Source organism: Pseudomonas sediminis (assembly GCF_039555755.1).
Taxonomy (GTDB): Bacteria; Pseudomonadota; Gammaproteobacteria; order Pseudomonadales; family Pseudomonadaceae; genus Aquipseudomonas; species Aquipseudomonas mendocina_D.
Window position 1 is genome coordinate 679,814 of sequence record NZ_CP154631.1, and the last position, 114,553, is coordinate 794,366.

100 protein-coding genes, 1 other RNA gene, 4 pseudogenes and 1 riboswitch (1 of these 106 only partly in view) are annotated in these 114,553 nt (G+C 61.7%); of the genes and pseudogenes, 33 read left to right on the plus strand and 72 right to left on the minus strand.

What is annotated here, in order from left to right:
- The 5 genes from AAEQ75_RS03295 to AAEQ75_RS03315 form a co-directional block, all read right to left on the minus strand.
- Window positions 1-639: the 5' portion of a Nudix family hydrolase gene (locus tag AAEQ75_RS03295; RefSeq protein ID WP_017361314.1), read on the minus strand. It extends 300 nt beyond the left edge of the window; only the first 639 of its 939 coding nucleotides appear in the window; the start codon lies at window positions 637-639; its stop codon lies beyond the left edge, outside the window.
- The gene (locus AAEQ75_RS03300; RefSeq protein ID WP_125873809.1) at window positions 636-1,268 is read right to left on the minus strand and encodes a glutathione S-transferase family protein; all 633 of its coding nucleotides are present in this window, start codon (window positions 1,266-1,268) and stop codon (window positions 636-638) included. The genes AAEQ75_RS03295 and AAEQ75_RS03300 overlap by 4 nt, the downstream gene beginning before the upstream one ends.
- Before the next feature lie 131 nt (window positions 1,269-1,399).
- Window positions 1,400-2,617 carry a bifunctional glutamate N-acetyltransferase/amino-acid acetyltransferase ArgJ gene (gene argJ / locus AAEQ75_RS03305; RefSeq protein WP_343350883.1) on the minus strand — a complete coding sequence of 406 codons (1,218 nt, stop codon included), beginning with the start codon at window positions 2,615-2,617 and terminating at the stop codon, window positions 1,400-1,402.
- A gap of 140 nt (window positions 2,618-2,757) precedes the next feature.
- Window positions 2,758-5,493: a preprotein translocase subunit SecA gene (gene secA / locus AAEQ75_RS03310; protein WP_343350884.1), complete on the minus strand. Its 2,736-nt coding sequence runs from the start codon at window positions 5,491-5,493 to the stop codon at window positions 2,758-2,760.
- Between the two features lie 239 nt (window positions 5,494-5,732).
- Window positions 5,733-6,653 (minus strand): M23 family metallopeptidase, encoded by a 921-nt coding sequence (locus AAEQ75_RS03315; RefSeq protein WP_125873811.1) that lies wholly within the window; start codon window positions 6,651-6,653, stop codon window positions 5,733-5,735.
- Window positions 6,654-6,731: 78 nt separating this feature from the next.
- Between AAEQ75_RS03315 and AAEQ75_RS03320 the strand changes: the two genes are divergently transcribed.
- Entirely contained in the window at window positions 6,732-7,187 is a 456-nt protein-coding gene (locus tag AAEQ75_RS03320) for a DUF721 domain-containing protein (protein WP_125873812.1), read from the plus strand.
- A 154-nt stretch (window positions 7,188-7,341) separates the two neighbouring features.
- Here the strand turns inward: AAEQ75_RS03320 and lpxC are convergent, their stop codons facing one another.
- The 18 genes from lpxC to rsmI form a co-directional block, all read right to left on the minus strand.
- Complete coding sequence (gene lpxC / locus AAEQ75_RS03325) at window positions 7,342-8,253, minus strand: UDP-3-O-acyl-N-acetylglucosamine deacetylase (RefSeq protein ID WP_108233555.1); 912 nt, start codon at window positions 8,251-8,253, stop codon at window positions 7,342-7,344.
- A 111-nt stretch (window positions 8,254-8,364) separates the two neighbouring features.
- Window positions 8,365-9,558, minus strand: a complete 1,194-nt coding sequence (ftsZ, locus tag AAEQ75_RS03330; RefSeq protein WP_084341757.1) for a cell division protein FtsZ — start codon at window positions 9,556-9,558, stop codon at window positions 8,365-8,367.
- A gap of 42 nt (window positions 9,559-9,600) precedes the next feature.
- Window positions 9,601-10,848: a cell division protein FtsA gene (ftsA, locus tag AAEQ75_RS03335; RefSeq protein ID WP_084341758.1), complete on the minus strand. Its 1,248-nt coding sequence runs from the start codon at window positions 10,846-10,848 to the stop codon at window positions 9,601-9,603.
- A 15-nt stretch (window positions 10,849-10,863) separates the two neighbouring features.
- Window positions 10,864-11,730 (minus strand): cell division protein FtsQ/DivIB, encoded by an 867-nt coding sequence (locus AAEQ75_RS03340; RefSeq protein WP_343350885.1) that lies wholly within the window; start codon window positions 11,728-11,730, stop codon window positions 10,864-10,866.
- Window positions 11,731-11,733: 3 nt separating this feature from the next.
- Entirely contained in the window at window positions 11,734-12,675 is a 942-nt protein-coding gene (locus AAEQ75_RS03345) for a D-alanine--D-alanine ligase (protein WP_313402709.1), read from the minus strand.
- Window positions 12,672-14,072 (minus strand): UDP-N-acetylmuramate--L-alanine ligase, encoded by a 1,401-nt coding sequence (gene murC, locus AAEQ75_RS03350; RefSeq protein ID WP_343352320.1) that lies wholly within the window; start codon window positions 14,070-14,072, stop codon window positions 12,672-12,674. The genes AAEQ75_RS03345 and murC overlap by 4 nt, the downstream gene beginning before the upstream one ends.
- Before the next feature lie 34 nt (window positions 14,073-14,106).
- Window positions 14,107-15,177 (minus strand): undecaprenyldiphospho-muramoylpentapeptide beta-N-acetylglucosaminyltransferase, encoded by a 1,071-nt coding sequence (gene murG, locus AAEQ75_RS03355; RefSeq protein WP_343350886.1) that lies wholly within the window; start codon window positions 15,175-15,177, stop codon window positions 14,107-14,109.
- Window positions 15,167-16,384 carry a putative lipid II flippase FtsW gene (gene ftsW / locus AAEQ75_RS03360; RefSeq protein WP_099522447.1) on the minus strand — a complete coding sequence of 406 codons (1,218 nt, stop codon included), beginning with the start codon at window positions 16,382-16,384 and terminating at the stop codon, window positions 15,167-15,169. The genes murG and ftsW overlap by 11 nt, the downstream gene beginning before the upstream one ends.
- Window positions 16,384-17,730 (minus strand): UDP-N-acetylmuramoyl-L-alanine--D-glutamate ligase, encoded by a 1,347-nt coding sequence (gene murD / locus AAEQ75_RS03365; protein WP_343352322.1) that lies wholly within the window; start codon window positions 17,728-17,730, stop codon window positions 16,384-16,386. The genes ftsW and murD overlap by 1 nt, the downstream gene beginning before the upstream one ends.
- A 5-nt stretch (window positions 17,731-17,735) precedes the next feature.
- The gene (mraY, locus tag AAEQ75_RS03370) at window positions 17,736-18,818 is read right to left on the minus strand and encodes a phospho-N-acetylmuramoyl-pentapeptide-transferase (RefSeq protein WP_099522448.1); all 1,083 of its coding nucleotides are present in this window, start codon (window positions 18,816-18,818) and stop codon (window positions 17,736-17,738) included.
- The gene (locus tag AAEQ75_RS03375; protein ID WP_343350887.1) at window positions 18,819-20,189 is read right to left on the minus strand and encodes a UDP-N-acetylmuramoyl-tripeptide--D-alanyl-D-alanine ligase; all 1,371 of its coding nucleotides are present in this window, start codon (window positions 20,187-20,189) and stop codon (window positions 18,819-18,821) included.
- The gene (locus tag AAEQ75_RS03380) at window positions 20,182-21,645 is read right to left on the minus strand and encodes a UDP-N-acetylmuramoyl-L-alanyl-D-glutamate--2,6-diaminopimelate ligase (protein WP_343350888.1); all 1,464 of its coding nucleotides are present in this window, start codon (window positions 21,643-21,645) and stop codon (window positions 20,182-20,184) included. Before AAEQ75_RS03380 ends, AAEQ75_RS03375 begins: the two co-directional genes overlap by 8 nt.
- A complete protein-coding gene (locus AAEQ75_RS03385; RefSeq protein WP_106732774.1) occupies window positions 21,645-23,372 on the minus strand; it encodes a peptidoglycan D,D-transpeptidase FtsI family protein in 1,728 nt (575 codons plus the stop codon). The genes AAEQ75_RS03380 and AAEQ75_RS03385 overlap by 1 nt, the downstream gene beginning before the upstream one ends.
- Window positions 23,369-23,638: a cell division protein FtsL gene (gene ftsL, locus AAEQ75_RS03390; RefSeq protein ID WP_430523452.1), complete on the minus strand. Its 270-nt coding sequence runs from the start codon at window positions 23,636-23,638 to the stop codon at window positions 23,369-23,371. Before ftsL ends, AAEQ75_RS03385 begins: the two co-directional genes overlap by 4 nt.
- Window positions 23,639-23,658: 20 nt before the next feature.
- Window positions 23,659-24,603, minus strand: a complete 945-nt coding sequence (gene rsmH / locus AAEQ75_RS03395; protein ID WP_099522453.1) for a 16S rRNA (cytosine(1402)-N(4))-methyltransferase RsmH — start codon at window positions 24,601-24,603, stop codon at window positions 23,659-23,661.
- Window positions 24,604-24,605: 2 nt separating this feature from the next.
- On the minus strand, window positions 24,606-25,061 hold the full coding sequence (gene mraZ / locus AAEQ75_RS03400; RefSeq protein WP_003459315.1) for a division/cell wall cluster transcriptional repressor MraZ: 456 nt from the start codon (window positions 25,059-25,061) through the stop codon (window positions 24,606-24,608).
- Window positions 25,062-25,369: 308 nt separating this feature from the next.
- Window positions 25,370-25,717: RNase P RNA component class A (rnpB, locus tag AAEQ75_RS03405), an RNA gene on the minus strand.
- A 203-nt stretch (window positions 25,718-25,920) separates the two neighbouring features.
- Window positions 25,921-26,820, minus strand: coding sequence for a 16S rRNA (cytidine(1402)-2'-O)-methyltransferase (gene rsmI, locus AAEQ75_RS03410; protein WP_099522454.1), 900 nt, complete (start codon window positions 26,818-26,820; stop codon window positions 25,921-25,923).
- A gap of 89 nt (window positions 26,821-26,909) precedes the next feature.
- On the opposite strand from rsmI, the gene AAEQ75_RS03415 reads away from it, so the two are divergent.
- The 4 genes from AAEQ75_RS03415 to AAEQ75_RS03430 are packed head-to-tail and all read left to right on the plus strand — an operon-like array spanning window position 26,910 to window position 30,223.
- On the plus strand, window positions 26,910-28,718 hold the full coding sequence (locus tag AAEQ75_RS03415) for a penicillin-binding protein activator (protein WP_343350890.1): 1,809 nt from the start codon (window positions 26,910-26,912) through the stop codon (window positions 28,716-28,718).
- Entirely contained in the window at window positions 28,715-29,074 is a 360-nt protein-coding gene (locus tag AAEQ75_RS03420; protein WP_099522456.1) for a YraN family protein, read from the plus strand. The genes AAEQ75_RS03415 and AAEQ75_RS03420 overlap by 4 nt, the downstream gene beginning before the upstream one ends.
- A gap of 25 nt (window positions 29,075-29,099) precedes the next feature.
- Entirely contained in the window at window positions 29,100-29,693 is a 594-nt protein-coding gene (locus tag AAEQ75_RS03425; RefSeq protein ID WP_099522457.1) for a phosphoheptose isomerase, read from the plus strand.
- On the plus strand, window positions 29,690-30,223 hold the full coding sequence (locus AAEQ75_RS03430; RefSeq protein WP_106732769.1) for a BON domain-containing protein: 534 nt from the start codon (window positions 29,690-29,692) through the stop codon (window positions 30,221-30,223). Before AAEQ75_RS03425 ends, AAEQ75_RS03430 begins: the two co-directional genes overlap by 4 nt.
- Window positions 30,224-30,271: 48 nt before the next feature.
- On the opposite strand, the gene AAEQ75_RS03435 is transcribed toward AAEQ75_RS03430, so the two are convergent.
- From AAEQ75_RS03435 to rplM, 7 genes are all read right to left on the minus strand, one after another.
- On the minus strand, window positions 30,272-30,685 hold the full coding sequence (locus AAEQ75_RS03435; protein ID WP_106732768.1) for a ClpXP protease specificity-enhancing factor: 414 nt from the start codon (window positions 30,683-30,685) through the stop codon (window positions 30,272-30,274).
- Window positions 30,686-30,698: 13 nt separating this feature from the next.
- Entirely contained in the window at window positions 30,699-31,316 is a 618-nt protein-coding gene (locus tag AAEQ75_RS03440; protein WP_125836004.1) for a glutathione S-transferase N-terminal domain-containing protein, read from the minus strand.
- A gap of 165 nt (window positions 31,317-31,481) precedes the next feature.
- Window positions 31,482-32,261, minus strand: coding sequence for a cytochrome c1 (locus tag AAEQ75_RS03445; RefSeq protein WP_106732766.1), 780 nt, complete (start codon window positions 32,259-32,261; stop codon window positions 31,482-31,484).
- Window positions 32,261-33,472 (minus strand): cytochrome b, encoded by a 1,212-nt coding sequence (locus AAEQ75_RS03450; protein WP_099522462.1) that lies wholly within the window; start codon window positions 33,470-33,472, stop codon window positions 32,261-32,263. Before AAEQ75_RS03450 ends, AAEQ75_RS03445 begins: the two co-directional genes overlap by 1 nt.
- Window positions 33,472-34,065 (minus strand): ubiquinol-cytochrome c reductase iron-sulfur subunit, encoded by a 594-nt coding sequence (gene petA / locus AAEQ75_RS03455; RefSeq protein ID WP_099522463.1) that lies wholly within the window; start codon window positions 34,063-34,065, stop codon window positions 33,472-33,474. The genes AAEQ75_RS03450 and petA overlap by 1 nt, the downstream gene beginning before the upstream one ends.
- 254 nt (window positions 34,066-34,319) lie before the next feature.
- Entirely contained in the window at window positions 34,320-34,712 is a 393-nt protein-coding gene (gene rpsI, locus AAEQ75_RS03460) for a 30S ribosomal protein S9 (RefSeq protein WP_003459292.1), read from the minus strand.
- Between the two features lie 14 nt (window positions 34,713-34,726).
- On the minus strand, window positions 34,727-35,155 hold the full coding sequence (rplM, locus tag AAEQ75_RS03465) for a 50S ribosomal protein L13 (RefSeq protein ID WP_037004174.1): 429 nt from the start codon (window positions 35,153-35,155) through the stop codon (window positions 34,727-34,729).
- A 247-nt stretch (window positions 35,156-35,402) separates the two neighbouring features.
- Between rplM and AAEQ75_RS03470 the strand changes: the two genes are divergently transcribed.
- Complete coding sequence (locus tag AAEQ75_RS03470) at window positions 35,403-36,440, plus strand: NADP(H)-dependent aldo-keto reductase (protein ID WP_343350891.1); 1,038 nt, start codon at window positions 35,403-35,405, stop codon at window positions 36,438-36,440.
- Here AAEQ75_RS03470 and nfi read toward each other — a convergent pair.
- The gene (gene nfi, locus AAEQ75_RS03475; RefSeq protein ID WP_343350892.1) at window positions 36,437-37,150 is read right to left on the minus strand and encodes a deoxyribonuclease V; all 714 of its coding nucleotides are present in this window, start codon (window positions 37,148-37,150) and stop codon (window positions 36,437-36,439) included. The two genes, AAEQ75_RS03470 and nfi, sit on opposite strands and share 4 nt — an antisense overlap.
- 72 nt (window positions 37,151-37,222) lie before the next feature.
- A complete protein-coding gene (locus AAEQ75_RS03480) occupies window positions 37,223-38,362 on the minus strand; it encodes an acyl-CoA dehydrogenase family protein (protein ID WP_343350893.1) in 1,140 nt (379 codons plus the stop codon).
- A 247-nt stretch (window positions 38,363-38,609) separates the two neighbouring features.
- Here AAEQ75_RS03480 and AAEQ75_RS03485 point away from each other — a divergent pair, with 247 nt between their 5' ends.
- A complete protein-coding gene (locus tag AAEQ75_RS03485) occupies window positions 38,610-39,515 on the plus strand; it encodes a GlxA family transcriptional regulator (protein WP_343352324.1) in 906 nt (301 codons plus the stop codon).
- Between the two features lie 132 nt (window positions 39,516-39,647).
- Window positions 39,648-40,610 (plus strand): hypothetical protein, encoded by a 963-nt coding sequence (locus AAEQ75_RS03490; RefSeq protein WP_343350894.1) that lies wholly within the window; start codon window positions 39,648-39,650, stop codon window positions 40,608-40,610.
- A gap of 140 nt (window positions 40,611-40,750) precedes the next feature.
- On the opposite strand, the gene zapE is transcribed toward AAEQ75_RS03490, so the two are convergent.
- The 3 genes from zapE to AAEQ75_RS03505 form a co-directional block, all read right to left on the minus strand.
- Window positions 40,751-41,845 carry a cell division protein ZapE gene (gene zapE, locus AAEQ75_RS03495; protein WP_343350895.1) on the minus strand — a complete coding sequence of 365 codons (1,095 nt, stop codon included), beginning with the start codon at window positions 41,843-41,845 and terminating at the stop codon, window positions 40,751-40,753.
- A gap of 108 nt (window positions 41,846-41,953) precedes the next feature.
- Window positions 41,954-43,300 (minus strand): tryptophan--tRNA ligase, encoded by a 1,347-nt coding sequence (locus AAEQ75_RS03500; protein WP_343350896.1) that lies wholly within the window; start codon window positions 43,298-43,300, stop codon window positions 41,954-41,956.
- Window positions 43,301-43,421: 121 nt separating this feature from the next.
- Window positions 43,422-44,051 (minus strand): alpha/beta hydrolase, encoded by a 630-nt coding sequence (locus AAEQ75_RS03505; protein ID WP_343350897.1) that lies wholly within the window; start codon window positions 44,049-44,051, stop codon window positions 43,422-43,424.
- A gap of 121 nt (window positions 44,052-44,172) precedes the next feature.
- Here AAEQ75_RS03505 and AAEQ75_RS03510 point away from each other — a divergent pair, with 121 nt between their 5' ends.
- Window positions 44,173-44,604 (plus strand): YhcB family protein, encoded by a 432-nt coding sequence (locus AAEQ75_RS03510; RefSeq protein ID WP_099522471.1) that lies wholly within the window; start codon window positions 44,173-44,175, stop codon window positions 44,602-44,604.
- 128 nt (window positions 44,605-44,732) lie between these two features.
- Here the strand turns inward: AAEQ75_RS03510 and AAEQ75_RS03515 are convergent, their stop codons facing one another.
- The 4 genes from AAEQ75_RS03515 to AAEQ75_RS03530 all read right to left on the minus strand — a co-directional run bounded on the left by AAEQ75_RS03515 (window position 44,733) and on the right by AAEQ75_RS03530 (window position 50,121).
- On the minus strand, window positions 44,733-46,154 hold the full coding sequence (locus tag AAEQ75_RS03515) for an IS1182 family transposase (RefSeq protein WP_343352326.1): 1,422 nt from the start codon (window positions 46,152-46,154) through the stop codon (window positions 44,733-44,735).
- A gap of 250 nt (window positions 46,155-46,404) precedes the next feature.
- On the minus strand, window positions 46,405-48,300 hold the full coding sequence (gene cysN / locus AAEQ75_RS03520; protein WP_343350898.1) for a sulfate adenylyltransferase subunit CysN: 1,896 nt from the start codon (window positions 48,298-48,300) through the stop codon (window positions 46,405-46,407).
- Between the two features lie 12 nt (window positions 48,301-48,312).
- Window positions 48,313-49,230 (minus strand): sulfate adenylyltransferase subunit CysD, encoded by a 918-nt coding sequence (gene cysD, locus AAEQ75_RS03525; RefSeq protein ID WP_343350899.1) that lies wholly within the window; start codon window positions 49,228-49,230, stop codon window positions 48,313-48,315.
- Window positions 49,231-49,362: 132 nt separating this feature from the next.
- Window positions 49,363-50,121: a Nif3-like dinuclear metal center hexameric protein gene (locus AAEQ75_RS03530; RefSeq protein WP_343350900.1), complete on the minus strand. Its 759-nt coding sequence runs from the start codon at window positions 50,119-50,121 to the stop codon at window positions 49,363-49,365.
- 110 nt (window positions 50,122-50,231) lie between these two features.
- Here AAEQ75_RS03530 and algW point away from each other — a divergent pair, with 110 nt between their 5' ends.
- The gene (gene algW / locus AAEQ75_RS03535; protein ID WP_179575623.1) at window positions 50,232-51,374 is read left to right on the plus strand and encodes a Do family serine endopeptidase AlgW; all 1,143 of its coding nucleotides are present in this window, start codon (window positions 50,232-50,234) and stop codon (window positions 51,372-51,374) included.
- Between the two features lie 24 nt (window positions 51,375-51,398).
- Here the strand turns inward: algW and AAEQ75_RS21880 are convergent, their stop codons facing one another.
- The gene (locus AAEQ75_RS21880) at window positions 51,399-51,755 is read right to left on the minus strand and encodes a transposase domain-containing protein (protein WP_430523443.1); all 357 of its coding nucleotides are present in this window, start codon (window positions 51,753-51,755) and stop codon (window positions 51,399-51,401) included.
- A gap of 239 nt (window positions 51,756-51,994) precedes the next feature.
- A complete protein-coding gene (gene fur, locus AAEQ75_RS03540; protein ID WP_003240531.1) occupies window positions 51,995-52,399 on the minus strand; it encodes a ferric iron uptake transcriptional regulator in 405 nt (134 codons plus the stop codon).
- Window positions 52,400-52,493: 94 nt separating this feature from the next.
- On the opposite strand from fur, the gene AAEQ75_RS03545 reads away from it, so the two are divergent.
- Window positions 52,494-53,012, plus strand: coding sequence for an outer membrane protein assembly factor BamE (locus tag AAEQ75_RS03545; protein WP_099526113.1), 519 nt, complete (start codon window positions 52,494-52,496; stop codon window positions 53,010-53,012).
- A gap of 78 nt (window positions 53,013-53,090) precedes the next feature.
- On the opposite strand, the gene AAEQ75_RS03550 is transcribed toward AAEQ75_RS03545, so the two are convergent.
- Genes AAEQ75_RS03550 through AAEQ75_RS03560 form a run of 3 tightly spaced genes read right to left on the minus strand, consistent with a single transcriptional unit; the run spans window position 53,091 to window position 55,242 of the window.
- A complete protein-coding gene (locus tag AAEQ75_RS03550; RefSeq protein ID WP_106735375.1) occupies window positions 53,091-53,411 on the minus strand; it encodes an RnfH family protein in 321 nt (106 codons plus the stop codon).
- Complete coding sequence (locus AAEQ75_RS03555; RefSeq protein ID WP_055987035.1) at window positions 53,404-53,838, minus strand: type II toxin-antitoxin system RatA family toxin; 435 nt, start codon at window positions 53,836-53,838, stop codon at window positions 53,404-53,406. Before AAEQ75_RS03555 ends, AAEQ75_RS03550 begins: the two co-directional genes overlap by 8 nt.
- Window positions 53,839-55,242: a sodium-dependent transporter gene (locus tag AAEQ75_RS03560; protein ID WP_143507572.1), complete on the minus strand. Its 1,404-nt coding sequence runs from the start codon at window positions 55,240-55,242 to the stop codon at window positions 53,839-53,841.
- A gap of 127 nt (window positions 55,243-55,369) precedes the next feature.
- Between AAEQ75_RS03560 and smpB the strand changes: the two genes are divergently transcribed.
- Window positions 55,370-55,852: an SsrA-binding protein SmpB gene (smpB, locus tag AAEQ75_RS03565; protein ID WP_099526116.1), complete on the plus strand. Its 483-nt coding sequence runs from the start codon at window positions 55,370-55,372 to the stop codon at window positions 55,850-55,852.
- 56 nt (window positions 55,853-55,908) lie between these two features.
- On the opposite strand, the gene AAEQ75_RS03570 is transcribed toward smpB, so the two are convergent.
- Window positions 55,909-56,676: an FCD domain-containing protein gene (locus AAEQ75_RS03570; protein WP_143507573.1), complete on the minus strand. Its 768-nt coding sequence runs from the start codon at window positions 56,674-56,676 to the stop codon at window positions 55,909-55,911.
- Window positions 56,677-56,971: 295 nt separating this feature from the next.
- Here AAEQ75_RS03570 and AAEQ75_RS03575 point away from each other — a divergent pair, with 295 nt between their 5' ends.
- The 3 genes from AAEQ75_RS03575 (at window position 56,972) to dld (ending at window position 61,610) form a co-directional block, all read left to right on the plus strand.
- Entirely contained in the window at window positions 56,972-58,663 is a 1,692-nt protein-coding gene (locus tag AAEQ75_RS03575; RefSeq protein ID WP_179574425.1) for an L-lactate permease, read from the plus strand.
- A gap of 84 nt (window positions 58,664-58,747) precedes the next feature.
- On the plus strand, window positions 58,748-59,887 hold the full coding sequence (gene lldD / locus AAEQ75_RS03580) for an FMN-dependent L-lactate dehydrogenase LldD (protein ID WP_143507575.1): 1,140 nt from the start codon (window positions 58,748-58,750) through the stop codon (window positions 59,885-59,887).
- A 4-nt stretch (window positions 59,888-59,891) separates the two neighbouring features.
- Complete coding sequence (gene dld, locus AAEQ75_RS03585) at window positions 59,892-61,610, plus strand: D-lactate dehydrogenase (protein ID WP_343350901.1); 1,719 nt, start codon at window positions 59,892-59,894, stop codon at window positions 61,608-61,610.
- Between the two features lie 300 nt (window positions 61,611-61,910).
- Here dld and clpB read toward each other — a convergent pair whose 3' ends face one another.
- The 4 genes from clpB to AAEQ75_RS03605 form a co-directional block, all read right to left on the minus strand.
- A complete protein-coding gene (clpB, locus tag AAEQ75_RS03590; protein WP_343350902.1) occupies window positions 61,911-64,475 on the minus strand; it encodes an ATP-dependent chaperone ClpB in 2,565 nt (854 codons plus the stop codon).
- 129 nt (window positions 64,476-64,604) lie between these two features.
- Complete coding sequence (locus tag AAEQ75_RS03595) at window positions 64,605-65,342, minus strand: nitroreductase family protein (protein ID WP_343350903.1); 738 nt, start codon at window positions 65,340-65,342, stop codon at window positions 64,605-64,607.
- Window positions 65,343-65,476: 134 nt separating this feature from the next.
- Window positions 65,477-65,962, minus strand: a complete 486-nt coding sequence (locus AAEQ75_RS03600; protein ID WP_143507579.1) for a glutathione peroxidase — start codon at window positions 65,960-65,962, stop codon at window positions 65,477-65,479.
- Window positions 65,963-66,140: 178 nt separating this feature from the next.
- Window positions 66,141-66,626, minus strand: a complete 486-nt coding sequence (locus AAEQ75_RS03605; protein ID WP_343350904.1) for an FKBP-type peptidyl-prolyl cis-trans isomerase — start codon at window positions 66,624-66,626, stop codon at window positions 66,141-66,143.
- Window positions 66,627-66,637: 11 nt separating this feature from the next.
- On the opposite strand from AAEQ75_RS03605, the gene AAEQ75_RS03610 reads away from it, so the two are divergent.
- From AAEQ75_RS03610 to AAEQ75_RS03625, 4 genes are all read left to right on the plus strand, one after another.
- Window positions 66,638-66,922 carry a DUF3565 domain-containing protein gene (locus AAEQ75_RS03610; protein WP_125835154.1) on the plus strand — a complete coding sequence of 95 codons (285 nt, stop codon included), beginning with the start codon at window positions 66,638-66,640 and terminating at the stop codon, window positions 66,920-66,922.
- Complete coding sequence (locus AAEQ75_RS03615) at window positions 66,923-68,107, plus strand: acetate kinase (protein ID WP_343350905.1); 1,185 nt, start codon at window positions 66,923-66,925, stop codon at window positions 68,105-68,107.
- A gap of 9 nt (window positions 68,108-68,116) precedes the next feature.
- Window positions 68,117-70,210 (plus strand): phosphate acetyltransferase, encoded by a 2,094-nt coding sequence (pta, locus tag AAEQ75_RS03620; protein WP_106735365.1) that lies wholly within the window; start codon window positions 68,117-68,119, stop codon window positions 70,208-70,210.
- A gap of 235 nt (window positions 70,211-70,445) precedes the next feature.
- A complete protein-coding gene (locus AAEQ75_RS03625; RefSeq protein WP_343350906.1) occupies window positions 70,446-71,342 on the plus strand; it encodes an acyltransferase in 897 nt (298 codons plus the stop codon).
- A gap of 70 nt (window positions 71,343-71,412) precedes the next feature.
- Here the strand turns inward: AAEQ75_RS03625 and AAEQ75_RS03630 are convergent, their stop codons facing one another.
- The 6 genes and pseudogenes from AAEQ75_RS03630 to AAEQ75_RS03655 all read right to left on the minus strand — a co-directional run.
- Complete coding sequence (locus AAEQ75_RS03630; protein WP_343352330.1) at window positions 71,413-73,557, minus strand: putative bifunctional diguanylate cyclase/phosphodiesterase; 2,145 nt, start codon at window positions 73,555-73,557, stop codon at window positions 71,413-71,415.
- A 45-nt stretch (window positions 73,558-73,602) separates the two neighbouring features.
- A complete protein-coding gene (locus AAEQ75_RS03635) occupies window positions 73,603-77,319 on the minus strand; it encodes a response regulator (RefSeq protein ID WP_343350907.1) in 3,717 nt (1,238 codons plus the stop codon).
- Between the two features lie 246 nt (window positions 77,320-77,565).
- Window positions 77,566-78,222 (minus strand): OmpA family protein, encoded by a 657-nt coding sequence (locus AAEQ75_RS03640; RefSeq protein ID WP_125835159.1) that lies wholly within the window; start codon window positions 78,220-78,222, stop codon window positions 77,566-77,568.
- A gap of 144 nt (window positions 78,223-78,366) precedes the next feature.
- The gene (locus tag AAEQ75_RS03645; RefSeq protein WP_106735362.1) at window positions 78,367-79,035 is read right to left on the minus strand and encodes an OmpA family protein; all 669 of its coding nucleotides are present in this window, start codon (window positions 79,033-79,035) and stop codon (window positions 78,367-78,369) included.
- Between the two features lie 64 nt (window positions 79,036-79,099).
- Entirely contained in the window at window positions 79,100-79,747 is a 648-nt protein-coding gene (locus AAEQ75_RS03650) for an MBL fold metallo-hydrolase (RefSeq protein ID WP_343350908.1), read from the minus strand.
- A pseudogene (locus AAEQ75_RS03655) lies at window positions 79,747-80,547 on the minus strand (AraC family transcriptional regulator); the annotation flags it as partial. The pseudogene AAEQ75_RS03655 and the gene AAEQ75_RS03650, both read right to left, overlap by 1 nt.
- Window positions 80,548-80,674: 127 nt before the next feature.
- On the opposite strand from AAEQ75_RS03655, the pseudogene AAEQ75_RS03660 reads away from it, so the two are divergent.
- Window positions 80,675-81,049 (plus strand): annotated as a pseudogene (locus tag AAEQ75_RS03660) (IS5 family transposase); the annotation flags it as partial.
- Between the two features lie 50 nt (window positions 81,050-81,099).
- Here the strand turns inward: AAEQ75_RS03660 and AAEQ75_RS03665 are convergent.
- The 4 genes from AAEQ75_RS03665 to AAEQ75_RS03680 all read right to left on the minus strand — a co-directional run bounded on the left by AAEQ75_RS03665 (window position 81,100) and on the right by AAEQ75_RS03680 (window position 89,294).
- On the minus strand, window positions 81,100-83,841 hold the full coding sequence (locus tag AAEQ75_RS03665; protein WP_343350909.1) for a LuxR C-terminal-related transcriptional regulator: 2,742 nt from the start codon (window positions 83,839-83,841) through the stop codon (window positions 81,100-81,102).
- A gap of 150 nt (window positions 83,842-83,991) precedes the next feature.
- On the minus strand, window positions 83,992-85,359 hold the full coding sequence (locus AAEQ75_RS03670; protein ID WP_256832961.1) for a DUF1329 domain-containing protein: 1,368 nt from the start codon (window positions 85,357-85,359) through the stop codon (window positions 83,992-83,994).
- A 32-nt stretch (window positions 85,360-85,391) separates the two neighbouring features.
- Window positions 85,392-87,395 (minus strand): DUF1302 domain-containing protein, encoded by a 2,004-nt coding sequence (locus tag AAEQ75_RS03675; protein ID WP_256832960.1) that lies wholly within the window; start codon window positions 87,393-87,395, stop codon window positions 85,392-85,394.
- A gap of 216 nt (window positions 87,396-87,611) precedes the next feature.
- Entirely contained in the window at window positions 87,612-89,294 is a 1,683-nt protein-coding gene (locus tag AAEQ75_RS03680; protein WP_343350910.1) for a fatty acid--CoA ligase, read from the minus strand.
- Window positions 89,295-89,484: 190 nt separating this feature from the next.
- Here AAEQ75_RS03680 and AAEQ75_RS03685 point away from each other — a divergent pair, with 190 nt between their 5' ends.
- Window positions 89,485-90,660: a thiolase family protein gene (locus AAEQ75_RS03685; RefSeq protein WP_343350911.1), complete on the plus strand. Its 1,176-nt coding sequence runs from the start codon at window positions 89,485-89,487 to the stop codon at window positions 90,658-90,660.
- Between the two features lie 126 nt (window positions 90,661-90,786).
- Here the strand turns inward: AAEQ75_RS03685 and AAEQ75_RS03690 are convergent, their stop codons facing one another.
- Complete coding sequence (locus tag AAEQ75_RS03690; RefSeq protein WP_343352326.1) at window positions 90,787-92,208, minus strand: IS1182 family transposase; 1,422 nt, start codon at window positions 92,206-92,208, stop codon at window positions 90,787-90,789.
- A gap of 97 nt (window positions 92,209-92,305) precedes the next feature.
- Window positions 92,306-92,935 carry a LysE family translocator gene (locus tag AAEQ75_RS03695; RefSeq protein WP_256832957.1) on the minus strand — a complete coding sequence of 210 codons (630 nt, stop codon included), beginning with the start codon at window positions 92,933-92,935 and terminating at the stop codon, window positions 92,306-92,308.
- Window positions 92,936-93,014: 79 nt separating this feature from the next.
- On the opposite strand from AAEQ75_RS03695, the gene AAEQ75_RS03700 reads away from it, so the two are divergent.
- The 4 genes from AAEQ75_RS03700 (at window position 93,015) to AAEQ75_RS03715 (ending at window position 96,479) form a co-directional block, all read left to right on the plus strand.
- Window positions 93,015-93,980 carry a 2-hydroxyacid dehydrogenase gene (locus tag AAEQ75_RS03700; protein ID WP_179574439.1) on the plus strand — a complete coding sequence of 322 codons (966 nt, stop codon included), beginning with the start codon at window positions 93,015-93,017 and terminating at the stop codon, window positions 93,978-93,980.
- 117 nt (window positions 93,981-94,097) lie between these two features.
- Window positions 94,098-95,093, plus strand: coding sequence for a class I SAM-dependent methyltransferase (locus AAEQ75_RS03705; RefSeq protein WP_343350912.1), 996 nt, complete (start codon window positions 94,098-94,100; stop codon window positions 95,091-95,093).
- 36 nt (window positions 95,094-95,129) lie between these two features.
- Window positions 95,130-95,250, plus strand: a riboswitch (yybP-ykoY riboswitch).
- 93 nt (window positions 95,251-95,343) lie between these two features.
- On the plus strand, window positions 95,344-95,925 hold the full coding sequence (locus tag AAEQ75_RS03710) for a TMEM165/GDT1 family protein (protein WP_143507600.1): 582 nt from the start codon (window positions 95,344-95,346) through the stop codon (window positions 95,923-95,925).
- Between the two features lie 110 nt (window positions 95,926-96,035).
- Window positions 96,036-96,479 (plus strand): ketosteroid isomerase-related protein, encoded by a 444-nt coding sequence (locus AAEQ75_RS03715; RefSeq protein ID WP_143507593.1) that lies wholly within the window; start codon window positions 96,036-96,038, stop codon window positions 96,477-96,479.
- Between the two features lie 55 nt (window positions 96,480-96,534).
- On the opposite strand, the gene AAEQ75_RS03720 is transcribed toward AAEQ75_RS03715, so the two are convergent.
- Complete coding sequence (locus AAEQ75_RS03720; RefSeq protein WP_099526144.1) at window positions 96,535-97,356, minus strand: M48 family metallopeptidase; 822 nt, start codon at window positions 97,354-97,356, stop codon at window positions 96,535-96,537.
- A gap of 195 nt (window positions 97,357-97,551) precedes the next feature.
- On the opposite strand from AAEQ75_RS03720, the pseudogene AAEQ75_RS03725 reads away from it, so the two are divergent.
- A pseudogene (locus AAEQ75_RS03725) lies at window positions 97,552-99,702 on the plus strand (methyl-accepting chemotaxis protein).
- 84 nt (window positions 99,703-99,786) lie between these two features.
- On the opposite strand, the gene AAEQ75_RS03730 reads toward AAEQ75_RS03725, so the two are convergent.
- The 3 genes from AAEQ75_RS03730 to AAEQ75_RS03740 are packed head-to-tail and all read right to left on the minus strand — an operon-like array spanning window position 99,787 to window position 100,874.
- Window positions 99,787-100,404, minus strand: a complete 618-nt coding sequence (locus AAEQ75_RS03730) for an SOS response-associated peptidase (protein WP_256832954.1) — start codon at window positions 100,402-100,404, stop codon at window positions 99,787-99,789.
- A gap of 27 nt (window positions 100,405-100,431) precedes the next feature.
- Window positions 100,432-100,692 carry a putative signal transducing protein gene (locus tag AAEQ75_RS03735; protein ID WP_092377504.1) on the minus strand — a complete coding sequence of 87 codons (261 nt, stop codon included), beginning with the start codon at window positions 100,690-100,692 and terminating at the stop codon, window positions 100,432-100,434.
- Complete coding sequence (locus AAEQ75_RS03740; RefSeq protein WP_092377507.1) at window positions 100,692-100,874, minus strand: CPXCG motif-containing cysteine-rich protein; 183 nt, start codon at window positions 100,872-100,874, stop codon at window positions 100,692-100,694. The genes AAEQ75_RS03735 and AAEQ75_RS03740 overlap by 1 nt, the downstream gene beginning before the upstream one ends.
- 98 nt (window positions 100,875-100,972) lie before the next feature.
- Here AAEQ75_RS03740 and AAEQ75_RS03745 point away from each other — a divergent pair, with 98 nt between their 5' ends.
- On the plus strand, window positions 100,973-102,136 hold the full coding sequence (locus AAEQ75_RS03745) for a 1-acyl-sn-glycerol-3-phosphate acyltransferase (protein WP_343350913.1): 1,164 nt from the start codon (window positions 100,973-100,975) through the stop codon (window positions 102,134-102,136).
- A 47-nt stretch (window positions 102,137-102,183) separates the two neighbouring features.
- On the opposite strand, the pseudogene AAEQ75_RS03750 reads toward AAEQ75_RS03745, so the two are convergent.
- The 6 genes and pseudogenes from AAEQ75_RS03750 to rplU all read right to left on the minus strand — a co-directional run bounded on the left by AAEQ75_RS03750 (window position 102,184) and on the right by rplU (window position 107,429).
- Window positions 102,184-103,502, minus strand: a pseudogene (locus AAEQ75_RS03750) (IS4 family transposase).
- Between the two features lie 121 nt (window positions 103,503-103,623).
- A complete protein-coding gene (locus AAEQ75_RS03755) occupies window positions 103,624-104,085 on the minus strand; it encodes a CreA family protein (RefSeq protein ID WP_343350914.1) in 462 nt (153 codons plus the stop codon).
- A 151-nt stretch (window positions 104,086-104,236) separates the two neighbouring features.
- A complete protein-coding gene (gene proB, locus AAEQ75_RS03760) occupies window positions 104,237-105,355 on the minus strand; it encodes a glutamate 5-kinase (protein ID WP_099526154.1) in 1,119 nt (372 codons plus the stop codon).
- A gap of 81 nt (window positions 105,356-105,436) precedes the next feature.
- Window positions 105,437-106,657 (minus strand): Obg family GTPase CgtA, encoded by a 1,221-nt coding sequence (gene cgtA, locus AAEQ75_RS03765; RefSeq protein ID WP_106733579.1) that lies wholly within the window; start codon window positions 106,655-106,657, stop codon window positions 105,437-105,439.
- 166 nt (window positions 106,658-106,823) lie between these two features.
- Window positions 106,824-107,081, minus strand: coding sequence for a 50S ribosomal protein L27 (rpmA, locus tag AAEQ75_RS03770; RefSeq protein ID WP_004424545.1), 258 nt, complete (start codon window positions 107,079-107,081; stop codon window positions 106,824-106,826).
- A 36-nt stretch (window positions 107,082-107,117) separates the two neighbouring features.
- A complete protein-coding gene (gene rplU, locus AAEQ75_RS03775) occupies window positions 107,118-107,429 on the minus strand; it encodes a 50S ribosomal protein L21 (RefSeq protein WP_004424548.1) in 312 nt (103 codons plus the stop codon).
- Window positions 107,430-107,676: 247 nt separating this feature from the next.
- Between rplU and AAEQ75_RS03780 the strand changes: the two genes are divergently transcribed.
- A complete protein-coding gene (locus tag AAEQ75_RS03780) occupies window positions 107,677-108,645 on the plus strand; it encodes a polyprenyl synthetase family protein (RefSeq protein WP_099526156.1) in 969 nt (322 codons plus the stop codon).
- A gap of 292 nt (window positions 108,646-108,937) precedes the next feature.
- Here the strand turns inward: AAEQ75_RS03780 and AAEQ75_RS03785 are convergent, their stop codons facing one another.
- On the minus strand, window positions 108,938-109,696 hold the full coding sequence (locus tag AAEQ75_RS03785; RefSeq protein WP_125833870.1) for an SDR family oxidoreductase: 759 nt from the start codon (window positions 109,694-109,696) through the stop codon (window positions 108,938-108,940).
- Between the two features lie 108 nt (window positions 109,697-109,804).
- On the opposite strand from AAEQ75_RS03785, the gene AAEQ75_RS03790 reads away from it, so the two are divergent.
- The 5 genes from AAEQ75_RS03790 (at window position 109,805) to AAEQ75_RS03810 (ending at window position 114,248) form a co-directional block, all read left to right on the plus strand.
- On the plus strand, window positions 109,805-110,539 hold the full coding sequence (locus AAEQ75_RS03790; RefSeq protein WP_343350915.1) for a HugZ family protein: 735 nt from the start codon (window positions 109,805-109,807) through the stop codon (window positions 110,537-110,539).
- 64 nt (window positions 110,540-110,603) lie between these two features.
- Complete coding sequence (locus tag AAEQ75_RS03795) at window positions 110,604-111,053, plus strand: FxsA family protein (protein ID WP_036999047.1); 450 nt, start codon at window positions 110,604-110,606, stop codon at window positions 111,051-111,053.
- Window positions 111,054-111,346: 293 nt separating this feature from the next.
- The gene (locus AAEQ75_RS03800; protein ID WP_013717065.1) at window positions 111,347-111,640 is read left to right on the plus strand and encodes a co-chaperone GroES; all 294 of its coding nucleotides are present in this window, start codon (window positions 111,347-111,349) and stop codon (window positions 111,638-111,640) included.
- Window positions 111,641-111,688: 48 nt separating this feature from the next.
- The gene (gene groL, locus AAEQ75_RS03805) at window positions 111,689-113,335 is read left to right on the plus strand and encodes a chaperonin GroEL (RefSeq protein ID WP_099526159.1); all 1,647 of its coding nucleotides are present in this window, start codon (window positions 111,689-111,691) and stop codon (window positions 113,333-113,335) included.
- 208 nt (window positions 113,336-113,543) lie between these two features.
- Entirely contained in the window at window positions 113,544-114,248 is a 705-nt protein-coding gene (locus tag AAEQ75_RS03810) for a lipopolysaccharide kinase InaA family protein (RefSeq protein ID WP_273252750.1), read from the plus strand.
- Window positions 114,249-114,553 lie beyond the last annotated feature (305 nt).

The following is a 114,553-nucleotide window of genomic DNA, read 5'->3' on the forward strand; positions in this document are numbered from 1 at the left end:
GCGCAACTGCTCGGCAGTCAGGTGCCAGCCTGCCGCCGGAAAGTCGCCCAGCCATTCCAGCGGTCCCTTGAGCATCAGTTGCGCCTTGCCGGCGCACAGGCCCTGCACGTCGACAGCCAGGTCGCGGTACTGCGGGTCGAACATGTTCGGCGCACGCAGCTGAATCAACCGGACACCCTGCGCCAGGGCACTGCGGATGCCGGCCAGCAGCTCGCTCGGTTCCAGGCCGTCCGGGGTGATCAGGTAACGATCTGGCAGGCGCGCGGCGGCGACTATGGGCTTGTTGGCAGCGGGAAACTCGTACTCCGGAAGTTGCCGCTCGCTGACCCAGGCCAGCGGCTGGCCTTCTGCGCCATGTGGCTCACCGCTGAAGGTCAAGACTTCCCAGACGTCCAGCAACACCTGCTTGTCCGGGTAATCGTGGCGAATCTGAATCAGCGCACGCGCCGCTTGCGGACGGATGCCAAGCTCTTCCTGCAACTCACGGTCGAGGGCGACGCGCACTGCCTCGCCCTCTTCCACCTTGCCGCCGGGAAACTCCCACAGACCACCCTGGTGCTTATCCTGCGGGCGCTTGGCAATCAGGATGCGTCCATCGACACCCCGAATCACCGCTGCGGCGACATGAACACGCTTCACCCCTTTACCTCCTGCAATGCTGCCTGATACCAGCGTTGGAACGCCGGCCAGCGATAGATGGTTTCGACATAAGCCGCAGCTGCTGTCGGTAGCGCCACACGATAGCTGCGCAGTCGCGCGGCGACCGGCGCGTAGAAGGCATCGGCGATGCTGGCCTGGCCGAACAGATAGTTGCCGGTACTGGCGTATCGCTCACGGCAGCCAGCCCAGATCGCGCAGATGCGATCGATATCGGCCTGCGCCTCGTCAGGCAGTTCGGCCAGCGCCTTGTCCCGCGCCAGGTCCATGGGCAGATGACTGCGCAGCGCCGTGAAGCCGCTGTGCATCTCCGCACAGATACTGCGCGCCAGCGCGCGGGCCTGCCGCTCCTGCGGCCACAACTGCGCTTCTGGATAACACTCGGCCAGGTACTCGGCAATCGCCAGGGAGTCCCACACCGCCCCTTGCTCAGTCAGCAGAACCGGCACCTTGCCGGTGGGCGAATAACGCAACAGTTGTGCGCGACTGTCTGGCTGAAACAAACGCACCCGCAGCTCTTCGCAGTCGGCACCGGCCAGATCGACCGCCAGCGCCGCACGCAGAGACCAGGAGGAATAGTTCCTGTCACCAATCACCAGTTGCAGTGCCATCTCGCGTGTCCTCGCCTACGTTCCTGGAAATACCCCGAAGTCGATCGACGTTAAAAGCCCGCCCCCCGAATAGCAAATTCCCGCGCGTCATGGGGTCATGAGGCGCGGGAATAATGGACGGCCGGGACTGATCAGGTGCGGTATTCGGCGTTGATCTTGACGTACTCGTGGGACAGGTCGGTGGTCCAGATGGTCTCGCTGCAGCTGCCGCGACCCAGCTCGATACGGATGGTGATCTCCTCACGCGCCATCACCGCTGCGCCCTGCTCTTCGGTATAGGTGGTCGCACGGCAACCCTTGCTGGCGATGCAGACTTCGCCGAGGAAAACGTCGATCTTGCTCACATCCAGTTGCGGTACGCCGGCATAGCCGACAGCAGCGAGGATACGCCCCCAGTTGGGATCGGAGGCGAACAGCGCGGTCTTGATCAGCGGCGAATGGGCCACTGCATAAGCCACGTCCAGGCACTCCTGATGGGTGCCACCGCCGTTGACCTGCACGGTAACAAACTTGGTCGCGCCTTCACCGTCACGGACGATGGCCTGCGCCACTACCATGCACACTTCGAACACCGCCTGCTTGAGCTTGGCGAACAGCTCACCGGAGGCGTCGCTGATCTCAGGCAGTGCGACCTGGCCGGTAGCGATCAGCATGCAGCAGTCGTTGGTCGAGGTGTCGCCGTCGATGGTGATGCGGTTGAACGACTTGTTGGCCGCGTCGCGCACCAGATCCTGCAGCACACCCTGGGCGACCTTGGCGTCGGTGGCGATATAGCCGAGCATGGTAGCCATGTTCGGACGAATCATGCCGGCGCCCTTGCTGATACCGGTAACGGTGACGGTCACGCCATCGTGCTGGAACTGGCGGCTGGCACCCTTGGGCAGGGTGTCGGTGGTCATGATGCCGGTGGCGGCAGCTTCCCAGTTGTCGGTCTTGAGATCGTCCAGTGCAGCCTGCAGCGCGGATTCGATCTTCTCCACCGGCAGCGGCTCACCGATAACCCCGGTGGAAAACGGCAGCACGGCGCTTTCGGCCACACCGGTCAGCTCGGCCAGGCGGGCGCAGGCGCGGCGCGCACGGGCCAGGCCATCGGCGCCGGTACCCGCGTTGGCATTGCCGGTATTGGTCAGCAGGTAACGCACTTCGCCACCCAGGCGCTCGCGCGTGATCAGCACAGGTGCCGCGCAGAAGGCGTTGGTGGTGGTCACCCCGGCGATACGCGAGCCTTCGGCACAGCGCATCACCACCACATCCTTGCGCCCAGGACGCTTGATGCCGGCCGAGGCGATACCGAGCTCGAAACCAGGAACCGGGTGCAGGGTAGACAGCGGGCCAAGACCAACAGCCATGAGATGCGCTCCTTCAGATATACGGTGATCGCTTCGGCGACCGAATGAGATGGTAAAACGCCGCGAGCGGCTGGGCCGTTCGCGGCGTTGTCAGGGCGCTGGCAGCATAGCCGAAGCGCCCGCCACTGCAAGCGGTCCGATCAGCCGATCTGACCGTGGCAGTGCTTGTACTTCTTACCCGAACCGCAAGGGCACGGCTCGTTACGGCCAACCTTCTGCTCGGCACGTACCGGAGCGGCGGCCATCGCAACGTCGCCTTCTTCGCCATCGTTCTCTTCAGCCGCCAGTGCCGAGGCCTCGGCGTGCTGGAACTGCATGCGCTCGGCCATGGCTTCGGCTTCGCGGCGCAGACGAGCTTCTTCTTCGGCCGGATCTTCGCGCCGCACCTGAACGTGGCTGAGCACGCGGATGGCATCGCGTTTGATCGACTCCAACAGCTCCTGGAACAGGGCGAAGGACTCGCGCTTGTATTCCTGCTTGGGGTTCTTCTGCGCGTAGCCACGCAGGTGAATCCCGTGACGCAGGTGATCCATGGTCGACAGGTGGTCTTTCCACAGATCGTCCAGCACACGCAGCAGAATCTGCTTCTCGAAGGTACGCAGAGCCTCCGCGCTGGCCTGGGTTTCCTTCTCGTTGTAGGCAGCCAGCAGTTCGGCAAGGATGCGCTCACGCAGGGTTTCTTCGTACAGCTTGTCGTCTTCATCCAGCCACTGCTGGATCGGTAGCTTGATGCCAAAATCGCTCTGCAGGGTGGACTCCAGACCGGCGACATCCCACTGCTCCGGCATAGACTGCGGCGGAATATGGTTGTTGACTGCGGTGGTCAGCACTTCCTCGCGGAACTCGGCGATGGTGTCGCCAACGCTCTCGGCAGCCAGCAGGCTGTTGCGCATGTGGTAGATCACCTTGCGCTGCTCGTTGGCCACGTCGTCGAATTCGAGCAGTTGCTTACGCATGTCGAAGTTACGCCCCTCGACCTTGCGCTGTGCCTTCTCGATGGCGTTGGTGACCATGCGATGCTCGATGGCCTCGCCGGACTGCATGCCGAGGGCCTTCATGAAATTCTTCACCCGATCCGAGGCGAAGATACGCATCAGGTTGTCTTCCAGCGACAGGTAGAAGCGGCTGGAGCCCGGGTCACCCTGACGACCGGCACGACCACGCAACTGGTTGTCGATACGACGCGATTCGTGGCGCTCGGAGGCGATCACATGCAGGCCGCCGGCTTCGATCACCTGCTGGTGACGCTTCTGCCACTCGCTCTTGATCTGCGCGATTTGCTCGTCGGTGGGGTTTTCCAGCGCTGCCACTTCCACTTCCCAGTTACCGCCGAGAAGAATGTCGGTACCACGACCCGCCATGTTGGTGGCAATGGTCAGTGCGCCCGGACGACCGGCCTGGGCGATGATCTCGGCTTCCTTGTCGTGGAACTTGGCGTTGAGAACCTTGTGCTCGATGCCTGCCTGATTCAGCAACTGACTGACGTACTCGGAGGTCTCGATGGTGGCGGTACCCACCAGGATCGGCCGGCCCTGGGCCTGGCAATCCTTGATGTCGGCGATGATCGCCTGGTACTTCTCTTCCTGGGTCAGATAAACCAGGTCGTTGAAGTCCTTACGCGCAATCGGCTTGTTGGTCGGGATGACCATCACGTCCAGACCGTAGATCTGACGGAACTCGAAGGCCTCGGTGTCGGCGGTACCGGTCATGCCGGACAGCTTGTTGTAGAGACGGAAGTAGTTCTGGAAGGTGGTCGAGGCGAGGGTCTGGCTCTCGGCCTGGATATTCACCCCTTCCTTCGCTTCGATGGCCTGGTGCAGGCCCTCGGAGAGGCGGCGGCCCGGCATGGTACGGCCGGTGTGCTCGTCGATCAGGATCACCTGACCGTTCTGCACGATGTACTCGACATTGCGATTGAACAGCTTGTGCGCGCGCAGGCCGGCGTAAACATGGGTCAGCAAGCCAAGGTTGTGCGCGGAATAGAGGCTCTCGCCTTCAGCCAACAGGCCTGCAGCGGTAAGCATCTCTTCGACATACTGGTGGCCAGCTTCGTTGAGCTCGACCTGGCGGGTTTTCTCGTCGACCTTGTAGTGACCTTCCTGAGTCACCACGCCTTCCTCTTCCTCGATGTGCTGCTTGAGGCGCGGGATCAGCTTGTTGATCTCGATGTACAGCTTGGAGCTGTCTTCAGCCTGACCAGAGATGATCAGCGGGGTACGGGCTTCGTCGATGAGGATGGAGTCGACTTCGTCGATCACGGCGAAATTCAACTCGCGCTGGAATTTGTCTTCCAGGCTGAAGGCCATGTTGTCACGCAGGTAATCGAAACCGAATTCGTTGTTGGTGCCATAGGTGATGTCGGCGGCGTAAGCAGCACGTTTCTCTTCAGGCGGCTGGAAGGGGGTGACGATACCCACGGTCAGGCCGAGGAACTCATACAGCGGACGCATCCAGTTGGCGTCGCGGCGGGCCAGGTATTCGTTGACCGTGACCACGTGCACGCCCTTGCCGGACAGCGCGTTGAGGTAGACCGCCAGGGTACCTACCAGGGTCTTGCCCTCACCGGTACGCATCTCGGCAATCTTGCCCTCATGCAGGGCCATACCGCCGATCAGCTGCACATCGAAGTGGCGCATGCCCATCACTCGCTTACCGGCCTCACGGGCCACAGCGAAGGCTTCGGGAAGCAGCTTATCGAGGGTTTCGCCCTGAGCCAAACGGCCCTTGAACTCTTCGGTCTTGCTACGCAGTTGCTCGTCCGACAGGGCGATCATCTGCTCTTCGAGGACGTTGACGGACTGCACCGCCTTGACCAAGCGTTTGACTTCACGCTCATTCTTGCTTCCGAAAAGTTTTTTAAACAGAGGCGCAAACATATCGACAGGATCTTCCGGCGAATGGATGGAGGTCGGCGCAAATCGCGACCATGGCAGCCAGCATGGCTGCGGGCAAAGGGGGCATTCTACCCGGAAAACTCAGGGAGGAAAGTGACGTTGTCAGCCCGTTGCTGCCGCATAATGGCGCAGGCCACGCATCCCCGGTCAGCCAGGGACGCGGCGTAAAACTTTATATGGGGATGAATGCTGTCAATTCAAGGTCAGCCTGTTGCCCCGACTCACTCGACGCCGTTGGCGCGCGCGATATAAAGGGCAGGATTGACCTGTCGGCCATCCTTGCTGACTTCGAAATGCACGTGATAACCGGTGGAGCGACCACTGCGACCGACCTTGGCGATGGTCTCGCCGCGCTGCACCAGATCACCGATCTGCACAGTGTTGCTCTGGTTGTGGGCATAGAGGGTGACGTAGCCATCGGCGTGACTGATCTCAACCACGTTGCCATAACCGTTCTTCTTGCCGGAGAAGGTGACGATACCCGCCGCCACCGACACCACATCGCTCCCCGGCTTGGAGGCGAAGTCGACACCCTTGTGGACACTCACGCGACCGGTCAGCGGGTGCACGCGACGCCCGAAAGGCGACGACACATAACCTTGCAAAACCGGGCGACCAGAAAGTGTTTCAGCTTCACTCAGGCGACGCTCGCCAAGCAGCTGCTCCAGCACTTCCAACTGCTGCTCGCGGCTTTCCACTCGCAGCGCAAGGCTGTCAAGCGCGCTCATGAAAGGTGGCGGTGCATAGGCCGAAGCGCCCAGCGCATCTTCCGCGCCGCCCTGCCCGACACTGAGGGAAAAATCGAACTCGCCTGCGTCCAGCTCCGCCAATTCGGTCAGGCGCTCGCCCAGAGCATCGAGCCGCGTGAGGCGCGCCTGCAGCTCCGCGACATGCACGGCAAAGGCGTCGAGCTGACGTTGTGCGTCCTGGCGTACCACGCCAACCTGTTCACGCTGCAGATCGAGTGCTTCGGCCAGCGAGGTGTCGACCACCGGCTCGGTGGTCAACCACTTGGCGCCCATTGCAGCACCAGCACCCAGGCTGAGGACCAGCAGCAGGACAACCGACAGCAGCAACCAGCGCAGGTTTAGATGGATTGTTCGCGCCGAACCGTGACGGCTATTTAGCAGAATGATATGCATGGCTTCCCCTTTTCGCAGAGCACAGGCCGGCAGCACGCTCTGCTACCATGACGGCTCTGCAACTTAAGGCTTCCTGCCATGACGTTTCGTCCCTTGCCGGCTCAGGCACCCGCTAAGCTGTTACGCGAAGCCAAGCCCCTGAAAGCGCTGTTCGGTCAGGCGCAACGCCTTACTCACCTACAGCGTCTTGTCGATAGCCAGCTACAGCCTGCCGCCCGGGAACACTGTCATGTAGCCTCCTGGCGAGACGGCTGCTTGCTATTGATCGTGACCGATGGCCACTGGGCAACACGCCTGCGTTATCAGCAAAGAAGACTGCAACGACAACTACAGGCACTCGAAGAGTTCGCGACCTTAACGAAAATCATGTTCAAGGTGCAACCTCAAGGGGGCCAGAATCGTGGAACCGTTCGCACCCTGCACCTGTCCAATAGCGCCGCACAAAGCATCCAGGCGACAGCCGAAGGCATCAGCGACCCCAGGTTACGCGCCGCGCTTGAGCGCCTGGCCAGCCATACGCAGAAAGACGAATGACCCCTCATTCCGTTCGTCGGCAAACGTCTTTTTTGCCGCTTTCGCCAGATGATTGGCGCCATGAATCGTTGCAGCACTCACCACCGACTCAACCACGCGCCATAAAAAAGGCCACCCGAAGGTGGCCTCAATTGAAGCTGGAAAGAGAGTGTATTTACACCGCAGCAACCGGGCGCATGTAAGAGATCGGTGCGAGTTTGGCGTCCTCGAAGGTCACCATTTCCCAGGCATCAGTCTGCTCAATCAACGTGCGCAGCAAACGATTGTTGAGCGCGTGACCAGACTTGAGGCCCTTGAACTCGCCGATCAGGCTGTTACCCAGCAGGTACAGGTCACCGATGGCATCGAGAATCTTGTGTTTGACGAATTCGTCCTCGTAACGCAGGCCGTCTTCATTGAGCACACGATGTTCGTCGACCACGATGGCGTTCTCCACACTGCCGCCGAGCGCCAGGTTCTGCGATCGCAGGAACTCGATGTCACGCATGAAACCGAAGGTGCGGGCCCGGCTGACTTCCTTGACGAAAGACGTACTGGAGAAATCCACACTGGCGCTCTGCGTGCGATTGCGGAACACGGGGTGATCGAAGTCGATCTCGAAGCTCACCTTGAAACCGTCGAAAGGTACGAAGGTAGCGCGCTTATCGCCCTCCTCCACAGTCACCTCACGCAGGATGCGGATGAACTTCTTCGGCGCTTCCTGCTCCTGCAGGCCAGCGGATTGAATCAGGAACACAAAGGGACCAGCACTGCCATCCATGATCGGTACTTCGGACGCGGAGAGCTCGACGTAGGCGTTATCGATGCCCAGGCCTGCCATGGCCGAAAGCAGATGCTCTACCGTATCCACCTTGACATCACCATTGATCAATGTGGTCGACATGGTGGTTTCACCGACATTCCCGGCCAGCGCGCGGATTTCCACCACGGGGTCGAGGTCGGTACGACGAAACACGATACCGGTATCCACCGGAGCCGGCTTCAGGGTCAGGTAAACCTTCTCCCCCGAATGCAGGCCAACGCCGGTGGCACGGATGATGTTTTTCAGGGTGCGTTGTCTGATCATGGCTTGGCCGCTATATCGCTAGTTGCGAATTGTTTTCAACAATGGCTGGAAATAATAGCAGAACCGACCTTTGCTGAACACCAATCGCCCATATGCTCCTGATAAATTCCATCAATCAGCCTGGCGACGCAGGAAAGCCGGGATATCCAGGTAATCGAGATCATCCTGGGTATTGAGCTTGGCTGCAGTGGCGGCGCCACCGTGGCTCTGGCGCTGCACAGTCGGACGCTCGTAGTCCTTGTAGTTGACCGACTGCTCGCTGCGCGGCTGCGCGGCAGGCTGCTGGGCAACCGGCTGGCTGACGGCGACCTGAACGGTGTTGTCGACCACCTTGACCGGCTTCTCCATGCGCGCGCCGAGACCGGTAGCGACCACGGTGACATGCAGTTCGTCGCGCATGTCGGCGTCGATCACGGTGCCGACCTTGACGGTGGCGTGCTCGGAAGCGAACTGCTCGATGATGCTACCCACGTCGGAGTACTCGCCCAGGGACAGGTCAGGACCGGCGGTGATATTCACCAGGATGCCGCGAGCGCCCTGCAGATTAACGTCTTCCAGCAGCGGGTTGCGGATGGCCGCTTCGGTGGCTTCACGCGCACGGTTCGGACCGCTGGCGCAGCCAGTGCCCATCATCGCCATGCCCATTTCGCTCATCACGGTTTTCACGTCGGCGAAGTCGACGTTGATCATGCCCGGACGCTTGATGATGTCGGAGATACCGCGCACGGCACCGGCCAGCACGTCGTCAGCCTTGGCGAAGGCGGACAGCAGGCTGGCGTCCTTGCCGAGGATGGTCAGCAGTTTTTCGTTGGGGATGGTGATCAGCGAGTCGACGCTCTCGGACAGCGCGCGAATGCCTTCATCGGCGATGACCATGCGCTTCTTGCCTTCGAACGGGAACGGGCGGGTGACCACGGCCACGGTGAGGATGCCCAGTTCCTTGGCCACCTCGGCGATGACCGGCGCAGCACCGGTACCAGTACCGCCACCCATGCCGGTGGTGATGAACACCATGTCGGTGCCTTGCAGCACTTCAGCGATGCGCTCGCGATCTTCCAGCGCGGCCTGACGACCGACTTCCGGATTGGCGCCAGCGCCCAGGCCCTTGGTCACGCCCGGGCCGAGCTGCAGCACGGTACGTGCGCCAATGTTCTTCAGCGCCTGCGCATCGGTGTTGGCGCAGATGAACTCGACACCCTCGATGTTGCTGACCGCCATGTGATTGACTGCGTTACCGCCGCCACCACCGACACCGATTACTTTGATAACCGCGCTTTGCGGAATGTTATCTACTAGTTCGAACATGATCCCTCTCCTTCCTTTCTAGTTGTAACGCCTACTGCAAATTTAGAAATTGCCTTGCACCCAACGCTTGATGCGTTCGAGTACCGGGGTTTTGTTTTCGTCCTGGTAAGGACTGCCCACCGACATGGAAATGCCGTCGTTCTGCTTCTGCAGCCCGTACAACAGCAAACCCACACCGGTGGAATAAATCGGGTTGCGCACCACGTCGCCCATACCCTTGACGCTGTGCGGTACGCCCAGTCGAACCGGCATGTGGAAAATTTCCTCGGCCAGCTCCACCGCGCCTTCCATCTTCGCAGTGCCGCCAGTCATGACGATGCCGGCGGGAATCAGGTCTTCGTAGCCGCTGCGGCGCAGCTCGGCCTGCACCAGGGTGAACAGCTCGTCGTAACGCGGCTCGACCACTTCAGCCAGGGACTGACGCGATAGGTCACGCGGCGGACGATCACCGACGCTAGGCACCTTGATGGTTTCGCCAGCACCGGCCAACTTGGCCAAGGCGCAGGCGTAGCGAATCTTGATTTCCTCGGCGTACTGGGTCGGCGTACGCAGGGCCATGGCGATATCGTTGGTAACCTGGTCACCAGCAATCGGAATCACCGCGGTGTGGCGAATCGCACCTTCGGTGAAGATGGCGATATCGGTGGTGCCGCCGCCGATGTCCACCAGGCACACGCCCAGTTCCTTCTCGTCCTCGGTCAGTACCGAATAAGCGGATGCAAGCTGCTCGAGGATGATGTCGTCGACTTCCAGACCGCAGCGGCGCACGCACTTCTCGATGTTCTGTGCGGCATTCACGGCGCAGGTGACCACGTGCACCTTGGCCTCCAGGCGCACCCCGGACATGCCCAGCGGCTCGCGCACGCCTTCCTGGTTATCGATCACGTAATCCTGCGCCAGGGTGTGCAGCACGCGCTGGTCCGCGGGAATCGCCACGGCCTGCGCGGCGTCGAGCACACGTTCGATGTCAGCCGGGCTCACTTCACGATCACGGATGGCGACGATACCGTGGCTGTTGAGGCTGCGGATGTGATTGCCGGCGAGGCCGACGAAGGCCGAATGGATGCGGCAGCCGGCCATCAGCTGGGCTTCTTCAACGGCGCGCTGGATCGAGGCCACGGTGGACTCGATATTGACCACCACACCCTTCTTCAGCCCGCGCGACGGATGAGTGCCGATACCGACGATTTCCAGCTGGCCGTCGGCCGTCACCTCGCCCACCAGCGCCACCACCTTGGAGGTGCCGATGTCCAGGCCAACGATCATCTTGCCGCTCTGCGCGCTATTCATTAGTCCTGCCTCTCCTCAATTCACTTTCTGCTCGGCCGCAGCCGGCTCCACCGGCTCACGCAAGGCCACGGCCAGGCCGTTGGCATAACGCAGGTCGATGCGCGCGATGTTCGCGCTCTGTTCCTTCAGCTCCCGCTCGTAGATGGCGGCGAACCGACGCATTTTTTCCACCACGTGATCACGTCCCAGCAGGATGTCGATACGCTGGCCGCTGGCATTCTCGGTGGCCGAGAGGAACCAGCTGCCACGTTCACGCAGTTGCAGCCCGACCACGGTGAAGCCCATCGGCCGCAGCAACTGGCTGAGCATCTGGTATTGCTGCATCACCTTCGGCTGCGCCCGCTTCGGGCCGGACAGCTGCGGCAGGTGCTGGTAGTTGTCCAGCTCCTGCGGCGCGAAGGCCTGGCCCTGGTTGTTGAGCAGCGCCTCGTCACCCCAGCGGGCGATGGGCAGTTGTTCTTCCAGACGCACGTCGATCTGATCCGGCCAGACGCGACGCACTTCGGCGTGGGCAATCCAGGGCATGCGCTCAAGCTCTTCGCGCATGCCGCGCAGGTCGACACTGAAGAAGCTCGCCTCGATGAATGGCGCGATCCGCCGCTGCACCGCCTGCTGGCTGACGTAGGCCAGATCACCCTGCACGCTGATGCGCGCGATCGGGCGGTCGGCGTAAGGCAGCAGACGCTGCGCACCTTCATAGGCGCCAAAGCCCAGCCCCACCAGCAGCAGCGGCCAGAGCAAACGCCCGACCCAGGAAAAATCCGGCTTGGGCATGCGCAGGCGCATCGGCTCCTTGGCCACCAGGCGGCTGGCGCCACGAGGCGCGGGCTTACCGCGCAACGGAGCCCTCAGCGTGTCCTGATGACGTAAAGCCACTGTCATGACTTAACCCCTCGCCTCGACGCTGTCGGCCAGGATCGCCAGCACCAGTTGCTGGAAATCCAGGCCGGCGGCGCGCGCGGCCATAGGCACCAGGCTGTGATCGGTCATGCCCGGTACGGTGTTCACTTCCAGCAGCCAGAACTGGCCACTGGCATCCTGCATCACATCGGCGCGCGCCCAGCCCTGAGTGCCTACGGCCTCGCAGGCACGTGCGGTGAGCGACTTCAACTCGGCTTCCTTCTCCGCGGACAGGCCGCAGGGAATCCGGTACTGGGTGTCATCGGCCAGGTACTTGGCGTCGTAGTCGTAGAAGGTGTGCGGTGTACCGAGGCCGATGGGCGGCAGCACTTCACCACGCAACACGGCGATGGTGTACTCGGGCCCGGCGATCCACTGCTCGACCAGCACCTGGCTGTCGTAGCGGGCCGCGTCCTGCCAGGCAGCGACCAGCGCCTCGACGCTCTCGACCTTGGCCATGCCGATGCTCGAGCCTTCGTGGGCCGGTTTGACGATCAGCGGGAAGCCCAGTTCAGTGGCGGCAGCCTCGCAATCGACCTGCGAAGTCAGCACGGCATGGCGCGGCGTCGGCAGGCCGAGGCTGTGCCAGACCTGTTTGGTCCGCAGCTTGTCCATAGCCAGCGCCGAAGCGAGGATGCCGCTACCGGTATAAGGAATGCCGGCGCACTCAAGCAGGCCCTGCATTGAGCCGTCCTCGCCACCGCGGCCGTGCAGCACGATGAAGGCGCGGTCGATCTTCTCGCTGTTCAAACGGGCCAGGAAATCATCACCCACGTCGATGCCGAAGGCGTCCACGCCAGCCGCCTGCAGGGCGCTGAGCACGGCATTGCCGGACTTCAGCGACACCTCGCGCTCGGCGCTCTTGCCGCCGAACAACACGGCGACGCGACCGAAAGCCTTGGGATCGAGGGTACTGTGCAAACTCATTTCGACTCCCCCACGAACAGTGGGTGCTTGATCAATTGCGGTGCTACCGCGCCAATATCACCAGCCCCCTGGCACAGCAGGATGTCGCCGGCACGCAGCAGCGGCTTGAGCAACGGTGCCAGGTCGGCACCGCGCTCGACGTAGATCGGATCGAGCTGGCCGCGCTGCCGAATGCTGTGGCACATCTGCCGGCTGTCGGCACCGGGAATCGGCTCCTCGCCGGCCGGGTAGACCTCCACCAGCAGCAGTACATTGGCTTCACCCAGCACCTGCACGAAGTCGTCGTACAGATCGCGGGTACGGCTGTAACGGTGCGGTTGATAGACCATCACCAGACGACGCTCCGGCCAACCGCCACGTACGGCCTTGATCACCGCGGCCACTTCACGTGGGTGATGACCGTAGTCATCCACCAGCATCACACTGCCGCCGTCCACCGGCAGTTCGCCGTAAACCTGGAAGCGCCGACCGACGCCCTGGAAGCCGGACAGGCCAGCAACGATGGCGGCATCGTCGATGCCTTCGTCAGTGGCGATGGCGATGGTCGCCAGCGCATTGAGCACGTTGTGATTGCCCGGCATGTTGACCGACACATCCAGCGGCTCGCAGTCCGGGCGCAGCACGGTGAAATAGGTGCGCATGCCTTCCTGGCGCACGTTGATCGCACGCACATCGGCGTCTTCGGAGAAGCCGTAGGTCACGGTCGGACGGCCGACCTGCGGCAGCAACTCACGCACCACCGGATCGTCCACGCAGAGCACGGCCAGACCGTAGAACGGCAGGTTGTGCAGGAACTCGATGAAGGTCTTCTTCAGCTTGTTGAAGTCGCCGCCATAGGTGCTCATGTGGTCGGCGTCGATATTGGTGACCACCGAGACCATCGGCTGCAGATGCAGGAAGCTGGCGTCACTCTCGTCGGCTTCGGCGATCAGGAAACGGCTGGAGCCGAGCTGGGCATTGGTGCCGGCTGCATTCAGGCGCCCGCCGATGACGAAAGTAGGATCGAGGCCGCCAGCAGCGAACACCGAGGCCAGCAGGCTGGTGGTGGTGGTCTTGCCATGGGTGCCGGCCACCGCGATGCCATGGCGGTAGCGCATCAATTCGGCGAGCATCTCCGCACGTGGCACCACCGGAATGCGCCGCTCCAGCGCGGTGGCGACTTCCGGGTTGCTGGTGTTGACGGCGCTGGAAACCACGAGCACGTCAGCCTGCTCGGCATTCTCTGCGCGATGCCCGATGAAGATGGTGGCGCCGAAGTTTTCCAGGCGCTCGGTCACGGCCGAGGCCTTGAGATCAGAGCCAGACACTTCGTAACCCAGGTTGAGCAGCACTTCGGCGATCCCGCACATGCCCACACCGCCGATACCGACGAAATGAATGCGGCGGATACGGCGCATACGCCGTACTTCGGCCTTGACCGCTGCAGGCGACTTAGCCACGCATCACCTCCTGGCAGATGTCGACCACCGTGCGGGTGGCATCGGGCTTGGCCAGGCGACGCGCGGTGGCGCCCATGACATTGAGTTTTTCCAGGTGCATCAGAACCTCGGTGAGCTGCGCGGCAAGCGTGTCCGCGTCAGTGGCATTTTGCGCAAGAAGGACTGCGGCGCCCTCCTTCGCCAGGTATTCGGCATTGCGGCTCTGGTGGTCGTCGATGGCGTGCGGCAGCGGCACCAGAAACGACGGCAGACCCGCGGCGGCCAGCTCGCTGACAGTCAACGCGCCGGCGCGGCAAACCACCAGATCGGCCCAGCTGTAGGCACGAGCCATGTCCTTGATGAAGGGCGCGACCTCGGCTTCGACCGCAGCATCGCGATAACGCTCCGCAGTGATCTCGGCATGTTGTTTGCCGGCCTGGTGGAACACCTGCGGACGGACGTCAGCGGCAATTTTCCCCAGCGCGGCCGGCAACAATTTGTTCAGTGGCTCGGCCCCCAAGCTACCGCCGAGGACCAGCAGTTTCGGCTTGCGACCGACCAGCGGCTCGCGCGGCGTTTCCAGGAACAGCTCTTCACGCACCGGGTTACCGGTGGTACGCCGCTTGTCGGATGCACCGAAGGTGTTCGGGAAGGCTTCACAGATACGCGTGGCAATGCGCGACAACAGGCGGTTGGCGGTACCGGCTACGGCGTTCTGCTCATGAATCACCAGCGGTACGCCGGCCATGCGCGCGGCCAGGCCGCCCGGGCCAGTGACATAGCCGCCCATGCCCAGCACGCACACCGGCTGCAGCTCGCGCACGATGCGACGTGCCTGCAGCAGCGAGCGCAGCAACTGGAACGGCGCCTTGAGCAACGACAGCTTGCTCTTGCCACGCAGACCGCTGACGTTGATCAGGTGCAGCGGCAAGCCGGCTTGCGGCACCAGCTCGTTCTCGATGCCACGCGGCGTACCCAGCCAGTGCACGCTATAGCCGCGTGTCTGGAACTCGCGCGCGCAGGCCAGCGCCGGGAACACGTGGCCGCCGGTGCCGCCAGCCATGATCAGGACATTACCGCGCATGGGCGACCTCCTTGTTCGGCTCGGCGAAATCCTCTTCGCTGAACTCGATATCCTCGTTGCCCAGTACGTTGCGCCGCTCCCATTCGATACGCAGCAGGACTGCCAGGCTGACGCAGCAGATCACCAGCGACGAGCCGCCGTAGCTGAGGAACGGCAGGGTCAGACCCTTGGTTGGTAGCAGGCCGGTGTTCACGCCGATGTTGATCAGGAACTGGCCGATCCACAGGAAGGACAGGCCGTAGGCCACATAGGCGGAGAAGAACTGCTTGGCCTTCTCGGCCCACAGGCCGATGTACAGGCCGCGCACGCAGACGAAGACGAACAGTGCCAGAGTCGCCAGCGCACCGACGAAGCCCAGCTCCTCGGCCAGGACCGAGAAGACGAAGTCGGTGTGCGCTTCGGGCAGATAGAACTGCTTCTGGATACTGTTGCCCAGGCCCACGCCGAACCACTCGCCACGACCGAAGGCGATCAGCGCCTGAGTCAGCTGGTAGCCCGAGCCATACTGGTCGGCCCAGGGGTCGGTAAAGGTGATCAGACGCTGCAGGCGATATTCCTGAGTCTGCACCAGTACGAACACGGCGCCGACTGCCAGGGCCACCATCAGGCCGAAGCGCAGCATGCCGACACCACCGAGAAACAGCATGGCCATGGCCGAGCCCATCATCACCACGGTGGCGCCGAAGTCCGGCTCCAGCAGCAGCAGACCAGCCATCGGCAGCAGTACCACGAACGGTTTGAAGAAGCCCATCCAGCTCTCGCGCACCTCTTCCTGACGGCGCACCAGGTAGCCGGCCAGGTAGACGACGACGAAGACCTTGGCGATCTCCGAAGGCTGCACGTTGAACGCGCCGAAGCCGATCCAGCGCCGCGCACCGTTGACCTCGCGACCAATGCCGGGAATCAGCACCAACACCAGCAAACCGAACGCCGCCAGCAGCAGCATCCAGCCATAGCGCTGCCAGAAGCTCATCGGAATCATCAGCACGATGCCGGCGGCGCCAAGACCGATGACCAGATAAATCAGGTGGCGAATCATGTGATACAGCGGGTTGCCGGACAGCGCCGCTGCCACTTCCGACGACGCCGAGGTGATCATCACCAGGCCCAGGCCGAGCAGGCCGAGGCAACCCGCGAGCATCGGGAAATCGACATCTAAACCGCGACCGAACAGCGGCGAGGGACGCACGCGCAGGAAGCCAAGCATCAGCGCAGCCCTCCCACGGCCTGGGCGAACAGCCGCCCGCGTTCTTCAAAATTCTTGAACATGTCGAGGCTGGCGCACGCTGGCGACAACAGCACGGCGTCGCCGGCCTCCGCCAACTCGCTGCAACGCTGCACGGCCTCGTCAAGGGTCTCGACCCGCACCAGCGGCGCCGCATCGCCCAACACATCGGCAAGGCGCCCGGCATCACGACCGAGCAGCACCACCGCACGGCAGAAGCGCGCGACCGGATTTTTCAGCGCCGAGAAGTCGGCGCCTTTACCGTCACCGCCAGCGATCAGTACCAGCTTACCGGCGATATCCGCGCCCAGGCCTTCGATGGCTGCCAGCGCCGCACCGACGTTGGTCGCCTTGGAATCATCGTAGTAGCTCACGCAGCCGCGCTCACCGACCCACTGGCAGCGGTGCGGCAAACCAGCGAACTGGCGCAGAGTGGCGAGCATCGCCTCCATCGGCAGGCCGACGGCATGGCCGAGCGCCAGCGCCGCCAGGGCGTTGGACTGATTGTGCGCGCCGCGGATCTTCAGCTCGCTCACCGGCAGCAATGCATCGAAGCGAAACGCCAGGGACTTCTCGCCGTTCTCTTCGAGCAGGCCGAAGCGCTTGAAGTCCGGTTTGCCCAGGCCGAATTCCCAGCAGGTCACTTGGTCGGCGATCAGCGGACGCGACAGTGCGTCGTCACGGTTGATCACCACCTGACGGGCGCCGCGGAAGATTCGATGCTTGGCCAGGTGATAGGCAGGCAGACCGCTGTAGCGGTCCATGTGGTCTTCGCTGATGTTCAGGCAGGTGGCCACTTCAGCGTTGAGCTGATCGGTGGTTTCCAGCTGGAAGCTGGACAGTTCCAGCACATACAGCTCGACGTCATCCGCCAGCAGGTCCAGCGCTGGCGTACCGAGATTGCCGCCCACCGCCACGCGCTTGCCAGCCGCAGCCGCCATCTCGCCGACCAGGGTGGTGACGGTGCTCTTGGCGTTGGAACCCGTGATAGCGATGATCGGCGCCTTGGCATGGCGAGCGAACAGGTCGATATCGCCGGACAGTTTCACCCCACGCGCCGCCGCTTCGGCCAGCGCCGGAGTCGCCACCGCCAGGCCGGGGCTCACGTACAGCTCCGAGGCGCGGCAGAGGAAGTCCACATCCAGCTCGCCGCAACGTACTTCCACCTGCGGGTAATCACGCTTGAGCGTCTCCAGCTCCGGCGGGTTCGCGCGCGTATCGGCCACGGCAAAGCGCACGCCCTGCTGCGCAAGGAAGCGCACCAGGGACATGCCGCTCTTGCCGAGGCCGACAACGATGCGGAACTGGTCGGAAGCGATCAATGACACGCTCATTACCTCAGCTTCAGGGTGGCCAGGCCGATCAGCACGAGAATCACGGTGATGATCCAGAAACGGACGATCACACGCGGCTCAGGCCAGCCCTTGAGTTCGAAATGGTGATGGATCGGCGCCATGCGGAACACGCGCTTGCCGGTCAGCTTGAAGCTGGCGACCTGGATGATCACCGACAGGGTTTCCATCACGAACACCCCGCCCATGATGAACAGCACGACTTCCTGGCGGACGATCACGGCGATAGTGCCCAGCGCAGCGCCGAGCGCCAGCGCGCCGACATCGCCCATGAACACCTGCGCCGGGTAGGTGTTGAACCACAGAAAGCCCAGACCGGCACCGACCAGCGCGGCGCAGAACACGATCAACTCACCGGAACCCGGCACATACGGGATCAGCAGGTATTCGGCGAAGTTCACGTTGCCCGACAGGTAGCAGAAGATCCCCAGCGCACCGCCGACCATCACGGTCGGCAGAATGGCCAGACCGTCGAGACCGTCGGTTAGGTTCACCGCATTACTGGTACCGACGATAACGAAGTAGGTCAACACCACGAAGCCGGCGCCCAGGGGAATGGCGACATCCTTGAGCAGCGGCAGGATCAGGGTGGTCTCCACCGGGCTCTGCGCAGTCATATAAAGGAAGACAGCCGCAGCCAGACCGAACACCGACTGCCAGAAATACTTCCAGCGGCTCGGCAGGCCACGCGAGTTCTTCTCGATCACCTTGCGGTAGTCGTCGACCCAGCCAATGGCACCAAACGCCAACGTCACGGCCAGCACCACCCACACATAGCGGTTGGACAGGTCGGCCCAGAGCAGGGTACTGACGGCGATGGCGGTGAGGATCAGCGCGCCGCCCATGGTCGGCGTGCCTTTCTTCGACAGGTGCGACTGCGGGCCATCGTTGCGCACGGATTGGCCGATCTGACGCACCTGCAGGGTGCGGATCATCCACGGGCCGAGCCACAGCGACAGCGCCAGGGCGGTGAGCACGCCGAGGATGCCGCGCAGAGTCAGGTACTGAAAGACCGCGAAGCCCTTGTGAAACTGTTGCAGGTACTCCGCCAGCAGCAGCAGCATTTAGTGAATCTCCCCAGATACGCCACACAGCGCCACCACGACCTTGTCCATGGCAGCGCTGCGTGAACCCTTGATTAGTAGTGTGCTGCCGGCCTGCTCGGCGCGAAGCGCTTCGATCAGCTCGGCTTGATCGACGAAGTGACGGCCTTTTGAGCCAAACTCCTCGACCGCAAAACGCATCAGCGGGCCGACGGCATACAGTGCATCGACCTTGCCCGCAGCATGGCGACCGACATCGCGATGGCCCTGTTCAGCCCACTCGCCCAGCTCGCCCATGTCTCCCAGCACCAGAACGGTGCGACCGGAGAAGCCGGCGAGTATATCCACCGCCGCACACATGGACACCGGGTTGGCGTTGTAACTGTCATCGATGACTCGCACGCCGTTCGGCGCCAGCTGCGCTACGGCGCGGCCTTTGACCGGCTGCAGGTTTTCCAGGCCCTCGACCATGGCGACCAACGGCATACCCAGGGCATGAGCGGCAGCACAGGCAGCCAGCGCATTGGCCACGTTATGCTCGCCCAGCAGGTTGAGTTGAATGCGCGCGCTACCGGCCGGGCTACGCAGGGTGAAGCCCTGGCAGCCACGCTCGTCGCGGGCCAGATCGCTGCCGTGAAAGTCCGCGCGGGTGTCGCGCAAGGCAAAACTCAGCACCTTGCGTCCGGCTGCACGGCGCTGCCAGGTGACGAAGGCCTTGTCGTCAAGGTTGAGCACGGCCACGCCATCCTTCGGCAGGCCTTCGAGGATCTCGCCCTTGGCCTCGACGATCTTTTCCGGGCCACCGAACTCGCCGACGTGGGCATTACCGGCATTGGTGATGATCGCTACCTGCGGCCGGGTGAGGCTCACGGTGTAGGCGATTTCACCCACATGATTGGCGCCCAGCTCGATCATCCCGGCGCGATGCTCCGGCGCCAACTCCAACAGAGTCAATGGCGCACCAAGATCGTTGTTGAGGTTGCCGCGAGTGGCCAGTACCGCACCGTTCAAGCCGGCACGCAGGATGGCGGCGAGCATTTCCTTGACGCTGGTCTTGCCACTGGAACCCGTTACGGCAGCCAGCGGGCCGGTGAAAGCCTGACGATTCAGTGCCCCCAGTTGACCGAGCGCCAGGCGGGTGTCGGCCACCAGCAATTGTGGCAACGGGGCATTCGCCACTTCACGCTCGACCAGCGCGGCGACCGCGCCCTTGGCAGCGACTTCGGCCAGATAGTCATGACCGTCGAAGCGTGGACCGGTCAACGCCACGAACAACTGACCTGCAGCGATGGTGCGACTGTCGCTACCAACGGCGGAGAACGCCACATCGGCGCCGATCACGCGCGCGCTCAAGTCGGCGGCGACTTCGCTGAGCAGCCAAGGCTTAAGCATGAGTCGCCTCCCAGGCCGCCAGAGCCTTGTTCGCTTCGATCAGGTCGGAGAACGGCTGACGCACACCCATGATTTCCTGGTAATCCTCGTGGCCCTTACCAGCTAACACCAGCACGTCGGCGACTTCAGCCTGGGCGATCAGCCGTGCGATGGCATCGCCACGGCCGTGAATGAATTGCACCTGCTCCGGCGCGGCGAAGCCTGCGCGAATATCGGCAACGATCTGCGCCGGCTCTTCCGTACGCGGATTGTCATCGGTCACCCACACCACATCGGCCAAGCGCTCGGCAACCGCGGCCATCAGCGGACGCTTGCCGCGGTCACGATCACCGCCACAACCGAACAGGCAGACCAGGCGACCTTCGACGTGCGGACGCATGGCTTCGAGAACCTTTTCCAGCGCATCCGGGGTGTGCGCGTAGTCGACCACCACCAGGGGCTTGTCGCCGCCACCGAGGCGTTGCATGCGGCCAGCCGGCCCCTGCAGTTGCGGCAGAACCTTGAGAATCTCGTCGAGGCCGTAGTCCAGCCCCAGCAGCGCACCGACCACTGCCAACAGATTACTGAGGTTGAAGCGGCCGAGCAGATTGCTGCGCAGCACGCCTTCGCCACGCGGCGTCACCAGACGTGCGCGTACGCCGTGATCGTCGAAGTGCGCTTCGCTGCAATAAAGGAAGGCACCGGCATCATTCAGGCTGTAGCCGATCAGGCGCGACTCGTGCGCTTGCCCGGCCAGCTCACGACCGAAGGTGTCATCGAGGTTGATCACCCGGCAACGCAGATTTGGCCAGGCGAACAGCTTGGCCTTGGCCGCGCCATAAGCCTCCATGCTGCCGTGATAATCGAGGTGATCACGCGACAGATTGGTGAACACCGCAATATCGAACTCCAGCGCCGCGACACGGCCCTGGTCCAGACCATGAGAAGAAACTTCCATCGCTACAGCGCGAGCGCCGGCCTGCTTGAGCGAGGCCAGGGTGGCCTGCACGCCGACCGGATCGGGGGTGGTGTGTTTGCCCTGCTCCAGCGCGCCATGGAATCCAGTGCCCAGGGTACCGACGATGCCACAGGGCTGACCGAGCTGATCCAATGCCTGGGCCAACAATTGGCTGACGCTGGTCTTGCCATTGGTGCCGGTAACGCCGACCAGATGCAGGGCACGGCTCGGTTCGCCATAGAAGCGCCCGGCGATGGCAGACAGCTGTCCAGCGAGACCCTTGACCGGCACCAACACCGCACTTTCGGCATGCATGGGCGCAGCGCCTTCGGCCTCGAAGGCTACTGCCGCCGCACCGCGGGCGATGGCATCGGCGATGTGCACGCGGCCATCCTGCTGGGTGCCCGGCACAGCCAAGAACAGGTCACCCGGACGCACCTTGCGGCTGTCCAGGGTCAGTTCACGAATCAGCACGCTGCCCTCGGCAGCTGGCAACAATTGATTGAGCGGCATGGGCATCAGTTGCGCCCTCCCTGGCCAACAGCGGCCATCTTCTGCTCGGGTGGCGGCAGATTGTCTGGCGCAATGTTCATCAGGCGCAGCGAACCCGCCATCACCCGGCTGAACACCGGCGCGGAAATCAGGCCGCCGTAGTAAGCGCCCTTGCCGGGCTCATCGATGACAACGACCAGAGCAATGCGCGGATCCTGCGCTGGGGCAAAGCCGGCGAACAGAGAACGGTAGGAATTACTCTGGTAGCCCTTGGCACCAGCATTGGTCTTACGCGCGGTACCACTCTTACCGGCCACGTGGTAACCCGGCACCTGAGCACGGAATACGCCGCGCGGCGCCTCGACCACCTGCTGCAGCATGCCCTGCAGGGTCTTGGCCACGTTGGGCGACATGACCTGCATGGCGCTCGGCTTACTGTCCACGCGAATCATCGACAGCGGCGTCATGCCGCCGCCATTGGCCAGCGCCGCGTAGGCGTGCGCCAACTGCACGGCAGTCACCGAAAGGCCGTAGCCATAGGACAGCGTGGCGGTCTCCGCCTCACGCCATTTGCGATGGTTGGGCAGATTGCCGACACGCTCACCCGGGAAACCCAGGCCTGTATCGCGACCGAAGCCCAGGTTGCTCAGCACGTGATGGATATTCTCTCCACCCACGTCGAACGCGATCTTGCTCATGCCGACGTTGCTGGAGTTGATCAGGATGCCGGTCAGGTCCAACGCAGGGCCTTGAGTGCGGGAAACGTCACGAATGCTGTAGCGGCCGATCTGCAGAGTGCCGTTGCCGACCTGAACGATGTCGCTGGGTTTCCAGCGACCGGTCTCCAGCGCAGCGGACATCGACAACGGCTTGATGGTAGAGCCAGGCTCGAACACGTCGATCATGGCGCGGTTGCGCATGGCAGCCGGGGTCAGGTTGCGGCGATTGTTCGGGTTGTAGGTGGGATGGTTGACCATCGCCAGCACTTCGCCGGTCTTCACGTCGACCATCACCAGACTGCCGGCCTTGGCATCGTTTTCCAACAGCGCATTGCGCAGCTCACGATGGGCCAGATACTGCAAACGCAGGTCAATGGACAACGCCAAGGCTTTGCCAGCCTTGGCGTTCTGCGCAACCTGCACGTCCTTGATCAACTTGCCACGGCGATCCTTGAGCACCTGACGCTTACCTGGCACACCGGCCAGCCAGTCTTCGTAAGCCAGCTCCATGCCTTCACGACCGCGATCATCGATATCAGTGAAGCCGACGACATGCGCCGCCACTTCGCCAGCCGGATAGAAGCGGCGGAATTCTTCGATGGCATAAACGCCCGGCACTTTCAGGTCCAGCACGCGCTGACCGTTCTCCGGGGTCAGGCCACGCACCAGATACATGAACTCGCGTTCTTTGTTCTGCTCCAGACGTGCGGCGAAGTTGGCCGGGTCCTGCCCCAGGGCAGCAGCCAACGCTGGCCACTGCTCACGACCAGCCTGCAGTTCCTTGCCATTGGCCCAGAGCGTGGTGACAGGGGTACTGACGGCCAACGGTTCACCATTACGGTCGGTGATCAGACCGCGGTGCGCAGGAATCGGGATATGCCGCACGCTACGAGCATCGCCATGCGCTTTGAGGAAGTCATGATCGAGCACCTGCAGATCGAGCATGCGCCAGGCGATGGCGCCGACCATCAGCGCCAGCAACACCAGCACCAGGCGGAAGCGCCACGGGTAGAGTGCGCCTTCGAGCCCGATCATGGACGCACCATGCGCACGGCGGCAGGGTCGGGGATGTGCATTTTCAGCTGCTCGCTGGCCAGCGCTTCGATGCGGTTGTGTGCGGTCCAGGTGCTTTGTTCGAGAATCAGCCGGCCCCACTCGGCCTGCGTCTTGTCGCGCACGCTCAGCTCGCCGTACAGGTCATTGAGCAGTTGACGATTCCAATGCGCGCTGTAAGACACCGCCACTGCGGAAACCAGGATGGCGATGAACAACAGCAGCATCAGGAAGCTGCCGCTGGGCATGGACTTGATCAGCCGACGGCTCACCGCAACTTCTCCGCGATGCGCATCACCGCGCTGCGCGAGCGCGGATTGGCTTTGAGTTCGGCCTCAGCGGCGTAGACCGGCTTGCCGATCAGCTTCAGACGCGGCTCGAAGGCTTTCGGAATGATTGGCAGGTCACGCGGCAGCTTGTCCGCCTCGCCCTTGGCCTGACGCTTCATGAACTGTTTGACGATGCGATCTTCCAGCGAGTGGAAACTGATCACCACCAGACGGCCGCCTACTTCCAGCGTCTCGAGCGCTGCTTCGAGGCCGCGCTCGAGATCACCGAGCTCGTTGTTGACGTAAATGCGGATACCCTGGAAGGCGCGAGTCGCTGGATTCTTGCCCTTTTCCCAGGCCGGATTGGCGACAGTCAACACCTGCGCCAGATCAGCAGTGCGGGTGAATGGCTGCTCGGCGCGGCGCTGCACCACGGCACGCGCCATACGTTTGGCGAAGCGTTCCTCGCCATAGTCCTTGAGCACACGGGCGATTTCGTCTTCGTCCGCCGTGGCGATCCAGTCAGCGGCACTGACGCCGACGTCCGGATTCATGCGCATATCCAGCGGGCCGTCATTAAGGAAGCTGAAGCCACGCTCAGGGTCATCCAGTTGCGGCGACGACACACCGAGATCGAGAAGAATGCCGGAGACCTGACCACTGATGCCGCGGACAACAGCTTCCTCGCCAAGTTCCGCAAAACTGCGCTGCACAACGACAAAGCGGCCGTCTTCGGCCGCCAATGCTTCCCCGGTGGCTATCGCCAGGGGATCCTTATCGAACCCCAAGAGCCGCCCATCTGGTCCGAGTTTCTGCAGGATCAGCCGACTGTGTCCGCCACGGCCGAAGGTGCCATCCATATAACGACCATCACCGCGCACAGCCAGCCCCTCGACGGCTTCGTCGAGCAGCACGGTGATATGGCGGAAGTTGCTATCGGTCATGGTCACAGGATCAGGTCACGCAGGTCATCGGAAAGGGCGCCCGGCTGCTTGATGGCAGCGAGGTCGGCTTCGGCTACGGCATTCCAGGAGTCTTCATCCCAGAGTTGAAACTTGTTCAGCTGACCGACGAGCATCGCTCGCTTGTCCAGCTTGGCGTATTCACGCAAACGCGGCGGCACCAGAAAGCGGCCACTGGCATCCAGCTCGAGATCGACGGCATTACCGATCAGCAGACGCTGCAGGCGGCGGTTCTCTTCACGAAAGGAAGCCAGCTCACGCAGCTTGTTCTCGATCAGCTCCCACTCGGCCAGTGGATAAACGCAAAGACAGGGGTCAACGGCGTCGATGGTCACGATGAGCTGGCCACTGCAACGCGCAACGAGCTCGTCACGATACCGACTCGGCATCGCGAGGCGCCCTTTGGCGTCGAGACTGATGGCGTTAGCTCCGCGAAACACGGCTGCGCTTCCCCTGTAATTAGCTTTCCATGCCCAAAAAAACCCACTTCGTGCCACTTCTTACCACTTGCGCACACTATAGGAACGCGCACGCCCCACCGTCAAGGCGCTCCGGAAGGGAAAAATCCTTACAGGACGGAGATTTAGCGAACAAAAGCGAGGGAAAAAGGGATGCCGGAACCGGCTTTTTGCAGATAAATCTCAACCATTCCAGCCAGCTGAAATTCGAACTTAAAGTAATTTGTTAAGAGTAAGAATTTTTCGGTATCAAACAGGAGGGAGATAGAAGCACAACACGAGAAAGGAAGGAGGAGAGTCGATCTGTAAGCCGGGTTCTGTCGAGGACAGTCATTCCTCTACGACGTACATCACTGCACGCCTTTAGCAACCTACCCGGTTCCAGCGCGGGCCACGCCGATGGAACCCTATTTGGTCTTGCTCCGAGTGGGGTTTACCTAGCCACGGACTGTTGCCAGCCGTGCGGTGCGCTCTTACCGCACCTTTTCACCCTTACCGGCACCGAAGCGCTTAGGCGGTTATTTTCTGTGGCACTTTCCGTAGGCTCACGCCCCCCAGGCGTTACCTGGCACTCCGCCCTATGGAGCCCGGACTTTCCTCCCCCTTCTTGCGAAGGCAGCGACTGCCCGATCGACTCTCCGCCGGCAAGGGTACCGGGCGTGATGGCAAGCTGCAAGCTAGACCGATGGCGAACGCCCTAGGGTCTGTACGAAAAATCGCCGAGCGAAGGTCAGGCGAGGCAAAAACGGGTGAGGAAGCGGAGTTTACGAGATGTAAATGAGCATTCCGAACCCGCTTTTAACGAAGCATCACCGATGCGCAGGCACTTTTCGCATAGAGCCTAGGCCTTGCGCTCCAAGGCAACTTGATAAAGCAGATTCTTGCGCACTCCGGTGATCTCCGCCGCCAGCGCCGCGGCACGCTTGAGGGGCATTTCCGCCATCAGCAGATCGAGCACCCGCAGGGCTTCGGCACTGACAGCCTCCTCGCCCTCCGGCGCCTGCCAGCCTGCCACCAGCACTACGCACTCGCCGCGCTGCTGATTGCTGTCTGCAGCCACCCACTCGCTCAGCTCGGCCAGCGGCAGCCCCTGCAGGGTCTCGAAGGTTTTGGTCAGCTCACGTGCCAGCAGTGCGGGGCGATCACCGCCAAATACATCACGCATATCCTGCAGACATTCGAGAATACGGTGCGGCGCCTCATAGAAGATCAGCGTACGCGGCTCTTCCCGCACTTGCTCCAGACGCGCACGGCGCCCCGCCGCCTTGGCTGGCAGAAAGCCCTCGAAGATAAAGCGATCCGACGGCAGACCAGCCGCCGACAGCGCCGCGATCAAGGCACAGGCACCGGGCACCGGCACCACCGCGACGCCTGCGGCACGCGCCTGGCGCACCAGGTGATAACCCGGATCGGAGATCAACGGTGTGCCCGCGTCGGAAATCAGCGCCACATCCTCGCCAGCCTGCAGCCGCGCCAGAAAGCGGCCACCCTGATCGCGTTCGTTGTGTTCATGACAGGCAGCCAGAGGCGTTTCGATGCCGAAATGCTGCAGCAGGCGCGCCGAGTGCCGGGTATCCTCCGCCGCGATCAGCGCCACCTCACGCAGAATCCGCAAGGCCCGCGCGCTGATGTCATCCAGATTGCCAATGGGCGTGGCGACCACATACAGGCTGCCTGGCTGGACGCTTGCGACTGCGGGCTGACTCACTGGAAACACCTCGTTAATTGAAAGAGCGCTCATTCTAGCCGGTTCCGCCCCAGTGGCATCGCACGGATGTCGCCCCTTAGGTACAATCGCCGCTCGTTTTGCTCAAGTATCAGGATGACCCGATGATCGCTAGCCTGCGTCCTCTGTCTGCTCTTTTTCTGGCCGGCCTGCTCGCCGCCTGCGCCAGCTCGCCCTCCAACAATCTGGGCCAACTTCCGCGCACGCCACAAGCCAGCATCGAGCAGATGCTTCAGCAAGCCGCCGAGAGCAAACCGGAACAGGCTGCCCTGCTACGCCTGTCGGCAGCCGACCAGAGCTACCAGCAGAATGACGTGGCACGCGCCACCCGCATTCTCGAGCAGGTCGACATCGCCAGCCTGCAACCCGCTCAACAGATCTTCGCCAGCACCCTCAAGGCCGAGCTGGCGATGGCCCGCAAGCAACCCAAGAGCGCGCTGAAAGCCCTGCAACACTCCAGCTTCGAACGCCTCGCAGAGCTGCCGGTCGAGCAGCAGATCCGCACCCAGCTGGTCCGTGCCCGCGCCCTCGAAGCCGACGGTCAGACCCTGGCCGCCGCCCGCGAACGCGTATTCATCGCCCCCCTGCTGAGCGGCCAGGCCGCCCACGACAACCACGAGAATATCTGGGCTCTGGTCTCCACCCTGCCGGCGCAAACCTCCGCCGGGGCCGACAGTGACCTGGCTGGCTGGCTGGAGCTGGCCCAAGTGACCCAAAGCAGCGCCACACTGGAGCAGCAGCAAGCAGCCATCGACCAGTGGGTCGCACAGAACCCGCAGCACCCGGCTGCCGAACAACTGCCCGAGGCCCTCGGCAAACTGCGCGAACTGGCCAGCCAGCCACTGACCCGCATCGCCCTGCTGCTGCCACAGGAAGGCCAACTGGCCAGTGTTGCCCGCGCCCTGCGTGACGGCTTCCTCGCCGCGCATTACGAAGCCCAGCAAGCTGGACAGAATCCGCCAGACATCAAACTGTACGACAGCTCCCGCATCGGCTCGCTGGACGCTTTCTACCAGCAGGCACAAGCCGACGGCGTGCAACTGGTAGTCGGCCCGCTGGAAAAACCGCTGGTCAAGCAGCTCAGCGACCGCGAGCAACTGCCAATCACCACCCTTGCCCTGAACTACAGCGATGCAGGCCAGGAAGGTCCGGCACAACTGTTCCAGTTTGGCCTGGCCGCCGAGGACGAAGCCCGCGAAGTGGCTCGCCGCGCCTGGAACGACGGCATGCGCCGCGCCGTGGCCCTGGTGCCGCGCGGCGACTGGGGCGACCGTGTACTGGATGCCTTCCGCCAGAGCTGGCAGGCGCAGGGCGGCACACTGATCGCCGCCGAGCACGTCGATCAACCGGTCGAGCTGGCCCGCCAGATCGCCGATCTGTTCCAGCTGCGTGAGAGCGAAGCCCGCGCCCGCCGTCTGCAAAACACCCTGGGCACCAGCCTGGATGCACAGCCGGCGCGCCGCCAGGACATCGATTTCATCTTCCTCGCCGCCACCCCGCAACAGGCTCAGCAGATCAAACCGACCCTGGCCTTCCAGTACGCCGGCGACGTGCCGGTCTACGCCACCTCGCACCTGTTCACCGGTGCTCATAGCCAGGCCCAGTATCAGGACCTGGAAGGCATCCGCTTCTGCGAAACCCCCTGGCTGCTCGATACCCACGCACCGCTGCGCCAGGAGGTCAGCAACCAGTGGCCGCAGGCCGGCGGCAGCCTCGGCCGCCTGTATGCCATGGGTGTCGACGCCTACCGCCTGGCACCACGCCTGAGCCAACTCAAGGCACTGCCGGAGTCGCGTATCGACGGCCTGTCGGGCAGCCTCAGCCTGAACGCCACGCAGCGCATCGAGCGCCAGCTGCCCTGGGCCGAGTTCCGCGGCGGCCAGGTGCAACGCCTCCCCGACAGCATCAATTGAGCGCACACAACGATCTGGGACGAGCCGCCGAACAGGCGGCTCGCCAGCATCTGGAACGTAACGGCCTGCAACTGATCGAACAGAACTGGAGCTGTCGGCGTGGCGAGCTCGATCTGGTCATGCTCGACGGCGATACAGTAGTATTCGTCGAGGTCCGCGCCCGTCGCCACAGCGCCTGGGGCGGCGCCCTGGAGAGCATCGATGCGCGCAAGCGTGGCAAGCTGGTCATCGCCGCCGAACTCTTCCTTCAGCAACACTCACGCTGGGCCCGCTACCCCTGCCGCTTCGATGTGGTCGCCATCAGCACTGGCGGCGCCACTCGCCTCGACTGGATCAAAAACGCCTTCGATGCCTGACGGCCGTACATTCAAGGTTTAACCGATGGACATGCAATCCCGAATCCGCCAGCTGTTCCAAGCCAGCATCGACACCAAGCAACAGGCCATGGACGTCCTGGCACCCTATATCGAGCACGCCAGTCTGGTGATGGTCCAGGCCCTGCTCAACGAGGGCAAGATTCTCACCTGCGGCAACGGCGGCTCTGCCGGTGATGCCCAACATTTCTCCTCCGAGCTGCTCAACCGCTTCGAGCGTGAACGTCCGAGCCTGCCGGCCATCGCTCTGACCACCGACAGCTCGACCATTACCTCGATCGCCAACGACTACAGCTACAACGAGATATTCTCCAAGCAGATCCGCGCACTCGGCCAACCCGGCGATGTGCTTTTGGCGATATCCACCAGCGGCAACTCAGCGAATGTCATCCAGGCTATTCAAGCTGCACATGATCGCGAGATGACCGTGGTCGCCCTCACCGGCCGCGACGGCGGCGGCATGGCCTCGCTATTGCTGCCGGAAGACGTCGAAATCCGTGTTCCAGCCAAAGTCACCGCACGCATTCAGGAAGTCCATCTGCTGACTATCCATTGCCTCTGCGACCTGATCGATAGTCAATTGTTTGGGAGTGAAGAATGAAGCGTTCTGCCCTGATTCTGGCCGCTCTGGCCGTTACCCTGACCCTGGCGGGCTGCGGCAGCCGCAGCATCGGCAACAAGATCGATGACCAGTTCCTCGGTCCGGAAGTCGCATCACGCATCAGCAATGCGCACGCCGACCTGTCCACCCCGACCTCGCGCATCATAGTCACCAGCTATAACGGCGTGATACTGCTTGCCGGGCAAACCCCGCGTAGCGAACTCAAGGATCGCGCCGCTCAGACCGCCCGCGGTGTACAGGGCGTGAAGAAGGTCTACAACGAACTGCAGGTGCAGCAACCCGCCTCCCTGCTGGCACGCAGCAACGATTCGCTGCTGACCACCAAGATCAAGACGCAAATGCTGGCCGACAGCAGCGTACCGAGCGCACGAGTCAAGGTCGTCACCGAGAACGGCATCGTCTACATGCTCGGCCTGGTCACCCGCGAAGAAGCCAACGCCGCTACCCGCGTGGTACAAAGCGTGTCGGGTGTGCAGCGGGTCGTGCGCCTGTTCGAATACACCAACTGATCCAAACGCAGAAACGACAAGGGCGCCCATGGGCGCCCTTTTCATTGTTTACTTGACCACTTTCAGACTCGGCCGGCCACTGGGACGCGGCGGCTCGTCATCAGACGGCCCATCATCGTCCGGCCCCGATTCCTCGGGGCTGCCCGCCATCGACGGCTCCATGTCGAAAACCATGCCCTGGCCATTCTCCCGCGCATAGATCGCCAGAATCGCCGCCGCCGGAATGTAAAGGCTGTGCGCAACGCCGCCGAAGCGCCCTTCGAAACTCACCGCCTGATTGTCCATGTGCAGGTGACGCACCGCACTGGGCGACGCATTGAGCACGATCTGGCCGTCGCTGGCGAAGCCCGGCGGCACCTGCACCCCCGGATACTCGGCATTGACCAGAAGATGCGGCGTGCAATCGTTGTCGACAATCCACTCATAGAGGGCGCGAACCAGATAGGGACGACTGGAATTCATGGTTTCCTCCTTCTTAGCGCATCGCGCGCTCGGCAGCGGAAAGACTGGCCTGAAAGGCCTCACGAGCGAACTGACGCTCCATATAGTCGAGCAGCGGCTTGGCCGGACGCGGCAGTTCGATACCCAGAACAGGCAGACGCCAGAGAATGGGTAACAGACAGCAATCCACCAGACTCAGCTCTTCGCTGAGAAAGAATGCCTTGTCTGCGAATAGCGGCGATACACCGGTCAGGCTTTCGCGCAGCTCCTTGCGCGCCAACTGACGCTCGGCCTCCTTGCTGCGCTTGTCGAGAATACGGTCGACCAGCACACACCAGTCACGCTGGATACGATGCATCAGCAGACGACTGTTGGCGCGAGCAACCGGATAGACCGGCAGCAGTGGTGGATGCGGATAGCGCTCGTCCAGATACTCCATCACCACGGACGATTCGTACAGCGCCAGGTCACGATCGACCAGCGTAGGCACACTGCCGTAGGGATTGACCTCGGCAAGCTTGGGCGGACAACGGCCCTGCTCGACATCGATGATCTCGACGCTGACACCTTTCTCGGCGAGCACCAGACGCACGCGATGGGAATAGTGGTCGGCGGGGTCGGAGTAGCAGGTCAACCTATTGGTCACCGCCATGGCGATCCTCCTCGCTTTTTTTGATTTTGTAGAAACACGAAAATTGCCAAGGGCAATTCTTGAAGTTGCAAGTAACACACCGCAAGGTGGCCACCCGGAATGACAGGGCACAAAAACCTGCGCGCCCATAAGGGCGCGCAGGTATATGCAGAGAACCGCAACGGTTTAATGCACGTCCTTCCAGTACTCGCGCTTGAGCAGGTAGGCGAACACGAAGAAGAACGCCAGGTACAGCAGCACATAGGTGCCGATACGCTGGGACTTCAGCTTGACCGGGTTGGCCGAATAGGCCAGGAAGGTCACCAGGTTCTTCACCTTCTCGTCGAACTCGGCCTCGCTCAGCGCACCGGTGTTCGCCTCGACGGTCAACTGATCACAGGCCTCGTGCGTGATCGGTGCACCGGTCAGCGGGTCGAACTGCTTCTTGCCGTCGGTGACGACCTGAACCTGCTTGCAGCCGATGACCTGGTTACCTTGCAGGCCAACCAACACGTTGGGCATACCCACATTCGGGAACACCTTGTTGTTGGCGCCCAGCGGACGACTCGGGTCTGCGTAGAAGGTGCGCAGGTAGGTGTACAGCCAGTCGTTACCACGTACACGAGCAACCAGGGTCAGGTCGGGCGGAGCAGCACCGAACCAGGCTTTGGCGTCGTCCGGCTTCATGCCGATCTTCATGTGGTCGCCGATCTTGGCGTCGTTGAACACCAGGTTGTCCAGCATGATTTCGTGCGGGATGCCGAGGTCATCGGCAACACGCTCGTAACGCTGGTACTGGGCCGAGTGGCAGCCCATGCAGTAGTTGGCGAAGGTACGCGCGCCGTCCTGCATGGCAGCCTTGTCGGCCAGATCGATGTCGACCTTGTCCAGCGGGTAGTTGCTGGCAGCGCCCATGGCCAGAGCCGGCAGCGCAGCGAAAACAAATGCAGCGAAGAGCTTTTTCATCAGCCAGTCACCCTTTCCGGAACCGGTTTGGTCTTCTCCATCCTGGTGTAGAACGGCATCAGGATGAAGTACGCGAAGTACAGGAAGGTGCACACCTGCGACAGCAGAGTACGACCCGGGGTCGGAGCCAGCACACCCAGTACGCCGAGGATGACGAAGGAAATGCAGAACACCACCAGCCAGATCTTGCTCAGCCACCCCTTGTAGCGCATGGATTTGACCGGGCTACGGTCGAGCCAGGGCAGCACGAACAGCACCGCGATGGCAGCGCCCATGGCAATAACGCCGAGCAGCTTGTCCGGTACCGCACGCAGGATCGCGTAGAACGGGGTGAAGTACCAAACCGGGGCGATGTGATCAGGTGTTTTGAACGGGTTGGCCGCTTCGAAGTTCGGCTTCTCGAGGAAGTAACCACCCATCTCCGGGAAGAAGAACACCACGAAGCAGAACACGAACAGGAACACCACTACGCCGACGATATCTTTCACGGTGTAGTAAGGGTGGAAGGCGATGCCGTCGAGCGGTACACCGTTCTCGTCCTTGAATTTCTTGATGTCGACACCGTCCGGGTTGTTCGAACCTACTTCGTGCAGCGCCAGGATGTGCAGCACGACCAGGCCGAGCAGGACGATCGGCAGCGCGATCACGTGCAGGGCGAAGAAGCGGTTCAGGGTGATGCCGGAAATCAGGTAGTCACCACGGATCCACTGAGTCAGGTCATCGCCAATCACCGGAATGGCACCGAACAGCGAGATGATCACCTGGGCGCCCCAGTAGGACATCTGGCCCCACGGCAGCAGGTAGCCCATGAAGGCTTCGGCCATCAGCACCAGATAGATCAGCATGCCGAAGATCCACACCAGCTCACGTGGCTTCTGGTAGGAACCATAGAGCAGGCCACGGAACATGTGCAGGTAGACCACCACGAAGAACGCCGAAGCGCCGGTGGAGTGCAGGTAGCGCAGAATCCAGCCGTACTCGACGTCACGCATGATGTATTCGACGGAGGCGAAAGCACCCTCAGCCGAAGGCTCGAAGCTCATGGTCAGCCAGATACCGGTAACGATCTGGTTGACCAGCACCAGCAGTGCCAGCGAGCCAAAGAAGTAGAAGAAGTTGAAGTTCTTCGGTGCGTAGTACTTGGAGAGATGATCTTCCCACATCTTGGTGGCGGGGAAGCGCGCATCCACCCATTCCATGAATTTGCTCATCAGGCCTTCTCCTGGTCCACACCGACGACGATGATGTCATCCGTCTCGTAGCTGTATGGCGGCACCGGCAGGTTCAACGGCGCCGGCTGCGCCTTGTACACGCGACCGGCGAGGTCGTAACGGGAACCATGGCAGGGGCAGAAATAGCCGCCAACCCAATCCGGCCCCATATCGGCCGGTGCCACTTCCGGACGGAAGGACGGCGAGCAGCCCAGGTGGGTGCACAGGCCAACCAGGACCAGCAGTTCGGGCTTGATCGAACGGGTCTTCTTGTCCACGTACTCCGGCTGCACGGAGGCAGCGGATTCGGGGTCAGCCACGCTACCTTCGATCTTGGTCAGGTTGGCCAGGATCTCCTCAGTGCGGCGCACGATGAATACCGGCTGACCGCGCCACTCAGCAACCATCTGCTGACCCGCCTCGATCTTGCTGACGTTCACCTTCACCGGTGCACCGGCCGCCTTGGCCCTTGCACTGGGGAACCATGACCCCACGAACGGAGTCGCAGCACCTACCGCCCCTGCAGCACCCACCACGGAGGTGGCTGCAACCAGGAAGCGACGCCGGCCTGCATTCACGCCGTCATTGCTCATTCAGTCGTCTCCCATCAGCTTTGTGGCCTGTTGTTCAGGCCTCTACTAAGTAAAAATCGGGCCGCGCAAAAAATTCGCCAAATGGTAAAGAAAAGCCCCTTTTCTGACAAGGTAATTACCCCCGAAGAGGGCGGCGAAAGCCTTGGAGGATGCGGCTTACACGTATGCGGCACGTTGTCGCAGCATTTTGCCATGCCCATAAAAAACGCCCAGCTCCGTAAGGAAACTGGGCGCTTTTGGAAGCGTAGTCGCGATTAACGCTTCGAGTACTGCGGACGCTTACGCGCTTTACGCAGACCGACTTTCTTACGCTCGACTTCACGGGCGTCGCGAGTAACGTAACCAGCTTTACGCAGCGGGCTGCGCAGGGTTTCGTCGTACTCGATCAGAGCGCGAGTGATGCCGTGACGGATAGCACCAGCTTGACCACTGACACCACCACCAGCAACGGTGACGAAGATGTCGAACTTCTCGACGGTCTCGGTCAGCTCCAGCGGCTGACGCACGACCATGCGAGCAGTTTCGCGACCGAAGAAGGTGTCCAGGGTGCGATTGTTGATCGAGATGTTACCAGTACCCGGACGCAGGAAAACGCGCGCGGTTGCGGTCTTGCGACGGCCAGTGCCGTAATTTTGAGTCGCCGACATAATGAACTATTCCGTTAAATCTTCAGTTCTTGGGGCTGCTGAGCGGTGTGCGGGTGAACAGCACCCTTGTACACCTTCAGCTTACGATACATGTCGCGACCCAGCGGGTTCTTCGGCAGCATGCCTTTGACCGCAGTCTCGATCACGCGCTCAGGAGCACGAGCGATCAGCTTCTCGAAGTTGATCTCTTTGATGCCGCCCGGGAAGCCGGAGTGGGAGTAGTACATCTTGTCGCTGGTTTTGGCACCAGTCACACGCACCTGCTCGGCATTGATTACGACGATGTAGTCGCCGGTATCAACGTGAGGAGTGTACTCAGGCTTGTGCTTGCCACGCAGACGGCTCGCGATTTCGGTGGCCAGACGACCCAGGGTCTTGCCAGCAGCATCAACGACGAACCAATCGCGTTTTACTGTTTCCGGTTTAGCAGTAAAAGTTTTCATTCTTTATAGCCTCAGGGGCCGCCCAGCAAAAATAGACGGCGGATCTTACTGGATAGTGCGTACTTTGACAAGTCAAAGGCAGCCGCATACAGACGCTATCGGGGGCTCGGGTCAGCGCGTCCACAATACGGCAAGATTCTTCGGCAGGCGGCGCATCACTTCCACCGCAGAAAGAGGTGCCGGATTATCCTGATTGCGAAAAAAATTTCAACCTGCTTGTATGACTCTTTTGCCGAAGGAGCACCTCATGGAATACCGCAAGCTAGGCCGAACCGATCTCGATGTCAGCGCACTGTGCCTGGGCACCATGACCTGGGGCGAGCAGAACAGCGAGAGCGAAGGCCATGCCCAGATCGAGCGGGCCAAGGCCAGCGGCATCAACTTCATCGACACCGCCGAGATGTATCCGGTCCCGCCGCGCGCCGAAACCTACAGCAAGACCGAGCAGATCATCGGCAGCTATTTCAAACAGCGTGGCGACCGCGCCGACTGGATTCTGGCCAGCAAGATCGCCGGCCCCGGCAATGGCATCAGCCATATCCGCGACGGCCAGCTGAAGTTCAACCGCCAGCACATCGTCACCGCCCTGGATGCCAGCCTCAAACGCCTGCAGACCGATTGGATCGACCTCTATCAGTTGCACTGGCCGGAACGGCCGACCAACTTCTTCGGCCAGCTTGGCTACAAGCACCGGGAAACCGACTTCACACCACTCGAAGAAACCCTGGAAGTGCTCGACGAACAGGTCAAGGCCGGCAAGATCCGCCATATCGGCCTGTCCAACGAAACGCCGTGGGGCACGATGAAGTTCCTGCAACTGGCCGAGAGCCGCGGCTGGCCGCGCGCGGTATCGGTACAGAACCCCTACAACCTGCTCAATCGCAGCTTCGAGGTGGGCCTGGCCGAGGTGGCGATTCGCGAGCAGTGCGGCCTACTGGCTTATTCCCCCCTGGCATTCGGCATGCTCAGCGGTAAGTACGAAGGCGGTGCACGCCCGGCTGGCGCACGCATCAGCCTGTTCAGCCGCTTCGCCCGCTACACCAATCCGGAAGCCGAAGCGGCCTGCTCACGCTATGTCGCCCTGGCTCACGAACACGGCCTGGATCCAGCGCAAATGGCCCTGGCGTTCGTCACCGCGCAGCCATTCGTGACCAGCAACATCATCGGTGCTACCAGCCTGGAGCAACTGGACAGCAACCTGGCCAGCGCCGAGCTGAAGCTCTCCGAAGAAGTGCTTGCAGGCATCGAGGCGATCCACAAAGCGCAACCCAACCCCGCCCCTTAAAAGAGTGAAGGCTGATCACGCCTGGCATCGCGTCGCGAGGCCAGGCGATCAGCCAGTCGGGTCGGCTCGGGCAAGCGGTGACGCCGGACACAGGCCATGACCAGTTCCGGCGCACGCTCGAGACTGACCCGATTGCCCGGCGAGACGATCAGTGGCCGCACGCGATCCTTGCTGCGCAACACCCAGCCAATTCGCTCGCCTCTCCTGCTCAGGAGCTCGACGCGCGAACCTCGCAACTCATCCAGCTCGGCGTGATGCCCCGTAAGAACCTTCTTGGCCACGCCAATGGTCGGCAAGCCGCTGACCACACCCAGGTGTGCAGCGATGCCCAAGCCGCGCGGGTGGGCGATGCCATGGCCGTCGACGAAGACGATATCCGGTACGTGCGGCAGATCAGCCAAGGCCCGCAGCAAAGCAGGCAATTCGCGAAAGGACAGCAGCCCCGGCACGTAGGACATGCTGGTGGGGATGCGCACCACGCATTCGGCCAAAGGCTGCAGAGTATCGGCGTCCAGCAGCACTGCGGCAGCGCGGGTGATGGCGCCGCCCTCCTCGAAGCCTACATCCACGCCCGCCACACGCCGTAGCGGCGGATAGTCGTCTTCCAGGCGTACTTGCCGAGCCAGTTGCGTCTGCAACTCGCGGGCAGCCGCTGGGCTACCGTCCCAGCCCGCAAATGGGGAGGCGGCCAGATCGCTAAATCGGGTCATGAGGCTCTCCAGGCATTTCTGCCTTGGAGCCGCGGGGCTGCGCCTGAGTTCGCCCCGCGAACCGCCGCCCAATCACACCAGCGAGCGGGAAATGATCTCCTTCATGATCTCGTTGGTGCCGGCATAGATGCGCTGCACGCGCGCGTCAGCCCAGGCTCGCGCAATCGGATACTCCCACATGAAGCCGTAGCCACCATGCAGCTGTACGCACTCATCGAGCACCTTGCACTGCAGGTCGGTGGTCCAGTACTTGAGCATCGCCGCCGTCGGCACGTCGAGCCTGCCCTGCAGGTGCAATTCCAGGCAGCGGTCGATGAACACCCGTCCAACCTGAATTTCCGTCGCCATCTCGGCCAGTTTGAAGCGAGTGTTCTGAAAATCCGCCACGGCCTTGCCGAATGCCTTGCGCTCACGGGTGTAGTCCAGCGTCCACTTGAGCGCCGCCTCGGCCGAAGCCAGGGCGCCGATGCCCACCGTCAGGCGCTCCTGCGGCAGCTCCTGCATCAGGTAGGCGAAGCCCATGCCGGCCTGGCCCAGCAGGTTCTCCTTGGGTACGCGCACATCCTGGAAGAACAGCTCGGAGGTGTCCTGCGCCTTCATGCCGACCTTCTCCAGGCGCTTGCCCTTGGAGAACCCGGGCGTGTTGGCCTCGACCAGGAACAGACTGGTGCCCTTGGCGCCTGCCTTCGGGTCGGTCTTGGCCACGACGATCACCAGATCGGCCAGCCAGCCGTTGGTGATGAAGGTCTTCGAGCCGTTGATCACGTACTCGTCGCCATCGAGCACAGCGGTTGTCTTTACACCCTGCAAGTCGGAACCGGCGCCCGGCTCGGTCATGGCGATGGCCGTGACCATCTCGCCGCTCACCAGTTTGGACAGGTAATGCTGCTTCTGCGCCTCACTACCGTAGTGCAGGATGTAGGGCGCGACGATATCCGAGTGCAGGGAGAAGCCAATGCCAGTCAGCCCCAGGCGCCCTATCTCCTCGATCACCACGGTGCTGTAGAGGAAATCGGCTGCCATGCCGCCGTACTCTTCGGGGATATGCGAGCAGAGCATGCCGGCCTCACCCGCCTTGTTCCACAGCGCGCGATCGACATGACCGTCTTTCTCCCACTGATGGTGATGGGGAACGGCCTCCTGCTCGAGAAACTTGCGCACGCTGTCGCGAAACAATTCATGGTCGGAGCTGAATATTGTTCTGGGGATCATGGCGCTACCTGTATCCGAGGCAAAGAGAAAAACAAGGCCTCGACTTTAGCCAAGCAACCGCTTGGTCACACTGGACACAAACGCCAAAAAATAAGACGATCCAGCCGTCGCATGACCACTTAGCCTTGAATAAGAACAAATACCTATGGTTATCCCGCAGCCGCGTACGACCTTGCGTCGTGTCAGCATTCTCGCCACCGATGGCGTCTTCGCTTCCACCCTGATGCAGGCCAAGGACTTCTTCCACATGGCCGGCATCCGTTATGCCAAGCAACAGGGGCTTGGCTTTGCGCCACCGTTCGAGATCCACCTGGTCAGCCCGGACGGCCTGCCGGTGAACAGCTTCAGCAATGTCCGCCTGCCGGTGGACGGCGGCCTCGACAGCTGCGACGTGATTATCCTGCCCGCCTTCTGGGACGACTTCGACGCCCTGTGCAAGCGCTACCCGCAGGTACTGGACTGGCTCAAGCACCAGCACGCCGATGGCACGGCGATTTGCGGCGAGGCCAGCGGCGTATTCTGGATGGCCGAAGCCGGCCTGCTCGATGGCAAGGAGGCGACTACCTACTGGCGCTTCTTCCGCGAATTCGCCGAACGCTTTCCCAAGGTGCTGCTCAATCAGGAAAAACACCTGTCCGACGCCGACAACCTGTACTGCGCCGGCGGCGTCACCTCGGCCTGCGACCTCTATATTTATCTGATCGAGCGTTACTGCGGTGCCGGCGTGGCCCAGGGCGTGGCACGTGACATCCTCTACGAAGTGCAGCGCAGCTACACCCCCGGGCGCATAGGCTTCGGCGGGCAGAAGCTGCACCAGGACGTCACCGTACTGCAGATCCAGCACTGGCTGGAAGAACACTACGCCGACAAGTTCCGCTTCGAGGACGTGGCACGCGAACACGGCATGAGCATCCGCAACTTCATGCGCCGCTTTCAGGGCGCCACCGGCGACAAACCCCTGCACTACCTGCAGCGTCTGCGTATCGAAACAGCCAAGAGCCTGCTCTCCTCCACACGCAAGAGCATCAAGACCATCAGCTACGAAGTGGGCTACGACGATGCGAGCTTCTTCGCCCGCCTGTTCCGTCAGCACACCGAATTGTCACCCAACCAGTACCGCCGCCAGTTCCAGCAGAAAGACAACCAAACATGACGGCCGCCCTGCCCAGTCAGGCCGCAAGGCTTCAAGTAGTGGGTAAAGCGCCAGCCCACCCTTGGTTAGGTTGGCGCCCTGCCGCAGCGCCCTATGATCGACGGTGAACATAAAAACAACAGGTTCACCGCCATGCGCCGTTTATTGATTGCCCTGCTTGCCACCTATAGCCTCAGCGTTGTGGCGGCCGATAACTGGAAATCCTTTCCCCTCGACCAGAGCGCCTATGACTACAGCGGCGACAAGCTGCGCCAGGCCTGGCCGCGGCTGACACGCGGCTTCGGTGACTATCCCTTCCCTGACGCCGACTGGGTGGTGAGCATGGCCAGCCAACATCCACAAGCCCTGGGAAAAACCGTGGCGGCCGGCACCGGCTTTAGCGGCAAGCCCGAGGAGGCCGAAGCCTGTGCGCAGAAACTGCAGGAGGTCTGGCGCCTGATGTTTCGCGGCGACTTCGCCCAGGCCAAGGAACAGGGTATGGCACTAGGCGTCGGCGGCCAGATACCGGCGATGTTCGCCCAGGTGATCTACGCCATGTTCCTGGTGCCCGATCAAACCGAGAAACATCGCCTGCTCGAAGAGGTGATTGCCTATACCGACGACGCAGGCGAACTGATACAGGCCGATATCGTCGCGCAGTTCGGCCGCGTCTACGCCAAGGCACGCCTGGGTGAGGAGCTCTCAGTGCCGGTGGTACTCAAGCGTGGCTACACCTCGCAGATTCCCCAGGAGCTCGACGCCCTGCTCGCCAAACAGCCCAAGCAACCCTTCGCCCTGGCGCTGTACGGCGGATACGAAGCTGGGGTAATCCGCAAGGTCGGCAAACTGGTGGGCAAGATGACCTACGGCGTCAGCACAGACAACATGGAACAGTACTTCCAGCGCAGCTTCCAGGCCCGCGACGACCTGCCCATCGGCCATTACGAATATGCAAATGCGCTGAGCTATGTGTACGGCGATGACGAAGAAGACAAGGTCATCGAGCACCTTAAACGCGCCGTGGCAATCAAGCCGATCAGCGCCATGGAGGCACTGGAAGTGGCGCATGCGCAGAAGACTCTCGCCCAGCACCAGCAGAAGCTGGCGAAGAACTGAAAGGCCGTCCGCAGGCTGCGCCGCGCACACTGAGCAAGTCGAGAATATCCTAGGCTTCGGTGCGCATGGCGCACCATACGGGCATGTAGCACCGATGAAAAAGGCGATCTTGTGGGTCGCCTTTTTCATATCGCTTTCCGTCAGGGCCTGTGTGGGCGCGAGAGGAATTCGTGCGATTGCATTTCCAGCAGGCGGCTCAGCGTGCGCTGGAACTCGAAACTCAGGCGACCACCGGTGTAGAGATCCTTGAGTTCCACTTCCGCGGAGATGATCAGTTTGACGTTACGGTCGTAGAACTCATCCACCAGGTTGATGAAGCGCCGCGCCATGTCGTCCTTGGCCACGCTCATCTGCTCGACGTTGGCCAGGATCACCGCATGGAAGATCTTGCCCAGCTCGATGTAGTCGTTCTGGCTGCGCGGGCCGTCGCACAGCTCGCGGAATTCGAACCAGGCCACGTCTTCGCAGACCCGCACGGCGTGGATCGGGCGGTTCTCGATCATCAGCGCCTCGTTCTCCACCATGTGGGTGCAGTCAGGCAGCAGGCTGCGGAAGCTGGTCAGCAGACTCTCCTCGGCAGCTGGGCCGAGCGGGAAGTGGAACAACTCAGCCTGTTCCAGCGCGCGCAGACGGTAGTCGACGCCACTGTCGACGTTGACAATGTCGGTGTGCTGCTTGAGTAGGGCGATGGCCGGCAGGAAGCGCGCGCGCTGCAGGCCGTCCTTGTACAGGCCGTCCGGCACGATGTTGGACGTGGCCACTAGGGAAACGCCGTTCTTGAACAGCTCTTCCATCAGCGTGGCGAGAATCATGGCATCGGTGATGTCGCTGACGAAGAACTCGTCGAAGCAGATCACCCGCGCCTCGTCGGCGAAACGCTTGCCGATGATGGTCAGCGGGTTTTTCTCGCCCTTGAGGGTCTTCATCTCCTCGTGCACACGCTTCATGAAGCGGTGGAAGTGCGTGCGCATCTTCTGCTCGAACGGCAGCGCGTCGAAGAAGGTGTCGACCAGGTAGGTCTTGCCGCGCCCGACACCACCCCAGAAATACAGGCCCTTGACCGGCCCCTGCGGCTTCTTGCCGAACAGCTTGCCCATCAACCCGGATTTGCTCTGGTCGCGCGCAATCAGCTCGTCGTACAGACGCTGCAGATGGCGGACAGCATTTTCCTGGGCCGCATCATGGAAGAAGTCGGGCCGCTTGAGATCGGCCTGATAACGCTCTAAGGGGGTCATGATTCGTTAGCCGGGCAAGTAAAAACGGGGGCGTCACTTTAGCGACGCCCCCGTTGATTGGCAATCTTGCCGTGGGCGGCAACCGCCGCCCGGTATGAAGCGGCTATCTCACTCCTGCGGCGCCAACGCCTCACGCAGGCGGGCGATGGCATCTTCCAGCGCCTGACCGTCAGCGAACTCGGGGCTGCTGGCCACGCTCTCGCCATCGATCCACACCGCGAACACCTGGCCTTCGACGCGCACATCCAGCGGCTCGCCGGCTTGCAGGCGTTTGTTGATAATGCCGGCCGACTTGCCATCGGCGAAGGATTTCGACAGCAGCAGTTGCTCGCCATCGGCATCCAGCAGACGGAAGCGGAAGCTGCCATCCTCATCGCGGAAGCTGACGAAGCGTGCACTCTTGGCGGCTTTCTTCTTCTCGCCAGTAGCGACTTGCACCTGCTCGCGGAACGAACGCAGGCCCACCGCCTCGCGCAGCTCGCCAAGGAACGGCGTGGCGATCTTGCGCGCCTTGGCGGCTCCGGCAAGGAGAATATCTTCCAGGTCGGCCGGCCGAGCGATCAGCGCGTTGTAGCGCTCGCGCGCCTCGCCCAGGGTGTCTTCGAGCAGCCGGTACAGGCGATTCTTCGCCTCGCCCCAGGCCAGACCGCCTTCCAGCTCGGCCCGGAATTCGGCCTGCTGCGCATGGCTGGCGAACGCCTGGTACAGGGTGAACAGGTGCGAACCCTCGGCATCCTTCGGCTCACCGGGTAGCTTGGAGTCGGTAACGATGCGCGCCACGGCGTCCTTGAGCTGCTTGGCAGTGCCGAACAGCGGGATGGTGTTGTCGTAGCTCTTGCTCATCTTGCGCCCGTCGAGGCCTGGCAGCGTCGCCACTTCCTCCTCGATCACCACCTCGGGCAGGACGAACAGGTCCTTGCCCTTGCCGAACAGGTGATTGAAGCGCTGGCCGATGTCGCGCGCCATCTCCACGTGCTGAATCTGGTCACGACCGACCGGCACCTTCTGCGCGTTGAACATCAGGATATCCGCGGCCATCAGCACCGGGTAGCTGAACAGGCCCATGGTCACGCCGGCGTCCGGGTCCTCACCAGCTTCAACGTTCTTGTCCACCGAAGCCTTGTAAGCGTGGGCGCGGTTGAGCAGGCCCTTGCCGGCGACGCAGGTGAGCAGCCAGCACAGCTCGGGAATCTCGGGGATGTCGGACTGGCGGTAGAAGGTCGCCTTGTCGGTATCCAGCCCCAATGCCAGCCAGGTGGCCGCGATTTCCAGACGCGAACGCTGGATGCGCGCCGGGTCATCGCACTTGATCAGCGCGTGGTAGTCGGCGAGGAAGTAGAAAGAGTCCATCTGCGGATCGCGGCTGGCGACGATGGCCGGACGGATGGCGCCGGCATAATTGCCCAGGTGCGGCGTGCCGGTGGTGGTGATACCGGTAAGGATACGGGTGGTCATAGTAATTCGCTTGTCTTGCTGCAATGACGTGGTAGGCCTTCATTTGCCGTCACTCCCGCGAAGGCGGGAGCCTGGGTGCTGCGGCCTTCTGGGTTCCCGCCTGCGCGGGAATGACGGTTTTTTATAAACGCGGCAGAAGGATGTCCTTCAAGTCCGTCAGCTTGCCGTGAAAAAAGTGACCGCATTCTGCCACTTTCAGCAGCTCGTGGGCACGCCCGAGATTGGTCGACCAGTCGTACACGGCCTGTGGTTCGACCACCTCGTCGGCATCAGGCTGTATCACCACCAGCGGGCACTGGCTGGCCGGCGGCACCTCGGCAGTCAGGCGATGCACCGCCGGCGCCACCATGAACAACTTGCTCGGCACCTGGCCTTGCGCCTCCAGGCGCGCGCCCAGCGCTGCGGCGACGAAGCCACCGAAGGAGAAACCCAGCAGCGTGACAGGCAGGTTCGGGTATTCCTCCTTGAGCCAGGCCGCGACGGCATCGGCATCGTCGACCTCGCCGGTGCCCATGTCATGGCTACCGGAACTGGCGCCGACGCCGCGATAATTGAATCGCAATGTGTGATAACCACAGTCACGCGCGGTGCGCTGCAGCGTGCTCACCACCTTGTTGAGCATGGTACCGCCCTGTACCGGGTTGGGGTGGCAGAGCAGCGCCACGCCTCGGGCGTCCGGCACCTCCAGCAGAAGGGCTTCGAGTTGACCCACGGGGCCTTGAATGAAAAGAGGGGTTTCGCGACTGAGCAACACTGAACTCCGTGACCCCGCAACGGGTCGACTCGTCTAGCAAACTGCCTGCGAGGTAAACGTATACAGCGCAGGTTCGAGCCGCTAACGTAAAGCAAAGCCGTTTTGAGAGGAAGGACTCGTGGAACAGACCGTTACAGCCTGGTTGATACCCGCCCTGACCCTGGTGGTCGGCATCGCCGTGGGCTTTCTGCTCGCCCGCCTGGCCCCCAATGCTGCACCGGGCCGTACGCAGCGGCAGATGGATGAAATGCAGGCACGCTTCGAGGCCTACCAGAGCGAAGTGGTGACCCACTTCAACACCACCGCCAGCCTGGTGAAGAAACTCACCCAGAGCTATCAGGACGTGCAGGAGCACCTGTCCGACGGCGCCAACCGCCTGGCCCTGGACGAGCTGACTCGTCAACGCCTGCTGGCCACCCTGAATAGCACCGAGACAGGCGAGAAGCGCGAGCGCCTGACCCCGCCGAAGAACCACGAAATGCCCAAGGACTACGCGCCGAAAAGCGACGGCCCCGGCATGCTGGATGAGAGCTACGGGCTGAAGAAGTAACCCATCAGCCAGAAACACCGAGCCCCGCCATTCAGAGCGTGTGAAAACGCACTGACGCCAGAAAAATCCAACGCCCCGACTGGTTCGGGGCGTTGGTGTTTTTGATGCTTGGAAATGGAAAGCGGGATTTACCCCAACAGCTCAATCAACCGACGGGCACCCATCACATTGATGGCACGCTTCAGGTTGTAGGCGTTGACCGCCAGGGCCATTTCCGTCCGAGCGCCCTGCAGTTGTCGGAGCAGGAAGCGACCATTACCCAAAATCCATTGCTTCAGGTTGCCGAAGGGATGTTCGACGATGGATCGGCGCCTGACCATCATCTCTGGATGCACCTGCATCCGCTGATGCATGCGCTCGAATGCGGCCTCATGGACATGCCGAGTCACTTGTCGACGTTTAGCCTTGGTGCAGCGTGATTTCAATGGACAAGCCGTGCAGTCGCCGCGTAGAGCATAAATGCGCTGTAGGCCGTTTACCTGCTTGAGCGGTAACCATTGGCCTGCAGGGCATTGGTACTGGTCGTTTTCTGCGTCGTAGCTGAAGGCGCTGCGATCGAATAGCGGCGTGTCGTCGCCCTTGTTATTTATGCCCCGATTCTCCGGCACATAGGCCGTAATCCCAGCATCATCACACGCTTGAAACTGCTCACCACTGGAGTAGCCCGCATCGGCTGTAACCGTCAGATCTTCCTGCGCCAGGATCGCCTGGGCGGCCTTGGCCATAGGTTCCAGTTGCTGGTTATCGCTGCTGCCCTGAGTGACAGCATGATGCACGATCAGCCCATGCTCGCCATCCACCGCGTTTTGCACGTTATAAGCCACGCGAGCCCCCTGGTGGGTACGCATCATGCGCGCCTCGCTCTCACCCACGACGAACTGCTCCAGCCCCTGTACCTCCATCAACGCCTGGGCTGTCAGGTTATCGGCATGTCGGCTCTCCAGCTGCTGCAGTGCAGCCTTGACCGCACTGCGATCAACCACTTCAGCGGCCTCACTGCGGTCAGCCTCGCCCAGTTCGGCCAGATAACGGGCGATCTGCGCCTCCAGCTTGCCTTGTTGACGCTTGAGCTTCGTCAGGCTCAGGTGCTTGCGTTGCGACGCTACCGCCTGAAACTTGCTGCCATCGATGGCCACGAGTTGCCCACTGATCAGCCCCACCTGGCGACAGAACTGGACGAAGGTGCGGCAGGTCGCCTGAAAAGCAGCGCTGTTGTCCTTGCGAAAATCAGCAATGGTCTTGAAATCCGGTGCCAATCGGCCCAGCAGCCACATCACCTCGACATTGCGTTGGCACTCAGCTTCCAGGCGCCGGGAGGAGCGGATGCGCTGGAAGTAACCGTACAGATAAAGCTTGAGTAGATCCGCTGGATCATAGCCAGGACGTCCAGTCTTGAGTGGTTCGGCCTTGCTGAAACCCAGAGCCTGCAGATCCAGGCGGGCGACATAGGCCTCGATCACCCGTACCAGGTGATCCTCCGGCACCAGCTCCTCCAATGTGGGAGGAAACAGGCTGCTTTGCTGACGACCTTCGCCCTGGATGTAGCCCATAAACGACAATGCCCCCATCGACTGATGGAGGCATTGTCTTCAGCTTGCTCTCAGACTGCTAGGTTTTCACACAGTCTGATTTTGCCGGGCTTTTTATTGGGCGCGGTTGTGGGCTACGCGGGACGTTAGGAGCGAATTCATTCGCGATCATCGTAAGCCCATATCGCGAATGAATTCGCTCCTACAAAAGACACCCCACAAACGAAGAGCCCCGCTAATAAGCGGGGCTCTTCATGCAGCATCGCGAATGTCAGATCGCGCCGCGACTACGCAGCAGATCCAACACCGCCTTGACGCCCTCGTCGACCGACTGCGACTGGGTGTCGATCACCAGATCGGCATCCAGTGGTACATCGTAAGGGAAGCCCTCGCCTGGGATGTTGTCACCACCGGCCGCGTACAGCCCCTGCGGATCACGTTCGGCGCAAATCTGCGGCGACGCCTGCACATAAACGGTCAGCGCACGCTCGCGACCGATCAGCACCTTGGCCTGCTCACGCCCTTCTGCATCCGGGGCGACGAAGGCGGCCAGGGCAATCATCCCCGCCTCGTTGAACTGACGCGCCACGTGCGCGGCACGGCGCCAGTTCTCGGCACGCCCGGCGCGATCCTGCGGCAGGCCCTTGTTCAGGTCATGACGCAGATTCTGGCCATCGAGCACATATACGGCGCGGCCCATGTCAAACAACTTGCGCTCGACGGCATAGGCCAGGGTGCTCTTGCCGGCGCCAGAAAGCCCCGTGAACAACACGGTAGCCGGCTGCTGGCCAAAGCGCGAGGCGCGCTCCTCGGTAGACACATGGGCCAGGCGGCCGTGCTGTCCGCCGCCATGAGAGACCGGGTCGGCAATGATCATGCCGGCGCCGACGGTACCATTGGTCAGGCGGTCGACGACGATGAACGCACCGGTGGTGCGGTTGTATTCGTAGCCATCCAGAGCAATCGGCGCATCCAGTGCGATCTTGACCCGACCGATCTCGTTGAGTTTCAGCTCGCTGGCGCCCCCCTGCTCCAGGGTGTTCACATCCACACGGTGAACGATGCTCGGGATCGACCCCGGTACATAGCTGGTGGCGCGTTTGATGTCGTACTTCTTGCCCGGCAGCATCGGCTCTTCGCCCATCCACACCAGCATGGCCTCGAAGCTGTCGGTGACCTGCGGACGATTGTCGGCATGCACCAGCATGTCGCCGCGCGATACGTCGATCTCGTCTTCCAGGGTCAGGGTTATCGCCTGGCCCGGACCGGCGTGTTCCAGCTCGCCCTCGAAGGTGACGATGGACTTGACCTTGCTGGTCTTGCCCGACGGCAGCGCCATGACTTCATCGCCCTTGCGCACGATGCCGCTGGCCAGGGTGCCGGCAAAACCGCGGAAGTTGAGGTTGGGGCGGTTGACGTACTGCACCGGGAAGCGCAGGTCCTCGAAGTTACGATCGCCCGCCACCTCCACGGTCTCGAGAATCTCCATCAGCGACTGCCCGGTGTACCAGGGCGAGCGCTCGGACTTGTTGACCACGTTGTCGCCCTTGAGCGCCGACATCGGCACGAACTCGAGGGTGGTGGGGCGCAGACCGATCTTCTCGGCGAAGGCCAGGTAATTGGCCTTGATCTGCTCGAACACGCCCTGATCGAAGTCCTTGAGGTCCATCTTGTTGACGGCCACAACGATGTGTTTGATGCCCAGCAGGGACGCGATGAAGCTGTGGCGCTTGGTCTGGGTCTGCACGCCGTAACGGGCATCGATGAGGATGATCGCCAGGTCGCAGGTGGATGCACCGGTGGCCATGTTGCGCGTGTACTGCTCATGGCCGGGGGTATCGGCGATGATGAACTTGCGCTTGGCGGTACTGAAGTAACGGTAGGCCACGTCGATGGTGATGCCCTGCTCGCGCTCAGCCTGCAGGCCGTCAACCAGCAGCGCCAGGTCGATGTCATCGCCGGTGGTGCCGACCTTCTTCGAATCCTTGGTGATGGCTTCCAGATGATCTTCGTAGATCATCTTGGAGTCGTGCAGCAGGCGGCCGATCAGCGTGCTCTTGCCGTCGTCGACGTTGCCGCAGGTAAGGAAGCGCAACAGTTCCTTGCGCTCGTGCTGGGCCAGGTAGGCGAGAATGTCCTGGCTGATCAAATCGGATTGGTGACTCATGGTGCGCGATCCTCAGAAATAGCCCTGACGTTTCTTCTCTTCCATCGAACCAGCCTGGTCGTGGTCGATGACCCGGCCTTGGCGTTCGCTGGTCTTGGTCAGGAGCATCTCCTGGATGATTTCCGGCAGCGTGGTCGCGGTGGACTCCACGGCGCCGGTCAGCGGGTAGCAGCCGAGGGTGCGGAAACGCACCATCTTCTTGGTGATGCGCGACTTCTCTTCATCGGACAGATGCTCGAGGATGCGCTCATCATCGATCATGATCAGCGTGCCGTTCTTCTCGATCACTTCGCGCTCGGCAGCGAAGTACAGCGGCACGATTGGAATCTGCTCCAGGTAGATGTACTGCCAGATGTCCAGTTCGGTCCAGTTCGACAGCGGGAAAACGCGGATCGACTCGCCCTTCTTCACCTTGCCGTTGTACACGTTCCACAGCTCGGGGCGCTGGTTCTTCGGGTCCCAGCGGTGCTTGCTGTCGCGGAAGGAGTACACGCGCTCCTTGGCACGCGACTTCTCTTCGTCGCGACGCGCGCCACCGAAGGCGGCGTCAAAACCGTACTTGTCCAGCGCCTGTTTGAGGCCTTCAGTCTTCATCACGTCGGTGTGCTTGGCACTGCCGTAGGTGAAGGGATTCATGTCCTGCGCCACACCATCGGGGTTGATGTGGGTGATCAGGTCCAGGCCCATCTCGCTGACCATCTTGTCGCGAAAGCTGTACATCTCCTGGAATTTCCAGCGGGTGTCGACGTGCATCACCGGAAACGGCAGTTTGCCTGGGAAGAATGCCTTGCGGGCCAGATGCAGCATCACGGCTGAATCCTTACCGATGGAATAGAGCATCACCGGGTTATCGAATTCGGCGGCCACTTCACGAATGATGTGGATGCTTTCCGCCTCCAGCTGCTTGAGATGGGTCAATTTGTCGAGCATGGCTACTCACGGATTGCTGTTATGGGGCCGGCGGGCCGTGGACGAGCGCGCACTCTACCACAGCACCTGCTTATACTCAGGGCGCCAGTTAGATCGAAACGTTCTAGCGTTATGCCTACCCGTCTGGATGATTCAGACCGGATTGGGGCAGTCGATGAACAGGTGTTCAAGGGCGAAGCGACGCGCCAGATAATCACCCAGCGCCTGCACGCCGTAGCGCTCGGTGGCGTGATGACCAGCGGCGATGAAGCTCACGCCATTCTCCCGCGCGCTGTGGAAGGTCTGCTCCGAGGCTTCGCCGGTCAAGTACAGATCGACCCCGGCCGCTACCGCCTGATCGATGTAGCCCTGCCCACCACCGGTGCACCAGCCGACGCGACGGATCAGCCCTTCGCCCTCCACCAGCAGCGGTTCACGCCCGAGCACCTGCTGCACGTGGCGGGCGAAATCGACGGCGCTCACGGGCTCGGTCAGCGAGCCGACGAGGCCAACAGTACGCGGATTTTCCGGCTCCAGTGGCCCTTCGACGACGATGCCCAACTGCCGTGCGAGCTGCACGTTGTTGCCCACCTCGGGGTGCACATCCAATGGCAGGTGATAGGCCAGCAGGCTAATATCGTTGGCCAGCAGCGCTTTCAGGCGACGCTGCTTCATGCCAGTGACACAGGGGTTCTCACCCTTCCAGAAATAGCCGTGATGCACCAGCAGCACATCGGCTTCGGCCTCGATCGCAGCCTCGATCAGCGCCTGGCTGGCGGTGACGCCACTGACAATGCGGCGGACCTGCCGACGACCCTCGACCTGCAGGCCGTTGGGGCAGTAATCACTGATGCGCGACGCATTAAGAAAAGCGTCAGCTTCTTCCACTAGCGTGGTCAGGACAATGGCCATGAAGATTCCTCACAAGCTGTTGCGGGCCGCTGCCTAATTGGCGAGCACCTCACTATAATGCGCCACCTTAAGGGCCGGATTTGGCCCCTGCAACTCTCAGGATTGTCTCGATGCCCCAGGCACTGCGTTTTCTCGGTTGGCCCCTGCTGGTTGGCGTGCTGCTCGCACTCCTGCTGATCCAGCGCTACCCGGAATGGGTCGGTTTGCCACGCCAGGAAGTGCAGCTGGTGCAGGCCCCGCTCTACAGCCGCCTGCAGGAAGGCCCGGTATCCTACGCCGAAGCCGTCGACACCGCTTCGCCTGCAGTGGCCAACCTGTACACCACCAAGCTGGTAAGCAAACCCGCTCATCCGCTGTTCGAAGACCCAACCTTCCGGCGCTTCTTCGGCGACAACCTGCCCCGCCAGCAGCGCATGGAATCGAGCCTGGGCTCGGCCGTGCTGATGAGCCGTGAAGGCTACCTGCTGACCAACAATCACGTGGTCAGCGGTGCCGACCAGATCGTCGTCGCCCTCAAGGATGGCCGCGAAACCCTGGCACGGGTGATCGGCAACGACCCGGAAACCGACCTCGCGGTCTTGAAGATCGACCTGCCCAATCTCCCGGCGATCACCCTCGGGCGCTCCGACAGGATTCGCATCGGCGATGTCACCCTGGCCATCGGCAACCCCTTCGGCGTCGGCCAGACCGTGACCATGGGCATCATCAGCGCCACCGGGCGCAACCAGCTGGGCCTCAACACCTACGAAGACTTCATCCAGACCGATGCGGCAATCAACCCGGGCAACTCCGGCGGTGCGTTGGTCGATGCCCACGGCAATCTGGTTGGCATCAACACCGCGATCTTCTCCAAGTCCGGCGGCTCGCAGGGCATCGGCTTCGCCATACCGGTGAAACTGGCGATGGAAGTGATGCAGGCGATCATCGAACATGGTCAGGTGATTCGCGGCTACCTGGGTGTCGAGGTGCAACCACTTACGCCGGAACTGGCCGAGTCCTTCGGCCTCGATGGCCGCCCTGGCATTGTCGTCGCCGGGGTCTATCGCGACGGCCCAGCGCAGAAAGCCGGCCTGCAGCCTGGCGACCTGATTCTCAGCATCGACGGCGAAGCGGCCAGCGACGGCCGGCGTTCGATGAACCAGGTAGCGCGCACCAAGCCTGGCGACAAGATTCGCATCGAGGTACTGCGCAACGGCAAATCGCTGGAGCTAACCGCGGAAATCGGTGTCCGCCCCCCCGTCAATAACAACTGAAAACATGAAAAAGCCGGCAGTAGCCTAATGCCAGTCAGTTAAGCTGACTGGCATTTTTATTTCTGGTCGGATACTTGGACGGCCGGGCTTGACCGCTCGCGGATAACTGCGATCCTCACGACGATGAGGTAGGACGTAGTGCGTGGCCGAGGCCTGTAGTTCGGCCAGGTAGCGAGGGATGTTGCCTCGCACCGCAGCGCTGCCCAAACGCTGGCGACCTTGCACGATTGCACTGGGTGCTACCAATGGCTTCTGCCCAGGCAGCATGATGCCCATACGGCTCGCGGCATCCCAGGCCGACATCCGGCGAAACAACGCCATGGCGATCACGCACCAGATCATGGCTTCAAGAGGGAGACGTCGCTTACGCAGGGTCGCCACTCCCGCCGTTTCCAGTGCGGTGCTAACTAGGTCTGGATCAAGCAGCGCCCCAGCTCGTCAAGGGAGTGGGTGGCAGAAGCCGCTTCGTGAGTCAGTGCCAAGGCGCGGGAAAGTCGCATAAAAAATCCGATGCTCAAAACAAGCATCGGATTTTCGTTTCAGCGCGCAGAAGGTCAAGCTGTAGTGCTTAACTGACTGGCATTAGCCCTAGGGGCGCCTTTTTGATTGCCGCAGAAGAATCAGCTCTTCTTGCGCACGTACAGCACTAGGTTGTGGTCAACCAGCTCGAAACCGTGCTCCTTGACGATCTCTTTCTGGCGCTTCTCGATCTCGGCGTCGAAGAATTCGATCACTTCGCCGGAGTCGACGCAGACCATATGGTCGTGATGGCCACTATCAGCCAGCTCGAATACGGCATGGCCGCCATCGAAGTTGTGACGCACCACCAGGCCAGCGGCCTCGAACTGAGTCAGCACGCGGTATACGGTGGCCAGGCCGACGTCCTCACCGGCCTCCATCAGCGCTTTGTAGACATCCTCCGCACTCATGTGGCGGTGCTCGGCGTTATCCAGCATTTGCAGGATTTTGACTCGTGGCAGAGTCACCTTCAGTCCAGCTTTGCGCAGTTCGTTATTTTCAACCATGGTCTGCTTTCTCATGGATGCTGCTTCGCAGCACCCTTCAATACGGGTATGATCCGGGGTTCAAGTTGCCCAAGATAGTGGAAGTCACCCTCCGATGCAAAAAACCAAGCTCTTGCTGACCAGCCTGTCGCTGACCGGGCTCTTCGCACTCGCCGGTTGTTCATTCCCCGGGGTTTACAAGATCGACATTCAACAGGGCAATGTCGTGACACAGGACATGATAGACCAGCTGCGCCCGGGAATGACCCGACGCCAAGTGCGGTTTATCATGGGTAACCCGCTGATCACCGACACCTTCCATGCCGATCGCTGGGATTATCTGTACAGCATCCAGCCTGGCGGCCGTCAGCGCCTGCAGGAACGCGTCAGCCTGGTGTTCGACGGCAGCGACCAGCTGGTTGGCCTGGCCGGCGACTTCATGCCCGGCGTAAGCCGTGACCAGGCGATCATGGGCGAAGGCGGCGACACCAGCAGTGCCCAGCCGCAAGCCAAACCACAGGATGAAACGCCGCCAGCGCCCGGCTCGTTGCTGGAGCAGATCCAGCGCGAGGTGGATCAGGTCGAAACCGTCCCGGTACCGACACCTGAGCCGCTGGACACCAATCCGCAGTAATACGCGGACACTAAAAAGCCCGGATCGAATCCGGGCTTTTTCGCATCTGGGCCTGCCTAGCCTACCGACTCGCCATCATCACGCCGGTTCTTCGCCCTCTTCCCTGGCCTTGGCTTTGGCTGCACGCTGCTTGCGTACCTCCTTCGGGTCGGCGATCAGCGGCCGATAGATCTCGACGCGCTCACCTTCCTCCAGCACTCGCTCTTCCGGTTTGCCTACCGCCTTGCCAAAAATGCCCAGCGGCGCCTGGCTCAGATCCAGTTCCGGAAAGAACTGCTGCATACCAGAGCGTAGTGCGGCCTCGCGCACCGTGGTGCCGGCCGGTACGGACAAGCGCAGCAGCTTCTGCCGCTCGGCAAGGGCGTAGACCACCTCAATGGCAATACTGGGCTTATCCATACAACTGCTTGGCTCGCTGGCAGAAGGCATCGACCATGGTATTGGCCGCCTGATTGAACAGCGGCCCCAGCGTGGCACGCACCAGCGGCCCGGCGTAGTCGAAGGTCAGGTCCAGGCTGATCTTGCAGGCCTTGTCACCCAGCGCCTTGAACTCCCAGACGCCATGGAGACTGGTGAAAGGTCCTTCCTGCAGATTCATCTCGATACGCTGCCCTGGCTGCAGCACATTGCGCGTGACGAAGCGCTGACCGATGCTGCCCTTGGCCACTTCGAGGCTGGCCAGCATATGCGTCTCGCTGACCTCCAATACCTCACTGGCGCGGCACCAGGGCAGAAACTGCGGGTAACCGGCAACATCGTTGACGAGATCAAACAGTGCCTGCGCCGGATAAGGCAGTAACGCCGAACGCTGAATTCGAGTAGCCATTTACTTGCTCAGCTCCGCGATGAAAACGATCAGGACGCCGATTGGCGCCACGACGCGAATCAGCCAGAGGGCCAAATTGAACAGCAGCGGGCTTCTGATGGACAGCTCGTCACGCACAGCGTCACGGCTCAACACCCAACCGGCGAACATGGCGAAAGCCAGACCGCCCAGCGGCAGCAGGATACGGCTGGTGAGGTAATCAATGCTGTCGAAGAAGGTCTTGCCGCCTTCGGCGCCCCACTGCAGCAGATGGAAACCATCCTCGGCGAAAACGAAGAACTTGGCCTCAGCCCAGAGGTTGAACGACAGCACCGTACCCATCCCCACCAGCCAGCACAGCAGCGCCAGCGCGGCGGTTACCTGCGCGCGACTGCGCCCGGTTTTTTCGACGAAGTAGGCCACGGCCGGCTCCAGCATGGAAATTGAGGAGCTCCATGCTGCCACGGCCACCAGTACGAAGAAGATCAACCCCATCACCTGACCAAAGGCGATATTGCCGAAGGCAATCGGCAGCGTGACGAACATCAGCCCCGGGCCACCACCCGGCTCCAGACCGGCGGCAAAGACGATGGGGAACAGGGCCAGGCCCGCAGTCAACGCCACCAGGGTATCGAGCACACCAACGGTCAGTACCGTGGCGCCGATCGAAGCCTTCTTCGGCATATAGGCGCCGTAGACCATGATCGAGCCGACACCCACGCTCAGGGTAAAGAACGCATGGCCCATGGCGGCGAGGATGCCGTCCTGCACCTTGCTCGGATCGAAATGAAAGAGGAAATCGAAACCTTCGCGGAAATGTCCGGTGGTGAAGCTGTAACCCAGCAGCACCAGCAGCAGCACGAACAGCAGCGGCATCATTATGCGCAGGCTGCGCTCCAGGCCTGCCACCACGCCCTTGGCGATGACGAAGCCGGTCCCCAGCATGAACAGGCTGTGCCACAAGGTCAGGCGCCACGGGTCGGAAGTCAGACCGCCGAACGCCGCACCTGCGCCATCGGCGCTGATACCGGTGAAGTCGCCACGCCCCATACCGATGATGTAATCCAGCGACCAACCAGCCACCACACTGTAGAAGGACAGAATCAGTAGAGCGGCGACCATCCCCATCAGCGCAGCCAGCGACCAGTGCTTGGAGGCTCCGGCTTCGATCGCCAGACTCTTCATCGCATTGACCGGGCTCTGCCGGCCGCGGCGACCGATCATGGTTTCTGCCAGCATGATCGGCACACCCACCAGGGCAATGCAGAACAGGTACATGACGACGAACGCACCGCCGCCATAGACCCCTGTCATATAGGGGAATTTCCAGATATTGCCGAGACCGACTGCCGAGCCGGTCGCCGCCAGAATGAATACCCAGCGACTGGCCCAGGCACCGTGAATCGAAACTTTGTCGCTCGCCATTACGGCCAAGACCCCATACTGCGGGAAAAAAGATCGCACATTGTCGGAGATTAGCGGCATGGGCTCAAGTTTGGCTCGGTAACGCCCCATGGCGCAGGCGCGGACGACTCCCTATAATGCGCGCCCTATGGCTAAGCAAAAGAAACATCCTCAAGGCACCATCGCGCTGAACAAAAAGGCGCTGCATGACTATTTCATCGAACACAAGTTCGAGGCCGGCTTGGTGCTGTCCGGCTGGGAAGTGAAGAGCCTGCGTGCCGGCAAGGCACAGCTGGTCGACAGCTACGTACTGCTCAAGGACGATGAAGCCTGGCTGATGGGTTGCCACATCGCGCCCCTGAAAACCGCCAGCACCCACGTCATCGCCGACCCGACCCGCACGCGCAAACTGCTGCTGAACAAGCGCGAGCTGGAAAAGCTGTTCGGCTCAGTACAGCAGAAGGGCTACACCGCCGTGGCACTGTCGCTGTACTGGAAGCAGCATCTGGTCAAATGCGAAATTGCCCTGGCCAAGGGCAAGAAGGACTTCGACAAGCGCCACACCGAGAAGGAACGTGACGCCGACCGCGAAGTTCAGCGCGCGATGCGCAGCAAGGGCAAGGAAGACTGAACATCCTCCCCACTTCTTAGCCCAGGTGATGATTGATCGCCTGGGCTCGTTGCTTCTTACAGGCCTAGCCGGCGCTGCGCACGCGCCACACGCTGGGCTTCCAGCTGCACTTCCGAGAGCACTTCCTGCACATAGTCGATGTGCTGGTTGGAAACCTCGCGAGCATCCTCCGCGCGACCTTCGATGATCGCCTGGTACAACTCGCGGTGCTGCCCGATCAACATGTCGCGGGTCTCCTCACGCTGGGCATACATGCCGCCGATGTTGGTCACCACGTTGCGCTTGAGCAAGTCGAACAGACCACGGATGGTGTGCAGCAGCACCGCGTTATGACTGGCCTCGGCAATCGCCAGGTGAAAGCGCGCATCGGCCGCCCCCTCCTCGGCACGAGTCACCTTGCCGACTCGCGCGTAGCAATCCTGCAAGGCTTCGAACGCTTCGGTGAGGCGCTGTCGGTCGATATCGGTGGCGCGCCTGGCCGCGTAGTAGGCGCAGGAGCCTTCCAGCGTATGGCGGAATTCCAGCAGGTCACGCTGGGCATCTTCCTTGTGCTCTAGCAGTTGCAGTAGCGGGTCGCTGAAGGTCGAGCCAAGCGATTCAGCGACATAGTTACCGCCACCCTGGCGACTGATCAGCAGCCCCTTGGCTACCAACTTCTGGATCGCTTCACGCAGGGACGGACGAGACACGCCGAACTGCTCGGCCAGCGCACGTTCTGCGGGCAGCCTCTCACCGGCACGCAAGGTGCCTTCGAGAATCATGGTTTCCAGTTGCGCGACGATGTCATCGGAGAGACGACGCTGCCGCACCTGACCTACTTCCATCACCCACATCTCCATTGGTTTGACCAGGCTGAAGGCCTCAGGAGGCAAGCCTATAGCGCGCCCTTTCGCTGAACAAGCAGGCACTCTACGACCAAAGTCTTAGCCACTCGATTTGACAGTCAATTGAGCAACTTTTAACCTGACCTCGCTTCACTGTAAATTGGTATTACCAATTTAACCAACAAGAACAACAAACCATCGAGATCACGCCATGACAGCCCTACGCGCTGTAAGCCTGCTCGATCACGCCTCATCCCTGCCGCGCCCGCTGCGCGCTCGTGTGGAGTAAGACCCAATGTCCAACGGAATTCTCGCCCTGCTGGCGTTCTCGCCGATTCTGCTTGCCGCCGTTCTGCTGATCGGCCTGCGCTGGCCGGCCAAACACGCCATGCCTCTGGTCTACCTGGTGACTGCCGCCGTCGGCCTGTTCGCCTGGGACATGACCCTCAATCGTGTCCTGGCCTCCACCCTGCAAGGCTTGTTGATCACTCTCGGCCTGCTGTGGATCATTTTCGGCGCCATCCTGCTGCTGAACACCCTCAAACACTCTGGTGGTATCACCGCCATCCGTGCCGGCTTCACCACCATCAGTCCTGACCGCCGCATCCAGGCCATCATCATTGCCTGGTTGTTCGGCTGCTTCATCGAGGGCGCCTCGGGCTTCGGTACACCGGCCGCCATCGCTGCCCCGCTGCTGGTGGCTATCGGTTTCCCGGCCATGGCCGCCGTGTTGATGGGCATGCTGGTACAAAGCACGCCGGTCTCCTTCGGCGCCGTCGGTACGCCGATCATCGTCGGCCTCAATACCGGCCTGGACACTGCCACCATCGGTGCGCAGCTGGTCGAGCAGGGTTCGTCCTGGGCGCAGTTCCTGCAGTTGATCACCAGTGAAGTGGCAATCATCCATGCCACCGTAGGCGTGGTCATGCCGGTCATCATGGCAATGATGCTGACCCGCTTCTTCGGTCAGGAGAAAAGCTGGAAAGCCGGTCTGGAAGTGCTGCCGTTCGCGATTTTCGCCGGGCTGGCCTTCGTCGTGCCGTACGTTTTCACCGGCGTCTTTCTCGGCCCGGAATTCCCATCGCTGCTGGGCGGCCTGATCGGCCTGGCCATCGTCACCAGCGCCGCCCGCTTCGGTTTCCTGGTGCCGAAAAAGACCTGGGACTTCGCCCCGGCGGACAAATGGCCGAGCGAATGGCTGGGCACCGTCGAGATGAAGCTGGACGAACTGACCGCCAAACCGATGAGCGCACTGCGCGCCTGGCTGCCCTATGTGCTGGTCGGCGCCCTGCTGGTGATCAGCCGTGTGTTCCCGGAAGTAGGCAACGCGCTGAAGGCCGTGGTGGTGAACTTCCCCGACCTGCTCGGCGAAGCCGGCGTCAGCGCCAACTTCCAACCCTTGTACCTACCGGGCGGCATACTGGTCGCGGTGGTTATGGCCACGTTCTTCCTGCATGGCATGAAGGCGCGTGACCTGGGCAAGGCGGTGAAAGAGTCATCCAGCGTATTGCTCAGCGCCGGTTTCGTGCTGCTGTTCACCGTGCCGATGGTGCGTATCCTGATCAACTCCGGCGTGAATGGTGCAGAACTGGCCAGCATGCCGATCCTCATGGCGCGCTGGGTGGCCGACAGCGTTGGCGGCATCTATCCGCTGCTGGCCCCGAGCATCGGTGCCCTGGGCGCCTTCATCGCTGGCTCCAACACCGTCAGCAACATGATGTTCAGTCAGTTCCAATTCGGCGTGGCCAGCAGCCTGGGTATTTCCAGCGCGCTGATCGTCGCGGTCCAGGCCGTGGGTGCCGCCGCCGGCAACATGGTGGCGATCCATAACGTGGTTGCAGCCTCGGCTACCGTTGGCCTGCTCGGCCGCGAAGGCAGTACCCTGCGCAAGACCATCTGGCCGACGCTGTACTACCTGCTGTTTACCGGCATCATCGCGATGGTCGCGATCTACGTACTGGGTGTGACTGACCCGCTGGTGCACTGAACCTCGTCACGCGAAAGCGCCCCGACCCTGTCGGGGCATTTTCCGTCAGGCTACGCTTTCTCTTTTCAGTAACAGGATGAGCCCATGATCATTTCTGCCTCTACCGACTATCGCGCCGCCGCGCAGCGCAAGCTGCCGCCTTTCCTGTTCCACTACGCCGATGGCGGCGCTTACGCCGAACACACGCTGCGCCGCAATGTCGCCGACCTGTCGGAAATCGAACTGCGCCAGCGCGTGCTGAAGAACATGTCCGAGCTGGACCTGTCCACCGAGCTGTTCGGCGAGAAGATGTCGATGCCGGTCGGCCTGGCACCGGTTGGCCTGACCGGCATGTTCGCTCGCCGTGGCGAAGTTCAGGCGGCCAAGGCAGCAGCGGCCAAGGGTATTCCCTTCACCCTGTCCACCGTGTCGGTGTGCCCGATCGAAGAAGTGGCGCCGGCCATCGACCGACCGATGTGGTTCCAGCTCTACGTGTTGAAAGACCGCGGCTTCATGAAGAACGCGCTGGAGCGCGCCAAGGCCGCCGGCTGCTCGACGCTGGTGTTCACCGTCGACATGCCCGTGCCCGGCGCACGCTACCGTGACGCCCACTCCGGCATGAGCGGCCCGAACGCCGCACTGCGCCGCATGCTGCAAGCGATGACTCACCCGCAGTGGGCCTGGGACGTCGGCCTGATGGGCAAGCCGCATGACCTGGGCAATATCTCGGCCTACCGCGGCAACCCGACTGGCCTGGCCGACTATATCGGCTGGCTGGGCGCCAACTTCGATCCGTCGATCTCCTGGAAGGACCTGGAATGGATCCGCGACTTCTGGGATGGCCCGATGGTGATCAAGGGTATTCTCGACCCGGAAGACGCCCGCGATGCGGTCACTTTCGGCGCCGACGGCATCATCGTTTCCAACCATGGTGGTCGTCAGCTCGACGGCGTGCTGTCCAGCGCCCGCGCCTTGCCGGCCATCGCCGATGCGGTCAAGGGTGACCTGAAAATCCTCGCTGACTCCGGTATCCGCACCGGCCTCGACGTGGTGCGCATGATCGCCCAGGGCGCCGACACCGTGCTGCTCGGTCGTGCCTTCCTCTATGCCCTGGCCGCTGCCGGTGGTGCGGGCGTGAGCAACCTGCTCGACCTGATCGAGAAGGAAATGCGCGTGGCCATGGTGCTGACTGGCGCCAAATCCATCGCCGAAATCACCTCGGACCTGCTGGTAAAGGAGCGCTGAGCCAATGACTGCCGCCGTCACGCCCGCCATTACCCGCGACGCTCTGCTGACGCGGATGCGCCAGATCGTCGGCAGCAGTCATGTGCTGACTGACGAACAAAGCACGCGGCGCTTCCGCAAGGGCCACCGCACCGGTGAGGGCAACGTCCTGGCAGTGGTACGCCCCGCTTCGCTGCTGGAGCAGTGGCGCATCCTGCAGGCGGCAGTAGCGGCCGACCGCATCGTCATCATGCAAGCAGCCAATACCGGCCTGACCGGAGGCTCGACCCCGGATGGCGCCGACTACGACCGCGAGATCGTGCTGATCAGCACCCTGCGGATCACCGGCGTACAACTGATCAACGATGGTCAGCAGGTGGTGTGCCTACCGGGCGCGACCCTGGATCGCCTGGAACAGGCCTTGGCGCCACTGAATCGCGAACCGCATTCGGTGATCGGCTCGTCCTGCATCGGCGCCTCGGTACTCGGCGGTATCTGCAACAACTCCGGTGGCGCCCTGGTGCGTCGCGGCCCGGCCTACACCGAGCTGGCGCTGTATGCGCAGGTGAAAGATGACGGCTCGCTGGAGCTGGTCAACCATCTGGGCATCGAGCTGGGCAACGATCCGGAGGAAATTCTCACCCGCCTGCAGAACGGCGACTACACACCGCAGCAGGTACGCAACGGGGACACCGCCAAGGCCTCCGATGCGCGCTACGGCGAGCATGTGCGCGACGTCGACGCCGACACCCCCGCGCGCTTCAACGCCGACCCGTCGCGCCTGTTCGAAGCCTCCGGTTCGGCTGGCAAGCTGTGCCTGTTCGCCGTGCGCCTGGACACCTTCCCGAAAGAGCCGAGCACGGTGTTCTACATCGGCAGCAACGACCCGCACGATCTCACCGAAGTGCGCCGCCACCTGCTAGCCAAGCTGCCACGCCTGCCGATTGCCGGGGAATACATCCATCGCACGGCATTCGACATCGGCGAGAAGTACGGCAAGGACACCTTCCTGGTGATCGACAAATTCGGCACATCCAAGGTGCCGGCCGCCTTCGCCATGAAGAGCCGCGTGGACGGTTTCTTCGAGCGCTTCGGCCTGCGTGGTGTGACCGACAAGGTGATCCAGGCCCTGATGAACCTGCTACCCAGCCACCTACCGCAACGCATGCGCGAGTACCGTGACCGTTTCGAGCATCACCTGCTGGTGCGCGTTTCCAACGACACGCTGGAACAGACCCGCAGCTTCCTGACCGAATATTTCACTGGCAGTGACAGCGGTGCCTATTTCGAGTGCGATGCCGATGAGGGGCGCAAAGCCTTCCTGCATCGCTTCGCCGTGGCCGGCGCCGCGATCCGCTACCGCGAGTCGCACCGCAGCAGTGTCGAGGACATCCTCGCCCTGGACATCGCTCTGCGCCGTAACGACCGTGAATGGGTCGAGACGCTGCCGCAGGAGATGGAAGAGCAGATCATCCACAAGCTCTACTACGGGCACTTCTTCTGCCATGTGTTCCACCAGGACTACATCGTCAAGAAGGGCATCGACCCGATCGCCATGGAACACCGCATGTGGAAGCTGCTGGACGCTCGCCAAGCCGAGTACCCGGCCGAGCACAACGTTGGCCACCTGTACGTGGCCAAGCCGGCGCTGGCCGGTTTCTACCGCGAACTCGACCCGACCAACACCTTCAACCCTGGCATCGGCCATACCTCGAAGAAGAAGCATTGGGGTGGTTGTTGCTAGGACGCTGAACCTTTATGCAGGAGCGGCTTCAGACTCGAACGAGGAAAATCGCGGCTGAAGCCGCTCCTACGGATTAGCCTAGGGCGGCCTCACGAGCGCAGCGAGCAGCCCGCCTGGCCATGCCAGGCCTGGCAGCACAACGACCGGCGTACTGCTTCGCGACGACTGCATGGATGCAGGAGGTAGAGCGACGCAGGAAGCCAAAGCCAAGTACGCCCTACGGGTTCTCCCCTTTTCCCTACGGCTACAAACGCAAAGGCCCGCCGATTTGGCGGGCCTATGTTTTAACGCGACACTCGATCAGGCGAATACGATCTCTTCGCCATCGACCTTGGCATGCACTACCGCCCCCGGGGCGAAATCGCCAGAGAGTATCTGCTGCGCCAGCGGGTTCTCGATCCAGCGCTGGATCGCACGCTTGAGCGGACGTGCGCCATACACCGGGTCGTAACCAACGGCGATCAGCTTGTCGAGCGCCTCTGGCGTCAGCTCCAGGCTCAGCTCACGCTCAGCCAGACGGCCACGCAGACGCTGCAACTGGATCTCGGCGATGCCGGCGATCTGCTCACGGCCCAGCGGCTCGAATACCACCACTTCGTCGATACGGTTGATGAACTCGGGACGGAAGTGGCTGCTCACCGCATCCATCACCGCCGCGCGCTGCGCTTCCTTGTCGCCGACCAACTCCTGAATATGCGCCGAGCCGAGGTTGGAGGTCATCACGATCACGGTGTTCTTGAAGTCCACGGTGCGGCCATGGCTGTCGGTCAGGCGACCGTCTTCCAGTACCTGCAGCAGCACGTTGAACACGTCCGGGTGCGCCTTCTCGACTTCGTCCATCAGCACCACCGAATAGGGTTTGCGGCGCACGGCCTCGGTCAGATAACCACCCTCTTCATAGCCGACATAACCGGGCGGTGCACCAATCAGGCGGGCAACGCTGTGCTTCTCCATGAACTCGGACATATCGATGCGCACCAGCGCCTCTTCGGTGTCGAAGAGGAACTCGGCCAGCGCCTTGCACAGCTCGGTCTTGCCCACCCCGGTCGGGCCGAGGAAGAGGAACGAACCACTCGGACGGTTCGGGTCAGCCAGCCCAGCGCGCGAACGGCGCACTGCGTTGGAAACAGCGACCACCGCCTCGTTCTGGCCAATCACCCGCTGGTGCAGCAGGCCTTCCATCTTCAGCAGTTTCTCGCGCTCGCCTTCAAGCATCTTGCTCACCGGGATGCCAGTCCACTTGGACACCACCTCGGCGATTTCCTCGTCAGTAACCTTGTTGCGCAGCAGCTGGTTCTCGCTCTTGCCGTGCGCATCGACCATCTGCAGGCTGCGCTCCAGATCCGGAATGATGCCGTACTGCAGTTCGGCCATGCGGTTGAGATCGCCCTTGCGCCGTGCGGCTTCCAGCTCGGTCTTGGCCTGCTCGATGCGTTGCTGGATCTGCGCTGAGCCTTGCACTTCGGCTTTCTCCGACTTCCAGATTTCCTCCAGGTCGGCGTATTCCTTCTCCAGCTTGACGATATCCTCTTCCAGTTTTACCAGTCGTTTCTTGGTCGCCTCGTCGTCTTCCTTCTTCAGCGCCTCGCGCTCGATTTTCAGTTGGATCAGACGACGATCCAGACGATCGAGCTCCTCGGGCTTGGAATCGATCTCCATGCGGATGCGGCTGGCCGCCTCGTCGATCAGGTCGATGGCCTTGTCCGGCAACTGGCGGTCGGTGATGTAGCGATGGCTGAGCTTGGCCGCAGCGATGATCGCGCCATCGGTGATGGTCACACCGTGGTGCACCTCGTAACGCTCTTTCAGCCCACGCAGAATGGCGATGGTGTCTTCCTCGCTCGGCTCATCCACCAGTACCTTCTGGAAGCGGCGCTCCAGCGCGGCGTCCTTCTCGATGAACTGGCGGTACTCGTCCAGTGTGGTCGCGCCGACGCAGTGCAGCTCCCCACGAGCCAGGGCCGGCTTGAGCATGTTGCCGGCGTCCATGGCGCCCTCGGCCTTGCCGGCGCCGACCATGGTGTGCAGCTCGTCGATGAACAGGATGATGCGCCCTTCCTGCTTACCCAGTTCGTTGAGCACCGCCTTCAGACGCTCTTCGAACTCACCGCGGAACTTGGCGCCGGCGATCAGCGAGCCCATGTCCAGCGACAGCAGGCGCTTGTCCTTCAGGCCATCCGGCACTTCGCCATTGATGATGCGCTGGGCCAGGCCTTCGGCGATGGCGGTCTTGCCCACACCGGGCTCGCCGATCAGTACCGGGTTGTTCTTGGTCCGGCGCTGCAGGACCTGGATGGTGCGGCGGATCTCGTCGTCACGGCCAATCACCGGATCGAGCTTGCCTTCTTCGGCGCGCTTGGTCAGGTCGACGGTGTACTTGTCCAGCGCCTGCCGCGATTCCTCGACATTGGGGTCGTTGACAGCCTGGCCGCCGCGCAGGTTGGCGATGGCATTTTCCAGGGCCTTCTTCGATACACCCTGGCCGAGCAGCAGCTTGCCCAGCTTACTGCTCTCGTCCATGGCGGCGAGCAGCACCAGCTCGCTGGAAATGAACTGGTCGCCCTTCTGCTGTGCCAGGCGGTCGGCCTGGTTGAGCAGACGTGCCAGGTCCTGCGACAGGTTGATGTCGCCTGTGGGGTTCTGCAGCTTGCCAAGTTGATCCAGTTCACGGGTCAGGCCCTGACGCAGGCTGTTGATGTCGAAGCCGACCTGCATCAGCAGCGGCTTGATCGAACCGCCCTGTTGCTCGAGCAGCGCCTGCATCAAGTGCAGCGGCTCGATGGCGGCATGATCCATGCCCACCGCCAGGGATTGGGCATCGGAGAGTGCAAGTTGCAGCTTGCTGGTCAAACGATCGATACGCATAAATGTCCTTCCTCCAGAATGGCGAGCCGGGACAACTTCCCCGAAAAAAGAAACTCGCTCAGATGCAGACTAGATAAGGACGATTACGCCGTATTCAAGACAAGGCGATTTGATCCAAGTCAAACCTGGTTACCGCCAGGTGACGTGCTGTTCCAGCGGAAAGCGCAGGCGCGGGTTGTACACACCCTTCTCGCCCTGACGCCCAACGGCCAGCAGCATGATGGGGATGGCCTGGCGCGGGATATCCAGCACACGACGCAAACGCGGCTCGTCGAAGCCCTCCATCGGACAGGTGGCATAGCCGTGACTCTGGAAAGCGAGCATCAGATTTTCTGCCGCCAGCGCCGTCGACTTCACCGCCCACAGGCGCATATCGGCCTTGCTGTTGGGCTTGCGCATCAGCGGCTTGCGTAACCCCATCAGCCGCACCAGTTGGCGCTTGAACAGGCCGAGTAGGCCCAGCGGCCCCTGGTTGTACTGAAACGGCGCGGTCTTGCTGTAGAAGCGGCGGATACGCGCCGGCACCTCGGCCTCCGGCCAGTAATCGATGACGTTGCGGCAGGCCTGACGCCAGGTGTCCGGGCGCGCCAGCACGGCAATAATCAAGGGCGCACGCGCAGCGTTCTGGCTCATGCAGACCGGGTGCAGCTGCGCCAGCAGCGCCGGGTCGCGAATCACCTGGAAGCTCCAGGGCTGCAGGTTGCAGGAGCTAGGCGCCAGCACGGCCAGTTCCAGGCAATCGCGGATCACCGCATCCGGCAGCAGCTCAGGGGTGAAACGGCGCACTGCACGGCGACTTTCGATCAGTGCACGCAGCTCGCCTGGTGAGGCCATGGCAGGCGGTTGCTCGTGGGGAAAGCTGGTCATGGGCGTACTCCTCGGCAGGTCGGCCGATTAAGCAAGCGGATGACGATGAGAACAAGGGGGCAAGGGGAAATGGCCGGGAATTTGGCCGATTAGCCTCACCTGCGCCCAGAATAGCGAGCGCAGGCGTTGCTACTTCAGAGGCCCAGGGCTTTTTCGATGACCTGGATCAAGGCCGGATCGTCCGGCGTGGTACGCGGAGAGAAACGCGCCAGCACACGACCGTCCTGGCCGACCAGAAATTTCTCGAAGTTCCAGGTGATATCACCGGGAAACTCGGCTCCCTCACCGGCCAGCAGGCGATAGAGCGGGTGACGAGCAGGGCCGTTGACCTCCAGTTTGCTGCCCAGCGGAAAGCTCACGCCGTAGTTGAGGCTGCAGAACGAACGGATCTCGTCCTCGCTGCCAGGCTCCTGGCCGGCGAACTGGTTGCACGGCACACCAAGCACGGTGAAACCATTGCCCTTGTACTGTTGATAGAGTTTTTCCAGCCCGGCGTATTGAGGGGTCAGGCCGCACTTGGAGGCTACGTTGACCACTAGCACTACCTGGCCCTTGTAGGGCGCCAACGGCAGTTCCTGACCGTCCAACGCACGCAGATTGAGATCGTGAAAAGCACTCATGACGAACTTCCTCAGCGAATTCAGTGCAACGGGCGCACGGCCCGGTAAATCCTGGAAGCGGCTGCAAGCGCACAGACCGCCATGCATGAAAAAGGCGCCCTGAGGCGCCTTTATCGCAAGCTTGAGCTTAGCAGCGGTTGCTCCACTCGGAACGACCGCAAGTCGCCTGACAGGCAACTTAGTGGTGGTGACCACCTTCGCCATGGATGTGACCGTGGGCCACTTCCTCTTCGCTGGCGTCACGCACGGCCACGACCTTGACCTTGAAGTTCAGGCGCTGGCCGGCCAGCGGGTGGTTGCCGTCGACAGTCACGTCGTCGCCGTCGATATCGCGGATGGTAACAATCTGAATGCTGCCGTCCGGGCCCGAAGCGTGGAACTGCATGCCCACTTCCAGGGTGTCGACGCCTTCGAACATGGCGCGGCTCAGGGTCGCGACCAGCTCGGCGCTGTACTCACCGTAGGCTTCTTCCGGCTCGACGGAAACGTCCAGCTCATCGCCAACCTGCTTGCCAACCAGAGCCTTCTCGAGACCGGCGATGATATTGCCGGCACCATGCAGATAGACCAGCGGCGCGCCGCCAGTGGAGCTGTCGATCACCTCACCGGCATCGTTGGTCAGGGTATAGTCGATGGAGACGGCCTTGTTGGCGGCGATCAGCATGGGGAGACCTTTTGCGAAAGATAAATGAACGAGCAAGTTTAACCAACGCCAGCCTGGATTGCGACCCAAGCCCGGACAAACGGGCCGTACGGATCGTTGATTTTCGTCAGGACGAGCACGGTGACTGGGTGGCAGTCTTATCCTGTGGCCATACTCAGCATGTACGCCACCGTCCACCCTGGCAGAATCGGCCCTGGGTACTCGATCCCGAGCAGCGCCAAGTCAGGCAGGGAAGCCTCTTCCCCTGTGGCTGGTGCGCCATGGATCGGTCGCACGATGAATCCAAGGAAGCTTAAATGTCTGCACGCAACATTCTGGTGATCAACTGCGGCAGCTCGTCGATCAAGTTCGCCTTGGTCAACGAAGCGCAGGAAACCTTCATGCTCAGCGGCCTGGCCGAGCGTCTTGGCAGTCCCGAAGCGGTGCTGCACTGGCAACAAGGCGAACAAAAGGACAGCCTGGTTCTGCCGGGCGCCGACCACCGGCTCGCCCTGTCTCATCTTTTACCTGTGGTACAGCAGGCCGCAGCCGGCGAGCTGCATGGTATCGGCCACCGTGTGGTACACGGCGGCGAGCACTTCCCCGGCGCCTCTCGCCTGGACGCTGCCAGCCTGCAGGCCATCCGCCAGGTCGCGCCGCTGGCTCCGCTGCACAATCCGGCCAACCTGCAAGGCATCGAAGCGGCGATGAAGCTGTTTCCCAACCTGGTGCAGGTGGCGGTGTTCGACACCGCCTTCCACCAGAGCCTGCCCGAGCACGCCTATCGCTATGCCGTACCGCAGGCGCTCTACGCTGAGCATGGCGTACGCCGCTATGGCTTCCACGGCACCAGCCACCGTTACGTCAGCCGCAAGGCGGCGCAGATGAGCGGCCTGGCATTCGACGCCAGCAGTTGGCTGGTGGCCCATCTGGGCAATGGCAGCTCCACCTGCGCCGTGGAGAATGGGCACAGCCGCGACACCAGCATGGGGCTGACGCCGCTGGAGGGCCTGGTAATGGGCACTCGCAGTGGCGATGTCGACCCCAACCTGCACGGGCACCTGGCACGTACCCTGGGCTGGAGCCTGGAGCGGATCGACAGCATGCTCAACAAGGACAGCGGCCTGCTCGGTCTATCCGGCCTGTCCAACGACATGCGCACGCTGGAGCAGGCCCGCGAACAGGGGCACGTCGGCGCGACCCTGGCCATCGAGGTGTTCTGCTACCGCCTGGCCAAATCGCTGGCCTCGATGAGCTGCGCGCTGCGCCGTCTCGACGGCCTGATCTTCACCGGCGGTATCGGCGAGAACTCCGCGCTGATCCGCAGCAAGACCCTGGACCATCTCGGCCTGCTCGGGCTGCGGCTGGACGCCCAGGCCAACGCACGCTGCGTGCGCGGCGTCGCCGGCGCCATTCACGCGGATGGTCATCCGCGCGTGCTGGTGGTACCGACCAACGAAGAGCGGCAGATCGCCCTCGACACTCTTGCCCTGCTCGACTGAGGCTATTTCATGCATACCTTCTTCATCGCCCCCACCGGTTTCGGTGTCGGCCTTACCTCCATCAGCCTCGGCCTGGTCGGTGCGCTAGAGCGCAGCGGCCTCAAGGTTGGCTTCTTCAAGCCCATCGCCCAACCGCATGCTGGCGACCTCGGCCCTGAGCGCTCCAGTGAGCTGATCGCCCGCACCCATGGCCTGAATTCGCCCAAACCACTGCCGCTCAGCCATGTCGAACGCATGCTCGGCGACGGCCAGCTGGACGAACTACTGGAAGAGATCATCAGCCTCTACCAGCAGGCGGCAGTCGACAAGGACGTGGTCATCGTCGAAGGCATGGTGCCAACGCGCCACGCCAGCTACGCCGCTCGGGTCAACCTGCACCTGGCCAAGAGCCTGGATGCCGACGTGATTCTGGTCAGCGCCCCGGAAGACGAGAACCTCACCGAGCTGTCCGATCGCATCGAGATCCAGGCCCAGCAGTTCGGCGGGCCCAAGGACCCCAAGGTGCTGGGTGTGATCCTCAACAAGGTGCGCAGCGACAACGGCATCGCAGCCTTCACCGAACGTCTGCAGGAGCTTTCTCCCCTGCTCAAGACCGAGAGTTTCCGCCTGCTCGGCTGTATTCCCTGGCAGGACGAACTGAACGCGCCGCGCACCAAGGACATCGCCGAGTTGCTCGGCGCACGCATCCTCAACGCTGGCGACTATGAGCAGCGACGCATGCTGAAGATCGTGCTCTGCGCACGTGCTGTCGCCAACAGCGTGCAACTGCTCAAGCCCGGCACCCTGGTGGTGACGCCGGGTGATCGCGACGACATCATCCTCTCCGCCAGCCTGGCTGCGATGAATGGCGTACCGCTGGCGGGCCTGTTGCTGTGCAGTGATTTCGCCCCCGACCCACGCATCATGGAGCTGTGCCAAGGCGCCCTGGCCAGCGGCCTGCCGGTGATGACGGTGAGCACCGGTTCCTACGACACCGCCACCAATCTCAACCGCCTGAACAAGGAAATTCCTCTGGATGACCGCGAGCGCGCGGAGAAGGTCTCCAACTTCATCGCAGGGCATATCGACCACGACTGGTTGAGCGCCCGCTGCGGCACCCCGCGCGAGCTGCGCCTGTCGCCCCCGGCCTTCCGCTACCAGCTGGTGCAACGAGCCAAGGCTGCAGCCAAGCGCATCGTCCTGCCCGAAGGCAGCGAACCCCGTACCGTGCAGGCCGCTGCCATCTGCCAGGCTCGCGGCATCGCCCGCTGCGTACTGCTGGCCAAGCCGGAAGACGTGCACGCCGTGGCCCGCGCGCAAGGTATCGAGCTGCCGGAAGGCCTGGAAATTCTCGACCCGGACCTGATACGCGGTCGCTACATCGAGCCGATGGTCGAGCTGCGCAAGGGCAAGGGCCTCAATGCGCCAATGGCAGAAGCGCAGCTGGAAGACACCGTGGTACTCGGCACCATGATGCTGGCCCTGGACGAGGTCGACGGTCTGGTCTCCGGCGCCATCCACACCACCGCCAACACCATTCGCCCGGCCCTGCAGCTGATCAAGACCGCACCAGGTTACAACCTGGTGTCCTCGGTGTTCTTCATGCTGCTGCCGGACCAGGTGCTGGTCTATGGCGACTGCGCGGTGAACCCGGACCCGAACGCCGAGCAACTGGCGGAGATCGCTCTGCAGAGCGCCAACTCGGCGCAGGCTTTTGGCATCCCGCCGCGCGTTGCCATGCTCAGCTACTCCACCGGTGATTCCGGCAGCGGCGAAGAAGTGGAGAAAGTGCGCGTCGCCACCCGCCTGGCCCGTGAGAAACGCCCGGACCTGCTGCTCGACGGCCCGCTGCAGTACGACGCGGCAGCCATCGAGAGCGTCGGCCGGCAGAAAGCGCCGAACAGCCCGGTGGCCGGCCGCGCCACGGTGTTCGTGTTCCCCGACCTGAACACCGGCAATACCACCTACAAGGCCGTGCAGCGCAGCGCCGACTGCATCAGCGTCGGCCCGATGCTGCAGGGCCTGCGCAAGCCGGTGAACGACCTGTCGCGCGGTGCGCTGGTCGACGACATCGTCTACACCATCGCGCTGACGGCCATTCAGGCGGCGGATCTACCAAGCTAGAGAGGCAACAGGATGCGCCGTGCGCACCGGCCGAAAAAGCCGGTGCGCACCGAGCGAACAAAACCTGATGGACATCACTGGCACTTGCAGGTCAGTGCACAACCGTTACCCTTGGCGCCGAACCAGCTCGCTGCACGGAACGCCGCAGCTCTTTCGACTGATACGGGGCGCAGCGAAAGCCCCTTTCTCAGGCTGCCCGCAGGGCGTGCAGCCTGCTTACGGAGGCGTTTGCCCGATGCTGCACTTTCTTCCCGCGCCGCTGCGTGGCCTGATCGCGAGCCTGCTGTTGGCTCTCAACACCCTGTTCTGGTGCTGGCCGCTGTTCTTCGTCGCTCTGCTCAAACTGCTGCTGCCATTCGCGCCGATCCAACGCGCACTGCGCTTCGTCATGCACGGGATCGCCGAGAGCTGGATCGGCGTCAACAAATTCTGGATGCGCCTGGTTGGCCATATCGAATGGAATGTCCAGGGCCTGGAGCGCTTCGATACTCGTCACTCCTACCTGGTCACCAGCAACCACCAGAGCTGGGCGGATATCCTGGTGCTGCAGTACCTGCTCAACCGACATATGCCGCTGCTGAAGTTCTTCCTCAAACAGGAGCTGATCTGGGTGCCGGTGATCGGCCTATGCTGGTGGGCGCTGGAGTTTCCCTTCATGAAGCGCTTCAGCAAGGAATACCTGGCCAAGTATCCGGAGAAGCGCGGCCAGGACCTGGCCACCACCCGCAAAGCCTGCGCGCGTTACAAGACCAACCCCGTGGCGGTGTTCAACTTCCTCGAGGGCACCCGCCTGACCCCGGCCAAGCATGCGCAGCAGCAGTCGCCTTTCAAGCACCTGCTCAAACCCAAGGCTGGCGGCATCGCCTTCGTGCTTGATGCCATGGGTGAACAGCTGCACGCCATCGTCAACGTCACCATCCACTATCCGCATGGCGTCCCAGGCTTCTGGGACTTGCTCTGTGGGCGCCTGGATGCCGTGCAGGTGACTTTCAGGCAGGTCGATATTCCGCGCGAGTTCATCGGCCGTAACTACGATCAGGATGACGACTACCGCCGGGCCTTCCAGCAATGGGTCAATCGTCTATGGGAAGAGAAGGACGCGGAGCTCGCCAACCTGCACAGTTCGGCGTAATCCAGACCTTCGGGGGCACCGTGCGTACCGCCCCGATTCCGCACCCCACGGGTATGCGTCGCTGTACCGATCAGGGGGACGACAGGGGCAACTTGCTCCAATCCAGCAGCGCCGGCACCTGCATCGCGCTGCTGGGCGGCACGCCTGGCGCCACCAGGAAACCCTGCATGATGCTGCAGTGGTGTTGCGTCAACCACTCACGCTGCGCCTGGGTTTCGACGCCTTCGGCGATGACCTCCAGACCTAGGTGATGGCCGAGATCGATGATGGTACTGACCACCGCCGCATCACGGGGTGAGTCGAGCATGTTGGAAATGAAGAGACGGTCGATCTTCAGCGTATCGAGTTCGAAGTGACGCAGGTACGCCAATGATGAATAGCCGGTGCCGAAATCATCGATGGCAATCTTCACCCCCAGCTCGCGCAGATGACGTAACTGCGCCTGCGTCAGCTCCAGATCCTGCATCAGCGCGCTCTCGGTAACTTCCACCTCCAGTTGGCTGGGCTTCAGACCGTGAGCGTCGAGTACACGCTGTAGATCGGTCACCAGTTGCGGCATGCCGAACTGCACCGGGCTGACGTTGAGGCTGAGCACCATGTCCTCACCGAACTGTTGCTTGAACACGGCCAACTGCCTGGCGCCCTCACGGAAGATCCATTCGCCGAGACGGTTGATCAGGCGGGTTTCTTCGAGCAGCGGAATGAACACGTTCGGCGCCACGGTACCGGCGACGCGATGCTGCCAGCGTAGCAAGGCTTCAAAGCCGCGCAGACGTCCGCTATCCAGATGGAACTGCGGCTGATAAACCAGTACGAAGTCATCGTTCTCGATGGCGTGACGCAGGCTTTCTTCGAGCATCAGCCGCGAACGCGCACGCCCGTTCATCTCCGGTGAGAAGAAGCGGTATTGCTGGCGACCGGCGCGTTTGGCTTCATACATCGCCATGTCGGCGGAACGCAGCAGGCCCTCCACGCTCTGCCCGCATTCAGGAAAGCAGGCGATGCCAACGCTGGCGCCGAGGGTGAAGTCCACACCATCGAGGGTGTGTCGCACCGAGACCAGCTCGATCAACTTCTCCGCGACCTTGGCGGCGTCCTCGGGGTGGCCGAGGTTGTCCAGCAGCGCGGTGAATTCGTCACCACCGATGCGCGCCAGGCTGTCATAGGGACGCAAGCAGGCCTTGAGCTGCTCACCGACACGGCGCAGCAACTGATCGCCGACATCATGGCCGAGCGAGTCATTGATGCGCTTGAAACCGTCCAGGTCCAGGTACAACACCGCGACGCGCTGACCGCTGCGCTCGATACGCGCCAACACCGACTCCAGTGCCTGATGAAAGCCGCGACGATTGAGCAGGCCGGTCAGCGCGTCAGTGACCGCCTGTGACTCCAGTTGCGCGTGCAGATTACGCACCACCGACATATCCAGCGCGATCAGCACCATCGCACGTTGCGGCCGCGGCAGTGGTGAGCAGGACAGCGCCACAGGCAGGCAACCACCCTTGAGCGTGCGCAACATCGCTTCGTGCACGCGATAGGTCGCCTCGCGCTTGAAGTGCAGGTAGAACTCGGACTGCTGCCAGCCGCCTTCGCTGGCTGGATTCTTGAGAAACGACAGCAGATCGACGCCCTCAAGATCACCTACCTCGCCATCGAGCATCTGCGCCATCGCGGGGTTGGCGAACTGAATGCGACCATCCTCGCCGACCACCAGAATACCCTCGGCGGCATTGGCCAGCACCGAGGCGTTGAATGCCCTGGCGCGCTCAAGCTGCTGGGAAAGAGTCTGCAATTCACAGCGATTATGCTCGTGCTCCAGCAGGCTCTGAATCTTGTGGCGCAACACACTGGGGTCGAAGGGCTTGAGCATGAAGTCCACGGCACCGGTGCTATAACCACGCAATACGGCATCGTGGGTCTGGGCGATGGCGGATACGAAGATGATTGGCGTCAATCGCGTACGCGGGTTGCCACGCATCAGGCGGGCGACTTCGAAGCCATCCATACCCGGCATCTGCACGTCGAGCAGCACCAGCCCGACATCTTCTTCGAGCAGACAGCGCAGGGCCTCTTCACCAGAGCTGGCGCAACGCAGCAGCCACTCGCCATCCTCGAGCAGCGCCTGCATGGCCTCGAGGTTCTCCATACGGTCATCCACCACCAGCAGAACCTGCTTGGCGGGTACAGCGGCGTTCTTACTCTGCGCCCGGGCCATCATCACTCCACTGTCCATCTGGCCTTGCACCACTTACTCCTGCCATCAGGTTAGCCCATCGCCAGGCGAAGGTATGGTCGGCATACCCAGCCAGCGCTCCAGCAATGCCAGCAGCTCATCGCGTTTGATCGGCTTGGCCATGTAGTCATCCGCGCCTGCGGTGATGCTCTTCTCGCGGTCACCCTTCATGGCATGAGCGGTAAGCGCGATGATCGGGATGACGCATCCATGCTCCTGCTTGAGTAGGCGCGTGGCGGTATAGCCGTCCATGTTGGGCATGGCCATATCCATGAGGATCAAGTCGAACGGCTCACGCTGGTAAGTGGCAATGGCCTCGATGCCGTCCTTGGCGGAACTGACGCGCAGCCCCACTTCATCCAGCAACGCCGTCAGCGCATAGACGTTACGCACATCGTCATCCACCAGCAGGATAAGTTTTCCCTGCAACGGATTGAGCCGTGCCTGGGCCGGTTGCGGCGCACGCACATCACCGAGGAAGCCCTGTACCGCCTGGCATAGCGCATCGGTGTCATCACCATGCTTGCGCACCACCACGGCGCTGTAGCGGCGCAGGCGCTGCAGGGTCTGTTGCGTGACGTCCACACCGGTATTGATCACCACGCGCGTGCCCTGCAACGGGCGCACCTGGTTGAGGCTGTCCAGCAGAGCGAAACCATCCTGATCCGGCAGGTCGAGATCGATCACCAGCGCGCAGAACTGCCCCTGCGCATAAGCCTCGCGCGCCTGCTCGCCATCGGCGCAGGCGACGACGTGGAAGCCCAGCTCCGTCAGTTGCTCGCGGTAGTGCTCGCGCTCTACCTCGACATCCTCCACCAACAGCAATGCCTGCTCGTGTTGTTCACCGTGCTGCAACTCGATGAACACCTGCTCCAGTTCATCACGGCCGATGGGTTTGACCAGATAGCGAGTGCCATCATCGTTCCAACCCACCGGTTGCGGTACACAGGAAATGATGTGCACCGGCGTATGCCGATGGTTCGGCTGGGCGCGCAGACGACGGAACAGCTGCCAGCCACTCAGATCAGGCAGCAGGATGTCGAGGATCACCGCGTTGAACGACTCCTGCTGCAACAGCCCCAATGCCTGCAGACCAGTACGGCAATGCACGCTGGAAAACCCATGGGAGTGAGCCTCCTCGGCAATCACCGCAGCAAAATTGGCATCGTCCTCGACGATCAGCAGCGGCGGGCCGTCACCTGCGCGCTGCGGCCCCTCCACCGGGGCCTCGACGCTAAGCGGTCCAGCCTGCACCGGCAACCTGACGGTGAAGGTAGACCCCTGCCCCGGCGCACTTTGCAGGCTGATATCGCCATCCAGAGCCAGCACCAGCTGACGGGTGATGGCCAGCCCCAGCCCAGTGCCGCCGAAACGCCGACTGGTGGAGCCGTCGATCTGTTGAAAGGCTTGGAACACCTGTTCATGTTGCGCAGGGTCGATACCGATACCGGTGTCACGCACGCTGAAACTCAGCAACTCGCCCTCATCATCTTGGCGCCCCTGGCTACCGACAGTCAGGGTGACCTCGCCCTGGTCGGTGAACTTCAGCGCGTTGGACAGCAGATTGCGCAGTATCTGATGCAGGCGCACGCGGTCGGTGTGAATGACGCGTGGTACCCCGGCCTCCAGCTGGGTGTGCAGACGCAAGCCCTTGAGCTCGGCCATCGGCCGCAGGCTGGCATCGAGTTCCACCAGCACGTCCTGCATGTTGATCGGCTCGAGCTTTAGCTGCATGCGCCCCGACTCAACCTTGGCCAGGTCGAGTACATCGTTGATCAGTTGCAGCAGATCACTGCCAGCGCGGTGCACGATATCAGCATGTTTGCTCTGCTTCTCGGCCAGATTTCCCGCCAGGTTCTGCCGCAGCTGGTCACTGAGAATGAGGATACTGTTGAGCGGCGTGCGCAGCTCATGGGACATGTTGGCGAGAAACTCGGACTTGTAGCGGTTGGCCAACAGCAGTTGTTCGGCCTGCTCACGCAGTTTCTGCTCGGCAGCCTTGCGCTCGCTGATGTCGATGATCACCGCCTGCACCAGGTTCTCGTCGCCACTGCGAATGGGTGACAAACCAACCTCCAGAGGAATCATGCGACCCTCACGATGCTGACCGAACAGTTCACGATTGCTGCCCATGCGGCGCTGCTCGGGCATCGCCTGATAGCCCCGCCGCATTGCTAAATGGCTGCCACGCTGCGCGTCGGGCAGCAACATTTCCACCGGTTCGCCGAGCAGCACCTGACGCTCGTAGCCGAACAGCAGCTCGGTCTGCCGATTGACCATGGCAATGCGTCCCAGGCCATCGACCAGCACGATGGCATTGGGCGAGGCCTCGACCACCAACCGGAAGCGCTCCTCGGCCACCTTGCGCGCACGCAGGTCCACCAGGTTGATCAGGTAGCTACTGCCTTCGTGCAGCGGATTGAGGCTGATGCTGACCGGAAGCGACTCGCCGCGCAGCGTCCGCACCATGCGCTCGTCACTCTCGGCCAACTGTGCCTGCAAGTCTTTCGGTGAATCGATATTGGGCAGGACGCGCAACACGGTCTCACCCGGTAAGGCATTGAGCGGGCAATCGAACAGCTCGGCGGCGCTGCGATTGGCCATTTCGATGCGCCCCCTGTCATCACAGAGCAGAGTCGCCACCGGCAGCCGTTCGACCAACAGACGAAAGCGCTCTTCGCGCTCGCGCAGGGCCACGGCAGCCCGCTCACTGATCTGCAGTTTGCGCTCGCGCTGATGGAGAAAACCGCCGACCAGAATGGACAGAAGCAGTGTCGCCGCCAAACCAGCCCAGAGTCCGAGCGTACCGGTACGATCGACCAGACCGCGCTCGTACTCGGGTGTGCCGATGACCTCCAAGTCCCAGGTACGGCCGTACAGCGGCAACTCCATGTTCTTCTGAAAACGCGGCTTCCAGCCGTTAGCATGGGGTTCGCCGCCCCGCAACTGAGCATCCGATGCCTGCAGATCCCTCAGCAGAATGTCGAAACGCCGTGCCTGACCACCCAGGATGCCCTCGATCAAATCGTGGCTACGAAACGCGCCATGCACTGTTCCCAGCAGCGCAGCGCGACGCTGCTCAACCGTATTGAGTGGCACGCCAGGACGAAAGACCGGAAGAAACAGCAGCACACCCTGCTGCACGTTGACATCGATTTCCTGGCGTAACACCACCGGCCCACTCAGGCTGGCATCACCGCTCTCAAGGCTGCGCTCGATGGCCTGAAGGCGGATCGCCTCGCTGAGCATGTCGAAACCAAGTACGCGCCGGTTACGCCAATCCAGAGGACTGACGTAATCGATGGGCAAGTAGTACTCGCGCTCCCCCTCGGGAAACACCTGATAGTCGAGGCGCTCATCCGCTTTCAGCTCGGCTCGAAAATCGTCCAACTGCGAGTGGCTCAGGTAGCGCGACCAGGCGACGGCCTGTATTCCCGGATAACGATCCTGCAATTGCAGCTGATCCAGTGCCCGCTCCCACTCAATGGGAGAAACCCGGTCACTCCCGTTCATCAGCCCCGAAACGCCACGCAGGACCATTTCATAAGCCTGCATGCGCGCCATCACTCGCTGACCAATATCCTGCGCCTCAAGCGCAAAGCGATGCTGACTATCTTCCCGCTCACGTTCCTGCAGGGTATTCCACTGCCAATAAATCAACCCACCCAGCCCGATAAACAGGCCAAGTGCAGCCAGCAGCGGTGTCCAGGGCCTTGGCGGCCGCTCGACAGCTCTGTCGTCCATTCGCGCTCCTTCGGTCATCCAGAACCAACGCGCACGGGGCATCCGCGCGCGGACATCACAGAACCACAGCAAGCATTCTAGTCAGGTTTTGAATGAGTGGCCTTTAGCCACAAAAGACAAGACGGGCGGTCACGAAGACTGTCGGAAACACCCTCTAGCACCTAGCCGAAAGACGTCAGCAGCGGTGCTTGTCAAACGACATAAAAAAGCCTCCCAAAGGGAGGCTTTGTTCAACGCAATGCGGCCTTAGAGCGGACGCAGGTTGATCTCGACGCGACGGTTCTGCGCACGGCCAGCATCGGTGGTGTTGCTGGCAATCGGCTGGCTCGGACCTGCACCATAGGCAGAGATGCGCTGACCCGGTACGCCGTTGGCGGTCAGGTAGTTGGCCACGCTCTGGGCGCGACGCTGCGACAGACTCTGGTTCAGCTCTTGCGAACCGGTGCTGTCGGTATGACCGACGATGTTCACGCCGTTCTTGTCGAACTCCTTGAATACCAGCACCAGCGAGTTGAGGGTCGGGTAGAAACTGCTGGAGATATCCGCCGAGTTGCTACCGAAAGTGATATTGCCCGGCATGATCAGTTTCAGATCATCGCCATTACGTTGTACCTGTACACCAGTGCCCTGCAGGGTCTGACGCAGCTTGGCTTCCTGGGTGTCGACGTAATAGCCATAACCACCGCCGGCAGCGCCACCAACAGCCGCACCGATCAGTGCCCCCTTAGCGCGGTCTTTCTTGCTCGAGGTCGCAGCGCCGATCACGGCGCCGGTGGCCGCGCCGATGCCACCGTAGACGCCGGCTTTGCCAGCCTGACTTTCGCCGGTATAGGGGTTGGTGGTGCAGCCAGCCAGCATGGCCATGAGCGCAGTTGCTGCGATCAGATTACGTCTGGTCTTCATAGGGATTCCTTAGGATTTCTTCTGGTATCGGGCAGACATGCCACAATCTTCGAGCCGCCAAGGCGCGGTGAAGTTCCGCCCTAGCTTATCAGCCCGGGCGGATAGGGACTGCGATCCAGAGCAGTTCTGCCCGGTACACGCGCGTTACTGCACGCCCGGCAACGGTCGCAATGTCACCTCGACACGACGGTTCTGCGCACGACCATCTGCCGTGGCGTTGCTCGCTACCGGCTGGTCCGGCCCCATGCCACGAGTGCTCAGACGGCTGGGGTCGACACCCTGCGCCAGCAGGTAGTCGGCCACGCTTTGCGCACGGCGCTGCGACAACGCCATGTTGTGACTTTGCGAGCCAGTGCTGTCGGTATGACCGACGACCTCGATACTGTTCTGGTTGTACTGACGGAAGGAATTGGCCAGGTTATTCAGCGGCTGGTAGAAGCTACTGGCGATCTGCGCCGAGTCGGTAGCGAAGGTGATGTTGCCGGGCATGATCAGCTGGATCACATCGCCCTGACGCTGCACCTCGACCCCGGTGCCTTGCATGCTGCGACGCAGCTCTTCTTCCTGCTTGTCGGCGTAGTAGCCGTAACCTGCCGCAGCGGCGCCGGCTACAGCAGCGCCGATCAGCGCGCCCTTGCCACGGTTGTCATGGTTGATCAGTGCACCGGCAGCCGCGCCAGCCAGCGCGCCGATGCCGCCATAGGTGGCAGTGCGGTTGGAGCTCGGCGCGCTCTGATCATAAGGATTTTGCGAGGCGCAACCGCCAAGCAGCAGCGCAGAGGTGCAAAGGGCAATAACGGGCAGGCGGAACATGAAGGCGTCTCCATGAACGGTGGATGATAGTTATTTGAGTCATCATGCCGCCATTAGTGCCCGGTCACGCGCGAATAAAGGGGTTCTCGCGCATCTCATCGCCCAGCCGAGTGTCCGGGCCATGGCCGGTAACCACAGTGGCATCCTCATCGAGGCTATACAGGCGCCGCTTGATCGAGCGTTCGATAGTGGCGTAATCACCGCCCCACAGATCGGTACGGCCGATACCGCGCCGGAACAGGGTGTCACCGGCGATCAGCAGTTTGGCGTCCTCGAACCAGAAGCTCATTGAGCCTGGCGTGTGACCCGGCGTATGCAGCGCCACACCGCAACCGCAGGCCAGTTCCTCATCATCGGCCAGCCACTTGTCCGGCGCCGGCACGGGCGTGTAAGGCACACCGAACATGCTGCATTGCATCTCCAGGTTGTCCCAGAGGAACTGGTCCTCCTTGTGCAGGTGCAAGGTCGCGCCGGTCTTCTCCTTCATCTGCCCCGAGGCGAGGAAGTGATCGAGATGGGCATGCGTGTGGATGATGCTCACCACCTTCAGGCCGTGAGCTTCCAGACGCGCCATGATCAGATCGGGATTACCGCCCGGATCGACCACAATGGCCTTCTTGGTCAACGGATCGCCGATGATCGTGCAGTTGCACTGCAAAGGCCCGACGGGGAAGGTTTCGCGGATCAGGGCGGGGCGTTCGGCGGTGGTCATCAGGAGGTCTCGTTACGGTAATCGCCAGGCAGTTTACCGGTCCATTTACGAAATGCACGACGGAAGTTGGACGGGTCGCTAAAGCCCAGCAGATAGGCGGTTTCATACAATGACAAATGTGTGGTGCTCAGGTATTGCAGGGCCAGGCGATTGCGTACCTCGTCGAGCACCTGCTGGTAGCTGGTGCCCATCCGGGCCAGATGTCGACGCAGACTACGACCACTGGTATGCAGGGCGCTCGCAGCACTTTCTAGATTGGGAAACTCACCTGGGCGGGCCAACAGCAGACGGCGCAAGCGGGTCAGCAGGCCGTCCTGCACATCTAGGCTGGCCAGCAGCGCTTCGCACTGTTGCTCGCACATTTGCACCGTGGCCGGATTGGCCAGGGCCATGGGCCGTTGCAGGTAATGCCGGGGTAAACGCAGCCAGTGAAGAGGTTGTTCGAACTGCGCCGCTATGCCGAACACCTCGACATAGCGCTCAGCATACTACGGCGCGGGATGAGCGAAACCGACGGCCAAGCCCTGCAGCTCTTCGCCCAGCAGAAAGCGGGCAATGGTGTGGATGCTGGTCAGCAGGCCTTCGGCGGTAAAGCGTGATTGCGGCCCCATGGGGAAAGACTCGACGGCGCGCAATTCCACATCCTCGCCCTGCTCCACCAGTTCCAGCTCGAAGGACAGACCGAGCACGCGGTAGTACTTCAGGGCGAACTGCAGAGCCTTGCCCAGGCTGGCGCTGGACAGCACCGCGTAGCCCAGAATACCGTGGGTGGAAACGTTCAAACGCTGGCCCAGTACTAGGGTCTGTTGCCATTTCGCGCTAACCCATTGATCTATAAGAGCACGCCCGTATCGTTGAAGCTCTGACCCGACATCGATACGAGCTTGCAATGCCCCGATTACTGCTCAGCGATGAGCATTTGTCGAAGCAGTGGACGCCCACGGCTTACCCATCGAGTTTGAAATCACGGGAGGTCAAATCAATGACTGTACTCAGGCACCCGGATTGATTTCCAAGCTCCCGGCGGCAGAAACCATCGTTGCGGATAAGGGCTATGACAGCGAGAGAATCCGAGAGCAGGTTGAGCGACAAGGGGCCAAGGCCGTGATCCCGAGGAAGCGTAATTCTGTGAAAGGCAACGCGGATCTGGACAGAGGCCTGTACCGAAATCGTCACCTGGTGGAAAACGCCTTCGCCCGGCTGAAGCAATACCGGGCGGTGGCCTTTCGATTCGACAAACTCAAGAGAAATTACGAGAGCGTGGTGGCCATGGCCTGTTCCTTCCTATGGTTGCCCATGTAAAACGGCAACAGGCCCTAGATGCGTTCCAGGCATTTCCTGTGAGACACACATCAGCGCAGCAGGCCGAGCCCCTTGGCCCGCGCTACCGCCTGAGTACGCCGCTCGACACCGAGTTTGCTGTTGATGTGACGGGCGTGGGTCTTGACCGTGTGTAGGGAGATGAACAGACGCTCGCTGATCTCCTGATTGGAACAGCCACGCGCGATCAACTGCAGCACAGCCAACTCGCGGCCACTGAGTTTTTCCGCCAGGGCGCTCTCCTCTGCAACAATCTCCTCGTCCGAATCCCGACTGCCCGGCAACTGGGCAAGTAAGGCGTCGCGCAGCGGACAGGCCTGACGCCCCTGCAAGCGCTCACGTAACCACCGAGGCTGGTGCTGCAACAGCTCAATGAAAGGTAATAGCGCACCGCCCTGAGCGAGATCCAGGCAAGTGTCGAGCTGCTGCTGTGCCTCCCGTTCTCGCCCGGTTTGCTTTAGTAGCTGGGCGAGTTGGGCCTGCGCCACCAGGCCGACCAACTGACCACCCAGCCCCTGTGCACGCTGTTGCAACGCACGCAGACGGCGCTCCGCATGCTCCAGCTCGCCCTGCAGACGCTCCAGAGCAGCCTGCTGCAAATCGATATGCAACGTCAACTGCGGGTGAAACTCTGGCGCCAGTGCCCGCCCCTGATCACCATAGGTCTCCGCCAACTGCGGTAGCCAGGCAGCGGCCAGCTCGACCTGCCCCTGACGCAACCACAGCTCGCACTTCATCAGCGTGATCATCGCCAAGTAATAAATCGCTGGCACATCCCAGACGTGCATCAAGCGCTCGGCCTCACCGAGCAGTGCGAATGCCTCGGCAGGCCTTCCATCACGTCCTTCCAGGCTAGCCAGCACGCAATAGCCGATCAGCGCCCCAACGTCGCGGCAGGCTCGCGCTTCGGCAATTCCCGCCCGCAAGCGCTCCACGGCCTGAGGCTGCAAGCGCAGACTAAGCAGATAACCTTCATAAATCGTCAATCGCGCTCGCACCGAGTAACTACGCTGTGCAGGCAGGCGCTGCACCAGCAGCAATCCCTGATGCACTTCCTCCTGCGCGCGCAGCACCTCGCCACGGAATTGCAGTACGCGGGCGCGCTCGTAGTGGGCCAGTGCCTCGAGCAGAGGATTGTCGATGCGCTGCGCCAACTCCAGCGCGTCGCGGTTCAACCCACGCGCACGCCACAGATCGCCACGCACCATGGCCAGATTGGACAACGCCGACAAGCACATGAAGTGCGGGCCATAACGCTCCACCGGTAAACCGGCCAAGGCCTCGCTACATTGCTGCTCGGCACGTGCACCATCGCCACGACCACGGGCGATGACCCCGTCGAGCGCCTGCCACTGCGCCAGCAGGCTGAGCTGGGCGGAAGGCTCGGCTGCTGGAAGGAAGCGTGCGAGTTGATCAAGCAGCTCTTGGGCGGCGTCCAGCTGGCAAGCCAGCGCCAGTGCCCAGCCATAGAGCATGATCAATCGCGGTGTGCTGGCCAGCAGATCATCCGGCAGATTGGTTTTCCAGCGCAGCAGCATGGCGATGTTCTGCTCCGCCAGCATCTGCTCCTCGGACAGGTTCTGTACCAGGCTGGCAGCGACATCAGCCTGCCCAGCGAGCAGTGCTTGCTCGATGGCGGCATCCAGCATGCCTTGCGCAGCGAACCAGCGACAGGCACGCAGGTGAGCACCGCTGTGAGAACGGCTCGAACCGTCAGCAGTCCGTGCATTGAGCAGATCGGAAAACAGGTGGTGATAGCGAAACCAATGCCCCTGCTCATCCAGCGGCACCAGAAAAACCTGGTTGGCCTGCAACTGACGGATGATCGCAGCGCTGTCGTGGCTGTCACGCACCGCGTCGCACAGCTCGGCACAGAAGCGCTCCATGCAGGCGGTTTCGTAGAGAAACTGCTGCACCTCGGCGGGCTGCCGCTCGATGACCTCTTCAAGGAGGTACTCACGGATCAGCCCTTCTCCTCCATGCAGCTGCAGTCCCTCGCCGGCTTCGGCCAGCTCTTCGACAGCCAACAGCCACAGGCGTAAACCAGCGATCCAGCCCTCGCTACGCTGCAGAATCCCAGTGACCTGCTGCTTTTCCAGGTGCGCGCCCTGACTTGCCAGCAGAGCATCCAACTCCGCGGCGGTCAGCCGCAGGTCCTGCTCGCTGAGTTCGAGCAACTGTCGCGACAGACGCAGACGCGCCAGGTGCCAATCCGGCCGCTGACGGCTGGTGACCAACAGCAACACGCCGGGTGGTAAGTGGTTGAGGAAGAATTGCAGGCAACGATCCAGCACCGGCCCCTGCGCCAGATGGTAGTCGTCCAGCACCAGTAACAGCGGCTGACCATCATCGAGTTGCTGAGTCAGCTCATCGAGCAAACCATCGAGCCACTGCTCGAATGCGAAGGGCTGGTGGCGTTGGCGCATCTTCAGCAGACCGAGCGCCTCCTCCCCCAAACCGGGGTAGAACTGCTGCAGCCCCTGTAACAGACGCTCAAGGAAGCGCCCCGGATCATGATCACGCTCACTCAGTCCGAGCCAGAGACTGTGCCAATGATCGGGTAGTCGCTCGCAGAACTCGATGGCCAGCGAGCTTTTGCCAAAGCCTGCTGGCGCACTGACCAGCAGCAAGCGCCCTTGCAAGCCCTCTTCGAGACGATCGCATAACCTGGGGCGCGGCAAATGTCCTGCCGGCAGCGGCGGACGATAGAAACGCGCCTCCACCGGTGTAGCCGGCGTGTAGGGAAAACCTGGCGAGCGGGAGAGATCTGTCATCGGCCTATTCTTGGAAGTCTTCTATCTGCATCGGCGGGCTCGATCTGAACCCAGCCTAGCGACTTGCAATGGCCATTTGAAGCTCCCGCTACAGTCCGTAACGAAAAAGCCGGCACATGGCCGGCTTCGTCGTGTTGCTTGAGGCAGGTTTTAGCGAACGCCAGCCTGACGCAGAGCGGCCGGGGTGTAATCGCTGCCAGAGGCCTTGTAGTTGAAGTCGTAGGCTTGTTTCTCCTCGTTCTTCATACCCAGGACCAAGTAGCGACCGGACAGCAGGTCGTACAGGGATTCCACGGTGTACCACGGCACTTGCTTGTCGTAGTAGTACTGGGCATGCGCCTCAGCTACGCGCCACAGGGTGCCACGGCCGTCGTAGTGGTCGATCAGAGCGGCTTGCCAGGTGTCCTCATCGATGTAGAAGTCACGCTTGCCATAGATGTGACGCTCGCCCGACTTCAGGGTCGCGGTCACGTGCCATACACGGTGCAGCTCGTAACGAGTCAGGTCCTGGTTGATGTGGCCAGCCTTGACGATATCGGAGTACTTCAGGCTGGGCGAATCGAGCTTGTAGGCGTTGTAGGGGATATAAATCTCCTTCTTACCTTCCAGTTTCCAGTCGTAACGATCCGGCGCACCGTTGAACATGTCGAAGTTGTCGGAAGTACGCAGACCATCAGCGGCGGTACCCGGACCATCGTAGGACACCTGCGGAGCACGGCGCACGCGACGTTGACCGGCGTTGTACAGCCACGCCAGACGCGGCTCCTTCACCTGGTTGAGGGTTTCGTGCACCAGCAGCACGTTACCAGCCAGGCGAGACGGAGCAGTTACGCGCTGCTTGAAGTAGAACAGGACGTTGCTTTCCTTGCTCGCATCGAAGTCGGTCAGCGCATCACGGAAGGTGAACTCGTCCTGGAAGTAGACCAGCGAGTAGGAACCGTTCGGCTGCGGAGTCGCCTGAGTTACCAGGCGACGCACGCTACCACCGCGGTAACGGGTGATGTGGTTCCAGATTGCTTCCAGGCCGTTCTGCGGAATCGGGAAGGGGTTGGCGGTCTGGAAGTTCTCCAGGCCGTTACCACCCTCTACCATCCTGGTGTTCACCGCGTTCTGCTTGGTCGCCTCCAGAACCGCAGCCGGCAGACTGGCCGAGCGGTGAGTTGGGTAGACCGGCATCTTGTAGCTTTCTGGGTAGCGCTTGAACATCGCCAGCTGGCCGGGGGTCAGCTTATCCTTGTACTGGTCGACGTTCTGCGCGGTGATGGTGAACAGCGGCTGTTCGTTGGCGAACGGATCGGCCAGGAAGCCTCGCGGATCGACCGCGCCAGCGTTGGCTGGCAGACCACCGGTCCAAGCAGGGATCGATCCATCGGCATTGCCTGCCATTTCGGCACCGACCGGAGTCAGAGTACTGCCCAACTTCGCAGCTTCGTCAGGCGACACTGCCGCCATCACGCCGGTAGCCAGCAGAGACAGGGTCAGGACACCGCTTTGCCACAGTTTTTTTGTTGTTTTCATTTGCATCATGATTCCTCGAAATTCCTGGCCGCTTAGAAGTTCATACCGAAGCTGAGCGCAACGAAGTCGCGGTCATCAATGGTGGAATACTTGCCATCAAAGAAGTTGGTGTAGGACAGGCTGGCGGTGTAGGTGTTCTGATAATCCGCGTCCAGTCCGAGACTGATAGCTTTACGGCCTTCTTCGAAGTTAGCCCCTGGGCCGGGCGAATAGCCTTCTACGTCATGTGACCAAGCTACGCTCGGACGCAGGTTCACACCTGCCAAAGCATTGGGATAATCCCAGATGGCACGAGCGCGGTAACCCCAAGAGTTGGCAGTGGTAAAGCCATCTTTATCACATGCCTTGTCGAGCATGCTGGCCGAGCTCCGACCGCCACCGGTACTGGCGTTCACAGGTCCGCACATATCACCTGCAGTGCCATAGATCGGATCGCGACCGTAGCGGATATCATCTTTGCTCTCCAAGCCACCGACATGGGTCCAACCTACTTCACCCACCAGGGTCAAGCGTGATGCCCCCATGACCTGATCAAAGAAATGCGTGAATGTAGTTTGAATCTGCGTGATTTCCTTACGCTTGTAGCCATGGAGCAGACCGTCAGCGTCCGGACCGAGCGGAGACACCGCCGCATAAGGCGTACGATTGGTCCCACCCAGAGCGGCCGGTAGATTGAAGTTGATACCCCGCAGTCCGGCATAGAGCACATCAGTGGAGTTCAACTGCACCGGTGCATTAGGCCGATAGCTGATCTCGCCGCTCCAGGCTGTTCCGGTTGGCAACGTTGTGGAGAAGCTCAAACCATAGAGTTTGATGTCTTCAGGATACTCCATGAAATAACCGCCGTTGGCTGCATAAGCCAGGGCGCCGACATTTGCAGCGCTAGCGCCAGCTTGCCCCGCTGCGGCCACCGCGCCTACGCCACTACCGGTTAGTGTCGCATAGGTCTGGTTAAAGGTACCTTGAACCAATGCATCGATGGAACGCAAAGAAGAAGCACTCTGACCTTTACCACTGAAAATAGGTGCCCGACTATGGTAGTTCATGAAGTAAGCGCCAAACTCTGTGTCCAACGGCTCGAACATATACCGGAAGGCAAGTCCCCACTGACCGTCATCTCGCGCATCCTTATCGCCATAGCGCGGAACAACCACCCCTTCAGAATTAGAAGAAACCAGCGCCGCATTGCCGCCCAACAACGTATTAAGACTTGTCAGACTGCCGTTAATTTGAGCCAGTTGAGCCGGTGACAGAGATGCTAGGACGTTAAGGTTCTGGTCACATCCATCGGCGACGATATCAGCCTGGGAAAAGAACGTTCCGCAGTTATCCACCACGGTCTGATCCCACTCAAGCTGATAGAAGGCCTCCATGGAAAGGTTGTCTGTCAGGCTCTGGGCGATATAGAACATGTTTACCGGAATTAAGCCCTCTTTGATCTCAGCACCAGGGCGACGAAAGGCAGACACATCAACGGGGTTGATGGCATTGATACCGTTCTGAATAAAGGTACTTTCGCCCCAACTAACGACCTGTTTGCCCAAGCGCACCGAACCAGGCTGATTGCCGATGGCATAGTTGTGGTAGATGAATGCGTCGAGGATTTCACCCCCAGAAGACTGGGCGCCCTCTTTGCGATTGCTATCGCTAATGTCCTTGAACTCGCGGCCTTCGTCTTTCAGTTCGAAGTCGTACCAGTACTTGCCACGGACGAACACGCCGGTATCGCCATAGCGCAATTCCAGATCGTGGATACCCTTAAAGATCTTCGAGAAGGTTTCACCACGTTTGAAGTTGAGGTGACCATCGTCGGAGGTCTGGGAAAGACCGCGACCGCCGTTGTTCACGCCGATCAGATCCTTGTTGGCCTTGGAAGTCGACCAACTGGCACCAACAGACAGCGCCGAATCGAACTGCCCTTCGATCTCACCGATATTGAAAGTGACGCCGAATGCCGGAGCGGCAAGGGTGGAAGCGAGGCTGACGGCCAGCGGCAGTTTTGCCAGGCGCCAGTAGGGTTTTGTTTTTGTTGTCATCGACGCTACTCCATGTGTTTTTTGTTATGGATGCTTTGACTATAGCCAGCGGGAGGTACTGCTTGATCCCTCGAAAGTGTGATTTGCAGCCCCCAGGCACTCTGGCTCGCAGGTTTCAGGCCCTGCCCTAGCCAAGCATGGACGTGAAACAGCAATTAGCAAGCCAAACGCTTGTTTGACTGAGCGGTCACTTTCACCGCCCAGTCAATTCGCACCTCACAGCGTAGACAGGAACGCGCTGCCAGCCTCCTGCCACTGGGCGATTTCGACGCGGATGCGCTTCTTGTCCAGTTTGCCGACGCTGGTCTTGGGAATTTCAGTAACAAGGGCGATCTGCGTGGGAATCGCCCACTTGTTGATGTGACCTTGCTCGACGAAAGGCTTGAGATGCTCCTTCAAGCCTTTGGCATCCAGCCCCTGCTCTTCGCGCAGTACCAGCAACGCAAACGGGCGCTCGCCCCACTGCGGGTCAGGCACACCCACTACCGCCACCTCACGCACCGCCAGGTGACGACTGATCAGGTCCTCCAGCTCCAGCGAGGAAATCCACTCACCGCCAGTCTTGATCACATCCTTGATTCGGTCGCGGATTTCGATGAAACCCATACCGTCGATGGTCGCCACATCACCCGTGTGGAGCCAACCATGTGCCCAAAGCTCCTCGCCCTTCTCAGGCTCACGGAAATAGCCCTGGGTAAGCCAGGGCGCGCGTAGCACCAGCTCGCCCTGGGACTCACCGTCGCTCGGCAGCAATTTGCCGTCGGCATCCATGATCGCCGCCTCCACCAGCGGCACCGGGATACCCGCCTTGATCCGGTAAGTGGTGCGCTCGTCCTCGCTACCGGCGCGCAGCTCTTCATTGAGGTAGGCACAGGAAATCAGCGGGCAGGTCTCGGACATGCCATAGGCCGCGGTCAACTGAATGCCGCGCGCCTTAGCCGCTTCGTACAGAGAACGGTTCAGCGCACTACCGCCGATGATCATCTTCATGCCGCCGAAATCATGGCCCTGCGCACCCGGCGCGCTCAGCACCATCTGCAGGATGGTCGGGACGCAGTGGGAGAAGTTGACCTTCTCCTCCTTGATCAGGCGGCAAAGCATGTCCGGCTCGTAGCGACCGGGGTACACCTGTTTGACCCCGAGCATGGTGGCCACGTACGGCACGCCCCAGGCATGCACGTGGAACATCGGGGTAATCGGCATGTAGACATCGTCGTTGCCCATCAGGCGGATGCTGTCGAGTCCGCCCATGGCGGTCGCCATGGACATGGTGTGCAGCACCAGTTGCCGATGAGTGAAGTACACGCCCTTGGGGTTGCCGGTGGTGCCGGTGGTATAGAAGGTGGTGGCCACCGAATTCTCGTCGAAATCGGCGAAGTCGTAGTGCGGGCTGGCGGCTGCCAGCAGGCTCTCGTACTCGCCGACGAGGTTCGGCAGCTCGGCGCTCTTGCCCTCGCCATCGGTAAGCAGCAGGGTCTTGTCAACGGTGGTCAGTTGCCCGGCAATGCCGTTGTACAGCGGCACGAACTCACTGTTGACCAGCACGAAACGGTCTTCTGCATGGTTCATGGTGTAGAGGATTTGATCCGGCGACAGGCGGATGTTGATGGTGTGCAGCACCGCGCCGAGCATCGGGATGGCGAACATGCATTCGAGGTAGCGGTGACTGTCCCAATCCATCACCGCCACGGTATCGCCGGCCTTGACCCCTGCCTCGCTGAGTACATTGGCCAACCGTGCGACACGCTCGTTGAAGGTGGCGTAGCTGTAGCGCAGCTTGTCGCGATAGACGATTTCGCGGGTCTTCTCGTAACGACTACCGGACAGCAGCAGGCGCTTGATCAGCAGCGGATAGGCATGAGCGTTTTCAGCGGGGGGGATCAGTCGGGTCTGCAGCATGAAATCACCTTGAGGCACGCTAGGAATAGGTATGCAGCGACTCTAGAGCGGCTCGCGCAGCGCTCAATCAGCCCAAAGAATGATTTGCCACGTGACTCTATGGCCACTTTTGGTCACAGGTTAGAATCGTGCTCACCAGCCAGTCCTTTAAAAGGCGGCACAGAGCCACTCTTTCGTTCGAGGTAACAGCATGTCCGATATCGTCATCGTCAGCGGCGCACGTACCCCCATGGGCGGTTTTCAAGGCAGCTTGGCCGGCGTGCCAGCCGTAGAGCTGGGCGCGGCCGCCATTCGTGAAGCGGTCAAGCGCGCCGGTATCGAGCCAGCCGACGTACAGGAAGTGATCATGGGCTGCGTACTGCCGGCGGGTCTCAAGCAAGGTCCGGCCCGCCAGGCCTCGCTTAATGCAGGCCTGCCTGCAGCCACCGGCTGCACCACCATCAACAAGCTATGCGGCTCAGGCATGAAGGCCGTGATGATGGCCTTCGATTCGCTGAAAGCCGGCAGCAACCAGGTAATGGTCGCCGGCGGCATGGAAAGCATGTCCAACGCGCCCTATGTACTGGAGAAAGCACGCACGGGCCTGCGTATGGGGCATGGCGAGATCAAGGATCATATGTTCCTCGACGGCCTGGAGGACGCGCGCACTGGCCGCCTGATGGGCTCTTTCGCTCAGGAGACCGCCGATAAGTACGGCATTACCCGTGAGGAAATGGACGCCTATGCCATCGAATCGCTGCGACGCGCGCAGGCGGCGATCAAGGACGGCTCGCTGGACGCGGAGATCGTTCCGGTCACTGTCACCTCGCGCAAGGGTGAGGTGGTGGTCAAGGATGATGAACAGCCGCTGACGGCCAACCTGGACAAGATCCCTACACTCAAGCCCGCCTTCAAGAAAGACGGCACCATTACCGCGGCCAACGCCAGTTCTATTTCCGACGGCGCCAGCGCGCTGCTGCTGATGACCGCCGATGAAGCGGCCAAGCGCGGTCTCAAACCAGTTGCCAAGGTGGTTGCCCACGCGACCCAAAGCCAGGACCCGAGCGAGTTCACCCTGGCGCCCATCGGCGCGATGAGCAACCTGCTTAAGAAGACCGGCTGGAGCAAGGACGAGATCGACCTGTTCGAGATCAATGAAGCCTTCGCCATGGTGACCATGCTGGCCATGCGCGAGCACGGCCTGGACCATGCCAAGGTCAACGTGTTCGGCGGCGCCTGTGCCCAGGGCCACCCGGTGGGTTCCACCGGCTCGCGGATTATCCTCACTCTGATCAACGCCCTGCAGAAGAAAGGTGGCAAGCGCGGCGTCGCCTCGCTGTGCATCGGCGGCGGCGAAGCAACAGCGGTGGCCATCGAACTGCTGTAACTCGCCCCATCAGCAAAGAGCCCCGCAATCCAGAGCGTGTGAAAACGCACTGACGCCAGAAAAATCCAACGCCCCGACTGGTTCGGGGCGTTGGTGTTTTTGATGCTTGGAAATGGAAGGCGGGATTTACCCCAACAGCTCGATCAGCCGACGGGCACCCATCACATTGATGGCACGCTTCAGGTTGTAGGCGTTGACCGCCAGGGCCATTTCCGTCCGAGCGCCCTGCAGTTGTCGGAGCAGGAAGCGACCATTACCCAAAATCCATTGCTTCAGGTTGCCGAAGGGATGTTCGACGATGGATCGGCGCCTGACCATCATCTCTGGATGCACCTGCATCCGCTGATGCATGCGCTCGAATGCGGCCTCATGGACATGCCGAGTCACTTGTCGACGTTTAGCCTTGGTGCAGCGTGATTTCAATGGACAAGCCGTGCAGTCGCCGCGTAGAGCATAAATGCGCTGTAGGCCGTTTACCTGCTTGAGCGGTAACCATTGGCCTGCAGGGCATTGGTACTGGTCGTTTTCTGCGTCGTAGCTGAAGGCGCTGCGATCGAATAGCGGCGTGTCGTCGCCCTTGTTATTTATGCCCCGATTCTCCGGCACATAGGCCGTAATCCCAGCATCATCACACGCTTGAAACTGCTCACCACTGGAGTAGCCCGCATCGGCTGTAACCGTCAGATCTTCCTGCGCCAGGATCGCCTGGGCGGCCTTGGCCATAGGTTCCAGTTGCTGGTTATCGCTGCTGCCCTGAGTGACAGCATGATGCACGATCAGCCCATGCTCGCCATCCACCGCGTTTTGCACGTTATAAGCCACGCGAGCCCCCTGGTGGGTACGCATCATGCGCGCCTCGCTCTCACCCACGACGAACTGCTCCAGCCCCTGTACCTCCATCAACGCCTGGGCTGTCAGGTTATCGGCATGTCGGCTCTCCAGCTGCTGCAGTGCAGCCTTGACCGCACTGCGATCAACCACTTCAGCGGCCTCACTGCGGTCAGCCTCGCCCAGTTCGGCCAGATAACGGGCGATCTGCGCCTCCAGCTTGCCTTGTTGACGCTTGAGCTTCGTCAGGCTCAGGTGCTTGCGTTGCGACGCTACCGCCTGAAACTTGCTGCCATCGATGGCCACGAGTTGCCCACTGATCAGCCCCACCTGGCGACAGAACTGGACGAAGGTGCGGCAGGTCGCCTGAAAAGCAGCGCTGTTGTCCTTGCGAAAATCAGCAATGGTCTTGAAATCCGGTGCCAATCGGCCCAGCAGCCACATCACCTCGACATTGCGTTGGCACTCAGCTTCCAGGCGCCGGGAGGAGCGGATGCGCTGGAAGTAACCGTACAGATAAAGCTTGAGTAGATCCGCTGGATCATAGCCAGGACGTCCAGTCTTGAGTGGTTCGGCCTTGCTGAAACCCAGAGCCTGCAGATCCAGGCGGGCGACATAGGCCTCGATCACCCGTACCAGGTGATCCTCCGGCACCAGCTCCTCCAATGTGGGAGGAAACAGGCTGCTTTGCTGACGACCTTCGCCCTGGATGTAGCCCATAAACGACAATGCCCCCATCGACTGATGGAGGCATTGTCTTCAGCTTGCTCTCAGACTGCTAGGTTTTCACACAGTCTGAATCGCGGGGCTCTTTCGTTTAGTGCATTTCGGTCAGCGCCAGCTTCACACCAATCCCCACCAGCACCGCGCCCATCAGTCGGTCGAACCAGTGCCCCATACGGGCAAAGCCGGCGCGCACGCGTTGCTGGCTGAACAGCCAGGCCACCAGGCAGAACCAAAATGCAGTCGCCAGGGCCAGATAAAGGCCGTAACCGGCCTGCACCGCCACCGGCGTATGCGGATTGATCACCACGGTGAACAGGGAAAGGAAGAACAACGTCGCCTTGGGGTTGAGCCCGTTGGTGATGAACCCGGTAACGAACGCACCACGGCCGCTGCGCTCGCCGGCGGCCAGGCTCAGCTCGGCACTGGCCGGGTCGGCCGGGCGCGCACGCAGTGCCTTGATGCCGATGTAAAGCAGGTAAGCCGCCGCCAGCCATTTCAGTGCGTTGAACAGAACGATGGACTGCGACACGATCAGGCCGATACCCAGCAACGAATAGGTAACGTGCACCAGAATGCCGGTGCCTACGCCAAAGGCGGTGAACAGCCCGGCGCGGCGACCGTAACCGACGCTCTCACGCACGACGATGGCGAAATCCGGCCCCGGGCTGGCCACCGCCAGCAGATGAATCAGGGCAACGGTGAGAAATTCACTCCAGTACATGGCGGCTCCGCATCGACAGTGAAGGTCTGGTAGGCTCGCCAATCTACTCCTGCGACCCTCCTGCGAAAAGGTACAGCTGATGAGCAAAAGTCCCCGCGCCGTCTTCCTCGATCACGCCTCTCTCGACCTTGGCGACCTCGACATGCAACCGTTGCATCAGGCCTTCGCCGAGCTGACCCTGCACGCGCACACGCGTCCGGATCAGGTCGCCGAACGCCTGCAAGGCGCCCAGGTCGCCATCAGCAACAAGGTGCCGCTGGACGCAGCCACCTTCGCCGCCTGCCCCGAGCTGAAGCTGGTGCTGGTGGCCGCCACCGGCACCAATAACGTCGACCTCAAAGCCGCCAGCGCCCACGGCGTGACCGTCTGCAATTGCCAGGGCTATGGCACGCCATCCGTGGCGCAGCACACCCTGATGCTGTTGCTGGCCCTGGCCACGCGACTGCCCGACTACCAGCGCGATATCGCCGCAGGCCGCTGGCAACAAGCCAGCCAGTTCTGCCTGCTCGACCACCCCATCGTCGAGCTCGAAGGCAAGACTCTGGGCATGCTCGGCCATGGCGAACTGGGCGGCGCCGTTGCTCGTCTGGCCGAAGCCTTAGGCATGCGCGTGCTACTCGGTCAACTGCCGGGCCGGCCCGCGCGCGCTGATCGCCTGCCGTTGCATGAACTACTGCCACAGGTCGATGCCCTGACCCTGCACTGCCCACTCAACGAGCAGACACGCAATATGATCGGCGCCGAAGAGCTGGCACTGATGAAGCCGCGCGCATTTCTGATCAACACCGCACGCGGCGGCCTGGTCGACGAACAGGCGCTGGCTGATGCTCTGCGCAGCGGCCATCTCGGCGGCGCGGCAACCGACGTACTGCTGCAGGAGCCGCCCAAGGACGGCAACCCGCTGCTGGCCGCAGACATTCCGCGTCTGATCATCACCCCACACAGCGCCTGGGGCAGCCAGGAAGCCCGCCAGCGCATCGTCGGGCAGATGGTCGAGAACGCAGCCGGCTTCTTCGCCGGTGCGCCGCTGCGAGTCGTCGGGTAAGCTGCGCAGCTTTCTTGTAGGAGCGAGCTCTGCTCGCGAACACGGTCAACAGCAAAATCTTCGCGAGCAGAGCTCGCTCCTACACCGCGCGCCGTAAACAGATTCTCAGGAAATACCATGGACCCGCGAAGCGAAGTTCTCCTGCGCCACGCCGAGCTATTCAGTGGCGAGCTGTTACTGGCCGGCCTGCCGGCTGACGACCTGCTTGGTGCCCTGCCTCAGGCTCGTGGCTGGAACTGGCATGCCGCTGATCAGGCGCTGCTCTCGGCGCGCTTTGCCGACCGCAGCCACTTCGGCACGCAGATGCCAGAAGGTGACTACCGTGCTGCCGTGCTGTTCCTGCCCAAGTCACGCGAGCTGAGCGACTACCTGCTGCAAGCGCTTGCCTCGCGCCTGGCCGGCAAGCCGCTGTACCTGGTCGGCGAAAAACGTGGCGGTATCGAGCGCGCATCAAAACAGTTGGCAGCCTATGGCAAGCCACGCAAGCTCGACAGCGCGCGGCATTGCCAACTCTGGTGCGTCGAGGTAGAGCAGGCGCCGCCCGTCCCCGACCTGCATGCCCTGGCACAGAGTTATCCACTGCAGTTGGCCGACGGCGCGCTGGAGATCGTTACTCTGCCCGGCGTTTTCGCCCATGGCAGGCTTGATCGGGGTAGCGCGCTACTGCTCGAGCATCTGGATGAACTGCCTAACGGCCACATGCTTGACTTCGGCTGCGGTGCTGGCGTGCTCGGCGCCGCGCTCAAACGGCGTTATCCAGACAGCGAGCTGAGCCTGCTGGATGTCGACGCCTTCGCCCTGGAGAGCAGCCGCCTGACCCTGGCTCGCAATGGCCTGACGGCCAACCTGATCGCTGGCACCGGAATCGAGTCGGCGCCAGAAGGATTGAGCGCCATCGTCAGCAACCCGCCGTTCCATCAAGGCGTGCACACCGACTACCAAGCCAGTGAGAACCTGCTGAGCCAGGCAGCCCGCCACTTGATAAAAGGTGGCGAACTGCGTCTGGTGGCCAACAGCTTCCTCAAATACCCGCCATTGATCGAACGTCATCTGGGCCCGTGCCGCACCCTGGCAGATGCCGATGGCTTTCGCATCTACAGCGCCCGGCGCTGATTGGGGTTGCTCCCAACGCAGCGCTTGGGCACAATTGCGCCCGTCCTAGGGGAGTAGTCTCCCGCGAGCGCCCTGCTCGCCCGGTATACGTCAACACACTTGCTCCGCAGAGCATGGCGTATACGACCCAAGGCCTACATAGAGAGGCCTGCGGTTTGACAAGACCTATGACACGCACAACCTATACCCGGGGCGGGAAGGTCGTTCGTGTCATAAGCCGTGTCGACCCGCCCCTTTAGGAAACCTGATGCTGGAATCGCTGTTCGTCCCCACCCTGATCGTTGCCCTCGCCGAAATCGGCGACAAGACCCAGTTGCTCGCACTGCTGCTGGCCGCCCGCTTTCGCAAGCCATGGCCGATCATCTGGGGCATCGTCGTCGCCACCCTGGCCAACCATTTCGCGGCTGGCGCTGTGGGTAACTGGGTTGCCGGTTTCTTCTCACCCGCCACCCTGAGCTGGATTCTCGCGGCCAGCTTCGTCGCCGTAGCGGCCTGGACCCTGGTGCCAGACAAACTGGACGACGACGAGGAATCCGGCCTGAAGAAATACGGTCCCTTCCTCACCACCCTGATCGCCTTCTTCCTCGCCGAGATGGGCGACAAGACTCAGGTCGCGACCGTGATGCTGGCGGCGCAGTATCCGCACTTCATTCTGGTGGTGCTCGGCACCACGCTGGGCATGCTGCTGGCCAACGTACCGGTGGTACTGGCGGGCAACTTCGCAGCCGAGCGCCTGCCATTGACGCTGATTCGCCGCCTCGCGGCCTGTGCCTTCGCCGCCCTGGCAATCTATGCCGGCTATCAGGCAATGAAACTCAGCGGCCTGATATGACGACTCACTGACGTCAACGGGCTGGCATTTCGGCCAATCCCAGCCCCCTACCGCCTGCTGCTAAAGTACGTGCCACGTCACGTCATACGGTATGCAGTCGGGAGGGCGGCATGTCATTGGATGATCGCAAGAAGCTGGTGTGCCAGCACATCGACCTGACCTGGAACAAGGGGCGCCTGGCCCTGGCCGAACAGCTGCACAGTCGCGACTTTCTCTACAAGAGCTCGTTCATGGGTCGCCCACTCGACAGCGCCGGCTTCGCCCGGATGGTGCAGGACATCCGCTACGCCATGCCGGACCTGCAGATCGTGGTCGAGGAGTGCGTCGCCGAAGGCTACAAGGTGGTGACCTGGAGCACGCTGATCGGCACCATCGAAAAACCCGCGCTGGGCTATCCGCCCAGCGACAAGGTGCTGAGCATCTCGGCCATGGCCTTCTGGACACTGACGCCCAGCAATGAGATTCAGGAAATCTGCACCATGTTCGACATGGAAAGCTTCCGTGCCCAATTGGGCCTGCAACCCCGCCCCTTCGCCGAAACGGCGCTACCCTGAAACGCAAACGGCGCGCCGTGAACCATCACGCCGCGCCGTTTCTTCATGCCCGAACTTAGCGCCCGGCCTTGGCCTGCTCGTACAGCGGCATCACCTTGGGAATCGCCGCCTGCAGCGAAGCGATACGGCTGCTGGAGGACGGGTGAGTGCTCATGAACTCGGGCGGCGCACCACCACCGGCGGCCTCCATTTTCTGCCACAGACTGATGGCCGCATTCGGGTCATAACCCGCGCGAGCAGCCAATTCGAGACCAATCAGATCAGCCTCGTTCTCGTTACCGCGGCTGTTGGGTAGCGTCAGGCTGTACTGCACTACTGTATCGGCCAGAGCCATGCCGCTCTCACCGAGACCGAGCAAAGCGCCGGCACCCTGCTTGGCGACCTGAATGCCATAGGCCTTGGACATCGCCTCACGGCTGTGTTCGCGTAGGGCATGCGCCATCTCGTGGCCCATGATTGCAGCGATTTCATCATCGCTGAGCTTCAGTTGCTCGATGATTCCGCTGTAGAAAATGATCTTGCCGCCCGGGCCACAGTTGGCGTTGAGCTCGGGACTCTTGATCAGGTTGACCTCCCATTGCCAGTTGGCGGCATCCGGGCGAAAACGCGGCGCCTGCGGAATCAGGCGATTGGCAACGGTCTGCAGACGCTTGGCATTGTTGCTGGTCTTGTCCAGCACGCCCTTGCTCGATGCCTCGCTCAGCGTCTGCTGATAGGACTGAGCGTACATCTGATTGACTTCATCAGCTGACAACATGCTGAACATGTACTGCTTGCGCTCTACGCCAACCGCACCACCACTGGTGGTATTGACGGCCTGACAACCTGCCAGCAGCACGGCCGCCGCCAGGCCACTCAGATATAGAACCTTGCTCATCGAGCTACCTCCTTGAATCGGACGCCCTATGCTAGGCCGCCCCCGCAGCACGAGCAACCGCGTTACTTGCGCGATAGCCGTACGCCATCTTTGCTGAATACGACACCAGCCTGTTCGTCACCACCAGCCCATTAAGGTTTTCATCTGTCACTGCCGATAGTTCGTGACAGGCGCGCTCTGCGCTCGGGAGCTCTCATGAAGCTCAAGTCGATCCAGTTTTCCGTCGCATTCCTTGCTGGCGCCAGCGTACTCGCGGTCGTTGTGGCGCTGGTGCTATACGCCCTGTTCGCCAGTGGCCGAACCCAGAACCTGGTGCAGGAACGCACGCAGAAACTACTGGAACAAGTCATCGAGCAGCGCCTGTCGGCATTGGCGCAAGCCCAGGTCAGCGAAATCCAGCGTGAACTGGAAGCTCCCCCGCAGATCACCGCCGACCTGGCACGCGTCAACGCCATGCCCGGCATGACCGATGCCAACGGCAGCCCGATGCTCAGCATCAGCCGCGAAGAACTGGCCAACATGGTGCATGAAACCACGGCGCAGAACCCTAAATTACTTGGCAGTTACCTGGGCTGGGAGCCGAACGCCTTCGATGCCAGCGACGACATCTATGCCGGCAGCAAGGAAAACGGCTACGACGGCACCGGCCGCTTCCTGCCCTGGTGGTATCGCAATGCCGACGGCAGCCTGGGTATCGACTCTATCGGCTCGACCGAAAGCGAAGAGCTGCTGCCAACCGGCGTGCGCGCGGGCGAATATTACCTTTGCCCCAAAGAACGCAAGCGCCCCTGCGTGATCGATCCAGCCCCCTATGATGTCGGCGGCAAAATGACCATGCTTGCCTCCTTCACCTCGCCGATTCTGGTCAATGGCGAATTTCGCGGCATCGCCGGTGCCGACCTGGCGGTGAATTTCATTCAGGAGCTGCTGGTAAAGGCTGACGCCCAGCTCTACAACGGTGCCGGCGAGATGGCACTGATTGCCAGCAACGGGCGCCTGGTCGCCTCGACCAAAGCGCCGGACAAACTTGGCGAACCGGCCACCGCCCTGCTCGACGCCAACGAAGTGAGCAACCTGGGTACGCTGCAGCCCGGGCAGGTGCTGTAGTCCATCGATGCCAAGGAAGATCCTGAGCACAGCCATATCGAACTCTTTCTCAGCTTCAACATCGGCCAGAGCGACACACGCTGGGTGCTGATGCTGGTGCTGCCGCTCAAAGCGGTGATGGCCGATCTGCACCAGTTGCAGGGCGATCTAGCGACGCAGCGCGACGCCGACACCCTGGGCATGACCTTGGTCGGTCTTCTGATCGCCGGGCTGGGCCTGTTGGTGATCTGGTTCGTCGGTTACGGCATCGCCCGCCCGCTGCGGCAGATGGTCGGCATGCTCGACGATATCGCCAAAGGCGATGGCGACCTCACGGTGCGCCTGCAGGTTGACCGCAAGGATGAGCTCGGACAGATCGCCGCCGGCTTCAACGCCTTCCTGGCCAAACTGCAAACCATGATCGGCGCCGTGGTGACCTCGGTGCAGCAGGTCAGCGACTCATCCGAGCACACTGCCGACATTGCCATCCGCACCAACCAGGGCGTGCAGAAACAGCTGGCAGAGATCGAGTTGGTGGCTGCCGCCGTTCATGAGATGACTGCCACCGCGCAGGACGTCGCGCGCAACGCCACCCACGCCGCCGAAGCCGCCAATCACGCCGACCGCGCGGCCAACCAGGGCAAACAGGTGGTACAGGAGACCTCGGCCGCCATCGCAGCTCTGGCCAGCGAAATCGGCCGCGCCGTGGGCGTGGTACAGAACCTGGCCAAGGACAGCGAGAACATCAACGCCATCCTCGTCGCCATTCGCGCCATTGCCGAGCAGACCAACCTGCTGGCGCTCAACGCGGCCATCGAGGCAGCTCGCGCCGGCGAACAAGGCCGCGGCTTCGCCGTGGTCGCCGATGAGGTGCGCAACCTGGCGCAGAAGACCCAGCAGGCCACCGAAGAAATCCAGACCATGATCCAGCAATTGCAGCAAGGCACGCGCGAAGTGGTCAAGGTGATGGAGCAGAGCCAGAGCAAGACCGACGACAGCGTCGAACACGCCAACCAGGCCGCTCAATCGCTGGAGTCCATCACCCAGGCGGTGTCGGTGATCAACGATATGAACACACAGATCGCCAGCGCAGCCGAGGAGCAAAGTGCGGTGGCCGAAGACATCAACCGCAACGTCACCAATATCGGCCAGGTCGCCAACGAGGTGGCAGGCGGCGCCGACGAAGCCAGTCAGGCCAGCGCTCAACTGACCAAGCTGGCCGAACAGCAGCGCAGGCTGATCAATCAGTTCAAGGTCTGAGGGACTGCATCAGAATAGGGTGCACCGCACGCACAGGTTCTTGGTCAGTTGCGGTGCACCGGCCCCTCGACACCCTGCGCAGGATCAAGCCGGCGTCAGGCACTCCGGCGCATCCAGCTTCGGGTCGTTGACCAGCGTCGCCAGTGCGCGCTCACGCAGCGCAACCTGCGGCTTGGCCAGCAGCGCCGCCAACTGCTCGGGCGACGTATCGTGGCTCAGCCACAGCGCCTGTTCATGCTCGTCGAGAATCAACGGTCGCCGCAGCGTGGCGGCCGCCTGGGTGATCAGCGCAACACTCAGGTACTCCTGCCCACCAACCGGATAAAGCTCCCACAAGGCCGCGAAATACATCAGCGAATCGCCGTTGCTCATCCAGTACGGCCGCTTGCGCACGCCCCCGCGCCATTCATAGAAGCCGTTGGCTGGCAGCAGCGCGCGGCGCTGGCGAAAGGGCTCACGGAACATCGGCTGCTCGGCCAGGGTTTCAGCACGCGCATGCGCCGGAGTCTTGGACAGATCCTTGAGCCAGGCGGGCGTCAGCCCCCAGCGCGCCGCAGCCGCCTGTGCCCCCCCCTCGCCCGCACGCAGCATCAGCACCTGGCCGTTGGGCGCCAGGCTCCAGTGTGGTTTCTGGTCAGTGGGAAAGCCGGGCAACGCCGCAAAAGCGGGCGACCAGCGGAACAGGGCATAACGACCACACATGAAACGACTCGACAGGCAGGGGGCGCATCAACAGAGCAACACGCCCTGAAAGGACTCTGGCTCATCACCAGGCACAGGTTGCGCCGCATTGTACTCAGCGATCAGCGTGCGCGCCCGTTCAGCGTGAGGATCAGCGACGACCAAACCAAGCAGGCCGCATGCCGGCAGCTCACCCACCGCACCGACCAGATGCTGACCGAGCAAGTGCGCCTCGACACCTTCACTAGCCAGCATGTCCACCAGCATCTGCCCTTCCAGAAGGTTTTCCGGTTCGTAGATTCGTTGCATCAATCGTTCTCCGCACGAACGTCCAACTCCCACTCGGTGCCATCCGTGCGCAGCTCGAACTCGATCGGCCGGCAGCACACAGGACAGTCTTCGATGTAAGACTGGTCCCCAGCCGACAGATCCAGCAGCGCTTCGGCCGGCTCACCGCAATAGGGGCAATAATACGACTCGCTTTCCAGCATCGCGGCCTCCTTGTGACTTGGCGTTATAATCGCCGGTCTACTGCTCACCCTGTTAAGCAGACACCATTCCAACCTTAGCCGTTCTAGAACAAGAGAGCATGATGGGCGCATTCGATGCCATCCGACCCTATGCCGATGCAGAAGTGCGCCCCGTACTGGCGCGCCTGCTCGCCGACCCGGCGTTTCTCGGTACCCTCACCCGTTTCCGCTTTCCGCGCCTGGCCGGGCCATTGGGCTGGCTGCTCAAGCCGCTGATCGCCGCACGCCTGCGCAGCGAGTTCGCCGATATCGACTCGGTCGCTGGCCTGCAGGAAAAGATCGAGCCCTACATCGACCGTACCATCGAGCATGCCAGTGATGGCATCAGCTACTCCGGCCTGGAGCACCTGCAGCCCGGCAAGCCTTACCTGTACCTGGCCAACCACCGCGATATCGTCATGGACCCGGCCTTCGTCAACTACGCCGTCTACCATGCAGGCCTGCAGACGCCACGTATCGCCATCGGCGACAACCTGTTGCAGCGCCCTTTCGTCAGCGACCTGATGCGCCTGAACAAGAGTTTCATCGTGCACCGCTCGATCAGCGGACGACGCGAGAAGCTGGCGGCTTATCAATTGCTCTCGGCCTATATCAACCACTCGATCCGCGAAGATGGCGAGTCGATCTGGATCGCCCAGGCCGAAGGGCGCGCCAAGGACGGTGACGACCGTACCGATTCGGCCATCCTCAAGATGTTCCATATGAGCCGCAAGGACGAACCGTTCGCCGCGGTCATCGACTCGCTCAACCTGATCCCGGTGTCGATCAGCTACGAGTACGATCCCTGCGACCTGGCCAAGGCCCGCGAACTCTGCGTGCGCGCCGCCACGGGCAGCTATACCAAGGCGCCGGGCGAAGACGACGCCAGCATCGCCCTGGGCATCACCGGCTACAAAGGGCGCGTGCATCTGCACTTCAGTCCGCCTGTCGCCGGCCTGGAAGACACCAAGCAGCTTGCCCAGGAGATGGATCGTCACATTCTCGGCCAGTATCGCCTGTTCCCTGTGCACTACCTGGCCTACGCAATGTGGGAAGGCCGCGAGGCAGAGCTGAACGTGCCGGCAGCAAGCGAAGTATTCGATGCCGCGGAACTGGCCAAGGCCGAAGCGCAGTGGAACAAGCGCCTGGCCGCCTGCAGCGCCGAGGAAAAACCGTTCCTGATCCTGCAGTACGCCAACCCGGTGCGAAACCAGTATCGGATCAAGGCGGGTCTGCCTCTGTAAGAACCCCGCGCTACAAACGAAAACGGCATCCATCAGGCTAATGCCAGTCAGTTAAGCTGACTGGCATTTTTATTTCTGGTCGGATACTTGGATGGCTTGGGTTTGACCGCTCGCGGATAACTGCGATCCTCACGACGACGAGGTAGGACGTAGTGCATGGTCGAGACCTGTAGTTCGGCCAGGTAACGAGGGATGTTGCCTGGATGATTCAAAGAGACCCCGTTCAAGAAGCCCAGAATCGCCCAGGTGCAAGCGGTAAAACTCATTTCGCAGGGGTAGATGCCAGGGCAGTAGCGGCTCATTTCCAGCATTTGATAACGCAGCAGGTTGTACCCCAGTAGTACGCCCCACAGTTCTTGTTCAATCATCTCCGGTGTTTTACTACGCAGTGTGTAGTGCCCCGCGAGCATGCCTTGCTTCATTTCTCGATAGCCCAGTTCGATTTCCCAGCGCTGGCTGTACAGATCCACGATTTCGTCGGGTGGGAAGCGCAGAGGATCGATCATTGAGGTCAGTACCTGCCGCACTTTGCCCTTGATGGTCTTGCTTAATAACCGAGCCTGTAGCGTGTCTGGCAGGTCGGGCCATTGTTTACGCGCCTGCGGCGAGGTCTTTAGTGAGACGATGGCATCGTGGCGCCCTAACTTACGCAGCACCTCGTATTGAACATCCTTGCGCAGCGGCAGTAACCAATGGCGCTGAGTGCCTGCCTGTTGCCAGCGATAAAGTAACCCCAGTGAATAGAAGCCACGGTCGAACAAGGTCAGCGAGTGATCGGGTGTACTGTCGATCAGTTGTTCGGCCAGTTTCATCTCGTTGCTGTGGTAGCCACTCACCAGCATGTGGCTGGTCAGCTCCATCTGGCAGACCATGCGAACTTGGGGAAAGCCGGTATCGCCATGCTGATTACTGGCGCTGCCATAGTGCTTGCGGTTGTCGGCCGTATCCGGTGTGCGCCAGACCACGCCATCGACACTGAGCAGGCGCAAACCGGCCCAAGTGGGGTGATTGGCGCTGGCATGCCAGCGTTGTTGAGTCAGGGAAAAGACCTCTCGCACCGCAGCGCTGCCCAAACGCTGGCGACCTTGCACGATTGCACTGGGTGCTACCAATGGCTTCTGCCCAGGCAGCATGATGCCCATACGGCTCGCGGCATCCCAGGCCGACATCCGGCGAAACAACGCCATGGCGATCACGCACCAGATCATGGCTTCAAGAGGGAGGCGTCGCTTACGCAGGGTCGCCACTCCCGCCGTTTCCAGTGCGGTGCTAACTAGGTCTGGATCAAGCAGCGCCCCAGCTCGTCAAGGGAGTGGGTGGCAGAAGCCGCTTCGTGAGGCAGTGCCAAGGCGCGGGAAAGTCGCATAAAAAATCCGATGCTCAAAACAAGCATCGGATTTTCGTTTCAGCGCGCAGAAGGTCAAGCTGTAGTGCTTAACTGACTGGCATTAGCCCTTCGGGGCGGTTTTTTATGGGCGTTGCTCAGGTTATTGCTGACCCCAGGGCAGGATCGGAATGGCCGTCACCGCATTCTGCGGGCTGCCCTCGATCACCCGGTCGCTGTAGACCAGATACACCAGCGTGTTGCGCTTGGCGTCGAAGAAACGCACCACCTGCATGGTCTTGAACACCAGCGAGGTGCGCTCCTTGAACACCTCTTCGCCGTCCTTGAGCTTGCCCTTGAAGGCAATGGGGCCGACCTGGCGGCAGGCAATGGAGGCCTCGGCGCGATCCTCGGCCAGGCCCAAGCCACCCTTCACGCCGCCTGTCTTGGCGCGCGACAAGTAGCAGGTCACACCGTCGACCTTGGGGTCATCGAAAGCTTCGACGACGATCTTGTCGTTCGGCCCTACCCATTTGAATACCGTCGACACCTCACCGATGGTTTCGGCCATTGCCAGGCCAGGTAGCACCAGCAGGCTCAGCACACATCCCTTGAATAGACGCATCTTTCTCTCCTAGAACCTGTTCACGATCTCGCGAGCTAGAGCCATACAAGGCAAAAACAGGCGAGGAAGCGCAGTGTACTTCTGTACATGAGCATTCCGAGCCTGTTTTTAACGCAGTAGGGCCGACGCGCAGCAGATCGTGTACAGGTTCTCAAACCAGGATGAGATTATCCCGGTGCACCAACTCCGGCTCATCGACATAGCCCAGCAGCTTCTCGATGGCATCGGACGGCTGGCCGATGATCTTCTGCGCCTCCAGCGCGCTGTAGTTGACCAGGCCACGGGCAATCTCGCGGCCGTCAGGCGATACGCAGACCACCATCTCGCCGCGGCGGAAACTGCCCTGCACCGCCTTCACGCCCACCGGCAGCAAGCTCTTGCGATCCTGGCTCAGCGCCTTCACCGCACCGGCGTCCAGCACCAGGGTTCCGCGCGTTTGCAGGTGACCGGCCAGCCATTGCTTGCGGGCCGCCAGCAGGCCACGCTCGGGGGCCAACAACGTACCCAGGCGCTCGCCGCCTTTGAGGCGGGCCAGCACCTGCTCGATGGCGCCGCCGACGATAACGGTATGCGCGCCAGAGCGCGCAGCCAGACGCGATGCACGCAGCTTGGTCTGCATGCCACCACGACCCAGTGCGCCACCGACACCACCAGCCACTGCATCCAGCGCCGGATCATCCGCACGGGCCTCGTGAATCAGCTTGGCATCGGGATTGTGCCGCGGGTCGGCATCAAACATACCGTCGCGATCGGTGAGGATAACCAGCAGATCGGCTTCGACCAGATTGGCCACCAACGCAGCCAGGGTGTCGTTGTCACCAAAGCGAATCTCGTCAGTGACCACCGTGTCGTTCTCGTTGATCACCGGCACCACGTCGAGATCGACCAGCGTGCGCAAGGTGCTGCGCGCGTTCAGGTAGCGTTTGCGGTCGGACAGATCATCGTGCGTCAGGAGAATCTGCGCAGTACGGCGGCCGTGCTCGGCAAAACTGGATTCCCAGGCCTGCACCAGCACCATTTGACCGATCGCGGCGGCAGCCTGCAGCTCGTGCATCGCACTAGGTCGGCTGGTCCAGCCCAGGCGGCTCATACCGGCCGCCACAGCGCCGGAGGACACCAGCACCAGTTCCACGCCCTGCTCACGCAGCGCGACCATCTGCTTGACCCACACCGCCATGGCCGCACGATCCAGGCCACGCCCGTCAGCGGTCAGCAGCGCACTGCCGATCTTCACCACCCAGCGCCGCGCGCCGGTCACCTTGTCACGCATGATCTTCCAACCTTAGCCAGAAAATGATGGGGTCCACCCCACCTACAAAAACGCCGCAATTAAGCGGCGTTGGAAATTTGCTTAATCCCGGACGTAAATGATTTCCGGGCCATCGTCGTCTTCTTCGTCGAGGAAGTCATCGTCCTCGTCGATATCGTCGACACTGCGCACACCGGATTTACGCAGCGCGCGCTGATCGTCCAGCGCCTGCAGACGGGCACGCGCCTCGTCTTCGATGCGCTGATCCAGCTCGGCCAGCTCTTCGGCGAATACCGGGTCTTCGGCGATGCGCTCGGCACGCACTTCCAGGTAATGCATGATGTCGCGACTGATGCGCTCGGTGCCGTCGCGGCTGATGGCCGAGACCACATAAACCGGCCCCTGCCAGTTCAGGCGGGCAACGATATCGGCCTTGCGCGCCTCGCGCTCGTCTTCGGGCACCTGGTCCATCTTGTTCAGCACCAGCCAGCGATCACGCTCGGCCAGCGCCGGACTGAAGCGCCCCAGCTCGTCGATAATCACCTGCGCAGCCTCGGCCGGATCGCTCTCGTCCAGCGGCGCCATGTCCACCAGGTGCAGCAACAGGCGGGTACGCGCCAGGTGCTTGAGGAAGCGAATACCCAGACCGGCGCCGTCCGAAGCGCCTTCGATCAGCCCCGGAATGTCGGCGACGACGAAGCTCTTGAAGCGATCGACGCTGACCACACCCAGGTTCGGCACCAGGGTGGTGAAGGGGTAGTCGGCGACCTTCGGCTTGGCGGCGGACACCGCGCGAATGAAGGTGCTCTTGCCGGCATTGGGCAGACCGAGCAGACCGACATCGGCCAGCACTTTCAGCTCCAGCTTGAGATCACGCGACTCGCCCGGCTTGCCTGGCGTGGTCTGGCGCGGCGCACGGTTGGTGCTGGACTTGAAGCGGGTGTTGCCCAGGCCGTGCCAGCCGCCTTGGGCAACCATCAGGCGTTGACCGGCTTTGACTAGGTCACCAATCACTTCCTGGGTGGCCACGTCGATCACCGTGGTGCCGACCGGCACCGGCAGGATCAGATCCTCGCCCTTGGCCCCGGTGCAATCGGTGCTGCCGCCCTTCTCGCCATTCTGCGCATTGAATTTGCGCGTATAGCGGTAATCGATCAGGGTGTTGAGGTTGGCATCGGCCTCGAGGAATACTGAGCCGCCGTCGCCACCATCGCCGCCGTTGGGGCCGCCCTTCTCGATGAATTTCTCGCGACGGAAGGCCATCATGCCGTTACCGCCGTCACCGGCTTTTACAAAAATCGAAACTTCGTCGACAAATTTCATGAATACGCCTCCCGCAAGCGCTGCGGGTCAACAGAACAACGTAAAGGCCCTTGCCGGATGACCCCACGCAAACAGCGTGGCGTTATGGGTGATCGGGCAAGAACCCAAGGATACAGAAACAAAAAAGCCCCGTCCTACGGACAGGGCTTTTCCAGCGCGTAGGCGATTAGGCCTGAACGACGCTCACGTAGCGACGGCCGAAAGCGCCCTTCACTTCGAACTTGACCACGCCTTCGACTTTAGCGAAGAGGGTGTGGTCTTTGCCCATGCCCACGCCGAAACCGGCATGGAACTCGGTGCCGCGCTGACGAACGATGATGTTGCCGGCCTTGATGACCTGACCACCGTACATTTTCACGCCAAGGCGTTTACTTTCGGAATCGCGGCCGTTACGGGTAGAACCGCCAGCTTTTTTGTGTGCCATGAGTCAATACTCCTATAAAGGATCGGGGCCGACGAATCAGGCCTGGATACCGGTGATTTTGATCTCAGTGAACCACTGACGGTGGCCCTGACGCTTCATGTGGTGCTTACGACGGCGGAACTTGATGATGCGCACTTTATCGTGACGGCCTTGCGACACGACTTCGGCAACCACTTTAGCGCCGTCTACGACCGGAGCGCCGATCTGAACGTCGTCGCCATTGCCGATCAGCAGAACGCGATCGAAAGTCACGGCTTCGCCGGTGGCGACTTCGAGTTTCTCGATCTTGAGGAATTCGCCTTCGGTGACTTTGTATTGCTTGCCACCAGTAACAATTACTGCGTACATGGTAAATCTCCGTTGATCCTGCTCACCCAGCGCTTTAGAAAAGTCGTTATTGGCTGGCATGGCTGCTTGGGGCCGGAAGTGACACCCTTGCAATTGCGTAAGGCAGGGAAATACCCAGGGGGAAAGTTCAGGGTGCGCGATTGTACGCAAGCGCCGAACGCTTCGCAAGGGGCGCCCGTGCTTACCTTGACAGCCCCTACCCCGCCACCTAGCATGCCGCGCAACCTCAAAGGAGCACCAGTCGCCGATGCAACCCCAGGCTTTCTACCGCGTGGTAGCGGACGATTTCACCGCCGTCGATGGCATCATTCGCCAACAGGTGGTTTCCCGCGTGCCGCTGGTGGAAAAGATCGGCGACTATATCATCTCCGCTGGTGGCAAGCGCCTGCGCCCATTGCTGGTACTTCTCAGCGGTCGCGCCCTGGGTTACCAGGCAGACGATCTGCGCCTGCTGGCCGCCACCATCGAATTCCTGCACACCGCCACCCTGCTGCATGACGACGTGGTCGACATGTCCGACATGCGCCGTGGCCGCAGCACCGCCAATGCGCAGTGGGGTAACGCACCAAGCGTACTGGTGGGCGACTTCCTTTATTCACGCTCGTTCGAAATGATGGTCGAGCTCGGCTCCATGCCGGTGATGAAGATTCTCTCCCACGCCACCCGAGTGATCGCCGAAGGTGAAGTGCTGCAGCTGTCCAAGGTGCGCGACGCCAGCACCACCGAAGAGACCTATATGGAAGTCATCCGCGGCAAGACCGCGATGCTGTTCGAGGCTTCGACTCACGCCGCTGCCGCCCTGGCCGAAGCCAACGAGGCCCAGCGCGAAGCCCTGCGTACCTTCGGCGACCATCTGGGTATCGCCTTCCAGTTGGTCGACGACCTGCTCGACTACAAGGGCGATGCAGCCGAACTGGGCAAGAACGTCGGTGACGATCTCGCCGAGGGTAAGCCGACCCTGCCACTGATCTACACCATGCGCGAAGGTACCGAAGAACAGGCTGCTCTGGTACGCCGCGCGATTCAGAAAGGCGGCATCGAAGACCTGGAAAGCATCCGCGCCGCCGTGGATGCAGCCGGCGCCCTGGAGTACACCGCACAACTCGCTCGCGACTACGCCGAACGCGCCATTGCCTGCCTGGAAGTGCTGCCGGCCGGCGAATATCGCGATGCACTGATCGAGTTGAGCCGTTTCGCCGTCGCTCGTACGCATTAAGACCAGCGGTGCGCACGCCGCACCCTACGTAAAGTCGCGCGCATCATGCCCGTAGGGTGTCGCGGGGCCGCCTAGGCCGTGCGCACCAGCTGACAGAAACGAAAACGCCCCGAACCAGTCGGGGCGTTTTTCGTTCAGGCCTGGCGGATTAGCAGGCCGTTGAAAAACGTAGGCGAGGCAGCCAGTGCAAGGCAAAAACAGGCGAAAAAGCGCAGTTTACGGGTTGTAAATGAGCATTTTGAGCCTGTTTTTAACGCAGCAATGGCAACGCAGGTAGTTTTTCAACAGCCTGTTACAGACGCAGGCCGCCGTCCAGCTCCAGAATACGACCGGTGTAGTAGTCGTTTTCCAGAATGTAGGCCACCGAGTGGGCGATCTCGGCCGGCTTGCCCATGCGCTTGAGCGGAATACCCGAGGTCATCTTCTCCAGGGCTTCCGGCTTCATGCTGCCGGTCATCTCGGTCTCGATGAAGCCCGGCGCTACGCCTGCGACGCGAATGCCATAACGCGCCAGCTCCTTGGCCCAGACCACGGTGTCGGCAGCGACACCCGCCTTGGCAGCGGAGTAGTTGGCCTGGCCCATGTTGCCCGCGCGGGAAATGGAGGAGATGTTGACGATCGCACCCTCGTTCTTCAGCTCGATCATCTTCGCCGCTACTTCGCGAGTGCAGAGGAACACGCCGGTCAGGTTGACATCGATCACCGCCTGCCACTGCGCCAGACTCATCTTGGTCATTTCACCATCCTTCACACGGATGGTCAGGCCATCACGCAGGATGCCAGCATTGTTGACCAGGCCATTAATTGCGCCGAAGTCATCGGCAACCTGGGCGACCATATGGGTCACCTGCTCTTCATCGGCGACGTTGCACAGATAGGCACGGGCGTCACCGCCGGCAGCCTTGCAAGCGGCCACGGCTTCGTCGAGTTTTTCCGCGTTCAGATCGACCAGCGCCAGCTTGGCGCCCTTGGCCGCCAGGTACTCACCCATGGCGCGGCCCAGTCCCTGGCAACCGCCAGTGATGATGATGACTTTGTCTTTCAGTTGCATCGCTTTATCCCCTCAAGGTGCAGCATTTACCGACCCCGCTGATGCCCGCTAACCGCTATGCTAGGGCGTCTGTCCGTTTCTGACGGATTCTTTGCGAGGAGTCATAAGGTGAGCGTGAAAGCCGGCAAGCATGCACGAGAATTGCTGCTCAAGGAATACCGTGGCGTGCTCAGCACCCACTCCAGGGCCATGCCGGGTTTCCCTTTTGGATCGGTGGTGCCCTACTGCCTGGACGCCGAGGGCCGGCCGCTGATCCTGATCAGCCGTATCGCCCAGCACACCCATAATCTCGGGCAGGACGCCAAATGTTCGCTATTGGTCGGCGAACGTGGCGCAGAGGATGTGCAGGCGGTCGGCCGCCTCACTTTGCTCGCCGAAGCACGACAGTTGCATGACGAGAGCGAAATCGAAGCGGCCGCACAGCGTTATTACCGCTTTTTCCCCCAGTCGCGCGACTACCACCGGGCGCATGATTTCGATTTCTGGCGGCTGGAACCGGTGCGCTGGCGCTTCATCGGCGGCTTCGGGGCCATTCACTGGCTCGACCAGGTAAACCTGGACAACCCCTTTGCGACGGACGGCAGCGAAGCGAGCATGGTCGAGCACATGAACGAAGACCATGCCAAGGCCATTGCACATTACGTCGAACTGGCCGGCCTGCCGCAACACGAACCGGCGCAAATGGCCGGCGTCGACACCGAAGGCTTCCACCTGCGCATCGGCCAGAGCCTCTACTGGCTGGCCTTTCCAACATCCTGCAACAACCCGGGGCAAGTACGCGAAGCCCTGGTAACACTGGCTCGCGCCGAGAGCTGGCCGACCAGTGGTGCGCCTTCAGCTTGAATTCAGGCCATCACCCCATACTTAACTCCTACTGGAAGCCCACTTCCGCCAAGGACCCACTGAAATGCGCGCCTTTTTGTTTCTCTTCCTGCTGTTCCCGATCATCGAGCTGGCCCTGCTGATCAAGGTCGGCAGCGCGATTGGCGTGCTGCCCACCCTGCTGCTGATCATCGGCACCGCGATTCTCGGCAGCGTGCTGCTGCGCGTCGCCGGAGTCGCCACTGCCTGGCGCGCCCGTGAAAAACTCTCGCGTGGCGAGCTGCCCGAGCAGGAAATGCTCGAAGGCCTGCTGATCGCCGTCGGCGGTGGCCTGCTGCTGTTGCCGGGCTTCATCAGCGACATCTTCGGCGTGCTCTGCCTGATTCCGTTCACCCGCCGCCTTTTGGTTGGCAAGATTCGCCGCCGTGCCGAGGAGCAGGCCCTGCGTCAGCGCGCCTTCTTCGATGACCAGGCCGCCCGCTCCGGACAGACTCGCCCCAACGTGCTCGAAGGCGAGTACGAGCGCCGCGACTGATCCCTACAGTTCTGCAGGAGCCGGCTTGCCGGCGATCCCTCTCTGGCTGATCGCCGGCAAGCCGGCTCCTACACACGTTCGCCCCTCCCTGCAGCGCAAAAAATTTCACCCCCGCCCCTTGAAATGCCCTTGCCCGCCCACATGTAGCAGTCACCGCAAGGTGCCTGCCCTCTGAGGCAGTCCAACTTTCGCGGTGCGCCCAGCGTGCCGCACCCGGCCTAGCCGGATTTTACAAACCCGCCGACCACTCAAGAGTCGGCAAGTTGGCCATCAATTGTTAGGAGAGATCGACAATGAAGCTTCGTCCTCTGCATGACCGCGTCGTGATCCGTCGCAGCGAAGAAGAGACCAAAACCGCAGGCGGCATCGTGCTGCCGGGTTCGGCCGCCGAGAAGCCGAACCAGGGTGAAGTCGTTGCCGTCGGTACCGGTAAGGTTCTGGATAACGGCGAAGTCCGTCCGCTGGCCGTCAAGGTCGGTGACAAAGTGGTATTCGGCCCTTACTCCGGCAGCAACACCGTCAAGGTCGACGGCGAAGACCTGCTGGTAATGGGCGAGAACGAAATCCTCGCTGTCATCGAAGCCTGATTCCCACAAATCTCCGTTTAACCTTCAAGAATTTGAGGACTGATCAAAATGGCTGCTAAAGAAGTCAAGTTTGGCGATTCCGCCCGCAAGAAAATGCTCGTTGGCGTCAACGTACTGGCCGACGCCGTCAAAGCCACCCTCGGCCCGAAAGGCCGTAACGTGGTGCTGGCCAAATCCTTCGGCGCCCCGACCATCACCAAAGACGGTGTGTCGGTTGCCAAGGAAATCGAACTGAAAGACGCCTTCGAAAACATGGGCGCCCAGCTGGTCAAGGACGTAGCGTCCAAGGCCAACGATGCAGCCGGTGACGGCACCACCACCGCTACCGTTCTGGCTCAAGCCATCGTCAACGAAGGCCTGAAGTCCGTCGCTGCCGGCATGAACCCGATGGACCTGAAGCGCGGCATCGACAAGGCAACCACCGCCATCGTTGCTCAGCTGAAAGACCTGGCCAAGCCGTGCGCTGACTCCAAGGCCATCGCCCAGGTAGGTACCATCTCCGCCAACTCCGACAGCTCCATCGGTGACATCATCGCCGAAGCCATGGACAAGGTCGGTAAAGAAGGCGTCATCACCGTTGAAGAAGGCTCGGGCCTGGAAAACGAACTGTCCGTCGTAGAAGGCATGCAGTTCGACCGCGGCTACCTGTCGCCGTACTTCATCAACAAGCCGGACACCATGGTTGCCGAGCTGGAAGGCCCGCTGCTGCTGCTGGTCGACAAGAAGATCTCCAACATCCGCGAACTGCTGCCGGTTCTGGAAGCCGTTGCCAAGGCTGGCCGTCCGCTGCTGATCGTGGCTGAAGACGTCGAAGGCGAAGCGCTGGCTACCCTGGTCGTCAACAACATGCGTGGCATCGTCAAAGTAGCAGCCGTCAAGGCTCCGGGCTTCGGCGACCGCCGCAAGGCCATGCTGCAGGACATCGCCATCCTGACCGGCGGTACCGTCATCTCCGAAGAAGTTGGCCTGTCCCTGGAAAGCGCCACTCTGGAGCACCTGGGTAACGCCAAGCGCGTCGTGCTGAACAAGGACAACACCACCATCATCGATGGTGCTGGTGCCCAGGTCGACATCGAAGCCCGCGTTGCACAGATCCGCAAGCAGGTCGAAGAAACCTCTTCCGACTACGACAAAGAGAAGCTGCAAGAGCGTCTGGCCAAGCTGGCTGGCGGTGTTGCCGTGATCAAGGTTGGCGCTGCCACCGAAGTCGAGATGAAAGAGAAGAAAGCCCGCGTTGAAGACGCCCTGCACGCTACCCGCGCAGCCGTCGAAGAAGGCGTGGTACCTGGCGGCGGTGTAGCCCTGGTACGTGCCCTGCAGGCCATCGACGGCCTGAAAGGCGACAACGAAGACCAGAACGTCGGTATCGCTCTGCTGCGTCGCGCTGTTGAAGCGCCGCTGCGTCAGATCGTTGCCAACGCCGGCGGCGAGCCGAGCGTAGTGGTCGACAAGGTCAAGCAGGGTTCGGGCAACTTCGGCTTCAACGCCGCGACCGACACCTACGGCGACATGATCGAGATGGGTATTCTCGATCCGGCCAAGGTCACCCGTTCGGCCCTGCAAGCTGCTGCTTCCATCGGCGGCCTGATGATCACCACCGAGGCCATGGTTGCCGAAGCGGCTGACGACAAGGCTCCGGCCATGCCTGATATGGGTGGCATGGGCGGTATGGGTGGTATGGGCGGTATGATGTAAGCCGACCGGCTCCCACGCAGTACCAAGAACCCCGCGCCCGTCGCGGGGTTTTTTATTGCCCGCGAAGCAGTCAGACCGATCGGAAGTTCACAGACATTTCCTGTGGACTCGGGAACGTTGTTTGCTTATGTTTTGTTACAAGCCTGAACAACGCAGTACGCGTTCACGAGACGAGCACTGCGCAAACCTCCAATAGAAGAAGAAAGACATGGCCCTTTGCAGCACGAGCGAAATCCCTCAGCAGGCATTCCAACACTGGTGGCAACAGCAAGGTGATTGGGTCGAAGAGCCCAACGTTCGTCGCGGCGGCGAAAGTGGTGTGCAGCGTCTGCTGGATGAAACCGGCGTGCTCTACGCCAAGAAACAGATCGGCCATATCTACCGCAGCCTGCTGCACCCGCAGGGGCGCCCCACCGTCCTGCGCGAACGCAAAGCCCTGCAGGCCCTGCCCTCTCTGGGCGTGATGGTGCCGCGGATGATCTATTGCGGTATCGATTATGACCAGCAGCAAGGCTGGCGCGGCCTGCTGGTGACAGAGGCGCTGGAAGGCTTCGAGAACATCGAGCTCTGGTATGCCCAAGGCGGCCGTGAAGCGTGCGGCGAGGCGATGCATACCCAGTTGCTGCAACTGGTTGGTGCGACGCTGGCACGTATGCACCTGGGGCGCTGGCAGCATGGCTGCCTCTATGCCAAACACATCTTCGTGCGCATCGACGGCGAAACGCCGCAGGTGGCCCTGCTCGATCTGGAAAAAAGCCGTCGCCGCCTGACCCGCCTCCAGGCCGCTCAGCACGACCTGCCGCAACTACGACGCCATAGCCCCTGGTGCGACGCCGACTGGCAACAACTATTGCAGGGCTATCGCCAGATATTCGCCGATGGCGCCAAAGGTCTCGGCACAGCTATTGCCTGAGCAAACGACTGCCGGCCCAGTGCCGGCAGTGCTTTATCCGCAACACCTCGCTCCATCCGCATTACCCCCACCAGGAAGTGGCTCTACCTCGCACCTTTTCGCCAGGTAACGAGAAAGGCTGCAGGCGACTGCACCTGCCAAGGCCGGCTGTTACACAGCGCCGTGACCGGCACCTAAGGTTACGTTAAGACGTTACCTGCACCATTGTTGAACCAACCGACCAGGCCCGAGTCCCAGCACAGCCCCGGCTGATGCCAGCTACACGCTAAGACCGTTCGTCGCATGAGACGACGACGAGGCAATGG

Bases quoted from the DNA above. Each gene is read 5' to 3' on its own strand.
- rsmH (WP_099522453.1), bottom strand. From the start codon at position 24,603: ATGACCGATAGCAACTTCCGCCATATCACCGTGCTGCTCGACGAAGCC.
- AAEQ75_RS03755 (WP_343350914.1), bottom strand. From the start codon at position 104,085: ATGCGTCTATTCAAGGGATGTGTGCTGAGCCTGCTGGTGCTACCTGGC.
- AAEQ75_RS03595 (WP_343350903.1), bottom strand. From the start codon at position 65,342: ATGACCAGCTTTCCCCACGAGCAACCGCCTGCCATGGCCTCACCAGGC.
- AAEQ75_RS03705 (WP_343350912.1), top strand. From the start codon at position 94,098: ATGGACCCGCGAAGCGAAGTTCTCCTGCGCCACGCCGAGCTATTCAGT.
- AAEQ75_RS03445 (WP_106732766.1), bottom strand. From the start codon at position 32,261: ATGAAAAAGCTCTTCGCTGCATTTGTTTTCGCTGCGCTGCCGGCTCTG.
- AAEQ75_RS03435 (WP_106732768.1), bottom strand. From the start codon at position 30,685: ATGAATTCCAGTCGTCCCTATCTGGTTCGCGCCCTCTATGAGTGGATT.
- ftsA (WP_084341758.1), bottom strand. From the start codon at position 10,848: ATGAATAGCGCGCAGAGCGGCAAGATGATCGTTGGCCTGGACATCGGC.
- AAEQ75_RS03745 (WP_343350913.1), top strand. From the start codon at position 100,973: ATGATGGGCGCATTCGATGCCATCCGACCCTATGCCGATGCAGAAGTG.
- AAEQ75_RS03810 (WP_273252750.1), top strand. From the start codon at position 113,544: ATGGCCCTTTGCAGCACGAGCGAAATCCCTCAGCAGGCATTCCAACAC.
- rpsI (WP_003459292.1), bottom strand. From the start codon at position 34,712: ATGTCGGCGACTCAAAATTACGGCACTGGCCGTCGCAAGACCGCAACC.
- AAEQ75_RS03685 (WP_343350911.1), top strand. From the start codon at position 89,485: ATGTCCGATATCGTCATCGTCAGCGGCGCACGTACCCCCATGGGCGGT.
- pta (WP_106735365.1), top strand. From the start codon at position 68,117: ATGCATACCTTCTTCATCGCCCCCACCGGTTTCGGTGTCGGCCTTACC.
- AAEQ75_RS03385 (WP_106732774.1), bottom strand. From the start codon at position 23,372: ATGATCGGGCTCGAAGGCGCACTCTACCCGTGGCGCTTCCGCCTGGTG.
- AAEQ75_RS03670 (WP_256832961.1), bottom strand. From the start codon at position 85,359: ATGAAAACAACAAAAAAACTGTGGCAAAGCGGTGTCCTGACCCTGTCT.
- lldD (WP_143507575.1), top strand. From the start codon at position 58,748: ATGATCATTTCTGCCTCTACCGACTATCGCGCCGCCGCGCAGCGCAAG.
- AAEQ75_RS03715 (WP_143507593.1), top strand. From the start codon at position 96,036: ATGTCATTGGATGATCGCAAGAAGCTGGTGTGCCAGCACATCGACCTG.
- AAEQ75_RS03630 (WP_343352330.1), bottom strand. From the start codon at position 73,557: ATGGCCCGGGCGCAGAGTAAGAACGCCGCTGTACCCGCCAAGCAGGTT.
- AAEQ75_RS03730 (WP_256832954.1), bottom strand. From the start codon at position 100,404: ATGTGTGGTCGTTATGCCCTGTTCCGCTGGTCGCCCGCTTTTGCGGCG.
- AAEQ75_RS03665 (WP_343350909.1), bottom strand. From the start codon at position 83,841: ATGACAGATCTCTCCCGCTCGCCAGGTTTTCCCTACACGCCGGCTACA.
- AAEQ75_RS03640 (WP_125835159.1), bottom strand. From the start codon at position 78,222: ATGAAGACCAGACGTAATCTGATCGCAGCAACTGCGCTCATGGCCATG.
- zapE (WP_343350895.1), bottom strand. From the start codon at position 41,845: ATGACCCCCTTAGAGCGTTATCAGGCCGATCTCAAGCGGCCCGACTTC.
- murC (WP_343352320.1), bottom strand. From the start codon at position 14,072: ATGCGCCGTATCCGCCGCATTCATTTCGTCGGTATCGGCGGTGTGGGC.
- clpB (WP_343350902.1), bottom strand. From the start codon at position 64,475: ATGCGTATCGATCGTTTGACCAGCAAGCTGCAACTTGCACTCTCCGAT.
- AAEQ75_RS03740 (WP_092377507.1), bottom strand. From the start codon at position 100,874: ATGCTGGAAAGCGAGTCGTATTATTGCCCCTATTGCGGTGAGCCGGCC.
- ftsZ (WP_084341757.1), bottom strand. From the start codon at position 9,558: ATGTTCGAACTAGTAGATAACATTCCGCAAAGCGCGGTTATCAAAGTA.
- AAEQ75_RS03500 (WP_343350896.1), bottom strand. From the start codon at position 43,300: ATGACCACCCGTATCCTTACCGGTATCACCACCACCGGCACGCCGCAC.
- rsmI (WP_099522454.1), bottom strand. From the start codon at position 26,820: ATGAGCGCTCTTTCAATTAACGAGGTGTTTCCAGTGAGTCAGCCCGCA.
- AAEQ75_RS03635 (WP_343350907.1), bottom strand. From the start codon at position 77,319: ATGGACGACAGAGCTGTCGAGCGGCCGCCAAGGCCCTGGACACCGCTG.
- AAEQ75_RS03340 (WP_343350885.1), bottom strand. From the start codon at position 11,730: ATGACAGTGGCTTTACGTCATCAGGACACGCTGAGGGCTCCGTTGCGC.
- AAEQ75_RS03785 (WP_125833870.1), bottom strand. From the start codon at position 109,696: ATGCAACTGAAAGACAAAGTCATCATCATCACTGGCGGTTGCCAGGGA.
- AAEQ75_RS03545 (WP_099526113.1), top strand. From the start codon at position 52,494: ATGCAAAAAACCAAGCTCTTGCTGACCAGCCTGTCGCTGACCGGGCTC.
- AAEQ75_RS03795 (WP_036999047.1), top strand. From the start codon at position 110,604: ATGCGCGCCTTTTTGTTTCTCTTCCTGCTGTTCCCGATCATCGAGCTG.
- AAEQ75_RS03605 (WP_343350904.1), bottom strand. From the start codon at position 66,626: ATGCTGATCGCCGCCAACAAGGCCGTCTCCATCGACTATACCCTGACC.
- AAEQ75_RS03430 (WP_106732769.1), top strand. From the start codon at position 29,690: ATGAAGCGTTCTGCCCTGATTCTGGCCGCTCTGGCCGTTACCCTGACC.
- AAEQ75_RS03315 (WP_125873811.1), bottom strand. From the start codon at position 6,653: ATGCATATCATTCTGCTAAATAGCCGTCACGGTTCGGCGCGAACAATC.
- cysN (WP_343350898.1), bottom strand. From the start codon at position 48,300: ATGAGTCACCAATCCGATTTGATCAGCCAGGACATTCTCGCCTACCTG.
- secA (WP_343350884.1), bottom strand. From the start codon at position 5,493: ATGTTTGCGCCTCTGTTTAAAAAACTTTTCGGAAGCAAGAATGAGCGT.
- AAEQ75_RS03560 (WP_143507572.1), bottom strand. From the start codon at position 55,242: ATGGCGAGCGACAAAGTTTCGATTCACGGTGCCTGGGCCAGTCGCTGG.
- AAEQ75_RS03680 (WP_343350910.1), bottom strand. From the start codon at position 89,294: ATGCTGCAGACCCGACTGATCCCCCCCGCTGAAAACGCTCATGCCTAT.
- AAEQ75_RS03345 (WP_313402709.1), bottom strand. From the start codon at position 12,675: ATGAGTTTGCACAGTACCCTCGATCCCAAGGCTTTCGGTCGCGTCGCC.
- ftsW (WP_099522447.1), bottom strand. From the start codon at position 16,384: ATGCTTGGCTTCCTGCGCGTGCGTCCCTCGCCGCTGTTCGGTCGCGGT.
- AAEQ75_RS03690 (WP_343352326.1), bottom strand. From the start codon at position 92,208: ATGGGCTACATCCAGGGCGAAGGTCGTCAGCAAAGCAGCCTGTTTCCT.
- dld (WP_343350901.1), top strand. From the start codon at position 59,892: ATGACTGCCGCCGTCACGCCCGCCATTACCCGCGACGCTCTGCTGACG.
- AAEQ75_RS03490 (WP_343350894.1), top strand. From the start codon at position 39,648: ATGCGCCGTTTATTGATTGCCCTGCTTGCCACCTATAGCCTCAGCGTT.
- proB (WP_099526154.1), bottom strand. From the start codon at position 105,355: ATGCGTGACAAGGTGACCGGCGCGCGGCGCTGGGTGGTGAAGATCGGC.
- AAEQ75_RS03700 (WP_179574439.1), top strand. From the start codon at position 93,015: ATGAGCAAAAGTCCCCGCGCCGTCTTCCTCGATCACGCCTCTCTCGAC.
- AAEQ75_RS03650 (WP_343350908.1), bottom strand. From the start codon at position 79,747: ATGACCACCGCCGAACGCCCCGCCCTGATCCGCGAAACCTTCCCCGTC.
- mraY (WP_099522448.1), bottom strand. From the start codon at position 18,818: ATGCTGCTGCTGCTGGCGGAGTACCTGCAACAGTTTCACAAGGGCTTC.
- AAEQ75_RS03530 (WP_343350900.1), bottom strand. From the start codon at position 50,121: ATGGCCATTGTCCTGACCACGCTAGTGGAAGAAGCTGACGCTTTTCTT.
- AAEQ75_RS03375 (WP_343350887.1), bottom strand. From the start codon at position 20,189: ATGCTTAAGCCTTGGCTGCTCAGCGAAGTCGCCGCCGACTTGAGCGCG.
- fur (WP_003240531.1), bottom strand. From the start codon at position 52,399: ATGGTTGAAAATAACGAACTGCGCAAAGCTGGACTGAAGGTGACTCTG.
- petA (WP_099522463.1), bottom strand. From the start codon at position 34,065: ATGAGCAATGACGGCGTGAATGCAGGCCGGCGTCGCTTCCTGGTTGCA.
- AAEQ75_RS03625 (WP_343350906.1), top strand. From the start codon at position 70,446: ATGCTGCACTTTCTTCCCGCGCCGCTGCGTGGCCTGATCGCGAGCCTG.
- murG (WP_343350886.1), bottom strand. From the start codon at position 15,177: ATGCGCGGTAATGTCCTGATCATGGCTGGCGGCACCGGCGGCCACGTG.
- nfi (WP_343350892.1), bottom strand. From the start codon at position 37,150: ATGACCCGATTTAGCGATCTGGCCGCCTCCCCATTTGCGGGCTGGGAC.
- AAEQ75_RS03800 (WP_013717065.1), top strand. From the start codon at position 111,347: ATGAAGCTTCGTCCTCTGCATGACCGCGTCGTGATCCGTCGCAGCGAA.
- AAEQ75_RS03575 (WP_179574425.1), top strand. From the start codon at position 56,972: ATGTCCAACGGAATTCTCGCCCTGCTGGCGTTCTCGCCGATTCTGCTT.
- AAEQ75_RS03600 (WP_143507579.1), bottom strand. From the start codon at position 65,962: ATGAGTGCTTTTCACGATCTCAATCTGCGTGCGTTGGACGGTCAGGAA.
- cysD (WP_343350899.1), bottom strand. From the start codon at position 49,230: ATGCTCGACAAATTGACCCATCTCAAGCAGCTGGAGGCGGAAAGCATC.
- algW (WP_179575623.1), top strand. From the start codon at position 50,232: ATGCCCCAGGCACTGCGTTTTCTCGGTTGGCCCCTGCTGGTTGGCGTG.
- AAEQ75_RS03450 (WP_099522462.1), bottom strand. From the start codon at position 33,472: ATGAGCAAATTCATGGAATGGGTGGATGCGCGCTTCCCCGCCACCAAG.
- AAEQ75_RS03555 (WP_055987035.1), bottom strand. From the start codon at position 53,838: ATGGCTACTCGAATTCAGCGTTCGGCGTTACTGCCTTATCCGGCGCAG.
- AAEQ75_RS03320 (WP_125873812.1), top strand. From the start codon at position 6,732: ATGACGTTTCGTCCCTTGCCGGCTCAGGCACCCGCTAAGCTGTTACGC.
- groL (WP_099526159.1), top strand. From the start codon at position 111,689: ATGGCTGCTAAAGAAGTCAAGTTTGGCGATTCCGCCCGCAAGAAAATG.
- AAEQ75_RS03570 (WP_143507573.1), bottom strand. From the start codon at position 56,676: ATGGAAGTAGGTCAGGTGCGGCAGCGTCGTCTCTCCGATGACATCGTC.
- AAEQ75_RS03720 (WP_099526144.1), bottom strand. From the start codon at position 97,356: ATGAGCAAGGTTCTATATCTGAGTGGCCTGGCGGCGGCCGTGCTGCTG.
- AAEQ75_RS03645 (WP_106735362.1), bottom strand. From the start codon at position 79,035: ATGTTCCGCCTGCCCGTTATTGCCCTTTGCACCTCTGCGCTGCTGCTT.
- AAEQ75_RS03550 (WP_106735375.1), bottom strand. From the start codon at position 53,411: ATGGATAAGCCCAGTATTGCCATTGAGGTGGTCTACGCCCTTGCCGAG.
- AAEQ75_RS03300 (WP_125873809.1), bottom strand. From the start codon at position 1,268: ATGGCACTGCAACTGGTGATTGGTGACAGGAACTATTCCTCCTGGTCT.
- AAEQ75_RS03695 (WP_256832957.1), bottom strand. From the start codon at position 92,935: ATGTACTGGAGTGAATTTCTCACCGTTGCCCTGATTCATCTGCTGGCG.
- AAEQ75_RS03440 (WP_125836004.1), bottom strand. From the start codon at position 31,316: ATGGCGGTGACCAATAGGTTGACCTGCTACTCCGACCCCGCCGACCAC.
- cgtA (WP_106733579.1), bottom strand. From the start codon at position 106,657: ATGAAATTTGTCGACGAAGTTTCGATTTTTGTAAAAGCCGGTGACGGC.
- AAEQ75_RS03415 (WP_343350890.1), top strand. From the start codon at position 26,910: ATGATCGCTAGCCTGCGTCCTCTGTCTGCTCTTTTTCTGGCCGGCCTG.
- rplU (WP_004424548.1), bottom strand. From the start codon at position 107,429: ATGTACGCAGTAATTGTTACTGGTGGCAAGCAATACAAAGTCACCGAA.
- smpB (WP_099526116.1), top strand. From the start codon at position 55,370: ATGGCTAAGCAAAAGAAACATCCTCAAGGCACCATCGCGCTGAACAAA.
- AAEQ75_RS03380 (WP_343350888.1), bottom strand. From the start codon at position 21,645: ATGCCCATGCCGCTCAATCAATTGTTGCCAGCTGCCGAGGGCAGCGTG.
- AAEQ75_RS03480 (WP_343350893.1), bottom strand. From the start codon at position 38,362: ATGATCCCCAGAACAATATTCAGCTCCGACCATGAATTGTTTCGCGAC.
- AAEQ75_RS03675 (WP_256832960.1), bottom strand. From the start codon at position 87,395: ATGACAACAAAAACAAAACCCTACTGGCGCCTGGCAAAACTGCCGCTG.
- ftsL (WP_430523452.1), bottom strand. From the start codon at position 23,638: ATGCCCAGCGGCAGCTTCCTGATGCTGCTGTTGTTCATCGCCATCCTG.
- AAEQ75_RS03470 (WP_343350891.1), top strand. From the start codon at position 35,403: ATGGAATACCGCAAGCTAGGCCGAACCGATCTCGATGTCAGCGCACTG.
- AAEQ75_RS03615 (WP_343350905.1), top strand. From the start codon at position 66,923: ATGTCTGCACGCAACATTCTGGTGATCAACTGCGGCAGCTCGTCGATC.
- rpmA (WP_004424545.1), bottom strand. From the start codon at position 107,081: ATGGCACACAAAAAAGCTGGCGGTTCTACCCGTAACGGCCGCGATTCC.
- AAEQ75_RS03515 (WP_343352326.1), bottom strand. From the start codon at position 46,154: ATGGGCTACATCCAGGGCGAAGGTCGTCAGCAAAGCAGCCTGTTTCCT.
- AAEQ75_RS03485 (WP_343352324.1), top strand. From the start codon at position 38,610: ATGGCCGGCATCCGTTATGCCAAGCAACAGGGGCTTGGCTTTGCGCCA.
- AAEQ75_RS03735 (WP_092377504.1), bottom strand. From the start codon at position 100,692: ATGCAACGAATCTACGAACCGGAAAACCTTCTGGAAGGGCAGATGCTG.
- lpxC (WP_108233555.1), bottom strand. From the start codon at position 8,253: ATGATCAGACAACGCACCCTGAAAAACATCATCCGTGCCACCGGCGTT.
- AAEQ75_RS03780 (WP_099526156.1), top strand. From the start codon at position 107,677: ATGCAACCCCAGGCTTTCTACCGCGTGGTAGCGGACGATTTCACCGCC.
- AAEQ75_RS03425 (WP_099522457.1), top strand. From the start codon at position 29,100: ATGGACATGCAATCCCGAATCCGCCAGCTGTTCCAAGCCAGCATCGAC.
- argJ (WP_343350883.1), bottom strand. From the start codon at position 2,617: ATGGCTGTTGGTCTTGGCCCGCTGTCTACCCTGCACCCGGTTCCTGGT.
- rplM (WP_037004174.1), bottom strand. From the start codon at position 35,155: ATGAAAACTTTTACTGCTAAACCGGAAACAGTAAAACGCGATTGGTTC.